General features: G+C 72.9%; 80 protein-coding genes (1 of these 80 only partly in view). 31 read left to right on the top strand and 49 right to left on the bottom strand.

Features of this window, described 5'->3' with window-relative positions; translation table 11 throughout:
- Window positions 1–441: 441 nt before the first annotated feature.
- The 4 genes from pepN to IF00_RS0105160 form a co-directional block, all read right to left on the bottom strand.
- Window positions 442–2,925: an aminopeptidase N gene (pepN, locus tag IF00_RS0105175; protein ID WP_030314691.1), complete on the bottom strand. Its 2,484-nt coding sequence runs from the start codon at window positions 2,923–2,925 to the stop codon at window positions 442–444.
- A gap of 94 nt (window positions 2,926–3,019) precedes the next feature.
- Window positions 3,020–4,006, bottom strand: coding sequence for an asparaginase (locus IF00_RS0105170; protein WP_030314690.1), 987 nt, complete (start codon window positions 4,004–4,006; stop codon window positions 3,020–3,022).
- The gene (locus IF00_RS0105165; RefSeq protein WP_078944547.1) at window positions 4,006–4,362 is read right to left on the bottom strand and encodes a chorismate mutase; all 357 of its coding nucleotides are present in this window, start codon (window positions 4,360–4,362) and stop codon (window positions 4,006–4,008) included. Before IF00_RS0105165 ends, IF00_RS0105170 begins: the two co-directional genes overlap by 1 nt.
- 11 nt (window positions 4,363–4,373) lie before the next feature.
- Window positions 4,374–5,261, bottom strand: a complete 888-nt coding sequence (locus tag IF00_RS0105160) for a helix-turn-helix transcriptional regulator (protein ID WP_030314687.1) — start codon at window positions 5,259–5,261, stop codon at window positions 4,374–4,376.
- 116 nt (window positions 5,262–5,377) lie between these two features.
- On the opposite strand from IF00_RS0105160, the gene IF00_RS0105155 reads away from it, so the two are divergent.
- Complete coding sequence (locus IF00_RS0105155; RefSeq protein WP_030314685.1) at window positions 5,378–7,135, top strand: glycoside hydrolase family 35 protein; 1,758 nt, start codon at window positions 5,378–5,380, stop codon at window positions 7,133–7,135.
- A 97-nt stretch (window positions 7,136–7,232) separates the two neighbouring features.
- On the opposite strand, the gene IF00_RS0105150 is transcribed toward IF00_RS0105155, so the two are convergent.
- Window positions 7,233–8,000, bottom strand: coding sequence for a S1 family peptidase (locus tag IF00_RS0105150; RefSeq protein WP_030314683.1), 768 nt, complete (start codon window positions 7,998–8,000; stop codon window positions 7,233–7,235).
- A gap of 170 nt (window positions 8,001–8,170) precedes the next feature.
- Here IF00_RS0105150 and IF00_RS0105145 point away from each other — a divergent pair, with 170 nt between their 5' ends.
- Window positions 8,171–9,055, top strand: coding sequence for a hypothetical protein (locus IF00_RS0105145; RefSeq protein ID WP_030314681.1), 885 nt, complete (start codon window positions 8,171–8,173; stop codon window positions 9,053–9,055).
- A gap of 103 nt (window positions 9,056–9,158) precedes the next feature.
- Here the strand turns inward: IF00_RS0105145 and IF00_RS0105140 are convergent, their stop codons facing one another.
- Complete coding sequence (locus IF00_RS0105140; RefSeq protein WP_030314680.1) at window positions 9,159–9,629, bottom strand: GNAT family N-acetyltransferase; 471 nt, start codon at window positions 9,627–9,629, stop codon at window positions 9,159–9,161.
- A gap of 149 nt (window positions 9,630–9,778) precedes the next feature.
- Here IF00_RS0105140 and IF00_RS0105135 point away from each other — a divergent pair, with 149 nt between their 5' ends.
- Entirely contained in the window at window positions 9,779–11,317 is a 1,539-nt protein-coding gene (locus IF00_RS0105135) for an ankyrin repeat domain-containing protein (protein ID WP_037637522.1), read from the top strand.
- 15 nt (window positions 11,318–11,332) lie between these two features.
- Here the strand turns inward: IF00_RS0105135 and IF00_RS0105130 are convergent, their stop codons facing one another.
- The 4 genes from IF00_RS0105130 to IF00_RS0105120 all read right to left on the bottom strand — a co-directional run bounded on the left by IF00_RS0105130 (window position 11,333) and on the right by IF00_RS0105120 (window position 13,932).
- Window positions 11,333–11,761: a guanyl-specific ribonuclease gene (locus IF00_RS0105130; protein ID WP_030314676.1), complete on the bottom strand. Its 429-nt coding sequence runs from the start codon at window positions 11,759–11,761 to the stop codon at window positions 11,333–11,335.
- 63 nt (window positions 11,762–11,824) lie between these two features.
- A complete protein-coding gene (locus IF00_RS43405) occupies window positions 11,825–12,226 on the bottom strand; it encodes a hypothetical protein (protein WP_078944546.1) in 402 nt (133 codons plus the stop codon).
- A 49-nt stretch (window positions 12,227–12,275) separates the two neighbouring features.
- Window positions 12,276–13,151, bottom strand: coding sequence for an SDR family oxidoreductase (locus IF00_RS0105125; protein WP_030314675.1), 876 nt, complete (start codon window positions 13,149–13,151; stop codon window positions 12,276–12,278).
- Window positions 13,138–13,932: an SDR family oxidoreductase gene (locus IF00_RS0105120; RefSeq protein WP_030314673.1), complete on the bottom strand. Its 795-nt coding sequence runs from the start codon at window positions 13,930–13,932 to the stop codon at window positions 13,138–13,140. The genes IF00_RS0105125 and IF00_RS0105120 overlap by 14 nt, the downstream gene beginning before the upstream one ends.
- Before the next feature lie 67 nt (window positions 13,933–13,999).
- Between IF00_RS0105120 and IF00_RS0105115 the strand changes: the two genes are divergently transcribed.
- The 5 genes from IF00_RS0105115 to IF00_RS0105095 all read left to right on the top strand — a co-directional run bounded on the left by IF00_RS0105115 (window position 14,000) and on the right by IF00_RS0105095 (window position 18,445).
- Complete coding sequence (locus IF00_RS0105115; protein ID WP_030314670.1) at window positions 14,000–14,749, top strand: enoyl-CoA hydratase family protein; 750 nt, start codon at window positions 14,000–14,002, stop codon at window positions 14,747–14,749.
- A 41-nt stretch (window positions 14,750–14,790) separates the two neighbouring features.
- Window positions 14,791–15,624: a CoA transferase subunit A gene (locus IF00_RS0105110; protein ID WP_030314669.1), complete on the top strand. Its 834-nt coding sequence runs from the start codon at window positions 14,791–14,793 to the stop codon at window positions 15,622–15,624.
- Window positions 15,621–16,355, top strand: a complete 735-nt coding sequence (locus IF00_RS0105105; RefSeq protein WP_030314667.1) for a CoA-transferase subunit beta — start codon at window positions 15,621–15,623, stop codon at window positions 16,353–16,355. The genes IF00_RS0105110 and IF00_RS0105105 overlap by 4 nt, the downstream gene beginning before the upstream one ends.
- Entirely contained in the window at window positions 16,355–17,407 is a 1,053-nt protein-coding gene (locus tag IF00_RS0105100; RefSeq protein WP_030314665.1) for an NAD(P)H-dependent flavin oxidoreductase, read from the top strand. The genes IF00_RS0105105 and IF00_RS0105100 overlap by 1 nt, the downstream gene beginning before the upstream one ends.
- A 135-nt stretch (window positions 17,408–17,542) precedes the next feature.
- Window positions 17,543–18,445 carry a tyrosine-protein phosphatase gene (locus IF00_RS0105095; RefSeq protein WP_030314663.1) on the top strand — a complete coding sequence of 301 codons (903 nt, stop codon included), beginning with the start codon at window positions 17,543–17,545 and terminating at the stop codon, window positions 18,443–18,445.
- Here the strand turns inward: IF00_RS0105095 and IF00_RS0105090 are convergent.
- From IF00_RS0105090 to IF00_RS0105070, 5 genes are all read right to left on the bottom strand, one after another.
- Complete coding sequence (locus IF00_RS0105090) at window positions 18,370–20,109, bottom strand: DEAD/DEAH box helicase (RefSeq protein WP_030314662.1); 1,740 nt, start codon at window positions 20,107–20,109, stop codon at window positions 18,370–18,372. The genes IF00_RS0105095 and IF00_RS0105090 overlap by 76 nt on opposite strands.
- A 340-nt stretch (window positions 20,110–20,449) precedes the next feature.
- On the bottom strand, window positions 20,450–21,607 hold the full coding sequence (locus tag IF00_RS0105085) for an acetyl-CoA C-acetyltransferase (protein ID WP_030314661.1): 1,158 nt from the start codon (window positions 21,605–21,607) through the stop codon (window positions 20,450–20,452).
- 58 nt (window positions 21,608–21,665) lie between these two features.
- Complete coding sequence (locus IF00_RS0105080) at window positions 21,666–22,295, bottom strand: TetR/AcrR family transcriptional regulator (RefSeq protein ID WP_078944545.1); 630 nt, start codon at window positions 22,293–22,295, stop codon at window positions 21,666–21,668.
- Between the two features lie 21 nt (window positions 22,296–22,316).
- Window positions 22,317–23,144, bottom strand: coding sequence for an SDR family oxidoreductase (locus IF00_RS0105075; RefSeq protein WP_030314657.1), 828 nt, complete (start codon window positions 23,142–23,144; stop codon window positions 22,317–22,319).
- A complete protein-coding gene (locus IF00_RS0105070) occupies window positions 23,141–24,277 on the bottom strand; it encodes an acyl-CoA dehydrogenase family protein (protein WP_030314655.1) in 1,137 nt (378 codons plus the stop codon). Before IF00_RS0105070 ends, IF00_RS0105075 begins: the two co-directional genes overlap by 4 nt.
- Window positions 24,278–24,334: 57 nt before the next feature.
- On the opposite strand from IF00_RS0105070, the gene IF00_RS0105065 reads away from it, so the two are divergent.
- A complete protein-coding gene (locus IF00_RS0105065; RefSeq protein ID WP_030314649.1) occupies window positions 24,335–25,480 on the top strand; it encodes an acyl-CoA dehydrogenase family protein in 1,146 nt (381 codons plus the stop codon).
- Window positions 25,480–26,484, top strand: a complete 1,005-nt coding sequence (locus IF00_RS0105060; RefSeq protein WP_030314647.1) for an acyl-CoA dehydrogenase family protein — start codon at window positions 25,480–25,482, stop codon at window positions 26,482–26,484. The genes IF00_RS0105065 and IF00_RS0105060 overlap by 1 nt, the downstream gene beginning before the upstream one ends.
- Before the next feature lie 28 nt (window positions 26,485–26,512).
- Here the strand turns inward: IF00_RS0105060 and IF00_RS0105055 are convergent, their stop codons facing one another.
- From IF00_RS0105055 to IF00_RS0105040, 4 genes are all read right to left on the bottom strand, one after another.
- On the bottom strand, window positions 26,513–27,028 hold the full coding sequence (locus IF00_RS0105055) for a pyridoxamine 5'-phosphate oxidase family protein (RefSeq protein WP_030314645.1): 516 nt from the start codon (window positions 27,026–27,028) through the stop codon (window positions 26,513–26,515).
- An 89-nt stretch (window positions 27,029–27,117) separates the two neighbouring features.
- A complete protein-coding gene (locus tag IF00_RS45535; RefSeq protein WP_030314643.1) occupies window positions 27,118–27,498 on the bottom strand; it encodes a VOC family protein in 381 nt (126 codons plus the stop codon).
- 142 nt (window positions 27,499–27,640) lie between these two features.
- On the bottom strand, window positions 27,641–28,360 hold the full coding sequence (locus IF00_RS0105045) for a vWA domain-containing protein (RefSeq protein ID WP_030314641.1): 720 nt from the start codon (window positions 28,358–28,360) through the stop codon (window positions 27,641–27,643).
- The gene (locus tag IF00_RS0105040; RefSeq protein ID WP_037637518.1) at window positions 28,351–28,953 is read right to left on the bottom strand and encodes a PadR family transcriptional regulator; all 603 of its coding nucleotides are present in this window, start codon (window positions 28,951–28,953) and stop codon (window positions 28,351–28,353) included. Before IF00_RS0105040 ends, IF00_RS0105045 begins: the two co-directional genes overlap by 10 nt.
- Window positions 28,954–29,050: 97 nt before the next feature.
- On the opposite strand from IF00_RS0105040, the gene IF00_RS0105035 reads away from it, so the two are divergent.
- The 5 genes from IF00_RS0105035 (at window position 29,051) to IF00_RS0105015 (ending at window position 32,785) form a co-directional block, all read left to right on the top strand.
- Window positions 29,051–30,178: an LLM class flavin-dependent oxidoreductase gene (locus IF00_RS0105035; RefSeq protein WP_030314637.1), complete on the top strand. Its 1,128-nt coding sequence runs from the start codon at window positions 29,051–29,053 to the stop codon at window positions 30,176–30,178.
- On the top strand, window positions 30,175–30,897 hold the full coding sequence (locus tag IF00_RS0105030) for an SDR family NAD(P)-dependent oxidoreductase (protein WP_030314635.1): 723 nt from the start codon (window positions 30,175–30,177) through the stop codon (window positions 30,895–30,897). The genes IF00_RS0105035 and IF00_RS0105030 overlap by 4 nt, the downstream gene beginning before the upstream one ends.
- Window positions 30,894–31,784 carry an alpha/beta hydrolase gene (locus IF00_RS0105025; protein WP_030314633.1) on the top strand — a complete coding sequence of 297 codons (891 nt, stop codon included), beginning with the start codon at window positions 30,894–30,896 and terminating at the stop codon, window positions 31,782–31,784. Before IF00_RS0105030 ends, IF00_RS0105025 begins: the two co-directional genes overlap by 4 nt.
- 219 nt (window positions 31,785–32,003) lie before the next feature.
- A complete protein-coding gene (locus IF00_RS45530; protein ID WP_037637514.1) occupies window positions 32,004–32,333 on the top strand; it encodes a hypothetical protein in 330 nt (109 codons plus the stop codon).
- The gene (locus IF00_RS0105015) at window positions 32,330–32,785 is read left to right on the top strand and encodes a hypothetical protein (RefSeq protein WP_037637512.1); all 456 of its coding nucleotides are present in this window, start codon (window positions 32,330–32,332) and stop codon (window positions 32,783–32,785) included. The genes IF00_RS45530 and IF00_RS0105015 overlap by 4 nt, the downstream gene beginning before the upstream one ends.
- Before the next feature lie 122 nt (window positions 32,786–32,907).
- On the opposite strand, the gene IF00_RS0105010 is transcribed toward IF00_RS0105015, so the two are convergent.
- The 3 genes from IF00_RS0105010 to IF00_RS0105000 all read right to left on the bottom strand — a co-directional run bounded on the left by IF00_RS0105010 (window position 32,908) and on the right by IF00_RS0105000 (window position 40,181).
- Window positions 32,908–34,368 carry a glutamate synthase subunit beta gene (locus IF00_RS0105010; protein WP_030314630.1) on the bottom strand — a complete coding sequence of 487 codons (1,461 nt, stop codon included), beginning with the start codon at window positions 34,366–34,368 and terminating at the stop codon, window positions 32,908–32,910.
- Window positions 34,361–38,926: a glutamate synthase large subunit gene (gene gltB, locus IF00_RS0105005; protein WP_030314629.1), complete on the bottom strand. Its 4,566-nt coding sequence runs from the start codon at window positions 38,924–38,926 to the stop codon at window positions 34,361–34,363. The genes IF00_RS0105010 and gltB overlap by 8 nt, the downstream gene beginning before the upstream one ends.
- 526 nt (window positions 38,927–39,452) lie before the next feature.
- Entirely contained in the window at window positions 39,453–40,181 is a 729-nt protein-coding gene (locus IF00_RS0105000; protein WP_030314627.1) for a VIT1/CCC1 transporter family protein, read from the bottom strand.
- Between the two features lie 253 nt (window positions 40,182–40,434).
- Here IF00_RS0105000 and IF00_RS0104995 point away from each other — a divergent pair, with 253 nt between their 5' ends.
- Genes IF00_RS0104995 through IF00_RS0104965 form a run of 7 tightly spaced genes read left to right on the top strand, consistent with a single transcriptional unit; the run spans window position 40,435 to window position 48,413 of the window.
- Window positions 40,435–41,430, top strand: a complete 996-nt coding sequence (locus tag IF00_RS0104995) for an ADP-ribosylglycohydrolase family protein (protein ID WP_030314625.1) — start codon at window positions 40,435–40,437, stop codon at window positions 41,428–41,430.
- A complete protein-coding gene (locus IF00_RS0104990; protein WP_037637509.1) occupies window positions 41,430–42,869 on the top strand; it encodes an ADP-ribosylglycohydrolase family protein in 1,440 nt (479 codons plus the stop codon). The genes IF00_RS0104995 and IF00_RS0104990 overlap by 1 nt, the downstream gene beginning before the upstream one ends.
- Entirely contained in the window at window positions 42,826–44,004 is a 1,179-nt protein-coding gene (locus IF00_RS0104985) for an ADP-ribosylglycohydrolase family protein (RefSeq protein WP_051819831.1), read from the top strand. Before IF00_RS0104990 ends, IF00_RS0104985 begins: the two co-directional genes overlap by 44 nt.
- On the top strand, window positions 44,001–45,380 hold the full coding sequence (locus IF00_RS0104980) for an ADP-ribosylglycohydrolase family protein (RefSeq protein ID WP_030314617.1): 1,380 nt from the start codon (window positions 44,001–44,003) through the stop codon (window positions 45,378–45,380). Before IF00_RS0104985 ends, IF00_RS0104980 begins: the two co-directional genes overlap by 4 nt.
- Complete coding sequence (rbsK, locus tag IF00_RS0104975; RefSeq protein WP_030314615.1) at window positions 45,377–46,315, top strand: ribokinase; 939 nt, start codon at window positions 45,377–45,379, stop codon at window positions 46,313–46,315. The genes IF00_RS0104980 and rbsK overlap by 4 nt, the downstream gene beginning before the upstream one ends.
- Window positions 46,312–47,562 (top strand): CaiB/BaiF CoA transferase family protein, encoded by a 1,251-nt coding sequence (locus IF00_RS0104970; protein ID WP_030314613.1) that lies wholly within the window; start codon window positions 46,312–46,314, stop codon window positions 47,560–47,562. Before rbsK ends, IF00_RS0104970 begins: the two co-directional genes overlap by 4 nt.
- Window positions 47,559–48,413 (top strand): HpcH/HpaI aldolase/citrate lyase family protein, encoded by an 855-nt coding sequence (locus tag IF00_RS0104965; RefSeq protein WP_030314611.1) that lies wholly within the window; start codon window positions 47,559–47,561, stop codon window positions 48,411–48,413. Before IF00_RS0104970 ends, IF00_RS0104965 begins: the two co-directional genes overlap by 4 nt.
- Window positions 48,414–48,513: 100 nt before the next feature.
- Here the strand turns inward: IF00_RS0104965 and lgt are convergent, their stop codons facing one another.
- The 11 genes from lgt to hisI all read right to left on the bottom strand — a co-directional run bounded on the left by lgt (window position 48,514) and on the right by hisI (window position 57,943).
- On the bottom strand, window positions 48,514–49,518 hold the full coding sequence (lgt, locus tag IF00_RS0104960; RefSeq protein WP_030314610.1) for a prolipoprotein diacylglyceryl transferase: 1,005 nt from the start codon (window positions 49,516–49,518) through the stop codon (window positions 48,514–48,516).
- A gap of 87 nt (window positions 49,519–49,605) precedes the next feature.
- Window positions 49,606–50,463, bottom strand: coding sequence for a DsbA family protein (locus tag IF00_RS0104955; protein ID WP_030314609.1), 858 nt, complete (start codon window positions 50,461–50,463; stop codon window positions 49,606–49,608).
- A 63-nt stretch (window positions 50,464–50,526) separates the two neighbouring features.
- Window positions 50,527–51,345 (bottom strand): tryptophan synthase subunit alpha, encoded by an 819-nt coding sequence (trpA, locus tag IF00_RS0104950; protein ID WP_030314608.1) that lies wholly within the window; start codon window positions 51,343–51,345, stop codon window positions 50,527–50,529.
- The gene (gene trpB / locus IF00_RS0104945) at window positions 51,342–52,631 is read right to left on the bottom strand and encodes a tryptophan synthase subunit beta (protein ID WP_030314607.1); all 1,290 of its coding nucleotides are present in this window, start codon (window positions 52,629–52,631) and stop codon (window positions 51,342–51,344) included. The genes trpA and trpB overlap by 4 nt, the downstream gene beginning before the upstream one ends.
- 297 nt (window positions 52,632–52,928) lie before the next feature.
- Window positions 52,929–53,204, bottom strand: coding sequence for a tryptophan biosynthesis modulator TrpM (trpM, locus tag IF00_RS0104940; RefSeq protein WP_106975766.1), 276 nt, complete (start codon window positions 53,202–53,204; stop codon window positions 52,929–52,931).
- 7 nt (window positions 53,205–53,211) lie between these two features.
- Window positions 53,212–54,021 (bottom strand): indole-3-glycerol phosphate synthase TrpC, encoded by an 810-nt coding sequence (gene trpC / locus IF00_RS0104935; protein ID WP_030314603.1) that lies wholly within the window; start codon window positions 54,019–54,021, stop codon window positions 53,212–53,214.
- 155 nt (window positions 54,022–54,176) lie between these two features.
- Window positions 54,177–54,596, bottom strand: coding sequence for a DUF2752 domain-containing protein (locus IF00_RS0104930; protein WP_030314601.1), 420 nt, complete (start codon window positions 54,594–54,596; stop codon window positions 54,177–54,179).
- A gap of 380 nt (window positions 54,597–54,976) precedes the next feature.
- A complete protein-coding gene (locus tag IF00_RS0104925) occupies window positions 54,977–55,225 on the bottom strand; it encodes an HGxxPAAW family protein (RefSeq protein WP_030314600.1) in 249 nt (82 codons plus the stop codon).
- A gap of 158 nt (window positions 55,226–55,383) precedes the next feature.
- Window positions 55,384–56,034 (bottom strand): TIGR02234 family membrane protein, encoded by a 651-nt coding sequence (locus tag IF00_RS0104920; RefSeq protein ID WP_030314598.1) that lies wholly within the window; start codon window positions 56,032–56,034, stop codon window positions 55,384–55,386.
- Between the two features lie 14 nt (window positions 56,035–56,048).
- The gene (locus IF00_RS0104915; RefSeq protein WP_030314596.1) at window positions 56,049–57,539 is read right to left on the bottom strand and encodes an anthranilate synthase component I; all 1,491 of its coding nucleotides are present in this window, start codon (window positions 57,537–57,539) and stop codon (window positions 56,049–56,051) included.
- 11 nt (window positions 57,540–57,550) lie between these two features.
- Window positions 57,551–57,943: a phosphoribosyl-AMP cyclohydrolase gene (hisI, locus tag IF00_RS0104910; protein ID WP_030314594.1), complete on the bottom strand. Its 393-nt coding sequence runs from the start codon at window positions 57,941–57,943 to the stop codon at window positions 57,551–57,553.
- Window positions 57,944–58,027: 84 nt separating this feature from the next.
- Here hisI and IF00_RS0104905 point away from each other — a divergent pair, with 84 nt between their 5' ends.
- A complete protein-coding gene (locus IF00_RS0104905) occupies window positions 58,028–58,663 on the top strand; it encodes a TIGR03085 family metal-binding protein (protein WP_030314592.1) in 636 nt (211 codons plus the stop codon).
- 3 nt (window positions 58,664–58,666) lie between these two features.
- Here the strand turns inward: IF00_RS0104905 and IF00_RS0104900 are convergent, their stop codons facing one another.
- The 10 genes from IF00_RS0104900 to hisD all read right to left on the bottom strand — a co-directional run bounded on the left by IF00_RS0104900 (window position 58,667) and on the right by hisD (window position 66,365).
- Entirely contained in the window at window positions 58,667–59,902 is a 1,236-nt protein-coding gene (locus tag IF00_RS0104900; protein ID WP_030314590.1) for an MFS transporter, read from the bottom strand.
- Window positions 59,899–60,486: an ArsR/SmtB family transcription factor gene (locus tag IF00_RS0104895; protein ID WP_030314589.1), complete on the bottom strand. Its 588-nt coding sequence runs from the start codon at window positions 60,484–60,486 to the stop codon at window positions 59,899–59,901. The genes IF00_RS0104900 and IF00_RS0104895 overlap by 4 nt, the downstream gene beginning before the upstream one ends.
- Window positions 60,487–60,603: 117 nt before the next feature.
- A complete protein-coding gene (hisF, locus tag IF00_RS0104890; RefSeq protein ID WP_030314588.1) occupies window positions 60,604–61,359 on the bottom strand; it encodes an imidazole glycerol phosphate synthase subunit HisF in 756 nt (251 codons plus the stop codon).
- A complete protein-coding gene (locus IF00_RS0104885; protein WP_030314587.1) occupies window positions 61,356–61,769 on the bottom strand; it encodes a RidA family protein in 414 nt (137 codons plus the stop codon). The genes hisF and IF00_RS0104885 overlap by 4 nt, the downstream gene beginning before the upstream one ends.
- Window positions 61,766–62,497, bottom strand: coding sequence for a bifunctional 1-(5-phosphoribosyl)-5-((5-phosphoribosylamino)methylideneamino)imidazole-4-carboxamide isomerase/phosphoribosylanthranilate isomerase PriA (gene priA / locus IF00_RS0104880; RefSeq protein ID WP_030314585.1), 732 nt, complete (start codon window positions 62,495–62,497; stop codon window positions 61,766–61,768). Before priA ends, IF00_RS0104885 begins: the two co-directional genes overlap by 4 nt.
- A gap of 2 nt (window positions 62,498–62,499) precedes the next feature.
- A complete protein-coding gene (gene hisH / locus IF00_RS0104875) occupies window positions 62,500–63,147 on the bottom strand; it encodes an imidazole glycerol phosphate synthase subunit HisH (protein WP_030314583.1) in 648 nt (215 codons plus the stop codon).
- Window positions 63,144–63,308, bottom strand: coding sequence for a hypothetical protein (locus tag IF00_RS46030; RefSeq protein WP_030314582.1), 165 nt, complete (start codon window positions 63,306–63,308; stop codon window positions 63,144–63,146). The genes hisH and IF00_RS46030 overlap by 4 nt, the downstream gene beginning before the upstream one ends.
- A gap of 2 nt (window positions 63,309–63,310) precedes the next feature.
- Window positions 63,311–63,904: an imidazoleglycerol-phosphate dehydratase HisB gene (gene hisB / locus IF00_RS0104865; protein ID WP_015032911.1), complete on the bottom strand. Its 594-nt coding sequence runs from the start codon at window positions 63,902–63,904 to the stop codon at window positions 63,311–63,313.
- The gene (locus tag IF00_RS0104860; protein ID WP_030314580.1) at window positions 63,901–65,025 is read right to left on the bottom strand and encodes a histidinol-phosphate transaminase; all 1,125 of its coding nucleotides are present in this window, start codon (window positions 65,023–65,025) and stop codon (window positions 63,901–63,903) included. Before IF00_RS0104860 ends, hisB begins: the two co-directional genes overlap by 4 nt.
- On the bottom strand, window positions 65,022–66,365 hold the full coding sequence (gene hisD / locus IF00_RS0104855; RefSeq protein WP_030314578.1) for a histidinol dehydrogenase: 1,344 nt from the start codon (window positions 66,363–66,365) through the stop codon (window positions 65,022–65,024). Before hisD ends, IF00_RS0104860 begins: the two co-directional genes overlap by 4 nt.
- A gap of 213 nt (window positions 66,366–66,578) precedes the next feature.
- Here hisD and IF00_RS0104850 point away from each other — a divergent pair, with 213 nt between their 5' ends.
- From IF00_RS0104850 to ybaK, 4 genes are all read left to right on the top strand, one after another.
- Entirely contained in the window at window positions 66,579–68,192 is a 1,614-nt protein-coding gene (locus IF00_RS0104850) for a hypothetical protein (RefSeq protein ID WP_030314576.1), read from the top strand.
- A 224-nt stretch (window positions 68,193–68,416) separates the two neighbouring features.
- A complete protein-coding gene (locus IF00_RS0104845; protein ID WP_030314574.1) occupies window positions 68,417–69,457 on the top strand; it encodes a hypothetical protein in 1,041 nt (346 codons plus the stop codon).
- Between the two features lie 10 nt (window positions 69,458–69,467).
- Window positions 69,468–70,205, top strand: a complete 738-nt coding sequence (locus tag IF00_RS0104840) for an LON peptidase substrate-binding domain-containing protein (RefSeq protein ID WP_030314572.1) — start codon at window positions 69,468–69,470, stop codon at window positions 70,203–70,205.
- Window positions 70,206–70,219: 14 nt separating this feature from the next.
- Window positions 70,220–70,717, top strand: a complete 498-nt coding sequence (gene ybaK / locus IF00_RS0104835) for a Cys-tRNA(Pro) deacylase (RefSeq protein ID WP_030314571.1) — start codon at window positions 70,220–70,222, stop codon at window positions 70,715–70,717.
- A gap of 87 nt (window positions 70,718–70,804) precedes the next feature.
- Here the strand turns inward: ybaK and IF00_RS0104830 are convergent, their stop codons facing one another.
- The 4 genes from IF00_RS0104830 to IF00_RS0104815 form a co-directional block, all read right to left on the bottom strand.
- Complete coding sequence (locus IF00_RS0104830; protein ID WP_037637505.1) at window positions 70,805–71,446, bottom strand: hypothetical protein; 642 nt, start codon at window positions 71,444–71,446, stop codon at window positions 70,805–70,807.
- A 34-nt stretch (window positions 71,447–71,480) separates the two neighbouring features.
- The gene (locus tag IF00_RS0104825; RefSeq protein WP_030314569.1) at window positions 71,481–72,314 is read right to left on the bottom strand and encodes an ABC transporter permease; all 834 of its coding nucleotides are present in this window, start codon (window positions 72,312–72,314) and stop codon (window positions 71,481–71,483) included.
- Window positions 72,315–72,408: 94 nt separating this feature from the next.
- On the bottom strand, window positions 72,409–73,380 hold the full coding sequence (locus IF00_RS0104820; protein ID WP_030314567.1) for an ABC transporter ATP-binding protein: 972 nt from the start codon (window positions 73,378–73,380) through the stop codon (window positions 72,409–72,411).
- A gap of 20 nt (window positions 73,381–73,400) precedes the next feature.
- Window positions 73,401–74,759 (bottom strand): NYN domain-containing protein, encoded by a 1,359-nt coding sequence (locus tag IF00_RS0104815; protein WP_030314565.1) that lies wholly within the window; start codon window positions 74,757–74,759, stop codon window positions 73,401–73,403.
- A 216-nt stretch (window positions 74,760–74,975) separates the two neighbouring features.
- On the opposite strand from IF00_RS0104815, the gene IF00_RS46025 reads away from it, so the two are divergent.
- A complete protein-coding gene (locus tag IF00_RS46025) occupies window positions 74,976–75,149 on the top strand; it encodes a hypothetical protein (RefSeq protein ID WP_167346844.1) in 174 nt (57 codons plus the stop codon).
- 96 nt (window positions 75,150–75,245) lie between these two features.
- On the opposite strand, the gene dnaE is transcribed toward IF00_RS46025, so the two are convergent.
- The gene (dnaE, locus tag IF00_RS0104805; RefSeq protein ID WP_030314563.1) at window positions 75,246–78,785 is read right to left on the bottom strand and encodes a DNA polymerase III subunit alpha; all 3,540 of its coding nucleotides are present in this window, start codon (window positions 78,783–78,785) and stop codon (window positions 75,246–75,248) included.
- A gap of 190 nt (window positions 78,786–78,975) precedes the next feature.
- Here dnaE and IF00_RS0104800 point away from each other — a divergent pair, with 190 nt between their 5' ends.
- The 3 genes from IF00_RS0104800 (at window position 78,976) to IF00_RS0104790 (ending at window position 82,005) form a co-directional block, all read left to right on the top strand.
- The gene (locus tag IF00_RS0104800; protein ID WP_030314561.1) at window positions 78,976–80,325 is read left to right on the top strand and encodes a DUF2252 domain-containing protein; all 1,350 of its coding nucleotides are present in this window, start codon (window positions 78,976–78,978) and stop codon (window positions 80,323–80,325) included.
- Window positions 80,326–80,442: 117 nt separating this feature from the next.
- A complete protein-coding gene (locus IF00_RS0104795; protein WP_030314560.1) occupies window positions 80,443–81,129 on the top strand; it encodes a hypothetical protein in 687 nt (228 codons plus the stop codon).
- A gap of 60 nt (window positions 81,130–81,189) precedes the next feature.
- Window positions 81,190–82,005: a thioredoxin domain-containing protein gene (locus tag IF00_RS0104790; protein ID WP_030314557.1), complete on the top strand. Its 816-nt coding sequence runs from the start codon at window positions 81,190–81,192 to the stop codon at window positions 82,003–82,005.
- Between the two features lie 55 nt (window positions 82,006–82,060).
- Here the strand turns inward: IF00_RS0104790 and IF00_RS0104785 are convergent, their stop codons facing one another.
- A protein-coding gene (locus IF00_RS0104785; protein WP_030314554.1) for an outer membrane protein assembly factor BamB family protein crosses the window boundary here: on the bottom strand, window positions 82,061–82,098 show its final stretch. It continues 1,501 nt past the right edge of the window; 38 of the gene's 1,539 nt are visible here — the last part of the coding sequence; the start codon falls outside the window, past its right edge — the gene reads right to left on this strand; the stop codon is at window positions 82,061–82,063.

The following is an 82,098-nucleotide window of genomic DNA, read 5'->3' as shown; positions in this document are numbered from 1 at the left end:
CGCCTCACCCACCCCCTCCGTGTGGGCTGCGCGCGCCCTCGCCACCCACCGTGTGGGCTGCGCCCGCCCCCCACCCACCGTGTGGCAGACGTCCCGCAGGGCGGGACGGGTGGGCACACGGGACGGCGCGCCTGCGGCGCCTCCGCCCCTTGTGCCTGGACCCGCACCCGGCTGTGCCGCACCCGGGGTACGGGTTCAGGCGGGGAAGCCCAGGCCCGGCAACGGGCGCCGTTCCGTTGTGCCCACCCTCCCCCGGACTCCGTCCGGGGGGACCCCCACGCCCCAGCGGAGCAGCTGCCCACAACGAGGGTGACGGGGTGGGCGTCGAGCCAGCGGAACGGACGCCCACAACGAGGTGGCGGGGAGGAGGCCCGGGCGGGTGGGAACCGCCCCGGCGGACCGTATGGCCACCGTGGCGCGGGGGGCGCAGTGGGACGGGGTTCAGGACTCGCGGGTGTTCAGGGCTCGGTGGAGGTCGTCGAGCTGGTCCACCAGCTTGCGGTGGAGCGCCGGGATCATCTCGTCCGTCAGGTGGTGCTCGCCGAGGGCCAGGGACTCCTGGTCGATCGCGTACGACGGGAAGGCGTAGCGGCCCGCCGCCTCGGCCATCGCCGCGCCCCGGCGGGCGCCCAGGGCGATGGCCGCCGGGTAGAAGCGGGGGACGTACTCGCGTACGAGCTCCGCCTGCTCCGGCTGCCAGAACCCCTGGGCCGTGGCCGTGAAGAGGTAGTTGGAGAGGTCGTCCGTGTCGAACAGGGCCGACCAGGCCGCCGCCTTCGCCTCCGCCGTCGGGAGTGCGGCCCGGCAGCGGGCCGCGCCCTCCTGGCCGGTGGCGCTCGGGTCCCGTTCCAGTTCGGCCGCGATGGTCGGCTCGTCGGTGGCGCCGAGGACGGCGAGGCGGGCCAGGATGCGCCAGCGCAGCTCGGGGTCGAGCTCGGGGCCGCCGTGGACGGTGCCCTCGTCGAGCCAGGAGGTGATCTGGTCGGGAGTGGTGGCGCTGTCGATGAGGGCGCGGACGGCGGTGAGGCGCAGTCCGGGCGCCTCGCCGTCCTCGGTGCGGCGCAGCAGGGCGCGGGCGATCTGCCGGATGGTGGAGAGGGCGGCGGGGCGCGCCTCCTCGGTGACGTACCGGTCGGCGATCTGGTGGCGGGCGAAGCCGAGGACGCCCTGGACGAGGGCGAGTTCGGTCTCCTCGGTGAGGTGCGCGAGGGCGACGTCCAGGTAGTCGGCGGGGAGGAGTTCGCCGTCGCGGACCATGTCGCGCATCGCGTTCCAGATCACGGCGCGGGTCAGTGCGTCGGGGATGCGGGAGATGCCGCGCAGGGCGGACTCCTGGGACACCTCGTCGAGGCGGAGCTTGGCGTAGGTGAGGTCCTGGTCGTTGACGACGGCGAGGGCGGGGCGGGGGCCGGTGAGCTCGGCGGGTTCGGTCTGGGGGACGTCGAGTTCGCGGCGTTCGCGGAGGACGAGCTCGCCGGAGGGGTCGCGGTCGTAGAGGCCGACGGCGACCCGGTGCGGGCGGCTGCCCTCGCGGTCGATCGTGAGGTTCCAGCGGAGGCCCTCTCCGGTGAGGGCCGGGGTGAGGGTGTCGACGCCGGTCGTGCGGAGCCACTGTTCGGCCCAGGCGTGGACGTCGCGGTCGGTGGCGGCCGCGAGGTTGTCGATGAAGTCGGCGAGGGTCGCGTTGCCGAACTTGTGGCGCTTGAAGTGGATGTTGATGCCGGCGAGGAAGTCCTTCTCGCCGAGCCAGGTGACGAGCTGGCGGAGGGCGGAGGCGCCCTTGGCGTACGAGATGCCGTCGAAGTTGAGGAGGGCGGAGGCGGTGTCGGGGACGGCCTCCGGGTCGGGGGCGACGGGGTGGGTGGAGGGCCGCTGGTCGGCCTCGTATCCCCAGGCCTTCCGGGTGACGCCGAAGTCGACCCAGGTGTCGGGGAAGAGGTCGGAGCAGGCTTCGTTGACGGTCTGGTAGCCCATGTACTCGGCGAAGGACTCGTTCAGCCAGATGTCGTCCCACCAGCGCAGGGTGACGAGGTCGCCGAACCACATGTGGGCCATCTCGTGGGCGATGACCATGGCGCGGGTCTGCCGCTCGGTGACGGTGACGGCGGAGCGGAAGACGAACTCGTCGCGGAAGGTGACGAGGCCGGGGTTCTCCATGGCGCCCGCGTTGAACTCGGGGACGAAGGCCTGGTCGTACGAGTCGAAGGGGTACGGCTCGTCGAACTTCTCGTGGAAGCGGTCGTAGCAGGCCTTGGTGACGGCGAGGATCTCGTCGGCGTCGGCGTCGAGGTGGGCGGCGAGGGAGCGGCGGCAGTGGATGCCGAAGGGCAGCCCGGCGTGCTCGGTGCGGACCGAGTGCCAGGGGCCGGCGGCGACGCACACGAAGTAGGTGGAGAGCGGCGGGGTGGCGGCGGAGCGCCACCGGCCGTCGGGCTGCTGCTCGGTGATGCCGTTGGCGAGGACGGTCCAGCCGTCGGGGGCCGTGACGGCCGTCTCGAAGACGGCCTTGAGGTCGGGCTGGTCGAAGGCCGCGAAGACGCGCTGGACGTCCTCCATGAAGAGCTGGGTGTAGACGTAGGACTCGCCGTCGCTGGGGTCGGCGAACCGGTGCATGCCTTCGCCGGTGCGGGAGTACCGCATGGTCGTACTGATCCGCAGGACGTGCTCGCCCTCGCTCAGGCGCAGCGGGAGGCGGTTGCCGTCCAGGGTGGTGACGTCGAGGGGCTCGTCGTCCAGGAGGGCGGAGTGCAGGGTTTCGGGCTTCAGCTCGACGAAGGTGTCCCCGGCGGTGCGGGCGGTGAACCTGATGAGGCTGGTCGACTCGAAGGTCTGGTCGCCGGTGGTGAGGTCGAGGTCCACGCTGTAGTGCTGGACGTCGAGGAGCTGGGCACGGGTCTGCGCTTCGTCGCGCGTCAGTACGGACATGGCCCTATGCTGCCCGATGCCTTCGGCGTCGGGCAGGGGTGGTGGGGTCCTGACCTCCTGCGGGTACGTCCTCCCGGGGCGTTTCCCGCCGTTCTCAGGCGAGTCCTGAGCCGTTCAGGTGGGCGAAGGCCGCGGTGATCCGGGGGCGGTCGTAGCCGGCCGGGCCGGCCGCTCCGCTGGACAGCAGGGTGTGGAGCAGGATCCGGGCCTTGGCGGGGTCGAGGGGGCCGGCCGGGATGAGTCCGTGGTGCAGCAGGTCGTACTCGGATCCGGGGCTGCGGTAGGTGTCGGAGAGGGTCGCGCCGCTTCCCGTACGGGAGGCGAGGACGACCGGGATGCGGCGGGCGATCTCGGCGAGCGGCTCGACGAGCGCGGCGGGGGCGTGACCGGCTCCGAAGGCGGCGACGACGAGGCCCTGGAAGCGGTGGTCGACGGCGTCGAGGAGTTCGCCGCGGTCGCCGAGGGAGAGGGTCACCAGGGCCACCCGTACCTCGGGGTCGAGCTTCAACGGGCAGAACGCGGCCTGCACGGCCGGGCGGAGCAGGATGCGGGGTTCGCCCTCGACGACCGTGCCGAGCGGCCCGGCGCCGGGTGAGGCGAAGGTGGCGACGGAGGTGGTGTGGGTCTTGCGGGCGAGGCGGGCCGCGTGGATCTCGTCGGCGAGGACGACGAGGACGCCGAGGTTCCGGCAGGCCGGGTGGGCGGCGACCGCGAGCGCGGCGGCCAGGTTGGCGGGGCCGTCGGCGCCCGGCAGGTCGGGGCGGCGCATGGCGCCGGTGACGACGATCGGCTGCTCGGTGGTGCAGAGCAGGTCGAGGAGGAAGGCGGTCTCCTCCAGGGTGTCGGTGCCCTGGACGACGACCACGCCGGAGCCGGCGGCGACGGTGGCGCGGACTTCGGCGGCGAGCGCGGCGAGGTCGGCGTGGGTGAGGGTGGAGCTGGGGACGCGGCGGAAGTCGTTCAGAACGATGTCGTGGTCGCCGCCGAGCTCGGCGAGGACCTCCTGGCCGGTCATCCGGGCCGCGTCACCGCCTCGGGCGGAGATGGTCCCTCCGAGGGTGAAGACCGTGACGCGGGCCATCAGCGTGCTCCGTCCGCAATCGTCTCGTGGTGGCGGATGACCTCCGCGATGATGAAGTTCAGCAGTTTCTCCGCGAAGGCCGGGTCCAGTTTCGCGCTCCCTGCGAGTTCCCGCAGCCGGGCGATCTGGCGGGCCTCGCGGGCCGGGTCGGCGGGCGGCAGCTGGTGCTCGGCCTTGAGGACGCCGACCTGCTGGGTGCACTTGAAGCGCTCGGCGAGCATGTGCACGACCGCCGCGTCGATGTTGTCGATGCTTTCGCGCAGCCGGGTCAGCTCTGCCCGTACGGCCTCGTCGGGCTGGGACGGGGCCGTGGCCGGGGTCGGGGTGGGCCGATGGGGGCGCGGGGACTCACTCATGATCTGCGAGCTTAGACGGATCTCGGGAGGATCGTGGGCGGGTGTTCGGGATCCGGAACGGTGGTGCTCCAGCCGCCGTGCACCGATCGTCCCTGCTGCTCGCGGAAGCGGATCGGGGCGGTGCCGACCCGGCGGGTGAAGAGCCGGGAGAAGTAGGCGGGGTCGTCGTAGCCGACGCGGCGGGCGACGGCGGCGACGGGCAGTTCGGTGGCGGCGAGGAGTTCCTTGGCGCGGCCGAGTCGCACGGTGAGCAGGTAGTCCTTGGGGCTGCACCCGGCGGCCCGGCGGACGGCCGTCCGCAGCTCGGCGGCGGTCATGCCGTGCCGGGCGGCGTGTTCGGCGACGGAGAGCGGCTGGAAGGCGTCGCGGGAGAGGGCGGCGAGGACGGGGTCGCCGTCGGCGTTGGTGTCGGCGCGGGCCCGGCGGAGTGCGACGAGGAGTTCGTGGACGGCGGCGCCGGTCTCGACCTCCAGGAGGGGGTTGCCGGCGCGGGCCGCGCGGGCGATGCGGCCGATGGCGTCGCGGGCGGGCGCGGCGTCGGCGAGGGGGACGACGGGCCGGTCGGGTTCGATGTAGCCGAGTTCGGTGTAGGTGGCGGTGGCGGGCCCGGAGAAGTCGACGAAGGCCTCGTCCCAGCCGGTGCTCGGGTCGGCGCCGTAGTGGTGGGGGGTGCCGGGCGTGAGCCAGAGGAGGGCGGGTGCGGTGACGGTGGTGCGGCGCCCGTCGGGGCCCCGGTACCAGCCGCTGCCGGCGGAGACGACGACGGCCACGTGGTGGTCGAGGGTGCGGGGCCCGACGGTGGGAAGGGTGCCGTGCTGGAGTCCGACGCCGAGGCAGACGAGGCCGAGGCGGTGGTGGACGGGGCTGGGCGTGAAGTAGCGCATCCAGGTGTGGTACATGCGGTGGTGCCCCTCCCCAGGCCCGTCCGGCGGATCGGGACCGGGCGGGCTAACGTCCAAACTGCGACGATCTTTGTCCATGGACCGGCTCACCGCCAGAGGGCGAGGGTGAGGCCATGAGCACGTTCGCTGTGGGTGACGAGGACTTTCTGCTCGACGGTCGGCCGGTGCGCCTCCTGTCGGGGGCGCTGCACTACTTCCGGGTGCACGAGGAGCAGTGGGAGCACCGGCTCGGGATGCTGCGTGCGATGGGCCTCAACTGCGTCGAGACGTACGTCCCCTGGAATCTGCACGAGCCGGAACCGGGGCGGTACGCGGACGCGGACGCCCTCGGCCGGTTCCTGGACGCGGTGGCGCGGGCCGGGATGTGGGCGATCGTGCGCCCGGGGCCGTACATCTGCGCCGAGTGGGAGAACGGCGGTCTGCCGCACTGGCTGACCGGCCCGCTGGGGCGGCGGGTGCGGACCCTGGACCCGGGATTCCTGGCGCCGGTGGAGGACTGGTTCCGGCGGCTGCTTCCGCAGGTGGTGGAGCGGCAGATCGACCGGGGCGGGCCGGTGGTCCTGGTGCAGGTGGAGAACGAGTACGGCAGTTACGGCAGTGACCGGGGCTATCTGGAATGGGTGGCGGAGCTGTTGCGCGGCTGCGGGGTGAGCGTTCCGCTGTTCACCTCGGACGGTCCCGAGGACCACATGCTGACGGGCGGTTCGGTGCCGGGGGTCCTCGCGACGGCGAACTTCGGCTCGGGCGCGCGGGAGGGCTTCGCGACGCTGCGGCGCCACCAGCCGTCGGGGCCGCTGATGTGCATGGAGTTCTGGTGCGGCTGGTTCGACCACTGGGGCACGGAGCACGCGGTGCGGGACGCGGGGGACGCGGCGGAGGCGCTGCGGGAGATCCTGGAGTGCGGGGCCTCGGTCAACGTCTACATGGCGCACGGGGGCACGAACTTCGGCGGCCGGGCCGGCGCGAACCGGGCCGGTGACCTGCACGACGGGCCGCTGCGGGCGACGGTGACCTCGTACGACTACGACGCGCCGGTGGACGAGGCGGGGCGGCCGACGGAGAAGTTCTGGCGTTTCCGCGAGGTGCTCGCGGCGTACGCGGAGGGGCCGCTGCCGGAGGTCCCGGCGCCGCCTGCGCGGCTCGCGGTTCCGGTGTCCGGCGCCTTCGACGGGTGGGCTCCGCTGGAGACGGTCCTGGAGGTGCTCGGCGACGGGGAGGCGGTGACTCCGGTGCCGCCGACCTTCGAGCAGCTCGGTGTCGAGCGTGGCCTGGTCCGGTACCGGGTGGCGGTGCCGGGTCCGCGGCAGCCGTATCCGCTGGGCGTGACGGGGCTGCGGGACCGGGCGGTGGTGTATGTCGACGGGGCCTCGGCGGGGGTGCTCGACACGACGGACGGGGAGGACGTGTCCCTGGCGGAGCCGGTGGCGGGTCCGGCGGTCGTCGACCTGTGGGTGGAATCGCTGGGACGGGTCAACTACGGGCCGCGGCTCGCTGAGCCGAAGGGGATCACCGGGGGCGTACGGCACGAGCGGCAGTATCTGCACGGGTTCCGGTCCCGGGCGCTGCGCCTCGACGCCTTCGAGGCGGCGGCCGTGGACAAGGTTCGCTTCGAGGCGGCGGACCGGAGCGGTCCGGGTCTCTACCGGGGGGCGCTGGGGGTGACCGGGGCGGGGGACGCGTGGCTGCGGCTGCCGGGCGGGACCCGGGGCTTCGTGTGGGTGAACGGCTTCTGTCTCGGCCGCTACTGGTCGGCCGGGCCTCAGGACGCCCTGTTCGTGCCGGGCCCGGTGCTGCGGGAGGGCGTGAACGAGGTGTGGGCGCTGGAGCTGGAGGGGGCCGGGGTGCCGGGGGTCGAGCTCGGGGTCCTCTGAGCTCTCCCCCGGGCATGCTTCACCGGGACGAGGGGGTCGAGCACGCGACGGTGCCCCGGAGCCGAGGCCGCTCCGGGGCACCTGTTCGTGCGTTCCGCTACAGCGTGGCCGCGGCGGACTTGATCGCGGAGGCGAAGGTCGAGACCTCCGTGTAGACGCCCGGGTAGCCGGCGCGGGCGCAGCCCTCGCCCCAGCTCACGATGCCGACCTGGACCCACGCTCCGGCGTTGTCCTTGCGGAACATGGGGCCACCGGAGTCGCCCTGGCAGGTGTCGACGCCGCCCTGGGTGTAGCCGGCGCAGATCTCCTCGGCGGGGACGAGGTCGCTGCCGTACGAGTTCTGGCAGGAGGCGTCCGAGACGAACGGCACGTTCGCCTTGAGCATGTAGCGCTGCTGCCCGCCGCCCTCACGGGCGGCGCCCCAGCCGGCCACGGTGAAGGTGCCGCTGTTGTACGCCGTGGTCTCGGCGATCTTCAGGTTGGGCAGCGAGGTGATCGGGCTGGCGAGCTTGATCAGCGCCCAGTCCTTGCCCTTGCCGTTGTAGCCGGGGGCCTGGAGGACCTTGGTGGACCTGACCTTGATCGCGCTGCTGCTCTGCAGGTCCACGACTCCGGCGGTGGCGGTGATGCTGGTGTTGTTGCCGGAGCCGCTCACGCAGTGGGCCGCGGTGAGGACGACCTGCGGGGTGATCAGCGAACCGCCGCAGCCCATGGAGAGCCGGACCATCCAGGGGAACTCGCCCTGGGCGGCGCGGGTGCCGCCGACGACGGGGGCGGGGGCGGCGGAGGCGGTGGTGGGCTGGAGGCTGACGGCCGCCAGGACGACGGCGCCGGCCGCGGCCAGCTTCTGGAGCGCACGGACCATTCGGTTCTGATTCACGTGTCTGCCTTCTCTCATGGGGGGTTGCCTCGACAGGCGATGACATGCGCCCGTCAAGTCATGTCCGGATTATGGACAACTCTCAACTGCCCCCACAAGGAAGCCTTTTCAGCCACACCGCACGGGACCGTAAAATGTGCTGGAGGGGGTCCCGTATGCCGAACCGTCAGGAGGGCGACCGCGTCGCCCACGGCTTTCCGCACCGCGCCACCGTCGGGGCCTCGCTCACCGCGCTCTACCGGCGCCTCTCCCCGGACGGCGTACACCGCTACCCGACGAGCGTGCCGCCCGCCGACGTGGCCCTCGGCGACGACGAGGACCTCCATCTCGGCACCCAGCGGGTGGCCCGCGCCCTGGTCCGGCACCTGCGACTGCCCGAGGCGCGCCTGGTGGTGAGCTTCCGCCCGATGGAGCACGCGGCCGCCGTCGAGCTCGCCGCGGGACCCGAGTACTTCGTGGAGCTCAACGACCGCTTCCGGACCCGCCGCCGGGACATCGGCGCGGCCCTCGCCCACGAGATCACCCATGTCCTGCTGCACCGGCTCGGCCTCGGCTTCCCCGGTACCGCGGAGAACGAGATCCTCACCGACGTGGTCACCGCCTACCTGGGCGCGGGGTGGCTGCTGCTCGACGCGTACCGACAGGACGGTGTGGAGAGCCAGAAGCTCGGCTATCTGACCCCGGAGGAGTTCGGCTACGTCCTCGCCAAGCGGGCCGAGCTGTTCGGCGAGGACCCGTCACCGTGGTTCACCAGCGCGGTGGCGTACGAGGCCTGGGTACGGGGCCGGGCCGAGGCCGACCGGGAACGGGCGGCGCCGCCGCTCGCCGGGGCGGGCTGGGCCGAGCGCCGCCGGTACGGCTGGGAGCGGCGCCGGGGGCGGGCCGGCGAGGGCGCCCCGTACGCCTTCCAGGGCGGAGCGCCCGCGACCGGTGTCTCGTTCCTCTGCCCGGTCTGCCGCCAGCGCCTGCGGATCCCGGCGGGCCGGGCGCTGAAGGCCCGGTGCGGGGTGTGCCGGACGGTGCTGGAGTGCGCGGGTTAGGGGGTGTCGTGCGGGGCGGGCGGGAAGGGGACGACAGGCCCTGGGGGTGTCTGGCCGATCGGGCCGGATCAGCCGCGAGCCCGGCCTGAGCGACAAGGCGCCCCTAGCTCTCCGGAGGGGCCTGGACCAGGCTCTTGTGGAAGTGGACGTCCTCGGCGCCGCCGGGGATGCCGAGCACCCGGCCGGTCTCGACGTAGCCGTGCCGCCGGTAGAAGTCCGGGGCCTGGAAGGTGAACGACGAGACGGTGGCGCGGTCGCAGCCGCGCCGCCGCGCCTCGTCCTCGGCGGCGCGCAGGAGCCGGCTCCCCCAGCCGTCCTGCCGGCGGTCCTCGCGGACCCACAGCATGTCGATGCCGAAGAGGCCGCTCCAGGTCCAGCCGGTGAGACCGCCGATCAGCTCGCCGTTCTCGTCGACCGCCTTCACGGACAGCTCGCCCTGGTCGTCGGGGGTGGTGTTCGTGGCCGCGAAGTTGAAGGCGTCGAGCCCCTGCTCCAAAGCCTTGGCGAGTGCGGTGTCCCCGTGGCCGACGCTGAGCGTCGAGCCGTCCCGGCCGTGATCGTGATCGCGCGTCATGCGGCCCGATTCTGGCACAGGCGTACGAACGGGCCACGGCACCGGAAACGGGGCGGAGCGCCGGACGGGGAGGGGGACGGGAAGCGGGGCGGCGCGCGGGGGTGGGAATCGATTTGCGCCAGGGCCGGACGGCGGGTCAGGGTCGGCGCATGAGCACGCTGTTCGACGCCATCCGTGACGGGGACGAGGACGGGGCCGTACAGGCCCTGCGGGACGGGGCCGACCCCGAGGGCCGGGAGGACGAGGAGACCGCGCTGTACCGGGCGGCCGTCGGCAACGAGGCCGGAATCGTACGGGTGTTGCTGGCCGCCGGGGCGGATCCCGGCCGGGGCAGCGGCGCGGAGGGCGACGATCTGCCGCTGTGCGGGGCGGCCGTCGGCGGGCACACGGAGGTGGTACGGGCCCTGCTCGCGGCGGGCGCCGCACCCGACCAGGAGGAGGCGTACGGCTTCACGGCCCTCGCCTGGGCCCTGCGGCTCGGGCACACCGACACGGCGCGGCTGCTGCTCGAGTACGGGGCCGACCCCGACCGGCGCGGACCCGACGGGATCCTGCCGCTGGTGGCCGCCGCCCGGCGCGGCTCCACCGGCTGCGTACGGGCACTGCTGGACCACGGGGCGAACTCCCGGGAGGCCGCGCTGCGGGAGGCCCGGCGCTGGATCGGCGTCGACATGGCGGCCGAGCTGCGGCGCGGACTCGTCGCGGGCAACGAGGGCGGCCAGACCTACGAGGCGGTGGTCCGCCGGGTCCGCGAGGACGGCGGGGTGACCGTGGTCGTCGAGCTGCTGCGGGAGGACGGCGCGCCCGGCCGCGGCGACGACCGCCAGACCGGGCACGCGGCGATCGCCACGCTCGTCGAGGCGGCGCTCGGGCTGCACACCTCGCACGAGGAGCTGGCGGCGAGGGCGTTGCGCTGCGGCGATCCGGAACTCGACGACTGGACGACGGCGGTGGCCGAACTCGCCGGCCGGGCCGACGAGGAGACGTTCGTGGCGGCGGCCGCGTGGTGCGCGTACCGCGACCCGCTGCGCCGGGCGCTGGGCGCGCGGGTGCTCGGCGCGCTGCCGGGCTTCGCGCCGAGCGCGGTCCCGGTGCTGCGCCGGCTCGCGGCGGAGGTGACGGTGGCGGCGCCGCCGCCACGGGAGCCGGGACCGGCGGCGCTCCGACGGGTCCCGTCCGCGCGGGAGCCGGGGCCGGCCCGGGAGCCGGTCCTGTCGGTGGTGTCGGCGCTCGGGGAGTGCGGGGATCCGGCCGCCGTACCCGAACTCCTCGCCGCGGCCGGGCATCCCGACGCGGCCGTCCGGCGGGCGGTCGCGGGGGCGCTCGCCGGGATCGTGCCGGCCGGGCACCCGGAGGCGCTCGGGGTGCTGCTGGCGCTGAGCCGGGACGGGGACGCGCGGGTACGGGACTGGGCGACGCTCGCGCTCGCCGAGCTGCCCGACGACACCCCTCTGGTGCGGGAGGGGCTCGCCGAGCGGCTCGGCGACACCGATCCGGAGACGGCGGCGGAGGCCGCGCGCGGGCTCGCGATCCGTCAGGACCCGCGCGCCGTCGACGCGCTGGCCTCCGCCCTGGCGGACGGCGACCCGGAGGGCGCGGCGCGGGAGACGGCGCTCGCCGCCCTGGAGTACGTGCACGATCCCCGGGTCAGGACCCGTCTGGAGTGGACGTCCCCGCGCCGCGCCTGACCCGTTCGGGCGGGCTCAGCAGCCGTGGTCGATCAGGTCGAAGGATGCGTAGTGGTCGGACGTGTAGTAGTCCTCCTGCGCCGAGTCGCCGGTCACGATCCGGCGGGCGCCGCGGGTGGAGGACCCGGGGGTCTTGACCGTGTACTCGTGGTAGTAGCCGAGCGTGTGGTCCGGCAGGAGCCGCTCCCGGTTCTGGAAGACGGAGCCGTCCTGGCTGTACGGGAAGGGGCCGCCCGCGTCGATCAGACGCAGGGTCGTGTACGCCTCACCGGGGAGGTCGGAGTAGCAGATGTCCCCGACGGCCGCGGTGGCCGCGAGCGAGGTCACGACGGTGGCGGGCGCGGGGGCCGGGGCGGCGGCGGTGGCCGGGGCGCCGAGGAGGAGGGAGGAGACGAGGGCGGCGGCCACGCCGCCGGCGAGGGTGAATCGAGGGGGGATTCGCATGGCTGAGATTTTGACGCGCGTAGATCCGGCCGGGAAGGCCGACTCCCTTCAATTCGCCGGACGTTAACTCCTTGCCCGCGAACGTGCGGATCCCGTGTACGAGGGAGTGACCGGGAGCCCGCGGGGAACGGCGGCCGCCTGCCGGGGCCCGTGTCGCCGGTGGCGCGGGGACGCCCGGCGGCCGCCGAAGCCCCTCGGACTCCGACGGCCGCCCCGTGGGCACGGGCGGGCCTCAGCCGCGGCCGCCCACCGGGAGCCGCAGGCTGAGCAGGCCGCCGCGCCGTACGCGGCGAGGACCCACCGCATCGCCGCGCCGGGCGAGAGGTCGGCGAACCAGGCCGTGCCGATGGCCGCCGCGCCGAGCGCGCCGCCGAACTGCCGGGCCGTGGAGAAGACTCCGGACGCGCCGCCCGCGAGTTCGTCCGGGGCGGCCGCACGCCAGCGCGCGGCGACCGAGCGCCTCACGGAGCGGGGGTAGGGCGACTCAGGCGCCGTACGCCGGACACGCCGCGACTCAGACCCCGTACACCGGGTGCGGCGGCTCCGCCTCCGCCAGGAGGCGCCGGGCCGCCTCCCCCGCCTCCGCCGGGGTCCGGCGCGCGCCCTTGTCGGCCGTCGGGCCCGGCCGCCAGCCCTCCATGACGGTCAGACGGCCGCCCTCGGCCTCGAAGACCCTGCCGGTCACGCCGTCCGACGCGGCCGAGCCCAGCCACACCACGAGCGGCGACACGTCCTCGGGCAGCGCGTCGAGACCGTCGAAGACCTGCTCGGTCATCCGGGTCCTGGCCGCCGGGGCGACGGCGTTGACCTGGACCCCGTAGCGGGCGAGCTCGGCCGCCGCGACGAGCGTGAGGCCGACGATCGCGGCCTTGGCCGCCGCGTAGTTGCCCTGCCCGACGCTGCCGAGGAGCCCGGCGCCCGAGGTGGTGTGGACGACCCGCGCCACCGGCCTGCGCCCCGCCTTCGCCTCGGCCCGCCAGTACGCCCCCGCGTGCCGCAGCGGCAGGAAGTGGCCCTTGCCGTGGACCCGCATGACCGCGTCCCAGTCCTCCTCGTCGAGGTTCACCAGCATCCGGTCGCGCAGGAAGCCCGCGTTGCTGACGAGGGTGTCGAGCCGGCCGTACGTGTCGAGGGCGGTCGCGACCAGTGAGGCGGCGCCCTCGGTGGTCGCGATGTCGCCGCCGTGGGCGACGGCCTCACCGCCGGCCGCCCGGATCTCCTCGACGACCGAGGCCGCCGGGCTGTCCGGACCGGGGCGGCCGTCCAGACCGACCCCCAGGTCGTTGACGACGACCCTGGCCCCCTCGGCGGCGAAGGCGAGCGCGTGCGCCCGGCCGAGCCCACGGCCTGCTCCCGTCACGATCACCACTCGCTCGTCACACAGACCCATCTCGACTCTCCTTTGTGGCGGTTGCGGCGTCGACGGTCGCGGCGTCCAGGAAGGCGGGGCGCTCGCCGCCGCCGTGCACGAGCAGCGAGGCCCCCGACACATAGGCCGCCCGGTCGGAGGCGAGGAAGACGGCGGCCTGCCCGATCTCGTCCGGCGCGGCGAGCCGGCCCAGGGGTACGGTCCGGCCGACGGCGGCGATCCCGGCCTCGTCGCCGTAGTGGAGGTGGGACAGTTCGGTCTCCACCATGCCGAGGACCAGGGTGTTGACCCGTACCTCGGGGGCCCATTCGACGGCCATCGAGCGGGCGAGGTTCTCCAGGCCCGCCTTGGCCGCGCCGTAGGCGGCCGTGCCCGGGGAGGGCCGGGTGCCGCTGACGCTGCCGATCATGACGACGGCGCCGCGCGAGGCCCGGAGGAGCGGGTGGGCGGCGAGGCTGACGGTGAGCGGGGCGGTGAGGTTCAGCTCGACCACGCGTGCGTGGCGCTCCGCACCGGTCTCCCCCAGGAGGCGGTACGGGGTGCCGCCCGCGTTGTTGACGAGGGCGTCGAGCCGTCCGTACCGCTCGGCGAAGTCGGCGAGGAACTCGCGTACGGCGTCGGGTTCCCGCAGGTCGACGGGGTGGAACTCGGCGGTGCGGCCCGCCGCTTCGACCGGCGTGTCCGGGGGTCTGCGGGCGCAGACGGCGACCCGGGCGCCGGCCCGCAGAAAGGCCCGGGCGATGCCCGCGCCGACGCCACGGGTTCCGCCGGTGACGAGCACGACCCTCCCGTCCAGCTCCATCGGCTGCTACCTTCCTCCTCGAGAGGGTACCTAACAAACGTTTGGTGGAAAGGTAGCTGATCCACTCATGGGTGTCTGCACCTCGCGCCCCACTCCGGGCGTGGCCCTGGTCACCGTCGACTTCCCACCCGTCAACGCCCTGCCCGTGAAGGGCTGGTACGCGCTCGCCGACGCCGTCCGCACGGCGGGCCGCGACCCCGAGGTCCGCTGCGTCGTGCTCACCGCCGAGGGCCGCGGCTTCAACGCGGGCGTCGACATCAAGGAGTTGCAGCGCGACCCCGGCCACACCTCCCTGATCGGCGCCAACAGCGGCTGCGCCGAGGCCTTCGCCGCCGTCTACGAGTGCGAGGTGCCGGTCGTCGCCGCGGTCGCCGGACACTGCCTGGGCGGCGGCGTCGGCCTCGTCGGCAACGCCGACGCGATCGTCGCCGCCGATGACGCCGTCTTCGGACTGCCCGAGCTGGACCGGGGCGCGCTCGGCGCCGCCACCCATCTGGCGCGGCTCGTGCCCCAGCACCTGATGCGGGCGCTCTACTACACCTCGCGGACCGCGACCGCCGCCGAACTGCACGCCCACGGCTCGGTGTGGAGGGTGGTGCCGCGCGCCGGACTGCTCGACGCGGCGCTCGGGCTGGCCGGGGAGATCGCCGCGAAGGACGGCAGCCTCCTGCGGCTCGCCAAGGCCGCGCTCAACGGCATCGACCCCGTGGACGTCCGGCGCAGCTACCGATTCGAGCAGGGCTTCACCTTCGAGGCCAACCTCAGCGGGGTCGCCGACCGGGTCCGCGACACCTTCGGGAAGGAGAGCTCCCCGTGAACCGGAGGGCAGAGCAGAGGACAGAGCCGACGGACAAGGTCATGACCCCCGAGGACGTCGTCGGCCGGCTCCGCTCCGGCATGACGATCGGGATCGGCGGCTGGGGCGCGCGGCGCAAGCCGATGGCCCTGGTCAGAGCGCTGCTCCGGTCCGAGATCAGCGATCTCACCGTGATCTCGTACGGGGGCCCGGACGTCGGGCTGCTCGCGGCCGCCGGCAGGATCCGGCGGCTCGTCGCCCCCTTCGTGACCCTGGACTCCATCCCCCTCGAACCGCACTACCGCGCCGCCCGCGAGCGCGGTGCCTTCGAGCTCACCGAACTCGACGAGGCGATGTTCATGTGGGGGCTGCACGCCGCCGCCAACCGGCTGCCCTTCCTGCCGGTGCGGGCCGGCCTCGGCTCCGACGTGATGCGGGTCAACCCGGGCCTGCGGACCGTCACCTCCCCGTACGAGGACGGCGAGGAGTTCGTCGCCGTGCCCGCGCTGCGCATGGATGCCGCCCTGGTCCACCTCAACCGCGCCGACCGGCTCGGGAACGGCCGGTACCTCGGCCCCGATCCGTACTTCGACGACCTGTTCTGCGAGGCCGCCGACACGGCGTACGTCTCCTGCGAGCAGGTGGTGGAGTCCTTCGGGCCGGACACCGTGCCCCAGACGCTCCTCGTCAGCCGCCACAGCGTCACCGGCGTCGTCGAGACCCCGAACGGGGCCCACTTCACCTCCTGCGTCCCCGACCACGACCGCGACGAGCCGTTCCAGAAGCTCTACGCGACCACCCCCTGGCCCGAGTTCGCCGAACGCTTCCTCTCGGGCAAGAGCGAGGACGACTACCAGGCGGCCGTCCAGGCCTGGCACAAGGAGCAGCGGAAGTGACGACGGACGCGACGACAGCGGTGACCAGCCGGGCCGAGTACTGCGTGATCGCCTGCGCCGAGGCCTGGCGCGACAACGGCGAGGTGCTCGCCAGCCCCATGGGCCTGATCCCCTCCTTCGGCGCCCGCCTCGCCAAACGCACCTTCTCCCCCGACCTCCTCCTCACCGACGGCGAGGCCCTGCTCGTCGGACTCGACGGGCGGCCCGAGGGCTGGCTGCCGTACCGCAGGCACCTCACCATGGTCACCGGCGGCAGACGGCACGTGATGATGGGCGCCAGCCAGATCGACCGGTACGGCAACCAGAACATCTCCTGCATCGGCGACTGGGAGCGGCCCACCCGGCAGCTCCTCGGCGTCCGCGGCGCGCCCGTCAACACCCTGAACAATCCGGTGAGTTACTGGATCCCCAAGCACTCGACCCGGGTCTTCGTCGAGCGGGTCGACATGATCTGCGGTGTCGGTTACGACCACGCCGTCGGTCCGTACCACCGTCTCCCCCGGGTGGTGACGGACCTCGCCGTCCTCGACTTCGCGACCCCCGACCACACAATGCGGCTCGTGTCCGTGCACCCGGGCGTCACCGTCGACGAGGTCCGGGCTGCGACCGGCTTCGACCTGGTGACCGGCGAGGACGTGCCGTGCACCCGCGAGCCCACCGCCGAGGAACTCCGGCTGATCCGCGAGGTCATCGACCCGCGCGGGCTGCGGAACCGCGAGGTCGGGTCCTGATGGAGACGGCTCTGACCAAGCTGGTCGGCGTCCGCCACCCCGTCGTGCAGACGGGGATGGGCTGGGTCGCCGGGCCCCGGCTCGTCTCCGCCACCGCGAAGGCGGGTGCGCTCGGTGTCCTCGCCTCCGCCACGATGACCGCGGAGGAGCTGCGTGCCGCCGTCCGCGAGGTGAAGTCCCGCACCGACCGGCCCTTCGGGGTGAACCTGCGCGCCGACGCCGGGGACGCCCGCGAACGGGTCCGGATCATCGTCGACGAGGGCGTACGGGTCGCCTCCTTCGCCCTCGCGCCGTCCCGGGACCTGATCGCCGAGCTCAAGGACGCCGGAGTCGTCGTCATCCCCTCCGTCGGCGCCCGGCGGCACGCCGAGAAGGTCGCCGGCTGGGGCGCGGACGCGGTACTGGTCCAGGGCGGCGAGGGCGGCGGCCACACCGGCGACGTCGCGACGACCGTCCTGCTTCCACAGGTGGTGGACGCCGTCGACATCCCGGTGATCGCCGCGGGCGGCTTCCGTGACGGGCGCGGCCTGGTCGCCGCCCTCGCCCACGGGGCGGCGGGCATCGCCATGGGCACCCGCTTCCTGCTGACCTCCGACTCGACCGTGCCGGAGGCGGTGAAGGCCCGCTATCTGGAAGCCACGGTCAAGGACGTCACCGTGACCACGGCCGTCGACGGGCTGCCGCACCGGATGCTCCGCACCGACCTCGTCGCGTCCCTTGAGCACGCCGGGCGGGTACGGTCCCTGACCCGCGCGCTGCGCCGGGCGGCCGGCTTCCGCCGGATCTCCGGGCTCTCCTGGCCCGCGATGATCCGCGACGGCCTGGCCCTGCGCCACGGCAAGGACCTGTCGTGGAGCCAGGTCCTGCTCGCCGCGAACACCCCGATGCTGCTGCGGGCGTCCATGGTCGAGGGCCGCACCGACCTCGGCATCATGGCCGCCGGTCAGGTCGCGGGAGTCATCGACGACCTGCCCAGCTGCGAGGAACTGGTCACCCGGATCATGACGGAGGCCGCGCAGGTCCTGCGGACGCTGCCGCACCCCGACGAGTGACCCCGCCGGCTGACCCGGAGGAGCTCCGGAGGAGCGACCCACACGCCGCGCCTCCGGGTGACCCGCAGGTGTGACCCACACCCACACGCCGCACCGTCCACCCTCAACCCTCTTGAGCCGCAAAGGAGTCCGGCCGTGCACCTGTCTCGACGCGCGCTGCTCACCGCCACCGGCGCCACCGCCCTGCTCGGCGCCCTGCCCACGGAGGCGATCGCCCGCCCCCGGTCCCCGCAGGCGCCCCCGATCCGGCAGATCCCGCTCCAGGGCGCCGTCAACGTCCGCGACCTCGGCGGCTACCCCACGTACGACGGGAGCCGGGTCCGGTACGGCCTCGCCTACCGGGGCGACCACCTCGCCAAGCTGACCGACGCGGACGTCACCACACTCGCCGGGCTCGGCCTCGGCACCGTGGTCGACCTGCGGATCCCCCAGGAGGTCGGCTACGACGGCGCCGACCGGCTCCCGGCCGGCGCCGTCCCGGTCCCCCGGCCCGTCACCGACAACGGCCTGTTCGGGCAGCTGCTCACCGCGATCGGCTCGCGCGACCCGGTGCGGCAGGAGGAGATGCTCGGCGGCGGGCGGGCCGCCGCGTTCATGCGCGAGGTGTACCGGACGTTCGTCACCGATCCCGCGAACCGGGCCGCCTTCGCGGCGACCCTGCGGGACCTGGCCGACCCCCGCCGGGGGCCGCTGCTCCTGCACTGCACCTCGGGCAAGGACCGCACCGGCTGGACCGGCTGGCTGCTGCTCACGCTCCTCGGCGTGCCCGACTCCCTCGCCCGCGCGGACTACCTGGCCTCCAACACCTTCCGTGCCGCGTACGACGCGCGGCTGCGCGAGGGATTGAAACAGGCCGGGCTCATGCAGAACCCGGCCCTGATCATTCCGCTCCAGGAGGTGCGGGCGGAGTACCTCGACACCGCCCTGGAGCAGCTGCGCTCCTCGTACGGGAGCGTGTTCCGTTACGTGTCGGACGGCCTCGGCCTGGAGTTCCGCGAGCTGCTGGCGCTGCGCGCACGGCTGGTGCCCGGGGCCTGACGCCCGGCGCGAACCGCACCGGCACCGGCCCCCGCGGCGGCACCCCGTCCGCCGCCCGTGCCGGAGCCGGCGCCCCGGCCGCCGGCGGACGCGCGGCCCGAGCCACCGGCGGAGCCGGCGGTGCGGCCCGCGGAGCCCGACGTACGGCCCGAGGAGCCCGTGGCGCGGCCCGAGGCCGTGCCCGTGGCTCCGGAACGGCCCGCGCCCGTGCCCGTACCGCCCGTGCCGCCGGCCGCGGCGGGACGGCGGCGTCGGCCGGAGGAGGAACGGCCACCGGCGGCACCGGAGCCGGCCGGCTTGCGCGGCTGGGTCGGCTGTGGGGTCTCGACGACGACCGGGACGCCCGAGGGCTCCCGCGCGCCGGTCAGCTCGGCGAGCTGCTCGTCGCTGGACTTGATCTGCGCCGTGCGGGGGTTGATGCCCGCGTGCGACATCAGACGGCCCATGTCGCGCTTCTGCTCGGGCAGCACCAGGGTGAAGACGCTGCCGGACTCACCGGCGCGGGCGGTGCGGCCGCCGCGGTGCAGGTAGTCCTTGTGGTCCATCGGCGGGTCGACGTTGACGACCATGTCGAGGTCGTCGACGTGGATGCCTCGGGCGGCCACGTTCGTGGCGACGAGCGTGGTGACCTGGCCGCTCTTGAACTGGTCCAGGGTCCGGTTGCGCTGCGGCTGCGAGCGGCCGCCGTGCAGGCCGGAGGCCCGTACACCGTTGGCGAGAAGCCGCTTGACCAGCCGGTCCACGGACCGCTTGGTGTCCAGGAAGAGGATCGTGCGGCCGTCGCGGGCCGCGATCTTCAGCGTGACGGCCTTCTTGTCGGTCTCGTCCATCACGTACAGGACGTGGTGCTCCATCGTCGTGACCGCGCCGGCCGACGGGTCGACGGAGTGGACGACCGGGTCGTCGAGGAACATCTTGACCAGCCGGTCGACGTTCCGGTCGAGGGTGGCCGAGAACAGCAGGCGCTGCCCGCCCGGCTCGACCTGCTTCAGGAGCTTGGTGACCTGCGGCAGGAAGCCCATGTCGGCCATCTGGTCGGCCTCGTCGAGGACGGTGACGGCGACCTGGTCGAGACGGCAGTCGCCGCGGTCGATGAGGTCGTGGAGCCGGCCGGGCGTGGCGATGAGGATCTCGGCGCCGCGCCGCAGCGCGGACGACTGCCGGCTGATCGACATGCCGCCGACGACCGTGGTGATGCGCAGCCGCAGCGCGGAGGCGTACGGGGTGAGCGCGTCGGTCACCTGCTGGGCGAGCTCGCGGGTGGGCACCAGGACGAGCGCGAGCGGCGCGCCCGGCTCGGCGCGGCGGCCGGCCGAGCGGGCCAGGATCGCGAGTCCGAACGCCAGGGTCTTGCCCGAGCCGGTACGTCCCCGGCCGAGCACGTCACGGCCCGCCAGCGAGTTCGGGAGGGTCGCGGCCTGGATCGGGAACGGCTCCGTGACGCCCTGCTCGCCCAGGGTCCGCAGCAGGCCCTCGGGCATGTCGAGGTCGGCGAAGGCGGCCACCGCGGGGAGGGCGGGCGTCACCGTCTCCGGCGGGGTGAACTCGCTCGGCGGCGGGGGCGCGGAGGGGCGGCGCCCTCCGCGGGAGGCCTTCGGCTGTGACGTGGACTTCGCCTGGGCGGTGCGGGGGCTGCGCTTGTGGGAGCGTTCGGAGCGGGTCATGCGTGCCTTTCTGGCCGGTGCTCGCGGCACAGCCAGGGCCCGCACCTGCACGGTGCGGGCCCCGGCTGCTCTACCCGGAACACGCGATACGGGCCCCGGCTGTTTTCCCGGAACGCGCGGTACGAGCCCCGGATGTCTCTACCGGAACAATAGTGCGCCCCGGAACCTTCCCGCCCCTCCCGACCGATGCACGGACGGATCAGACCTGACCAGGAGGGTGTGACGTGGGCGACCTCACAGCCGCCCGGTGATCGTCACGGCCTTTCGATGATCGTGACGTGCGCCGACCGCCGCCCTCGCACACGGCCCCTGTCCTGAGCCGGCCACCCTCGTGGCCGGCTCACAGCCTTTCGATGATCGTGACGTTCGCCTGGCCGCCGCCCTCGCACATGGTCTGGAGGCCGTAGCGGCCTCCGGTGCGTTCCAGTTCGTGGAGGAGTGTCGTCATCAGTTTCGCGCCGGTCGCGCCGAGCGGGTGGCCCAGGGCGATCGCGCCGCCGTTGACGTTGACCCGGGCCGGGTCGGCGCCGGTCTCCTTCAGCCAGGCGAGGACGACCGGCGCGAAGGCCTCGTTGATCTCGACGAGGTCGATGTCGTCGATGGTCAGGCCGGTCTTCTTGAGCGCGTGGGCGGTCGCGGGTATCGGCGCGGACAGCATCCGGATGGGGTCCTCGCCGCGCGCCGAGAGGTGGTGGATCCGGGCCCGGGGGGTGAGCCCGTGCTCCCGCACGGCCCGCTCGCTCGCCAGGAGCAGGGCCGCCGCCCCGTCGGAGACCTGGGAGGAGCACGCGGCGGTGATGGTGCCGCCCTCGACGACCGGCCGGAGCCCGGCCATCTTCTCCGCGCTGGTGTCGCGGCGCGGCCCCTCGTCGACGGTGACGTCGCCGTACGCCACGGTCTCCCGCGCGAAGCGGCCGTCGTCGATCGCGCGGAGCGCCCGCTCGTGCGAGCGGAGGGCGAATTCCTCCTGGTCGTGGCGGGTGATCCGCCATTTCTCGGCGATCAGCTCGGCGCCGTGGAACTGGTTGACGGGCGCGTCGCCGTACCGGGCGCGCCAGCCCTCGCTGCTGTGGAAGGGGCCGCCGGTGAGGCCGAGGGGTTCGGCGGCCTGCCGGGAGGCGAAGGCGATGGGGATCATCGACATGTTCTGTACGCCGCCGGCGACGACGAGGTCCTGGGTGCCGGACATCACCGCCTGGGCGGCGAAGTGCACGGCCTGCTGGGACGAGCCGCACTGGCGGTCGACGGTCACCCCGGGGACCTCCTCGGGGAGGCCCGCGGCCAGCCAGGCCGTACGGGCGATGTCGCCGGCCTGCGGCCCGACGGTGTCGAGGCAGCCGAGGACGACGTCGTCGACGGCGGCCGGGTCGATCCCCGCTCGGATGACGAGGGCCTTCAGGGCGTGGGCGCCGAGGTCCGCGGGGTGGACGGCGGAGAGTCCGCCCCCTCGGCGCCCCACGGGCGTGCGGACCGCTTCGACGATGTAGGCCTCGGGCATGGCGACTCCTCCGGTGGGTCGGGTGGGACGCACGGGCCGGTGCCGGGACCGTGCGTCGTTACGTGCGTACGGCGATTCCGTCCAGGACCATGGAAAGGTACTGGCGGGCGATCTCCTCGGGGCTGTGCAGGCCGCCCGGCCGGTACCAGGACGCGGCGACCCAGACGGTGTCGCGGACGAACCGGTAGGTCAGGCGGACGTCCAGGTCGGCGCGGAAGACTCCGGCGGCGACCCCGCGTTCCAGGGTGCCGAGCCAGGCCTTCTCGAACCGGCGCTGCGAGTCGGTGAGGTAGTGGAAGCGGGGCTGGTCGGTGAGGTGCCGGGACTCCTTCTGGTAGATGGCGACGGCGGCGCGGTGCCGGTCGATCTCGCGGAAGGACTCGGTGACGAGGGCCTCGATGGTCTCGCGGGGCCCGAGTCCGGCGTCGAGGACGGCGTCGTACCCCTCCCACAGCTCGTCGAGGAAGGTGGAGAGGATCTCGTCGAGCATCGACTCCTTGGAGTCGAAGTGGTAGTAGAGGCTGCCGGCGAGCATGCCGGCGGCGTCCGCGATCTTGCGGACGGTGGTGGCGTTGTACCCCTGGGCGGCGAACACCTCGGCCGCCGTGTCGAGGAGTTCGCGGCGCCGCTCGGGCCCGCCGCTCACCGGGGTCTTCTTCTTGCTTGAGCTCTGGGGAGTGTTCGGCACACGTCCATTCTGGGGCACCCCCTACGGGTGCTGGCTGCTGACGGAGACCGTCTCGCCGGTCATGTAGGAGGAGTAGTCGCCGGCGAGGAAGACGATGACGTTGGCGATCTCCCAGGGCTCGGCGTAGCGGCCGAAGGCCTCGCGTGCGGTCAGCTCGTCGAGGAGTTCGGTGGTGGTGACCTTGGCCAGGTGGGGGTGCATGGCGAGGGACGGCGAGACGGCGTTGACGCGCACGCCGTACGCGGCGGCCTCGACGGCCGCGCAGCGGGTGAGGGCCATGACGCCGGCCTTGGCGGCGGCGTAGTGGGCCTGGCCGGCCTGGGCGCGCCAGCCGATGACGGAGGCGTTGTTGACGACGACGCCGCCGGTGCGCGTGCCGCCGCCGTCGCCCGTGCCGTCGCCGGTGGCCGCTTCGCGGAAGTGGCGGAGGGCGGCGCGGGTGCAGCGGAAGGTGCCGCCGAGGGTGACGTCGAGGACCCGGTTCCACTGCTCGTCGGTCATGTCGGCGAGCTCCGCGGTGCCGCCGAGGCCGGCGTTGTTGACGGTGATGTCCAGGCGCCCGTGGAGCCGTACGGCGGTGTCGTACAGCGCCTGGACCTGGGTCTCGTCGGTGACGTCGCAGGGCTGGGAGGCGACCGCGTCCGCGCCGAACTCGGCGGCGAGCGCGGTCTCGGTCTCCTTGAGGCGGCGGGTGTGGGCGTCGCTGACGAGGACGCGGGCGCCCTCCTCGAGGAAGCGTCGGGCGGTGGCGCCGCCGATGCCGGCTCCGGCGGCGGCGGTGATCACGGCGGTGCGCCCGGCGAGGAGTCCGTGGCCCTTCACGTAGGGCGGCGCGGGGGTACGGCTCACGGGCGCGGCTCCTTCGGGAGGCCGAGCACCCGCTCGGCGATGATGTTCCGCTGGATCTCGCTGGATCCGGCGTAGACGGTGTCGGCGCGGGAGAAGAGGAACAGCCGCTGCCAGTCGTCGAGTTCGTACGGGGCTCCGGCGGCCAGCGTGGCGGCGGGGCCGCAGACCTCCAGGGCGAGTTCGCCGAGGTCGCGGTGCCAGTGGGACCAGTACAGCTTGGCGGCGGAGGGGTCGGTGCCGTGCAGGGCGGCCGCGCGCATGGCTTCGAGGCCGGTCCAGGCGCGGGTGAGGCGGTCGCGGACGGCGGGGTCGGCGGCGGCGCCGTTGCGGCGGGCGAGGGTGACGAGGGCGTCGAGTTCGCGGCGGAAGCCGACCTGCTGGCCGAGGGTGGAGACGCCTCGTTCGTAGCCGAGGGTGGCCATGGCGATCCGCCAGCCGTCGCCGGGTGCGCCGACGACGTTCGCGGCGTCGGTGACGGCCCCGTCGAAGAACACCTCGTTGAACTCGCTGGTGCCGGTGAGCTGGACGATGGGCCGGATCTCGACGCCGGGCCGGTCGAGGGGGACGAGGAGGTACGAGAGCCCGGCGTGGCGCCGTGAGCCCGGCTCCGTGCGGGCCAGGACGAAGCACCACTGGGATTCGTGGGCGAGGGAGGTCCAGATCTTCTGCCCGTTCACCACCCACCGGCCGTCCTCCAGGGCGGCGCGGGTGCGGACGGCGGCGAGGTCGGAGCCGGCGCCGGGTTCGCTGTAGCCCTGGCACCAGAGTTCCTCGACGGCGCGGATCGGGGGCAGGAAGCGGGCCTTCTGCTCCTCGGTGCCGTGGTCGATGAGGGTGGGGCCGAGGAGCTGTTCGCCGATGTGGTTGACGCGGGCGGGAGCGTCGGCGAGGGCGTACTCCTCGTGGAAGGCGATCTGCTCCTCGATGCTCGCGCCGCGCCCGCCGTACTCCTCGGGCCAGCCGACGCAGGTCCAGCCGTGGGCGGCCAGGTGCCGTTCCCAGGCGAGGCGTTCGGCGAAGGCCTCGTGCTCGCGGCCGGGCCCGCCACGTCCCTTGAGGGCGGCGAAGGAGCCGCTGAGGTGGGTCTTCAGCCAGCCCCGTATCTCCGCCCGGAACTCCTCGACGCTGCTCATGGCCGTACGTTAACCTACCAAACACTTGTTAGGGAACGGGTGAGGGCGGGGTGACCGATGGATCTCTCGTACACGCGGGCCGAGGAGGCCTTCCGGGCGGAGGCCCGGGAGTGGCTGCGGGACCATGTCCCCGCCGAGCCGCTGCCCTCCCTGGAGACGGCCGAGGGCTTCGCCGCCCACCGCGCCTGGGAGGCCGAACTGGCCGCCGCCCGCTGGTCGGTGGTCTCGTGGCCCGAGGAGTACGGAGGCCGGGGCGTCGACCTCGCCCGGTGGCTGGTCTTCGAGGAGGAGTACTGGGCGGCCGGGGCACCCGGCCGGGTCTCGCAGAACGGCGTCCAGCTCCTCGCGCCCACCCTCCTCGACCACGGCACGGCGGAACAACGCGCGCGCGTACTGCCGTCGATGGCGACCGGCGCGACGATCTGGGCGCAGGCCTGGTCGGAGCCCGAGGCCGGCTCCGACCTGGCGTCCCTCACCTCCCGCGCGGTCCGCACGGACGGCGGCTGGCTGCTCTCCGGGCAGAAGACCTGGTCCTCCCGGGCCGCCTTCGCCGACCGGGCCTTCGGCATCTTCCGCAGCGACCCCGACGCGGACCGGCCGCACCGCGGCCTGACCTACCTCATGTTCGACCTGCGGGCACCGGGGGTGACGGTCCGGCCCATCGGCCGGCTCGACGGCAAGCCCGCCTTCGCCGAGCTGTTCCTCGACGACGTGTTCGTGCCGGACAAGGACGTGATCGGGGAGCCGGGCCAGGGCTGGCGCATCGCGATGTCCACGACGGGCAACGAGCGCGGACTGATGCTCCGCTCCCCCGGCCGCTTCCTCGCCGCCGCCGACCGGCTCGTACGGCTCTGGCGGACGGAGGGCGACCCGGCGGACTCGGCACTGCGGGACCGGGTGGCGGACGCGGTGATCGGGGCCCGGGCGTACCAGCTGTTCACGGCGGGCGCCGCGGCCCGGCTGACGACGGGGGCGCCGTCGGGGGCCGAGTCCAGCCTCAACAAGGTCTTCTGGTCGGAGTACGACCTGGCCCTCCACGAGACGGCGCTGGACCTCCTGGGCCCGGACGGCGAACTCGCGGACGGCGCGTGGGCGGAGGGGTACGTCTTCTCCCTCGCGGGCCCCCTCTACGCGGGCACCAACGAGATCCAGCGCGACATCATCGCCGAGCGGCTGCTCGGCCTGCCGAAGGGGCGCCGCTGATGACTTTTCTGCCGACCGGCGAACAGCGCGCGTTCGCCCGCTCCCTGGACGCGATGCTCACCGCCGCGGACACCCCGGCGGCCGTACGGGCCTGGGCGGGCGACGACCCCGGCCCGGGGCGGGCCCTGTGGGGGCGTCTCGCGGAAGCGGGGGTGTGCGCGCTCGCGGTCCCGGAGGAGTACGAGGGAACGGGCCTGCTCCCGGTCGAACTCGCGCACGCCTTCGTCGAACTGGGCCGTCACGCGGTGCCGGGCCCCGTGGTGGAGACCGTGGCGACGACGGTACTCCTCGGGGAACTGGCGCGCCTGGGCGACCCGGACCCGGCGAAACGCCTTCTGCCCGCCCTGGCGACGGGCGAACGGACGGCGACCCTGGCGATCGCCGGGGCGGAGGGCGTACGGCACTCCGTCCCGTACGCCCTGGACGCCGACCGGGCGGACACGGTGCTCGTCGTGCGCGGGGAGGAACTGTGGCGGGCGCCCGGTCATGGACAGGTCCGGGGCTCCGCCGACCCCGCACGGCGGCTCGCCCGCCCGGCACCCGGCGGGGAGCTGCTCGCCAAGGGCCCCGCGGTGGCCGTCGCGGCCGGGCAGGCCCGGCGCTGGGCGATGCTGGCGACGGCCGCGCAGTCACTGGGCGTGGGCCTGGCGCTGCTCGACCGGACGGTCGCGTACGCCCGGCAGCGCTCGCAGTTCGGCACCCCGATCGGCGCGTTCCAGGCGGTCAAGCACCGCCTGGCGGACACCCTGCTGGCCCTGGAGTTCGCGCGGCCCCTGCTGTTCGGGGCGGCGGTGACGATGACGCCCGGGGACCTGGCCGCGGCCAAGGTGACCACGGGCGAGGCCGGTTACACGGCGGCGCGCACCGCCCTCCAGATCCACGGCGCGATCGGCTACACGGAGGAACCGGCCCTGTCTCTGTGGCTCCGCAAGGCCCGCCCCCTGAGAGACGCCTGGGGCGACCCTGCCGCCTGCCGGGCGGCGGTCCTCGGCGCGTACTCCTGACCGGATCGTGACGCCCGGCCGAACGGGCTCACGACACCCGGCGGGGCGGGCTGTCGTCGTTGCCGCGCCGGAAGGTGCGGGCCGGGCGCCCGGCGGACCAGGTGCGGACGACCAGCTCGTCGCCGTCCACCCAGGTCCGTACGACCTCGGTCGGGTCCACCCGGAAGAGGTGGAACGGCTGGGGCTCGCCCGCGTCGGCGACGTACCGGGCGACCGTCTCCGGGTCGGTGATCTCGACCGCCCGCCCGGAGACACGGACGTCCCCGCCGCCCATGCCGGTGCCGGCGCCCAGGTTGGCGAGGAGGGTGAGCCGGGGGTCGCGGCGCAGGTCGCGGGCCTTGCGGGAGCCGGGCATCATGCCGAGCCAGAGCTCTCCGAAGCGGAAGCCCACCTCGATGCCGCTGAGCCGCGGAGAGCCGTCCTCGCGCACGGTCGCGAGGGCGTGGTGGGTGTACTGCCCGAAGCGCTCGCGCACGGTCTCGGCGAATGCGGGTTCGGCGGCCTCGAAGGCCGACCAGGTGGTTCCGGTTCCGGTGTCTCCCATGGATCCAGGAAACACCGGATACCCGACACCTACCGTCCGGATTGCTCCGTACGTCTCTCCGGATCACTCCGTACGTCTCAGGATCAGGATCAGGAGGTGGCGGCGCGCTCCGCGGCGCTGCGCTCGACGCAGAACTCGTTGCCCTCCGGGTCGCCCAGGGTCGCCCAGCCCGTGCCGTCCGGGTTCCGGCGGTCGTCGAGGAGGGTCGCGCCGAGGCCGAGCAGCCGCTCGATCTCCTCGTCGCGGGTGCGGTCCTGCGGCTGGAGGTCGAGGTGGATGCGGTTCTTGACCGCCTTCGCCTCGGGGACCTGGATGAAGAGGAGGCCGGCCCCGGGGGTCTCGACGAGCGCCTCCTCGTCCCCCGGCTGGTCGTCGTCGGAGACCTTGGAGTCCAGGACCTTCGCCCAGAAGGCGGCGAGGGCGTAGGCGTCGGAGCAGTCGATGGTGACGTGTCGTACCAGAGAAGTCATGGGCGCCATGATCGCCCACGGCCAGGACCGGGGGCCATCGGATTCCCCCTCGCCCGGTCGGCGGTGGCCGGTTCCCTGCCCCCGGTCGCCGCCATGAGCGCGGCGGGGGAGGAACGGGCGCCCCGGAGGTCGGGGAGCCGGTTCATGACCGGACGATGCCCTGCCTTCGCGCCGCCGCGAGCCAGACCGGGAACTCCGAGACGAGCCTGTCGTACAGCTCCGCGTCCGGAACCCTGCTCGGGTCCTGACCCGCGTGGAAGAACCCGGAGTTGTCGACGGGCCTCTTCGCCGGCACGTCCAGCTCGTCGAGCCGGCGCAGGAACTCGAACTGCCGGCTGCTCGGGTCGCCGAAGCCGATGAACTGCCAGAAGATCGGCAGCCGGGCCGCCTTGCACACGTACCGCTCGGCCGCGAGCTTGTTGATCGGCCCGCCGTCGGTCTGGAAGACGACGAGCGCGGGCGCGGTGGAGCCGCTGTCGAGGTAGTGGTCGATGACGGCGTCCATGGCCAGGTGATAGCTGGTCTTGCCCATGTGCCCGAGCCCGGCGACGATCCGGTCGATCCGGCCGGCGTGGTCGTCGAGCCGGATCTCGGTCTCGGCGTCGATGTCGGTGGAGAAGAAGACGACGGGTACCCGCCCGTCGTCGTCGAGCTGCGCGGAGAGCCCCAGCACCCGGTCGGCCAGGGCCTGGACGGCGCCGCGGGAGTAGTACGGCTTCATCGACCCCGAGTAGTCGACGACGAGGTAGACGGCGACGCGCTGCCCGTCGATCCCGTGCCGTCGCAGCGACTCGCCCGCCTGCTTGTAGAGACTGACCAGCGCGGGCGCGGTCTCCTCGACCTTGCGCAGACTCAGTGCCATGGGTTCTCTCCCTCGGGAAGCTCCGGCCGCTCCAGCCGCTCGATGTCCGCGAGCATGGCGTCGGCCAGATCGCGCTCGGCGGTGTAGTACCGCTCGGCCCAGGTCAGGGTGAGCAGGGGGTATGCCCAGGCCTCGTCCGCCGACGCGTCCGCCGCGTCGGCCTCGGCGCGCAGCCGCATGGTCTCGGCGTACTCCCGGTGCGCGGCGAGGATCTCCCGCGTCCGCTCGGGTTCGAGGAGATGGCCGAGCCAGAGCCGGAGCATCGGCCCGTGTTTGAGGACCGGCGGGTCGAGCGGCGCGCTGCGGGCCCAGAGCCGGACGGCGGCGAGGCCCTCGTCGGTGATCCGGTAGACGCGCTTGTCGCGCGCGCCGGCCTCCGGCGCGACCAGACGCGAGCCGGTGTATCCGGCCTTCTCCAGGCGTTTGAGCTCGCTGTAGATCTGGCTGAACGACGGGCTCCAGTAGAAGAGCCCCAGCGACCGGTCCGACCACTTCTTGAGGTCGTAGCCGGACAACTCCCGCCCGAAGGAGAGCAGTCCGAGCACGGCCCAGCTCGTCGCCGGAAGCGCCGGCACGGTCTCTTCGTCCGCCACGGTCGGCAGTCTACGACCCTTCCCTCCCTCACCTATGCCTGCTAGAAGTATTTCGATTAGGCATATCTGACACACCGTCAACGGGAGGAGCTCCCCCGTGAAGTTCTCCATGATCTTCGAAGCACAGCTCGTAGACCCGACGCCCGCCCGCGAACACCGCGTCATCCACGACTGCGTCGAACAGGCCGTCCTCGCCGAGGAGATGGGCTTCGACCGGATCTGGGCGGTCGAACACCACTCCCTCACGCAGTACGCCCACATGAGCGCGTCCGAGATCTTCCTGACCTGGGTCGCCGCCCGCACCCGCACCCTCCGCGTCGGCCACGGCGTGGTCACCATGCCCTTCGGCTACCAGCACCCCGTCCGGGTCGCCGAACGCGCCGCCATGCTCGACGTGCTCTCCGGCGGCCGGGTCGACATCGGCGCCGGACGCGGTGCGACCCGCCAGGAGATGCGGATGTTCGGGGTGCGCCCCGAGGACACCGGACCGCAGACCGAGGAGGCCCTGCGGATCCTCGCCGCCGCGTGGCGCGCGCCGGAGTTCGCGTGGCACGGCTCGCTCGACATCGGCCCCGGCGCGATCCTGCCCCGCCCGGTCCAGCACCCGCACCCGCCGCTCTTCATGGCCTGCTCGCAGCACGCCTCCCTCCGGCGGGCGGCCGAACTCGGCATCGGGGCCCTGGTGATGGGGTTCGCGGGCGCCGACGACGTCCGCGCGATGCGCGCGGTGTACGACGACGCCCTCGCCGCGCGGGACGGGTCGCGGTTCGTCTCCACCGAGGTCAACGACCACTTCTCCGCCCTCTGCCCGACCATCGTCCTGGACGACGCCGACCGCGCACTCAGGCTCGGCACCCGGGGCCAGCGCTTCTTCGCCGAATCGATCGCCCACTGGTACGGCGGCGCGCCCGCGCCCACCGGTTACGCGGAGGACGAGGACCACGCCGGCGCCCTCGCCCGAGAGCGGGACGAGCTGATCGCCCGGCTGCACGAGGCGAACGTCCCCGCCCGGCCGGTCGACACCGGCACCTACAACACCGACCACGCGTACGGGGACGCCGCCACGGCGATCGCGTACGTCGAACGGCTCCGGGAGATCGGCGTCGACGAGGTGATGTGCCTGATCCAGATGGGCACCGTGCCGCAGGAGGCCTGCCTGGAGACCATCCGCCAGTGGGGCACGAAGGTCATCCCGCACTTCCGGGCCCTGGACGCCGCCGCGTGAGCGCCCTGGACGGCAAGGTCGTGATCGTGACGGGCGCGGCGCGCGGCCAGGGCGCCGCGGAGGCCCGGCTCCTGGTGGCGGCCGGGGCGCGTGCGGTCCTCACCGACGTACGGGAGGAGGAGGGCCGGTCGGTGGCGGCGGAGCTCGGCGGGGCGGCGGTCTTCGTCCGCCACGACGTGACGTCGGCGGCCGACTGGCGGACGGTGACGGACACGGCGGTCGCCACGTACGGCGGGATCGACGGGCTCGTCAACAACGCAGCCCTCTGGCGGACGGCCCCGGTGGAATCGGAGACGTACGAGAGCTTCGAACTCCTCCTCAGGGTCAACCTGTTGGGGCCGTTTCTCGGCATCCAGGCGGTGCTGCCCGCGCTCCGCGAGGCGGGCGGCGGCTCGGTCGTGAACGTGTCGTCCACGGCGGGCCGCGTCGGCGTCCCCGGCCACGCGGCGTACGGGGCCGGCAAGTTCGGCCTGCGCGGCCTCAGCCGCGCGGCGGCACGCGACCTCGCCCCGTACGGCGTCCGGGTCAACTCGGTCCACCCGGGCGCCGTCGACACCCCCATGACGACGGCGGTCGCGCACAGGGACTGGTCGCACGTCCCACTCGGCCGGATGGGCCGCCCGGAAGAGGTCGGGGAGCTGGTCGCGTTCCTGCTCTCGGAGGCGTCGTCGTACGTGACGGGCGCCGAGTTCACGGTCGACGGAGGCCTCACCTCATGACGACGACCGGCGCCCGGCCCGCCGACCCCCTCACGCCGGCCGCCCGCGCGCTCTGCGACGCGATGTCCGCGGGCTTCCCGCGCCCGGAGGCGGGCCCGGAAGCGCTGAGGGCGGCGGCACGCGCACACCTCGGCGGGACACCACCGGCGGCGTCCGCCTCGGCGAACGGCGTTCCCGTACGGCTCTACGAGGGGCAGGAGGACCTCGTCGTCGTCTTCGCGCACGGCGGCGGCTGGGTCCTGTGCGACCTGGACACCCACGACCGCACGTGCCGCGCGCTCGCCGGCCGTACCGGCGCCACCGTCGTCTCGGTCGACTACCGGCGGGCCCCGGAGCACCGCTTCCCGGCGGCCGAGGACGACGTGTGCACGGCCCTGGAGTGGGCGGCCGGCCGATACCCGGGGCGGCCGCTGGTCCTGGCCGGCGACAGCAGCGGCGGGAACCTGGCAGCGGCGGCCGCCCTCCGAGCCCGCGACGGAGGCGGCCCGCCCCTGGCGGGCCAACTCCTCGTCCACCCGGCCCTGGACCACCGGCTCGAGGGACGGTCGGCCCGTGACTTCGCTCAGGGCTACTTCCACACGACGGCGCACATGCGCTGGTACTGGCAGCAGTACGTGGCGCCCGGGGGCGACCCGTCGGCGGCCTCCCCCGGCCTGACCCCCGACGTCGCGGGCCTCCCACCCACCCTCCTCGTCCTCGCCGACTGCGACCCCCTGCGCGACGAGGGCCTCGCCTACGCCCGCCGCCTCTCCGCCGCGGGCGTCCGGGCCGAGGTCCACCTGCACACGGGCGTGTTCCACGGCTTCCTCGGCGGAGCGGGCGTGCTGCCGGAGGCGGACGCGGCGCTGGACGGGGCGGCGGCGTGGCTGAGGGCCGTCCCCGGATGACGGCCCTCTCCCCGGTGACGTTCTGGAATCATGTCCGTCCAGGGGTGCTGCGCCAGGGAGTTGAGGGTACGGGTGAGCTCGACGACGTACGCGCCCGAAGAGACGTACGCCGGGAGGCGGCGGGCACTGCGCGCGCACCTCCTCACCGCCGACGCCCGGCCCCCGCGCCGACGTACCGACGAATCTCGCTCGTCGTTCCCACCCCGGAGGACCCCAGGCATGAGCTCCACCGTCCCCTACCAGCGCAGGACCTTCCCCCTCACCCAGCCCCTCTCCACCTTCCTCTGGCAGGTGCGGGGCGACGGCGACGGCGTGGAGGCCACCGGGGAGTGCCCCCGGTGCCGGTGCGTGACCACGAAGGTCATCACGGCGGTGCAGTACGTGACCAAGGGCCCCTCGAAGCCCCTGAGGGAACTCGTGGCCTCCGGTGAGCCGAGGCCCGCCAGGTGTCAGTGCGCGACCTTGCACACGAACCGGCCCGACGAGGTCCCGGACGGCTGCGGGGCCTCGTTCTGGATCGCGCTTCCGCCCCAGGGGCTGTCCCTGTGAGCGAATTCGGCGACGACGAACTGTGGAAGGCCGACCTGCGAGGCCAGGCGATGGCGAGCCCGCCCGAGCGGCTGCGGGCGGCGCTCCAGCAGGCCGAGGGGTACCGGAACTTCCTCACCACGCTCACCGGGCTGCTCACCGTGGTCTTCGTGCTCAAGGGGCAGGAGAACCTGAGCAGGATGACCACCGGCCCGAGGTGGTGGGTGATCGGGCTGCTCGCCGGTGCGTTCCTGCTCCTCCTCGCGGCCTCCTGGATGATGGTCTCGGCCGTGCACGAGCGGCCGGGCGAGAAGGTCCTCACCGACGCGGAGTACCTGCTGACGTACGAGAGGGAACGGGCCAGGTCCGTCGTACGCACGACCGGCGTCGCCCGCTGGATGGGCCTGGTCGGCGTCCTCGCGGTCTCCGCCGCCTCCCTGGTCACCTGGATCTTCCCGGGCCCGATCACCTGACCGGCAGTGCGTCCGCACGCGCGACAGCGCCCACCCAGTCGTCCGGTCGGGGACATTCGGGGGGCGCCGCGCTCAGTTCCGTACGTCGTTGTACGGGACGTTCTCGGGGTGATCCGGTCGGATCAGACCATCAGCGAACGGTCCGTCGGGCGGATCGGGGCCGGCAGGGAGCTGGCGCCGGTCAGGTAGCGGTCCACGCCACGGGCGGCCGAGCGGCCCTCGGCGATGGCCCAGACGATGAGCGACTGACCGCGGCCGGCGTCTCCGGCGACGTACACGCCATCGACATTGGTGGCGAAGTCCGCGTCTCGGGCGATGTTACCCCGCTCGTCGAGGTCCAGACCAAACTGGGCGACCAGGCCGTTCTCCACGTCCGTGCCGGTGAAGCCCATCGCGAGCGTGACCAGCTGAGCGGGGATCCTGCGCTCCGTGCCCGGCTTCTGGGTCAGCTTGCCCTCGACGAACTCGACCTCGACGAGGTGGAGGAACTGGACGTTGCCGTCCTCGTCCCCCTCGAAGTGGGTGGTGGAGACGGAGTAGACCCGCTCGCCGCCCTCCTCGTGCGCGGAGGTGACCTTGTAGAGCATGGGGAAGGTCGGCCAGGGCTGACCCGGGTTCCGCTCCTCGCCCGGTCGGGGCATGATCTCCAGCTGAGTGACCGAGGCCGCGCCCTGGCGGTGGGCCGTACCGACGCAGTCGGCGCCGGTGTCGCCGCCGCCGATGACGACGACGTGCTTGCCCTCGGCGGTGATCGGCGGGGCGACGAAGTCACCCTCCACGACCTTGTTCGCCAGCGGCAGGTACTCCATCGCCTGGTGGATGCCGGACAGCTCGCGGCCCGGAACGGGCAGGTCACGGGCGGTGGTGGCGCCCGCGGCGATGACCACGGCGTCGAACCGCTTGCGCAGGTCCGTCGCCGTCATGTCGCGGCCGATCTCGATGCCGGTGCGGAACTTGGTGCCCTCCGCGCGCATCTGCTCGATGCGGCGGTTGATGTGCCGCTTCTCCATCTTGAACTCGGGGATGCCGTAGCGCAGCAGGCCGCCGATGCGGTCGGCGCGCTCGTACACGACCACGGTGTGGCCGGCCCGGGTCAGCTGCTGGGCGGCGGCGAGACCCGCCGGGCCCGAGCCGATGACGGCGGCGGTCTTGCCGGACAGGCGCTCGGGCACCTGCGGCTTGACGTCGTTCGCGTCCCAGGCCTTGTCGATGATGGAGACTTCGACGTTCTTGATGGTGACGGCCGGCTGGTTGATGCCGAGCACACACGCGGACTCGCACGGCGCCGGGCACAGGCGGCCGGTGAACTCCGGGAAGTTGTTGGTGGCGTGCAGGCGCTCCTGCGCCGCCGACCAGTCCTCACGGTAGGCGTAGTCGTTCCACTCGGGGATCAGGTTCCCGAGGGGGCAGCCGTTGTGGCAGAACGGGATGCCGCAGTCCATGCAGCGGCCGGCCTGCTTGCTGATGATCGGCAGCAGGGAGCCGGGGACGTAGACCTCGTTCCAGTCCCTGACGCGCTCGCCCACGGGGCGGGTCTCGGCGACCTCGCGACCGGTGGTCAGGAAGCCCTTGGGGTCAGCCATGGGTCGCCGCCTCCATCATCTTCTCGGTGGTCTCGGCCTCGGAGAGACCGGCGAGCTCAGCGGCGTCCTTGGCGGCGAGCACTGCCTTGTACGTGGTGGGGATGATCTTGCTGAACCGGTCCGCGTTCACGGCCCAGTCGGCAAGGAGCTTCTCGGCGACCGTGGAGCCGGTCTCCTCGTGGTGGCGGCGCACGACATCGTGCAGCCACGCCTTGTCGGTGTCCGACAGGTTCTCGATCGCACCCAGGTTGCCGGAGTTGACGTTGTCCCGGTCGAGGTCGACGACGTAGGCGACACCGCCCGACATGCCGGCCGCGAAGTTGCGTCCGGTCTCGCCGAGGACGACCGCCGTACCACCGGTCATGTACTCGCAGCCGTGGTCGCCCACGCCTTCCGAGACGACCAGGGCGCCGGAGTTGCGGACGCAGAAGCGCTCGCCGGTGCGGCCCCGGAGGAACAGCTCGCCGCCGGTCGCCCCGTACCCGATGGTGTTGCCCGCGATCGTCGAGTACTCGGCGAGGTGGTCGGCGCCCCGGTCGGGGCGGACGATCACACGGCCGCCGGAGAGGCCCTTGCCGACGTAGTCGTTGGCGTCGCCCTCCAGCCGGAGGGTGACACCGCTCGGCAGGAAGGCGCCGAACGACTGGCCCGCGGAACCGGTGAAGGTGATGTCGATGGTGTCGGCCGGGAGGCCGGCGCCGCCGAACTTCTTCGTCACCTGGTGGCCGAGCATGGTGCCGACCGTGCGGTTGATGTTGCGGATGGCGACCTGGGCGCGGACCGGCTGGGCCTCCTCGGCGGAGGCGGCGTTCAGGGCCTCGGCGGCGAGCTGGATCAGCTCGTTGTCGAGGGCCTTCTCCAGACCGTGGTCCTGCTCGATCAGGGCGTGGCGGACCGCGCCCTCGGGCAGCTCCGGCACGTAGAAGAGCGGCTCCAGGTCGAGACCCTGCGCCTTCCAGTGGGTGACGGCGCGGCTGGTGTCGAGCATCTCGGCGTGGCCGACGGCCTCTTCGAGGGTGCGGAAGCCCAGCTCGGCGAGGATCTCGCGGACCTCTTCGGCGATGAACTCGAAGAAGTTGACGACGAACTCGGCCTTGCCGGAGAAGCGGTCGCGCAGGACCGGGTTCTGGGTGGCGATGCCGACCGGGCAGGTGTCCAGGTGGCAGACGCGCATCATGACGCAGCCGGAGACGACGAGCGGCGCCGTCGCGAAACCGAACTCCTCGGCGCCGAGCAGCGCGGCGATGACGACGTCGCGGCCGGTCTTGAGCTGGCCGTCGGTCTGGACGACGATCCGGTCGCGCAGGCCGTTGAGCAGCAGAGTCTGCTGGGTCTCGGCGAGGCCGAGCTCCCAGGGGCCGCCCGCGTGCTTGAGCGAGGTGAGCGGCGAGGCGCCGGTTCCGCCGTCGTGGCCGGAGATGAGGACGACGTCCGCGTGGGCCTTGGAGACACCGGCGGCGACCGTGCCGACGCCGACCTCGGAGACCAGCTTCACGTGGATGCGGGCGACCGGGTTGGCGTTCTTGAGGTCGTGGATCAGCTGAGCCAGGTCCTCGATGGAGTAGATGTCGTGGTGCGGCGGCGGCGAGATGAGGCCGACGCCGGGCGTCGAGTGACGCGTCTTGGCGACCCACGGGTAGACCTTGTGGCCGGGCAGCTGGCCGCCCTCGCCGGGCTTGGCGCCCTGGGCCATCTTGATCTGGATGTCGTCGGCGTTGACCAGGTACTCGCTGGTGACGCCGAAGCGGCCGGAGGCGACCTGCTTGATCGCGGAGCGGCGGGCCGGGTCGTAGAGGCGGTCCGGGTCCTCGCCGCCCTCACCGGTGTTGGACTTGGCGCCCAGCTGGTTCATGGCGATGGCGAGGGTCTCGTGGGCCTCGCGGGAGATGGAGCCGTACGACATGGCGCCGGTGGAGAAGCGCTTGACGATCTCGGCGACCGGCTCGACCTCGTCGAGCGAGATCGCGGGGCGGTCGGAGGTGAGGCCGAAGAGGCCGCGGAGCGTCATCAGGCGCTCGGACTGCTCGTTCACCCGGTCCGTGTACTGCTTGAAGATGTCGTACCGCTTGTTGCGCGTGGCGTGCTGCAGGCGGAAGACGGTCTCCGGGTCGAACAGGTGCGGCTCGCCCTCGCGGCGCCACTGGTACTCGCCGCCGATGTCCAGGAGGCGGTGCGCCGAGGGGACGCCGGAGACGGGGTACGCCTTGGCGTGGCGGGCGGCGACCTCCTTGGCGACGACGTCGAGACCGGCGCCGCCGATCTTGGTGGCCGTGCCGTTGAAGTACGTGGCGACGAAGGTCTCGTCGAGGCCGACGGCCTCGAAGACCTGGGCGCCGCGGTAGGAGGCGACGGTGGAGATGCCCATCTTGGACATGACCTTGAGGACGCCCTTGCCGAGGGCGTAGATCAGGTTCCGGATGGCCTGCTCGGGCTCCAGGCCTTCGATGAAGGTGCCGGCGCGGACCAGGTCCTCGACGGACTCCATGGCGAGGTACGGGTTGACCGCCGCGGCGCCGTAGCCGATGAGCAGGGCGACGTGGTGGACCTCGCGGACGTCACCGGCCTCGACGAGCAGACCCACCTTGGTGCGCTGCTTGGTGCGGATGAGGTGGTGGTGGACGGCCGCGGTGAGCAGCAGCGAGGGGATCGGCGCGTGCTCGGCGTCGGAGTGCCGGTCGGAGAGCACGATGAGGCGGGCGCCGCCCTCGATGGCGGTGTCGGCCTCGGCGCAGATGGCGTCGAGTCGGGCGGCGAGGGCGTCGCCGCCGCCGGAGACCCGGTACAGGCCGGAGAGCGTCGCGGCCTTCATGCCGGGCATGTCGCCGTCGGCGTTGATGTGGATGAGCTTGGCGAGCTCGTCGTTGTCGATCACCGGGAAGGGCAGCGTGACGCTGCGACACGTCGAGGAGGTGGGCTCGAGGAGGTTGCTGCCGGGGCCGAGCGAGGAGCGCAGCGAGGTCACGAGCTCTTCGCGGATGGCGTCGAGCGGCGGGTTGGTGACCTGCGCGAACAGCTGGGTGAAGTAGTCGAAGAGCAGCCGCGGGCGGGCGGACAGGGCCGCGATCGGCGAGTCCGTGCCCATGGAGCCGAGGGGCTCGCCGGCGGTGCGGGCCATCGGCGCGAGGATGACGCGGAGCTCTTCCTCGGTGTAGCCGAAGGTCTGCTGGCGGCGGGTGACCGAGGCGTGGGTGTGCACGATGTGCTCGCGCTCGGGGAGGTCGGAGAGCTCGATCTCGCCGGTCTCCAGCCACTCCGCGTAGGGGTGCTCGGCGGCGAGGGCGGCCTTGATCTCGTCGTCCTCGACGATGCGGTGCTCGGCGGTGTCGACGAGGAACATCCTGCCGGGCTGGAGGCGGCCCTTGCGGACGACCTTGGCGGGGTCGATGTCGAGGACGCCGACCTCGGAGGAGAGGACGACGAGGCCCTCGTCGGTGACCCAGTAGCGGCCGGGGCGCAGTCCGTTGCGGTCGAGGACCGCGCCGACCTGGACGCCGTCGGTGAAGGTGACGCAGGCCGGGCCGTCCCAGGGCTCCATCATCGTGGAGTGGTACTGGTAGAAGGCGCGGCGGGCCGGGTCCATCGTCTCGTGGTTCTCCCACGCCTCCGGGACCATCATCAGGACCGCGTGGGGCAGGGAGCGGCCGCCGAGGTGGAGCAGCTCCAGGACCTCGTCGAAGGAGGCCGAGTCGGAGGCGTCCGGGGTGCAGATCGGGAAGATCCGGTCCAGCGAGCCCTCGCCGAAGACGTCGGATTCGAGCTGGGCCTCGCGGGCGGTCATCCAGTTCCGGTTGCCCTTGACGGTGTTGATCTCACCGTTGTGGGCGACGAAGCGGTACGGGTGGGCCAGCGGCCAGCTCGGGAAGGTGTTGGTGGAGAACCGGGAGTGGACCAGGGCCACGGCGGTGGCGCAGCGGCGGTCCGACAGGTCCGGGAAGAAGGGCTCCAGCTGGCCGGTGGTCAGCATGCCCTTGTAGACGATGGTGCGGGCGGAGAGCGACGGGAAGTACGTCGCGGCCTCGCGCTCGGCGCGCTTGCGCAGGACGAAGGCCTTGCGGTCGAGCGCGATGCCGGTGGCGTCGCCGGCCGAGTCCGCGACGAAGAGCTGGCGGAAGACCGGCATGGTGGAGCGGGCGGAGGCGCCGAGCAGCTCGGGGGCGACGGGGACCTCACGCCAGCCGAGGACGTCGAGGCCCTCTTCGGCGGCGATCGCCTCGATCTTCGCGGCGGTCTCGTCGGTGCCGTCCTCGGGGAGGAAGGCGATGCCGACGGCGTACGCGCCGGTCTCGGGGAGCTCGAATCCGGCGACCTCACGGAGGAAGGCGTCCGGGACCTGGAGCAGGATGCCGGCGCCGTCACCGGAGTCGGGCTCGGAGCCGGTGGCGCCGCGGTGCTCGAGGTTGCGCAGTACGGTCAGCGCCTGCTCGACCAGCGCGTGGCTGGCTACACCGGTGAGGGTGGCCACGAACCCGACACCGCAGGCGTCGTGTTCGTTACGGGGGTCGTACATCCCCTGCGGAGCAGGGCGACCGTCCATGGGCGACCAGGCGTCGGAACGCATCGGCTCTCCCGTCGTCGTCGTGGCTGGGGGCACCTCCCAGACCACGTCTGGGGGAGCTCTGCTGCCGAGGGACGACGTTGGCCCTCCGCGAAATTTCGTGCAGGTTACATGATGGCTGGCTTCTCGCTAAGTGGATAGCGCATTCCAACATGCGGACACCACCGATACGGAGCGGTGGTGTGGGTTCACCTGGGGTTTGCGAGGTCAGAGGTCTGCCTCGCGGGGACGGATCGAGATGATCCGGAGGATCTCCGGGTCGTCGGCGACCCGTCACTGTGTGGGCTTCGTTGCCCAGCGACGCTCATGCCTCATTCCCGTTGGTCACGGGTTCGAAACCGCCGAGTAACCGGCTACATATGTGGCGTCGTGCATAGTGTCTCATCGCTGCGGCGGATCGGACCAGGGATATACGTCACAGCCGTTCCGCGCCTTATGCCCCGAAAAGGGGGAACGAAAAGACCGAGAAGCCCTTTTGGTGAGCCTCTCGGTCTTCTGTGCGCGTACGGAATCCGCACCGCCCCCCGGGCTACAGCGCGGCCCCGAGGAGCATGCCGAGCCCATAGGTGACCGCGGCGGCCGCGCCACCGAGGACGAGCTGACGCAGTCCGCTGAAGAGCCAGCCGCGCGCGGTCACCCGGGCCACGAGCGCGCCGCAGGCGAAGAGCCCGACGAGCGCGAGCAGCACGGCCGGCCAGAGCGCGGTCGCCCCGAGCAGGAACGGCAGCACGGGGAGGAGCGCGCCGAGCGCGAACGAGCCGAAGGACGAGACCGCGGCGACCATCGGCGACGGCAGGTCGTCCGGGTCGATGCCGAGCTCCTCGCGGGCATGGATCTCCAGGGCCTGCTCGGGGTCCTTCGACAGCTGCATCGCGACCTCGCGGGCGAGCGCGGGTTCGACGCCCCGGGAGACGTAGAGCGCGGCGAGCTCCTCCATCTCGTCGATGGGGTGCTTGCGCAACTGGCGGCGCTCGACGTCCAGTTCCGCCTGGACGAGTTCGCGCTGCGAGGCGACGGAGGTGTACTCGCCGGCCGCCATGGAGAAGGCACCGGCCGCGAGTCCGGCGAGACCGGTGATGACGACGGTCTGCGTGGAGACCGCACCTCCGGCGACACCGGTCATCAGAGCGAGGTTGGAGACGAGCCCGTCCATCGCGCCGAACACCGCCGGCCGCAGCCAACCGCCGTTCACGTCACGGTGCGTGTGGTTGTCGCGGTGGGCCTCGTGCAGTGGTGCCTGAGCTTCGATGATGGACATGGCTCTCCCCTCGTTCCGGCGGGCCGGGTTGCTCCCGCCGCCCCAACACCCTCGAAAATACAAGCGATGTAAGGGGCGCGCCAGCAAGGCAGGCCGTACTTACTAAGGCGTGCCTTGCTGGGTGAACCGGGTTCTGGCGAGGTGTCAGGCGGGTGACAGAGACGTTTCTTCGGCGAGTTCGCGGCCCGTCGTGGCACAGATCCAGGCATCGGGGCGCCGTCGATGCGCCCCCACCGAGGAAGGGGCCACCGACATGGCGACCACCACGGCATGCGATACGCGCGAACGGGCGAGAGGGGCGCTCCTCGGCCTCGCCGTCGGCGACGCGCTCGGCGCGCCCGCCGAGAACATGCGCCCCTCCGAGATCCGCCGCCGCTGGGGCCGGATCGAGGGCTTCGTGACGGACAGCCCGGCGGGCACGGACGACACCGAGTACGCCATCTTCTCGGCGCTGCTCCTCGCCCGGCACGGCTCGGCCCTCACCGTCCACCACGTCGAACGGGCCTGGCACCACTGGATCGCCGACCTCGACGAAGGCCCGTTCCGCGGCGCCGGGTTCTCGGAGCGCGGCACCCTGGAGAACCTCCGCCGGGGCCTCGCCGCGCCGATCTCCGCACAGCACCGGCACGCCTGGAGCGACGGTCTCGCCATGCGGGCGGCGCCGTTCGGGGTGTTCGCGGCGGGCCGCCCGGCGGAGGCGGCCCGACTGGTCGCGATCGACGGCAGCGTCAGCCACGACGGCGAGGGCATCTACGGCGGCCAGGCGGTCGCGGCGGGCGTCGCGGCCGCGATGACGGGCGCGGGGGTGACGTCGGTGATCGCGGCGGCCCTCTCGGCCGTCCCGATGGACTCCTGGACGGCCCGGTCCCTGCGCCGCGCGGTGGTCGCGGCCCAGCGCGTCCAGCCGGACCCTCTGACCCGAGAGCGCCAGGTCCGCTCGGCGGTCGTCATCGGCGGCTACCCGTGGACGGACCTGGCCCCGGAGGCGGTGGGCCTGGCCTTCGGCGCCTTCGCGGCGGCGCGCGGCGACTTCCGCACGGCGGTCCTCACGGCCGTCAACATGGGCCGCGACGCCGACACCACCGCGGCGGTGGCGGGCGCCCTGGCCGGCGCGGCCGGCGGAGTGCGGTCGATCCCCGAGGAGTGGGCCTCGGCCATCACCCCGGTCACGGGCAGCTGCCTCCCCTCGATGCGCGGCTACCACATCCTGGACGTGGCGGACCTCCTGACCCCGGAGGGGGAATCCTGATGAGCGGAGACACGACGACGACCACCACTCCTGCCGCCGCTGCGGGCAGCACCCCCACCACTGTGGGCGGTCTTCCCGCAGAGCGGGACGGGTGGACACAGCGCCCGTCGACGGATTCCGGTCCCCTGCCCGGTGCCCACGAGGACCTGGCGGTGCCACCGGTGCCGCACACCGGCGCGCTGGACCTCACCCCGCGGTCCCCCGTCCCTCCCCACGGCACGGGTTCCTGGGGCGGCACCCACGAGGTCCCGCCCCCCGGCGCCCCCCGCAGGGCCGGCCGCGACGCGGTCGAAGGTCTCCTCCTCGGCCTCGCCGCAGGCGACGCCGCGGGATGGCCCGCCGCCCGGCACCGCGCCGCCCGCATGCCCGAGTGGACCCGCCGTCTCACCCGTGAGCTCGACACCTTCGCCGAGCAGAACGCCACGACCACCCTCCCCGTCCCCATCGCCCTCAACCAGCCCCCCGAGCCCCTCCGCCTCGGCCCCTCCGACGACGCCGAATGGGCGGTCTTCACCGCCGAGGCGATCCTCGCCGCCTCGGGCCCGGTCTTCACCGGTCTCCCCGAGGAGCGCCGTCTCCGCGCCGCCGTCGACCTCGCCTGGAACGCCCTCGCCGGACAGGTCGCCGCCGCGGCGGAACGCGCCCCCGAGGTCGAGTCCGCCGTGCTCCCGCTCCGTGCCCGGATCTCCGTCCGCGCGGGCCTCGGCAATCTCGCCACCGGCCTGCGGCCGCCCGCGACCGGCCACGACAACCCGCACTTCTTCGACGACGCGGCCTGCGTCCGAGCCGTCGTGCTGGCCGCCGTCCACCCCGGCGACCCCCGTGCCGCGGCCGAACTCGCCGAGTTCGACGCCCGGTACACCCAGGACGGCGACGGAGTCCACGGCGCCCGCTCGATGGCGGCGGCCGTCGCCGCGGCCCTCGGCGGGGCGACGGTCGACGAGGCCGTCGAGGCGGCGCTCGCCGAACTCCCGCCCGTCACCGAGATCGGCCGCAACGCCCGGTACGCGGTGAAGCTGGCCCAGACCGCCGCTTCGGCCTTCGAGCTGGTCCCGCTCCTGGAGCACCAGATCGTGGACCACGTCTACAGCTACGGCATCGCCGCCGCCGAGACCGTCCCGGTGGCCCTCGCCCTCGCCACCGCCGCCCGGGGCGAGATGACGGCCGCGGTCCCGGCCGCGGTCTGCCTCTCCCGGGTCGCCGACTCCGCGCCCGCGCTGGCCGGAGCGCTCACCGGTGCACTGGGCGGGGGGCGTTCGGTGCCGGCGACCTGGCGCGAGGCGTGCCGGACCCTCGCGGGCTGCGCGCTGCCCCGCCTCGCGGGAACGGATCTGGTGGAACTCGCCGGGCTGCTCGCAGCCACGGAACCACCCGCCCTGGGTGGACAATCCCGACATGACACCCACAACACCCCCGGCAGTGACGCCCGCACTGGATGACCGGATCACCGGCAGTCTCCTCGGGGCCGCCGTCGGCGACGCGCTCGGCGGCCCCGTCGAGGGCTACACCCCCCAGCAGATCCTGGAGCGCCACGGCGGACGCGTCACCGGGATCGTCGGCCCGTGGAACGGCGCCGAGTGGCGCACCGCCCGCCCCATCGCCCCGTACCACAAGGGCGACGGGCACGTCACCGACGACACCTTGATGACCCATGCGCTGATCCGGGTGTACGAGAAGGTCCGCGGCCACCTCGACGCGTACGCGGTCGCGGACCACCTCGTCCCGGACCTCATGGGCAACCCCGTCTGGATCCCGGAGCTGGAGGCGGAGGCTCTCCCGCTCCAGCGGATCTTCCTGGCGGAGAAGTGGCTGGTGACCCGCATCCACTACGGCCACGTGGACCCGCGCGAGGCCGGCAGCGGCAACATCGTCAACTGCGGCGCCGCGATGTACATGGCGCCGGTCGGGCTCGTCAACGCGGCCCACCCGGAGGCCGCGTACGCCGAGGCCCTCGACCTCGCGGGTGCCCACCAGTCCTCGTACGGCCGCGAGGCGGCGGGGGTGTTCGCGGCTGCGGTGGCCGCGGCCTGCGCACCCGGCGCCACACCGGCGTCCGTGGTCGACGCGGCCCTGTCGCTGGCGAAGGACGGAACGCTGGCGGCGATCGAGGCGGTGGCGGAAGAGGCGTCCCGGCACCGGGACTTCGAGTCGGCGCTGACGCCGCTCCGCAAGGCGGTGGCCCCGTTCGACTCGGTGGGCCCCGCATATCGCTCCCCCTCCCTCGGCGCCCGTCGTCCGTCCCGCCTCCACGCGATCGAGGAACTCCCGATCGCCCTCGGCATGCTGCTCGTCGGAGAGGGCGACTACCGGCGTACGGTTCTGGGCTCCGTGAACTACGGCCGCGACTGCGACTCGATCGCCACGATGGCGGGCGCGATCGTGGGCGCGCTGCACGGGGAGCAGGCGGTGCCGGCGGAGTGGGCGAAGCAGGTGGCGGAGGCGAGCCGGCTGGACCTGCACGCCCCGGCGAGGGCCCTGACGGAGGTGACCCACGAGATCTTCGCCCAGGACGGGAAGCGCCGCAGGGCCCACGAGCAGGCGTTCGCGACCCTGACGGGCGCGGCCATCCGATGAACCTCCGCCTGACCTGGGTCCAGCCGGAGGACCTTCTGGGCCACGAACTCCGCCAGGCGGCCGAGGACGGCCGCGACGCCCGCGCCGTCGCGGCCCGCTGGGCGGCGGCCGGTGGCCCACCCGCCCCGGAGACGGCCGGCGCCTCCGCGGTACCCCACCTGGACCTCCGCCCCCTGGCGGAGGAACTCCTGGACACCCTGGCGTCCCTCCCGACGCCCCTGTCGGACGACGAACCGACCCCCTTCCCCCGGATCAGAAGCCTGACGGCCCCCCGCACCACCGCTGCGGGCGCCCGTCCCGCAGGGCGGTGGGAGCACGACGTCCTGCGCGACCGCCTCCACGCCGCCTGGCTCGGCCGCGCCGCCGGCTGTCTCCTGGGCAAGCCCGTCGAGAAGCTCCCCCTGACCGCCGTCCGCGCCCTCGCCCGCGCCACCGGCAACTGGCCGCTCTCCACCTGGTTCACAGCCCGCGGCGTCCCGCCCGACCTGCTCGCCGCCCACCCGTGGAACCGCCGCTCCGCCCCCACCTCCCTCGCCGAGAACATCGACGGCATGCCCGAGGACGACGACCTCAACTACCCCCTGCTCAACCTGCTGCTCCTCCGGCGCCACGGCCGCCGCTTCACCACCGACGACGTCGCCCGCCTCTGGCTCGACGAGCTTCCCGCAGGCCGCACGTTCACGGCCGAGCGCGTGGCCTACCGCAATCTCCTCGACGGAATCGAACCCCCGCTGACCGCCGTCCACCGCAATCCGTTCCGCGAGTGGATCGGCGCCCAGATCCGCGCCGACGTCCACGGCTGGACCCACCCGGGCGACCCGGCCGCCGCCGCCGAGCAGGCGTACCGGGACGCGACCCTCACCCACACGGCGAACGGCGTCTACGGCGCCATGTTCGTCGCCGCCACCCTCGCCACCGCCGCGACCGGCACCGCCGACGTCCACCGGTCGCTCGCCGAAGGCCTGGCCGTGATCCCACCGCGGTCCCGCCTCGCCCGGGCGGTCCGCCGAGGGATCGGACTCGCCCGCGACATCCCCGACTTCGACACCGTCGTCGACCGCCTGCATTCCGAACTCGGCGGGTACCACTGGGTGCATGCCGTCCCCAACGCCGCCCTGCTCGCCGCCGCCCTCACCCATGCCGACGGCGACTTCTCCCGCTCCATCTGCGCGGCGGTCTCGGGCGGCTGGGACACCGACTCCAACGGCGCCACAGCCGGTTCGGTCGCCGGGCTGCTCACCGGGCACCCCGACCGGCTTCCGGAGCGCTGGACCGCCCCCCTCAAGAACCGTCTCGCGACCTCCGTCCCGTCCTTCGACGGCATCGGCTTCGACACCCTGGCCGAACTGACCCACCTGGAGGCAGTACGCCCATGACCAGCATCGTCGTACTCGGCAGCACCAACATGGACCTCGTCGCCTACGTCCCGAGGGCCCCGGCCCTCGGCGAAACCGTCACCGGCCGGGCCTTCCGTACGATCCCCGGCGGCAAGGGCGCCAACCAGGCCGTCGCCGCCGCGCGCGCCGGCGGCGAGGTGGCGATGATCGGCGCGGTCGGCGCCGACGACTTCGGCGCCCGGCTCCGGGCCGGCCTCGAACACTGCTCGGTGGACACCGATCTCCTGCGCACCGCCGAGGGCCCCTCCGGCACCGCGCACATCGTCGTCGACGACGAGGGCGGCAACGCGATCGTCGTCGTCCCCGGCGCGAACGGCACCGTCACCTCCCTCGACCACGGCGACGAGGCCCTCATCGGCACCGCCGACACCCTGCTCCTCCAGCTCGAACTCCCCCTCTCCGTCGTCGTGGAGGGCGCCGCGACCGCCCGTCGCCTCGGCGTCCGCACCGTCCTCACGCCCGCCCCCGCCCAGCGGCTCCCTCCCGAACTGCTCGCCACCATCGACCTGTTGGTGCCCAACGAGCACGAGGCCGCCGCGCTCACCGGCCTGACGGACCCCCGCGAGGCCGCCCTCGCCCTGCTCCGGGACGTCCCCGAGGTCGTCGTCACCCTGGGGGCGGCCGGCAGCCTGTACGCGGTCCGGGGCGCCGATCCGGTGGCGGTGCCCGCGCCCCGCGTCCGGGCCGTCGACACCACCGCCGCCGGTGACACCTTCGTGGGCGCGCTGGCGGTCGCCCTCGGCGAGGGCCGCCCCGCCCCCGAGGCACTCGCCTGGGCGGGGGCCGCCGCCGCGCTCTCCGTCCAGCGCGAGGGCGCGTCGACGTCGATGCCCTACCGCACCGAGATCGAGGCCGTCTTCGGCTCCCTCGGCGAGACCGAGGACCGGGACGAGAAGGAGACCGATTCCGCATGACCCCCACGCCTCACGCCCGCACGCCGCACACTCCCACCACGTCCGCCGCCGCCCCCACTCCCCGAGCGCCCCTCCACGGCCTGCGCGTCCTGGATCTCGCGACCCTCTTCGCCGGCCCGCTCGCCGCGACGATGCTCGGCGACTTCGGCGCCGACGTCGTCAAGGTCGAGCACCCCCGCAAGCCCGACCCGTCCCGCGGCCACGGCCCCGCCAAGAACGGCATCGGTCTCTGGTGGAAGGTCCTCGGCCGCAACAAGCGGGCGATCACCCTCGATCTGTCGTCCCCCGGCGGCCGTGACACCCTTCTCGCGCTCGCCGCCGACGCCGACGTGATCGTGGAGAACTTCCGCCCCGGCACCCTGGAACGCTGGGGTCTCGGCTGGGAGGAGCTCTCCACCGTCAACCCGCGTCTGGTCCTCGCCCGGGTCACCGGCTTCGGCCAGTTCGGCCCGTACGCCCACCGCCCCGGTTTCGGCACTCTCGCCGAGGCGATGAGCGGCTTCGCCGCCATCACCGGCGAGCCCGAGGGCCCGCCCACCCTGCCCCCGTTCGGCCTGGCCGACTCGATCGCCGCCCTGGCCACGGCGTACGCGGTGATGACCGCGCTCACCGCGAGGACCACGACCGGGCGCGGCCAGGTCGTCGACATGGCGATCATCGAACCGATGCTCTCGGTCATCGGACCCCACCCCCTCTGGTACGACCAGCTCGGCTATGTCCAGCCCCGCACGGGCAACCGCTCGCGCAACAACGCCCCCCGCAACACGTACCGCACCTCGGACGGCTCCTGGGTCGCCGTCTCCACCTCCGCCCAGTCCATCGCCGAACGCGTCATGGTTTTGGTCGGGCGCCCCGATCTGATCGACGAGCCGTGGTTCGCCGACGGCACGGGCCGGGCCGCGCACGCGGACGTCCTCGACGAGGCGGTCGGCTCGTGGATCGCCCGCCACACCCGGGACGAGGCGATGGCGGCGTTCGAGAAGGCCGAGGCGGCGATCGCCCCGGTCTACGACATCCGGGACGTCGTCGCCGACCCTCAGTACCAGGCGCTCGGCACCGTCACCGAGGTGCAGGACCCCGAACTCGGACCGATCAAGATGCAGAACGTCCTCTTCCGCCTCTCCGAGACGCCCGGAGCCATCCGCTGGCCCGGCCGCCCCCACGGCGCCGACACCACCGCCGTCCTCTCCGAACTCGGCCTCACCCCCGCCGAGATCGGCAGCCTCCGCGAGCAGGGAGCGGTATGAGCGACACGAGCGAGACCCCGACCCGCGCGAACGGCACGACGCGCCGCTCGCCCTCCGCGCCCGCTCTCACCTGGCTGTACGCCCCGGGCGACCGCCCCGAGGTGGTCCGCAAGGCCCTGGTCTCCGGCGCCGACGTCGTCATCGTCGATCTGGAGGACGCGGTCGCCCCGCACCGCAAGGCGTACGCCCTCGACGCCACGGCCGATCTGCTCGCGGACCCGCAGCCCGTCCCGGTCCACGTCCGCGTCCACACCCCGCGCGACATTCCCACCCTGGCCCTCCTCCCCGGCCTCCACGGTCTTCGTGTTCCCAAGGTGACACACGCCACTGACATCCACCGGCTCGTCGAACTCGCCCCGGGCCTCCCGCTCTACCCGCTCCTGGAGAACGCCCTCGCCGTGGAGCACGCGTACGCCATCGCCACCGCTCACCCCGCCGTCCGCGGGATCGCGCTCGGCGAGGCCGATCTCCGCGCGGACCTGGGGGTACGGGAGGACTGCGGCCTGGACTGGTCGCGCGGCCGGGTGGTGATCGCGGCCCGCGCGGCCACCCTCCCGCCGCCGGCCCAGTCCGTCCATCCCGACATCGGCGACCTGGACGCGCTGGCCGCGGGCTGTGCCCGGGGCCGGGCCATGGGCTTCTTCGGCCGGGCGGCCATCCACCCCCGCCAGCTCCCGGTCATCGAGCGCGCCTATCTCCCCACCCCGGAGGAGGTCGACGCGGCGCGGGAGATCGTCGCGGCCGCCGTCCCCGAGCGGGGCGCCCTCGCCCTCCCGGACGGGCGCTTCGTGGACGCGGCGGTGGTGGCGGTGGCCCACCGCACCCTCGCCCTCGCGGCCCGGACGGTCTGACTCAGGCACCCGGGCGACGAGCCCGGCTCCCGTACCCGGGCATGCGAAAGGGCCGCCGGGACCTCGTGGTCCCGACGGCCCTTCGACCGGCTGGAGGGGGTCAGCTCTTGGCGGCGGACCCGGCGCCGTTGTCGGCCCCGTGGTCCACGTCCCCGTCGGAGCCGTCGGAGCTCTCGGCGTCCCTCCCGGTGCCCGGGAGGGTGTCCGTGACGGCGTCCTCGGCAGCCTCCTCGGGCTCCGCGCCCTCACTGTCGGACGTCTTCCCGGCCGCCTTGTCGGCGGCGTCCTTCGCGGCCTTCGGCTCGACGATCGCCTCGCGGCCCGGGCGGATCCGCGCCGAGATCACCATGTAGACCACGGCGAGCACGAAGACACCGATCGCGGTCCACACGTTCAGGCGCAGGCCGAGGATGTGGTGGGCCTCGTCGACACGCATGTACTCGATCCAGGCCCGGCCCACGCAGTACGCGGCGACGTACAGCGCGAAGGCGCGCCCGTGGCCGAGCCTGAAGCGGCGGTCGGCCCAGATGACGAGGACGGCGACGCCGATGCACCAGAGCGACTCGTACAGGAAGGTCGGGTGGTAGAGCCCGGCCTCGCGGTTCGCGCTCTCGGTGATCTTCAGGGCCCAGGGCAGATCGGTCGGCTTGCCGTACAGCTCCTGGTTGAACCAGTTGCCCCAGCGGCCGATGGCCTGGGCGAACGCGATTCCGGGAGCGATGGCGTCGGCGTACGCCGGGAGCGGGATGCCCCGTCGGCGGCAGCCGATCCAGGCACCCACCGCGCCGAGCGCGATGGCGCCCCAGATACCGAGGCCGCCCTCCCAGATCTTGAAGGCGTCGACCCAGTTCTCACCCTCGCTGAAGTACAGCTGGTAGTCGGTGATCACGTGGTAGAGGCGTCCGCCGACGAGACCGAAGGGCACCGCCCAGACGGCGATGTCGGCCACGGTGCCGGCGGTGCCGCCCCGGGCGATCCACCGCTTGTTGCCGTACCAGACGGCGACGAAGACACCGATGATGATGCAGAAGGCATAGCCGCGCAGCGGGATCGGTCCGAGGTTGATCACGCCGGTCGACGGGCTGGGAATGTAGGCAAGGTCCATGGCAGGACCGACGCTACCCTGCCGGGCGGGCGGGACGGCAGCCCACCCGGCAACGTATGGGTAACTAACCGGGGCCGGAAGCGGGGCTCAGCCCGCCGAGGGAGAGCCCGGGGAGGCCGCCGGAGCGGTCGTCGGAGCAGTCGTGCCGGGCTTCTTGCCCTTGTTGGCCTCGGCGACCCACTTCTTCAGGTTCTCCGGGGAGATCTGCTCGTTCCCCTTCTGCGGGAAGATCGATTCTCCGTTGAGCAGGACGGACGGCGTGCCGCGGAAGCCGCCGTTCTGGAAGGCCTCGTTCGACTTGGCCACCCAGGTGTCGTGCGTCCCGTCGTTCACACAGCTGCGGAAGGCGGGCGTGTCGAGCCCCGGCACCTTCGCCGCCAGCTCGATCAGCTTGTCGTTGTTCCCGAAGGCGTCGTCCGTCTCCGGCGGCTGGTTGATGTAGAGCGTGTCGTGGTACGCGGTGAACTTCCCCGCGTCCTGGGCGCACGCGGCGGCGTTCGCCGCGCGCAGGGAGCCGCTGCCGCCCATGTTCCCGTCGATGAGGGTGGCGAGGTGGTACTCGGTCCTGAGCGCGCCCGCGGCCTCCAGCTCGTGGATGGTGTCCCGGAACGCGTTCTCGAACTGGGCGCACGCCGGGCAGCGGAAGTCCTCCCAGATCGCCAGCGTCGACGGGGCGTCCGACTTCCCGGTGGGAATGGCGGGCTTGCCGTCCTCCTCGGTCGCTCCCGTCGGCGCGACGACCGGGCCCGCCTTGTCGGATCCACTGTCCTTGTCGCCGCCCGCGGCGATCACACCGACGACCGCGGCCAGTCCGAGGACGCCGACCACCGCCGCCGACACGATCAGGATCCGCCGCTGCTTCTCGCGGGCCTTCTCGCGCTCGCGCTGCTGCTGGAGACGCTCCCGCGCACTCCGATTACCGTCACCACTGTTCTTCTGGCTCACGCCTCGGAAACGAACCGGGGAGGCACGTGCGTGCCTCCCCGGTCGCAGATCCACCCGGATGGGTTACGAAACGCGCCGGACACCCTCGGCGAGTTCGGCCGCCAGTTCCCTTACGGCGGCGAGTCCCGCGGTCTCGTCGCCGTCGGCGTCGAGGATCCGCTTCACGAACGCGGAGCCGACGATGACGCCGTCGGCGAAGACGGCGACCTCCTTGGCCTGGGTGGCGTTGGAGACGCCGAGGCCGACGCAGACGGGCAGCTCCGAGGTGGCGCGGGTACGGCGGACCAGGTCGGCCGCCTGCTCGCCGACCGACTCGCGGGTGCCGGTGACACCCATGAGGGAGGCCGCGTAGACGAAACCGGAGCCGGCCGCCGTGATGGTGGCGAGGCGCTCGTCCTTGCTGCTGGGCGCGACGACGAACACGGTCGCGAGACCGTGCTTGTCGGCGTTCGCGCGCCAGACGGCGGACTCCTGGACCGGCAGGTCGGGCAGGATGCAGCCAGCGCCGCCGGCCGCGGCGAGCTCCTCGGTGAAGCGCTCGACGCCGTACCGGTCGATCGGGTTCCAGTACGTCATGACGAGGACCGGCTTGCCGGTGGCCGCGTGGGCCTCCTTGACCGTCCGCATGACGTCGGCGATCTTGACGCCGCCGCGCAGGGCGATGTCGTCGGCCGTCTGGATGACCGGCCCGTCGAGGACCGGGTCACTGTGCGGAAGGCCGACCTCGACCACGTCCGCGCCGCCGTCGAAGACCGCCTTGATCGCCGCGATGCCGCCGTCGACGGTCGGGAAGCCGGCCGGGAGGTACGCGATGAGCGCGGCCCGGTTCTCCGCCTTCGCCTTGGCAAGGGTGTCGCTGAGCAGCTGGATGTTGCCGGTCACTTGGCGTCTCCCTCGATCTCCGCGGTGTCGTCGGCCCCGGCGTCGGCGGCGACCTCGGTGTCGGCCTCGTAGAGGCCGAAGTAGCGTGCGGCCGTGTCCATGTCCTTGTCGCCGCGCCCGGAGAGGTTCACCAGGAGCAGGGCGTCCTTGCCGAGCTCCTTGCCGACCTCCAGGGCCCCGGCAAGGGCGTGCGCCGACTCGATCGCCGGGATGATTCCCTCGGTACGGGAGAGCAGCCGAAGCGCCTGCATGGCGGCGTCGTCGGTGACGGCGCGGTACTCGCCGCGCCCGCTGTCCTTCAGGTACGCGTGCTCCGGGCCGATGCCCGGGTAGTCGAGGCCCGCCGAGATCGAGTACGGCTCGGTGATCTGGCCTTCCTCGTCCTGGAGGACGTACGACCGCGAACCGTGCAGGATGCCGGGCTCGCCGGCGGTGAGGGTGGCCGCGTGCTCGCCGGTCTCGACACCGTGGCCGGCGGGCTCGCAGCCGATCAGCCGGACGTCCGCGTCGGGGACGAAGGCGTGGAAGAGGCCGATGGCGTTGGAGCCGCCGCCGACGCAGGCGATCGCCGCGTCGGGGAGGCGGCCGGCGCGCTCCAGGATCTGGCGTCGGGCCTCGACGCCGATGACGCGGTGGAAGTCGCGGACCATGGCGGGGAAGGGGTGCGGGCCCGCGACGGTGCCGAACAGGTAGTGCGTCCGGTCCACGTTGGCGACCCAGTCGCGGAACGCCTCGTTGATGGCGTCCTTGAGGGTACGGCTGCCGGACTTCACGGCCACGACCTCGGCGCCGAGCATCCGCATCCGGGCCACGTTGAGGGCCTGGCGCTGGGTGTCGACCTCGCCCATGTAGATGGTGCAGTCGAGGCCGAACAGGGCGCAGGCGGTGGCGGTGGCCACGCCGTGCTGACCGGCGCCGGTCTCGGCGATGACCCGGGTCTTGCCCATGCGCTTGGTGAGCAGGGCCTGACCGAGCACGTTGTTGATCTTGTGCGAGCCGGTGTGGTTCAAATCCTCGCGCTTGAGGAAGATCCGGGCGCCGCCGGCGTGCTCGGCGAACCGGGGCACCTCGGTGAGGGCGCTCGGGCGGCCCGTGTAGTCGACCATCAGGTCGTTGAGCTCGCGGGAGAACTCCGGGTCGGCCTTGGCCTTGTCGTACTCGACGGCGACCTCGTCGACGGCGGCGACGAGGGCCTCGGGGATGAACTTGCCGCCGTAGGCACCGAAGTAGCCCTCGGGGGTGGGGACCTGACCCTCCAGGTCGGGAATGAAGAACTCGCTGGACATGCGGATGCTCCTCGCGGGGCGGGGTGCCCCGTGTCTTTACGTGCGGTCGATGGTCACGGTATGCGCACGACGACTCACATCCCTGACGCCTTTGCGGGGGCATGCCGGACCATCCCGTTGCGGGCACTCGTTCCGCTGGGCGGAACGGGTGGGCACAGCGGAACGGCGCCCGTTGCCGGGCCCAGGCTCCTCGCGCCCCGCCCCGCACCCTTGTGCACCGGGCTTGGGGTGCGGGTCAGGCACAAGAGGCGGAGGCGGGCGAGGGTGGCAGCGGTGCGGCGAGGGCGGGCGGCTGCGTCAGTTCGTGGAGGTGCGCGCGAGGCGCGGGCGCCATCGCATGCCGTTGACCTGGCCCGGCTCGGAGCCGATGACGTACCGCACCCGGCGACCGTGGACACGGCGGGCGGGCGCGCGGCAGCCACGCGGACGGCAGCCCCGGGCCAGGGGGGCGTGCTTGGAGACGGGGGCGGCGGCCGTACGGAGCCGGCCGCGTCGGCCAGAGGCGTCCGCGGACACGACCGGGCCGCCCGGGGCGGAGCCCAGGGCGGTCGGCGTGGCGCGGACGGGGGTCATGACGCGGTCAGCTCCGGCCGTGCCGGAGTGCCGGGTGGGCGCCTGCGGCGACCAGGTCGGCGACGGCGGCCTTCGGGTCGCGCCCGGTGACGAGCGACTCGCCGACCAGGACCGCGTCGGCGCCGGCGTTGGCGTAGGCGATGAGGTCGTGCGGGCCGCGGACGCCGGACTCGGCGATCTTGACGATGTGCGCGGGGATCTCGGGGGCGACGCGCTCGAAGGTGGAGCGGTCGACCTTGAGGGTCTTCAGGTTGCGCGCGTTGACGCCGATGATCCGGGCGCCCGCGTCGACGGCGCGCTCGACCTCGTCCTCGTCGTGGACCTCGACGAGCGGGGTGAGCCCGATGGACTCGGCGCGCTCGATGAGGGAGACGAGGGCCTCCTGCTCCAGGGCGGCGACGATGAGGAGCGCGAGATCCGCTCCGTACGCGCGCGCTTCCCAGAGCTGGTACGCGGTGACGATGAAGTCCTTGCGCAGGACCGGGATGTCGACCTTGGCCCGGACGGCCTCCAGGTCCGCGAGCGAGCCGCCGAAGCGGCGCTGCTCGGTGAGGACGGAGATGACGGCCGCGCCGCCGGCCTCGTAGTCCGCGGCGAGTCCGGCCGGGTCGGCGATCGCGGCGAGCGCGCCCTTGGACGGGCTGGAGCGCTTGACCTCGCAGATCACCTTGACGCCGTCGCCACGCAGTGCGGCGACGCCGTCCTTGGCCTGCGGCGCCTTGGCGGCGCGCTCCTTGAGCTCGTCGAGGGTGACCCGCGCCTGCCGCTCTGCGAGGTCGGCGCGTACGCCTTCGATGATCTCGTCGAGCACACTCACGCGAGGGGCCCCCTTCCGGGACGGTGATGGTGATGATGAACCAGGTTCAGCCACATCGATCCTATCCGCAGGACGGCCCCGGACTCGCATCGGCCGGAGTCGCGTCCCATCTGCTGGGACTCCCGTGAGGGTTCCCGCGGCGCCGTGCGGGGCCCTCAGGGGGCCAGAGCGGAGCCGAAGGGAAGGTTCCGGACCAGCGTGAAGAGGGCGAGAACGGCCCCGATCCCCCACCACAGGACCGGCGAGACCGCGAGGCGCATGGGCACCCCGCGGAAGGCACGAATCAGCCAGAGAACCATGAGGACGCCGAAGAGTCCGTAGCCGATGACGGCGAGGGCGTTGGCACCGAGGGCGGCCGGGAGGTCGCCGTGGACGAAGGCGTGGGCGCTGCGGAGCCCGCCGCAGCCGGGGCAGTAGATGCCGGTGAAGCGGAGCAGGGGGCAGACGGGGTAGTGCCCGGGTTCGTTGGGGTCGACGGTCCCGACGTACGCGAAGGCGGCCGCCACCCCGGCGAGCGTGGCGACGGGCGCGAGGAGTCGCCGCGCGAGCGACCGGGCCGGTGGAGGTGCCGTCATGGGCCCGCCGGGCCCCCAGGCGCCCTGCGGCGTCACGGGCCCCCCACCCGGCCACGCGGGCGCGTGCGGGGACGCGACGGCCTCGCCTGTCGGCCACGCGTGCGCGTGCGGAGGCCCGACGGCGGCCTCCCCCGCCGCCGCGGGGTCCTCCCCCGGTGCCGTGGGAGCCTCCCCGGGTGCCGCGGGGGCCTCCCCCGCCGCAGCGGGAGCCTCCTCGCGGGCCGGTTCGGCCGGTGGCACAGGTTCACCCGGTCGGGTGCTGGATGCGTCGGTCACGGCTCCGGCCGTCGGCTGCGGGTCCACCCGGTGATTCTCGCCCCCGACGCGCGAGAGCGCAGCCCGGCACGGCCGGGCTGCGCTCTCGGATGGGGCGTGGCGCGTCAGGAACGGGCCTGGAGCGTCGCGGCCTCGCGGGCGGCGACGACGGCCGCCGAGTCCTTCGGCATGCCGAGACCCGCGGCCTTCATCGCGCCGCCGACGATGCCGCCGAGGACGATGACACCGATGCCGGCCCAGAAACCGGGGATGTTGGCGGCCACCATGAAGACTCCGGCGATGCAGAAGCCGATGAAGGAGATGATGACACCGGTCCAGGCGGCCGGGGTGTGTCCGTGGGCGCTGCCCGCCATGAGTTGCTCCTCGTTGCAGTTGCTCGATGGTGAGGTCTCGCGTGCGCGGACTCTCGGCGCTCATTGTCCCGCACGCGGGCGCGCGAGGGTGAATCGGGGGTACCGGGACGATCACGCGTCGCGGTCGGCGGCGCCGTCGGGCACCGCCGGTCGGCCCGTCACGCCCCGTGCGTGGGGTCCTCGCCGCGGTCCAGGGCCTTCCACAGGTCCTCGGGCCGGTCCGGGTCGGTCGTGGGGGCCTTGCGGGCGGCCCGGGGGGTGCCGGAGCGCTCGTAGCGGCCGCCCATCGCGGGCCAGCTCTTGCCGAACCGCAGCGCGAAGAGGCCGGCGAGCAGGATGAGGACGGCACCCGCGGCGGTCACGTACGGCCAGACGGTGTGGCTCAGGCCGGCCACGGCGGCGGCGGTGTCGCCGCTGATGCGGGCGGCCTCGGCGTTCAGTGCGGCACTGTCGGAGGCGCCGAGGACAGCGGCGAGCGCGGCGCCCGCGCCGCTGAGCGCGAGGAGCGCGGAGACGAGGGTTCGGCCGGTGCGGCGGACGGCGAAGACGGCGAAGAGCGCGGCGAGGCCGACGATCGCGAGGGCGGTCGGCACACCGGTGACGGTGCCGCCGTCGGCCTCGACGGGGACGCTGCCACCGCCGACGGACGCGGTGCCCTCCGCCCAGATCTGGCCCGCGGAGAGCAGGACGACGGTGGCGCCGAGGGCACCGAGGAGGAGGGCCGCGGCCAGGCTGCGGCGGCCGCCGCCGGAGACGGCCGCGCGGGCGGCTCGGGGCTGGGGTACGGGTACGGCACTCACGTACCCCACTATCCCCTACGTGGTCAGGCGCCGTTCATTCGGTTGGCGGTGTGGACGGCCCGGAGGACGGCCGCGGCCTTGTTCCGGCACTCGTCGTCCTCGGCGACGGGATCGGAGTCGGCGACGACACCCGCTCCGGCCTGCACATACGCGGTTCCGTCGCGGAGCAGTGCGGTACGGATGGCGATGGCCGTGTCCGCGTCGCCGGCGAAATCGAGATAACCGACACATCCGCCGTACAGGCCGCGCCGGGAGGGTTCGAGCTCCTCGATGATCTGCATCGCGCGCGGCTTGGGCGCTCCGGAGAGCGTGCCGGCCGGGAAGCAGGCGGTGAGGACGTCGAAGGCGGTCCTGCCCTCGGCGACCTCGCCGGTCACGGTGGAGACGATGTGCATGACGTGCGAGTAGCGCTCGACGGACATGAAGTCGACGACCTCGACGGACCCGGGCGCGCAGACGCGGCCGAGGTCGTTGCGGCCGAGGTCGACGAGCATGAGGTGCTCGGCGCGCTCCTTGGGGTCGGCGAGCAGTTCCTCGGCGAGGTCGTGGTCCTCCTGCGGGGTGGCGCCGCGGTGCCGGGTGCCGGCGATGGGGTGGAGCAGCGCGTGGCCGTCCTCGACCTTGACGAGGGCCTCGGGGCTGGATCCGACGACGTCGAAGCCGTTCTCGAAGCGGAAGAGGTACATGTACGGGGACGGGTTGGTGGCCCGCAGGACCCGGTAGACGTCGAGCGCGGAGGCGGTGCAGGGGGTCTCGAAGCGCTGCGAGGGCACGACCTGGAAGGCCTCTCCGGCCCGGATGCGCTCCTTGATGTCCTCGACGGCGTCCTGGTAGGCCTCTCCGCCCCAGAGCGCGGAGAACGCGGGGAGCTCGGAGGCCGGCAGGGCGGTGGGGGCGGTGGCGACCGGGCGGGCCAGGTCGGCCTCCATGGCGTCGAGGCGGGCGACGGCGTGCGCGTACGCCTCCTCGACGCCGGTCTCCAGGTCGTTGTGGTTGATCGCGTTGGCGATCAGCAGGACCGAGCCGTCCCAGTGGTCGAGGACCGCGAGGTCGCTGGTGAGGAGCATGGTCAGCTCGGGGAGCCGGAGGTCGTCCCGGGTGGAGTCGCCGATCTTCTCCAGGCGGCGGACGATGTCGTAGCCGAGGTAACCGACCATGCCACCGGTGAACGGCGGCATCCCGGAGGCGAGGTCGCGGGGGGTGTGGAGGGTCTCGACGGTGGCGCGCAGGGCCTGGAGCGGGTCGCCGTCGGTGGGGACGCCGACGGGCGGGGTGCCCAGCCAGTGGGCCTCGCCGTCCTTCACCGTCAGGGTGGCGTCGCTGCGGACGCCGATGAAGGAGTACCGGGACCAGCTCCGGCCGTTCTCCGCGGATTCGAGGAGGAAGGTGCCGGGCCGTTCGGCGGCGAGCTTGCGGTAGAGCCCGACCGGGGTGTCGCCGTCCGCGAGCAGCCGGCGGCTGACGGGGATGACACGGCGGTCGGCCGCCAGCTTGCGGAAGGTGTCGAGATCCATGGCGCCAGACCCTACTCGGATACGGGGTCCGCGTCGGACCCGGATACGGGGAGCACATCGGCGTCGAAGCAGGTCCGGGCGCCGGTGTGGCAGGCTGCGTCGACCTGGTCGACCTTGACGAGGACGGTGTCGGCGTCGCAGTCGAGGGCGACGGACCTGACGTGCTGGACGTGACCGGAGGTGTCGCCCTTGACCCAGTACTCCTGGCGGCTGCGGGACCAGTAGGTGCAGCGGCCGGTGGTGAGGGTGCGGTGGAGGGCCTCGTCGTCCATCCAGCCGAGCATCAGCACCTCGCCGGTGTCGTACTGCTGGGCGATGGCGGGGACGAGCCCGTCGGGGCCGCGCTTGAGGCGCGCGGCGATGGCGGGGTCGAGGTCGCTGGGGGTCCGGGGCGTGCTGCTCATGGCGCCATTGTGCCGCGACTCGGGGTGGTGTCCGGCGGGGCGTCCACTGGGCGGACCGGTGGCGCCGGCCGTACGCTGGAGGTCATGTCGACCCATGCCAAACGTGAACGGCTTCTGCTCGCCGACCTGTTGGAGGCGGCGGGCCCCGAAGCGCCGACGCTCTGCGAGGGCTGGCGGACCCGGGACCTCGCCGCCCATGTGGTGGTGCGGGAGCGGCGTCCGGACGCGGCGGCCGGTTCGCTCGTACCGGTACTGAAGGACCGGCAGGAGCGGGTGCAGGCGGAGTTCGCCGACAAGCCGTACGAGGAGCTGATCCAGCTCATCCGATCGGGGCCGCCGCGGTTCTCGCCGTTCACCATCAAGCAGGTGGACGAGGGGGCGAACGTCGTCGAGTTCTACGTCCACGCCGAGGACGTGCGCCGTGCCCAGCCCGACTGGTCGGCGCGGGAGCTCGACCCGGTCTTCGCCGACGCCCTCTGGTCCCGCCTGGAGCGCACCGCCCGCCTGCTGGGCCGGAAGGTCCCGGTGGGCCTGGTGCTGCGCCGCCCGAACGGGCAGACGGCGGTGGCACACCGGGGCACCCCGGTGGTGACGGTCTCGGGGGAGCCGGGCGAGCTGACGATGTACCTGTTCGGCCGCCAGGCCTCGGCCAAGGTGGAGGTGGACGGGGAGCCTGAGGCGATCGAGCGGCTGCGGGAGGCGAAGCAGCTGGGGATCTGAGGGTCAGCGGGGCAGCTCGGCCCGCCGGACGCCGGTGACCACCAGGCTGCAGAGACCGGCCAGGGCGCAGATCGCCGCACTCGCGATGTACACCGGTTCGACGCCCCACAGCTCGATCGCCGCGCCCGTGAGCGGGAAGCTGAGCGGCGCGAGGCCGAGGCTCATGAGGCTGGAGACCGCGGTGACGCGGCCGAGGTAGGCGGGGTCGCACTCGGTCTGGAGGAGGGCGTTGCACAGCGCCCCGGAGAGTCCGGCGAGCACGCCGACGACCAGGGCGACGGCGACCGCGACGGCCAGGTGGGACGCGAAGGCGAGGGCGCCGATGGCGACGGCGCCCAGCGTCATGGTCCAGCCGCTGACGGCTCCCGCGCGCGGGACGCGCCCCCATACGGTCAGGAGCAGCGAGGCGGCGCCCGCGCCCGTACCGAAGCCGGCGAGGATCCAGCCGATGCCCGACGCACCCCAGCCGCGCTGGTCGGCCAGGACGGCGAGGCCGACGTTGAAGGGGCCGACGAAGCCGAGGTCGCTGAGGAGCACGACGATCATCAGCGGGCCCAGGACCCGGTGCCCTCGCAGGTAGCGCAGTCCGTCGGCGAGGTCGCGCAGCGCGGTGCCGTCGTGGGCCTTGTCCGCGGCGGGCAGCGGCCGGAGGCGGAGCGCGCACAGCATGGGTATCGAGAGGGCGAAGAGCAGTCCGGCGACCCCGAAGGCCGTGGCCGGGCCGCCGAGGGCGACGGCGAGGCCGCCGAGCGGACCGCCGAGGACGGCACCGAGGCGGTAGGAGAGGCCGCGCATGCCCTGGACGCGGGCGAGCTGATCGCGTTCGGTGATGCGGGGCGGCAGGGCTCCGACGGCGGGCAGGAAGAGGGCGTCGACGACGCCGAAGACGAGAGCGACGCCGGCGAGAGCCCACAGGCCGGGCGCGGTGAGGAACAGGACCGCGGCGAGGCTCAGGACGACCAGGCAGCGGACGGCGTCGGAGGCGATGACGACCCGGCGCGGGCCGAGGCGGTCGGCGATCACTCCCCCGACGAGCATGAGCAGGGCGCGGGGCACGGCCGAGACGGCCATGACGAGACCGGCCTGGGCGGGGGTGCCGCTGCTGACGGCGGTCCAGGAGAGGGCGAGGTAGTAGACGCTGTTGCCGAGCGTGGAGGCGGTGTAGGCGCCGAGCCAGCGCAGGACCTGGGGGTTCCGGTGGGCGGGCCGCGTCGTGGCGGCGGTCATGGTGGCGGTCATGACCGGTAGGGGAAGCCGTTGAGGTGGATGGCGACGTTCTCGCGGCCCTCGTTGTCGCCGGCGGCCTCGGCGGCGCGTGCCTGCTGGTCGTACTTGCGCAGGACGGCGTCGAGTTCGGCGCCGAGGGCGGACAGCTCGTCGGCGGTGAGGCGGGGCAGCCACTCGGAACTGAGGGAGGCGGAGCGCCACTCCCCGGACCAGGTGTGCCGCTCGTCGAGGAAGCGGGCGTACATCTGTGTGCGCTGCTCGTCGACCGTTCGGCCGAAGGCGGCGCTCGCGGCGGCGAGCTCGGGGGCGTCGCGGAGGTCCTCGTCGTGGATGCTGAAGCCGTACGAGCTCGGCTGCCACCACCTCTCCCGGCCGTCCGTCGACTGGGTCTCGGCCTCCTCGATGAGGCCGTGCTCGGCGAGTTTGCGCAGGTGGTAGCTGACCAGCGAGACCGCCTCGTCGACCTGGTCGGCGAGCTGGGACGCGGTGGCGGTGCGGGCCACGAAGAGGGCGCGGTAGAGGCGCATCCGCAGTGGGTGCGAGATGGCCTTCAAGGTGCCGAGATCGGTGATCCGGCGGTTCTCCGGGGAGGTCATGTCCACGACCCTAGATGCGAAAGAAAACTTGCACAACAGAAATTGCGCAACTTATCCTGCGTGTCTGGCGAAGAAGAAGGGCCCCCGAAGGGGCCCTTCACCAAGCGGAACGAACACTCAGCGGACCGGGTGGCCGGCCGCCCGCAGCTCGTCCTTGACCTGCGAGATCCGCAGATCACCGAAGTGGAATACGGAGGCCGCGAGCACCGCGTCCGCGCCCGCCGCCACCGCCGGCGGGAAGTCGGCGAGCTTGCCCGCTCCCCCGCTCGCGATCACCGGCACGGTCACCTGCTTGCGTACGGCCGCGATCATCTCCGTGTCGTAGCCGTCCTTGGTGCCGTCCGCGTCCATCGAGTTGAGCAGGATCTCGCCCGCGCCCAGCTCGGCGGCCCGGTGCGCCCACTCGACGGCGTCGATGCCGGTGCCCTTGCGGCCGCCGTGCGTCGTCACCTCGAAGGAGCCCGAGGCCGTCCGACGGGCGTCGACCGACAGGACGAGCACCTGGCGGCCGAAACGCTCCGCGATCTCCTGGATCAGCTCGGGGCGCGCGATGGCGGCGGTGTTGACGCCCACCTTGTCGGCGCCGGCCCGCAGCAGCTTGTCGACGTCCTCGGCGGCGCGGACGCCGCCGCCGACCGTGAGCGGGATGAAGACCTGCTCGGCGGTGCGGCGCACCACGTCGTAGGTGGTCTCCCGGTTGCCCGAGGAGGCGGTGATGTCGAGGAAGGTCAGCTCGTCGGCGCCCTCGGCGTCGTACAGCTTGGCCATCTCGACGGGGTCGCCCGCGTCCCGCAGGTTCTGGAAGTTGACGCCCTTGACGACCCGGCCGTTGTCCACGTCCAGGCAGGGGATCACGCGTACGGCGAGGCTCATGCCGCACCACCCCGCTGGGCCTCCGGACGGAACGCCTCGACCTCGACCTCGACGACCAGACTGGGGTCGACGAAGCCGGAGACGATGATCATCGAAGCCGCCGGCCGGACGGCGTCGAACAGCTCCTTGTGGGCGCGGCCGACCTCGTCCACGTCCCGGGCGTGGGTGATGTACATCCGGGTGCGGACGACGTCCTCCGGGCCCAGACCGAGCTGCTTCAGGGCCTCGAAGGCCACGTTGAAGGAGTTCACGGTCTGGTCGTACGGGCCTCCGCCGGCGATCTGGCCGCCGATCACCGACGTACACCCGGCGACGAGGACCAGACCGTTCGGCAGCTCCACCGCGCGGGAGTAGCCGAACTGCTCCTCCCAGGGGGCGCCGGTGACGACCTTCTTCACGCCGTCGGTCATACGGAAGCCACCGCCTCCAGCGCCTCTTCGAGGGTGAACGCCTTGGCGTACAGCGCCTTGCCGACGATCGCACCCTCGACGCCGAGCGGCACCAGGCCGGACAGCGCCCGCAGGTCGTCCAGGGACGACACGCCGCCGGAGGCGACGACGGGCCTGTCGGTGGCCGCGCAGACGTTCTTCAGGAGCTCCAGGTTGGGGCCCTGGAGGGTGCCGTCCTTGGCGATGTCGGTGACGACGTAGCGGGAGCAGCCCTCGGAGTCGAGGCGGGCGAGCGTCTCGTAGAGGTCGCCGCCGTCGCGGGTCCAGCCGCGGCCGCGCAGCGTCGTGCCGCGGACGTCGAGGCCGACGGCGATCTTGTCGCCGTGCTCGGCGATGACCTTGGCGACCCACTCGGGGGTCTCCAGGGCGGCGGTGCCGAGGTTGACGCGGGTGCAGCCGGTGGCGAGGGCGGCGGCGAGCGAGGCGTCGTCGCGGATGCCGCCGGAGAGCTCGACCTTGATGTCCATGGCCTGGGCGACCTCGGCGATCAGCTGCCGGTTGTCACCGGTGCCGAAGGCGGCGTCGAGGTCGACGAGGTGCAGCCACTCGGCACCGGAGTTCTGCCAGGCGAGGGCCGCTTCGAGCGGGGAGCCGTAGGAGGTCTCGGTGCCGGACTCGCCGTGCACGAGGCGGACGGCCTGGCCGTCGCGGACGTCGACGGCGGGGAGGAGTTCAAGCTTCTGAGCCATGATCAGAGGGTCTCGATCCAATTGGTGAGGAGCTGGGCTCCGGCGTCGCCGGACTTCTCGGGGTGGAACTGGGTGGCCCACAGGGCGCCGTTCTCGACGGCCGCGACGAAGGGCTCGCCGTGGGTGGCCCAGGTGACCTTGGGGGCGCGGATGTTCTTGTTGCCGACCTCGAGGGTCCACTCGCGCACCGCGTAGGAGTGCACGAAGTAGAACCGGGCGTCGGCGTCGAGGTCCGCGAACATCTCGGTGTCCTGCGGCGCGTCGACCGTGTTCCAGCCCATGTGGGGGACGACGGGGGCGTTCAACGGCTCGACCGTACCGGGCCACTCGTCGAGGCCCTCGCTCTCCACGCCGTGCTCGAAGCCGTGCGCGAAGAGGATCTGCATGCCGACGCAGATGCCCATGACCGGGCGGCCGCCGGAGAGCCGGCGGCCGATGATCCAGTCGCCGCGCGCGTCCTTCAGCCCCTGCATGCAGGCGGAGAAGGCGCCGACGCCGGGGACGAGGAGTCCGTCGGCGTTCATGGCGGTGTCGTAGTCGCGGGTGATCTCGACGTCGGCGCCGACCCGGGCGAGGGCGCGCTCGGCCGAGCGCACGTTGCCGAATCCGTAGTCGAAGACGACGACCTTCCTGGGGGTGCTCGCGGTCATGCCCACACGTCCAGCCGCAGCACGCCTGCGCCGAGACACATCGCGGCGCCGAAGGCGACGAGCGCGATGAGGCCCTTGGGCATCTGCTGCTTGACGAAGGAGTAGATGCCGCCGAGCAGGAACAGCCCGACGACGATGAGGATGGTGGAGAGGCCGTTCACGGTCAGAGCGCGCCCTTCGTGGAGGGGAGGATTCCGGCGGCGCGCGGGTCGCGCTCGGAGGCGTAGCGGAGGGCGCGGGCGAATGCCTTGAACTGGCACTCCACGATGTGGTGGGCGTTGCGCCCGTACGGCACGTGGATGTGCAGCGCGATCTGGGCCTGGGCGACGAAGGACTCGAAGATGTGCCGGGTCATCGTCGTGTCGTAGGAGCCGATCATCGGCGCCATGTTCTCGGGCTCGGTGTGCACGAGGTACGGGCGGCCGGAGAGGTCGACGGTCACCTGGGCGAGCGACTCGTCCAGCGGGACGGTGCAGTTGCCGAAACGGTAGATGCCGACCTTGTCGCCGAGGGCCTGCTTGAAGGCGGCGCCGAGGGCGAGGGCGGTGTCCTCGATGGTGTGGTGCGAGTCGATGTGCAGGTCGCCGTCGGTCTTGACGGTGAGGTCGAACAGACCGTGCCGGCCGAGCTGGTCGAGCATGTGGTCGTAGAACCCGACCCCGGTCGACACGTCGACCTTTCCGGTGCCGTCGAGGTCGATCTCGACGACGACGGAGGTCTCCTTGGTGGTGCGCTCTACGCGGCCTACGCGGCTCATCGCTCCTGCTCCTTCATCAATTCACGAACCGCGTCGAGGAACGCGTCGTTCTCTTCGGGGGTGCCGGCGGTGACCCGCAGCCATCCCGGTACGCCGTTGTCCCGGACCAGGACGCCCCGGTCGAGGATCCGCTGCCAGGCCGCGTGCGTGTCGGGGAACTTCCCGAACTGCACGAAGTTGGCGTCCGAATCGGTGACCTCGCAGCCGATCCCGCGCAGCTCGGTGACGAGCCGGTCGCGCTCGGCCTTGAGCTGCTCGACGTACCCGAGGAGGGTGTCGGTGTGCTCCAGGGCGGCGAGCGCGGTCGCCTGGGTGACGGCGGAGAGGTGGTACGGCAGCCGGACCAGCTGAACGGCGTCGACCACGGCCGGGTGGGCGGCGAGGTAGCCGAGCCGCAGTCCGGCGGCGCCGAAGGCCTTGGACATGGTCCGGGAGACCACCAGGTTCGGGCGGCCCTCGATGAGGGGCAGCAGCGAGTCCCGGTGGCTGAACTCCACGTACGCCTCGTCCACGACGACCAGGGAGGGCTTGGCCGCCTGGGCCGCCTCGTACAGGGCGAGCACGGTGTCGGCTGCGACGGCGGTGCCGGTGGGGTTGTTGGGCGAGGTGATGAACACGACGTCGGGCCGGTTCTCGGCGATCGCCGCGACGGCCGCCGCCACGTCGATGGTGAAGTCCTCGCTGCGCGGGCCGGAGATCCAGCCGGTGCCGGTGCCGCGGGCGATCAGGGCGTGCATCGAGTACGAGGGCTCGAAGCCGATCGCGGTACGGCCCGGGCCGCCGAAGGTCTGCAGCAGCTGCTGGAGGACCTCATTGGACCCGTTGGCCGCCCAGACGTTCTCGACGGCGACCGGGTGCCCGCCGGTCCGGGTGAGGTAGCGGGCGAGCTCGGTGCGGAGCTCGATCGCGTCCCGGTCGGGGTAGCGGTTGAGGGTACGGGCGGCCTCGGCGACGCGCTCGGCGATGCGCGCGACGAGCGGCTCGGGCAGAGGGTACGGGTTCTCGTTGGTGTTCAGCTGGACGGGGACGTCGAGCTGGGGCGCGCCGTAGGGGGACTTGCCCTTCAGCTCGTCCCGGACGGGGAGCTCGTCCCAGGGGGATCGATCGCTGATTCCGCTCACTTGGTCTCCGGCACCTTCCATCCGAACCTTGCCTTGATCGCCGCGCCGTGGGCGGGGAGGTCCTCCGCCTCGGCCAGGGTCACCACGTGGTGGGCGACGTCGGCGAGCGCGTCGCGCGTGTAGTCCACGATGTGCACCCCGCGCAGGAAGGACTGCACGGAGAGGCCCGAGGAGTGGCAGGCGCAGCCGCCTGTGGGCAGGACGTGGTTGGAGCCCGCGCAGTAGTCGCCGAGGGAGACGGGCGCCCAGGGGCCGACGAAGATCGCGCCGGCGTTGCGGACGCGGTCGGCGACGGCCGCGGCGTCGCGGGTCTGGATCTCCAGGTGCTCGGCGCCGTACGCGTCGACGACCTTGAGGCCGTCGGCCAGGTCGCGGACGAGGACGATCGCGGACTGGCGTCCCGACAGGGCCGGGACGATCCGGTCGTCGATGTGCTTGGAGGCGGCGACCTGGGTCTTCAGCTCGGCCTCGGTGGCGGCGGCCAGCTCGTCCGAGTCGGTGACGAGGACGGAGGCGGCCATCGGGTCGTGCTCGGCCTGGCTGATGAGGTCGGCGGCGACGTGCACGGGGTCGGCGGTGGAGTCCGCGAGGATCGCGATCTCCGTCGGGCCGGCCTCGGCGTCGATGCCGATCCGGCCCTTGAGGAGGCGCTTGGCGGCGGCCACGTAGATGTTGCCGGGGCCGGTGACGAGGTTGACCGGGGCGCAGCCGGGCTCGTCGGCCGTCCCCTGCGTGCCGTACGCGAACATGGCGATGGCCTGGGCGCCGCCGGCGGCGTACACCTCGTCGACGCCGAGCAGGGCGCAGGCGGCGAGGATCGTCGGGTGCGGAAGCCCGCCGAACTCCTTCTGCGGGGGCGAGGCGACGGCCAGGCCCTCGACGCCGGCCTCCTGGGCCGGGACGACGTTCATCACGACGGAGGACGGGTAGACGGCGCGGCCGCCCGGCACGTACAGGCCGACGCGCTCGACCGGGATCCACTTCTCGGTGACCGTGCCGCCGGGGACGACCTGGGTGGTGTGGGTGGCGCGGCGCTGCTCGCGGTGGACGAGGCGGGCACGCCGGACGGACTCCTCGAGGGCGGCACGGACGGCCGGGTCGAGCTCGTCGAGGGCGCGGTCGATCTCCTCGGCGGGGACGCGCAGGCTCGGGACGCGGACGCCGTCGAATTTCTCCCCGTAGTCGATCACCGCGGCCGCGCCATGATGCCTGACGTCCTCGCAGATCGGCCGCACCGTCTCCAGGGCGGCTTCCACGTCGAACTCGGCACGGGGCAGCAGGTCGCGCAGGGCGGAACCCTCGGGGAGGGCCTCGCCGCGCAGATCGATTCGAGAGATCACGGGTCAATTCTCGCAGACGGCCCACAGCGCCGGACGCCCGTATCAATGGCTGATACGGGCCACACTGGCGTCTTGTCGCCACTCCTGACCGTTAGCGTTCAGCCCGTCACTCAGCGGGAAGAACGGCTGTACGAATCCACGGAACACCGGAAAACGATCGAAACCGGAATCGCGGAATCGTGCGAGCGGATCGTGGAAAGCGAGGGGGCGGCATTGACCGAGCCGCACGAGGACGGGATGCCGGACGGTCTCACAGGCCCGGAGCGGGCCGTGTGGCGGGCGTTCGTCGTCGGCAGGACATGCGATCTGACGGAGGGGATCGCGGAGCGGGACGACCCCTTCGGGGGACGGGACTGGGGGGAGGAGCGGAGCGTCCGCGCCGATGTGGTGGCGCTGCTGCTGCTCGCCGGGCCGCCGGCCCGGTCCGGGCGGGTGGCCGCGCTGAAGCTGCGCGGTGTGCGGATCACCGGCGTGCTGAACCTGGCGGGCGGGACGATTGGACCGTACGTCGAGCTGCACGGCTGCCGGTTCGACGGCGAGGTGGTGCTGCCGGAGGCCCGGTTCGGCACGCTCCGGATGGTCGAGTGCGCGCTGCCGCGCCTGGAGGCGGCCCGGCTGCACACCGAGGGCGACCTGCATCTGCCGCGCTGCCGGGTGCGGTGGGGCATCCGGCTCACCGACGCGCAGATCGGCACGGACCTGCTCGTCAACCAGATCCAGGTGTGGCCGGACCGGCGCGGCCGGGCCATCACCGCGGACGGGATGGTGGTCGCCCAGGACCTCCAGGCCGAGCTGATCGAGACGCACGGGGAGCTGAGTCTGCGCGGGGCGAAGATCGGCGTGTCGCTCAGCCTGCGGGGCAGCGTGCTGCGCGGCGCGCAGGGCCGCCGCGCGCTGAACGCACCGCAGCTCACCGTGGAGCGCTCGCTCTATCTGAACGCGGCCTGGGTGTACGAGGAGTCGGACACCCAGGGGAGCACGGGCAACTCGACGGCCACCCCGCCGTACGGGGTGACGCCCGCCCAGGGCGCCCACCGCAAGCCGGTCGAGTTCCACGGCGGGGTGCGGCTCGACGACGGCCGCTTCGGTGACGCGGTGGACCTGCACCACGCCCGGTTCCTGCTGAGCGGGGCGCGCCGCGAGGAGGTCTCGCTGCGCCGGATCGTCACCCCGGAGCTCCGGTTCAACGGCGAGCGGCCGGAGGAGGGCCGCGTCGTGCTCAACGGCGCGAAGGTCGTCACCCTGATCGACCTGTCGACCAGCTGGCCGGGTCCCGGCGGGCTCGCGATGGGCGGCTTCGCCTACGAGAACCTCGTGCCGTACGGGCACTTCCCGCTGGCCCGGCGCCTGGAGTGGGTGGCGGCGGCGACCCCGGAGTACGCCCCCGAGCCGTACGAACGCCTGGCGACCGTCCTGCGCAGCAGCGGGGAGGACGCCGACGCCCGCGAGGTTCTGCTGGCCAAGCAGCGGCGCAGACGCGAGACCCTGCCGGTGGCGGGGAAGCTCTGGGGCTACCTCCAGGACTGGACCGTGGCCTACGGCTACCGGCCGGGCCGGGCGGCCCTGTGGATGGCGGTCCTGTGGGGGGCGGGCACGGTGGCCTTCTCCCACTACCGCCCGATACCGCTGAAGGCGGAGGAGGCCCCCGCGTGGAACGGTCCGCTGTACGCGCTCGACCTGCTGCTCCCGGTGATCAATCTCGGCCAGGACGGCTACTGGCGTCTGGAGGGGATATGGCAGTGGGCGGCGGCGGTACTGATCCTGCTGGGCTGGATCCTGGCGACGACGGTGGCGGCGGGAGCGACCCGGCTGCTGAGCAGGGGATGAGGCGCCGGCCGGGCTGGGGGTGAGGCGGCTGCCGGGCAGGGGGTGAGCCCGCACGGCGGCCTGTCCGCCGCGCGGGACATGCGGAGACGGCGTGACCTCCGTGCGCCCGGGAGGGGGAGCGGCGGAGGATTGGTGTAACGCGGCGGGCGACGGCGAAGGTTTGGTGAGCGGGCCGTGAGACCGGCTGCCGCGGAGGCGGGGGCCGGGAGAGAATACGTCGCACCATGTCCTTGCTTCGTGCCCTGATCGGCACCGTTCGTTCGGTCCGGCACACCCCGCGGCTCACCGCCGGGTTCGTGCCGGACGACGACGTGCTGCTCGACGCCCCGGACGAGCGGCTCGCCCCCGCCCTGGTCGCCGCCGCCCTGGCCGACCCGGAGCCCGCGGCGAAGCTGCTCGCCACCACCCGGGACGCCGGGGAGTGGGAGGACCGGGACCGTTACGTCACCCGGCTCGCCACCTTCGCGTACAGCAGGGACGACTGGCTCACCCACTGGCTCTCCGCCGCGCCCCGCGATCCCGACGCCCTGCTCGTCACCGCGCAGCTCGCCGTCCGCCGGGCCTGGGAGTCACCCGCGCGGGCCGAGCGGCTGCGCGAACTCACGCCGCTGATCCGCACGATGGCCGAGGAGACGCCGCACGACCCGGTGCCGTGGCGACTCGCCCTGGACCACGCGCGCGGGGCGCACGCCGGGCCAGCCGTCTTCGAATCGCTCTGGGAGCAGGCGGTGCGCCGCTCCCCGCACCACTACGGCTGCCACGTCGCGGCGCTCAAGTACCTGTCGGCGCAGTGGTACGGCTCGCACCGGGCCGCCTTCGACTTCGCCGAACAGGCGGCCGACGACGCCGCACCGGACTCGCTCGTGCGGGCGCTGCCGGTCCGCGCCGCCCACGACCGGCTCCAGGTGGTGCCGGACCGGGACCCGTCCGTGCCGGAGGCGCGGATCGACCGGGCCGCGGACCGGGCCCTGGCCCTGTCCGAGGTCTTCCCGACGGGCGACCCGTGGCCCGCCGAGGTCCGCAACCTGCTGGCGTACGTGCTGGTGGAGCGGGCGCGGTGGGAGGAGGCGCGGGCGGAGTTCGGCCGGATCGGGGTCCACGCGACCTCGTTCCCGTGGGGAGCCGCGCGGGGCGCCGTACGGGAGGACCCCCTGCGCCGGTTCCTCGCCGCGCGGGACAGGGTCAGGACCGAGCTGGCCCGCCGTACCCCTCTCTGGGACACCGGAGGGGGACGGGCCGGACGGGGCGGGCCCGGCGGCCATTAGGCTGACCGCTGTGACCACCGCTCGCCTGCCTCTCTTCCCGCTCAACGCGGTGCTGTTCCCGGGCCTCGTGCTGCCGCTGAACGTCTTCGAGGAGCGTTATCGCGCCATGATGCGCGAGCTGCTCACGATCGACGACGCGGAGCCGCGCCGCTTCGCCGTCGTCGCCATCCGTGACGGCCGCGAGGTCGCCCCGACGGCCCCCGGCATGCCGGACCAGACGGCCCTGCCGGAGAAGGGCCCGGCCGCGGGCTTCGGCTCCGACCCCATCCAGTCCTTCCACCGGGTCGGCTGTGTCGCCGACGCGGTGCAGATCCGGGAGCGCGCCGACGGCAGCTTCGAGGTGACGGCCACCGGCACGACCCGGGTGAAGCTGCTGTCCGTCGACGCGAGCGGGCCGTTTCTGGTCGCCGAGGTCGAGGAGATCCCGGAGGAGCAGGGCGAGGAGGCCGGCAGCCTCTCCGAGGGGGTGCTGCGGGCCTTCCGCAGCTACCAGAAGCGGCTGGCCGGGGCGCGCGAGCGTTCGCTGACCACGAGCGAGCTGCCGGACGACCCGTCGGTGGTGTCGTACCTGGTCGCGGCGGCGGCGGTGCTGGACACGCCGTCGAAGCAGCGGCTGCTCCAGGCTCCGGACACGGCGACCCGGCTGCGCGAGGAGCTGTCGCTGCTGCGCGCGGAGACGGCGGTCCTCCGGCATCTGCCGTCGCTGCCGGTGGTCGACCTGACGCAGGCCCCGACGTACCCCAACTGAGGAAGAGCGCGCGCGTGGCGAAGAAGCAGAAGAAGAACAGTGGCGGCACCCCGGCGACGGTGGCGCTGACGGCGGCCGGCACCCCGTTCACCCTGCACGCGTACGAGCACGACCCGGCGTCCCCCTCGTACGGCGAGGAGGCGGCCGAGGCCCTCGGTGTCTCCCCCGACCGGGTCTTCAAGACCCTGGTGGCGGACGTCGACGGCGAGCTGACGGTCGCGGTGGTCCCGGTCGCCGGCCAGCTCGATCTGAAGGCCCTGGCCTCGGCTGTCGGCGGCAAGCGCGCGGCGATGGCGGACCCGGCGGCGGCCGAGCGCACCACGGGCTATGTGCGGGGCGGCATCTCCCCGCTGGGCCAGCGCAAGCGGCTCCGCACGGTCCTCGACGCCTCGGCCTCGGACCACGCGTCCATCTGCATCTCGGCGGGCCGGCGCGGCCTGGAGGTGGAGCTCTCCCCCGCGGATCTGGCCGCCCTCACGTCGGCGGTCGTGGCCCCGATCGGCCGCGCCTGACGGTCGGCCGCGCCGTGGCGATCGGCCGCGCCTGACGGTCGGCCGCGTCCGTCGGGCGGCGCGGCCGACCGTGGGAAGCGGGGCCGGTCAGCTCCGGCCCGGCCCCTGGTTGTACGCCTTGGGCTGGTCCCACGGTTCGGGCTCCGGGTCGCGCGGGCCGAAGAGGGCGGTGAGCGCGAGGTGCACGATCATCGCGGCGAGCGGCCACGCCAGCATCGCGGCGGCCCCCAGGCTCAGTTCCAGCGGCGCCTCGAAGGCGACGTTGGGGCCGACCGCCTTCGCGTGGGCGACGACGTCGCTCGTCGGGCCGAAGTACGTTCCGAGGCCCCAGGCGAGCAGCGAGCCCAGGCCTCCGCCGAGCGCGAGGCCGAGCACCAGCGGGACGCCGCCCTTGCGGCGCGCGAGGAAGACGACGAGCGCGGCGACCGCGCCGAAGGCCAGCGCGAGCAGGACGAACGTTCCGTCCGAGCCGATCGCCGCCTCTCCCTCCGAGTTGCGGAGGTAGACGCCCTTGCCGTCCGAGATCAGCAGGACCCGCGGGGCCAGGTTCAGCCACAGCACTCCGAGCACCGCACCGGCGATCGCCGAGACGAGGGTCACCAGGACACCCTGAAGAACCTCGGCCGCCGTGATCGGGTCCCCGTCCGGGCCGAGCATCGGCGGGGGCGGCGGGGGCCAGTCGGGGTCGTGCGGCGGAGGCTGGTGAGGCGGAGTCAGGGGTGCGGTCACCCCGCCATCGTGCCAGGTGTGCCCGTGGCCCGCCTCAGCGGACGGCGGCCCGCCGGTACGCCCAGGTGGCGACGGCCAGGGAGACCACGCCGACCACCGCGCACACGGCGAGGTCGAGGGCGACGGCCGCCCAGTCGGGACTGCGGTCGAAGGTGCGGGCCAGTGCCTCCACTCCGTACGTCGACGGCAGCAGGTCCCGGGCCCAGCCGATGGGCTCCGGCAGCCGCTCCGCCGGGAGCACGCCGAGGAGCAGCGCCGCGGACATGCCGAGCTGGCCGAGGAGGGTGGCCAGCTCCTGCCGGGGCGCGAGGAGCCCGAGGGCCGCGCCGAGACCGGCGAGCGCGGCGCCGGCGAGCGGGACGACGGCGGCGAGGATCCAGAGGTGGCCGAGCGGCAGTCCGAAGAGCAGGGAGCCGGCGACGGCGGTGACGGCGGTCCCGGGCACAGTGAAGGAGGCGTAGGCACCCGCGGCCCCGAGGACGACGGCGGCGGGCGGCACGGGCAGGGTGGCGTAGTGGTCGAGACCGCCGGTGGCCCGCAGCTGGCCGAAGTACTGGGCGAGCAGGTTGAGCGCGACGAAGGCGACGACGAGGACGGTGGATCCGGCCACGACGGCGCGGGCCTCGGAGCCCCCGTCGACGACCCCGCGCATCAGGACCATGATCCCGATGGACTGGAAGGTCGCCACGAAGAGCAGCGGGATGCGGGCGACCCGGGCGCGGGAGAGCTGCGCGCGGTAGACGGCGGCCAGGGCCGGCAGCAGCCGGGCGCGCGGGGCGAGGGGTGCGGCGGCCTCGTCGTCGGCGGTGGCGCCGGTGCGGACGGAAGGCGCGCCGGTCGGCAGGGCCTCTGCGGGCACGGTGCTCACTGCGTACAGCTCCTGGGGGTGACGTGCGGTACGGGCAGTACGTGCGGGACACGGCTTCGGTGGTGTGCACGGCGTGCGTGCGGTGCGGGGAGGGTCATGCCTTCACCAGTCCCTCGGTCGCGCCGCCCAGCGCCAGGTACACGTCCTCCAGGCTGGGCGTGGCCAGGGTGAAGTCGTCGAGCGCGGCGAACGCGGCCCCGCCGGTGACGGTGGCGACGGCGGTGCGGGCCTCGTCGGGGGCGAGCCGGAGGATCCAGCGGCGGCCCGTCTCCTGGGCGAGTGCGCCCAGTGCGGCGACCTCCGGCAGGTGGAGCGGGGCGGACTCGCGCCAGACCAGCTCGACCCGGACCTCGCCCGCGACCCGTTCCTTGAGTCCGGCGGGCGTGTCGCAGGCGATGACCCGGCCGTGTTCGAGGACGGCGACCCGGTCGAGGACGGTCTCGGCCTCGATGACGTTGTGGGTGACGAGCAGCACGGTGGCTCCGTGTTCGGCGCGCCGCCGGTCGACGGCCGCCCAGACGGCGCGGCGGGCGACGGGGTCCATGCCCGTGGTGGGCTCGTCGAGGACGAGGACGGGGCGTTCGCCGACGAGCGCGGCGGCGAAGCAGGCGAGCCTGCGCTGGCCGCCGGAGAGCTTCTTGAGGGGGCGGGAGGCGAGCGCGCCGAGGCCGAGCTCGTCCAGGACGGTGTCGCGCTCGGCACGCGCGTCGCGGGCGGTGAGGCCGCGCAGCCGCCCGGTGGTCTCGGCGGCGAGGGCGACGGTCAGCTCGTCGAGGGCGGTGGACTCCTGGCCGAGGTACGCGAGGAGGCGGGACGCCCGCTCGGGGTGGCGCACCAGGTCGTGGCCGAGGAGCCGGACGCTGCCGGAGTCGGGGCGCATGAGCCCGGTGAGCTGGCGGACGAGGGTCGACTTGCCCGCGCCGTTGGGGCCGAGCAGCCCGAAGATCTCGCCGCCGCGCACGTCGAGGCTGATCCCGTCGGTGGCCCGCACCTCGGGTGTCGCCGGCGCTCCGCGCCCGCCGCGCGTGGCGGGGTACGTCTTGACCAGATCCCGCACCACGCACACCGTACTCACGGGGGAAGAGCCTACGGGGTCGCCGGGCCCGTTCCGGGCGCGGGGGCGTGTTCGGCGGCGGCCCGGACGTCGATCTCGCGCCAGAATCCCGCCCGGATCGCATACCGGTCGTGCTCGTCGATCTGGTCGTCCTTGTGGGCGAGCAGGCCGAATCGGGCGGCGTACCGGAGGAGTTCGCCGTCGATGCGGTGCGGGATGCGGGGGTACAGGGTGGACAGCTTCTGGACGTGGCTCTGCTCGGGGAGACGTTCCATCCACCGCCGGGCGAACACCTGTCCGACCTCGAACGGATCTCCGCCGACCGTGGTGATGTCCTCCTCGCGGTCCGCCCAGCGCTGCTCGGCGCTGGTGAGGGCGGCGAGGGTGGGCAGGGAGGCGGTCTCGGCCGGTTCGCCGAGGGGGGCGGCCGGGCGCTCGACCCAGCCCCGGTCGGAGGACCAGCGCAGTGCGCTGGCGCCCTGGGGCACGGGTGCGCCCCCCGGGGAGGCTGCGGTGCCGGGGGCGCGCAGTCCCGCCAGGTCCTTGGGGGTGGGGACGCCCTTGCCGGAGGCCGGGGCGGGGACGCCGGCCCCGTGGCCTCGGTCGTGGTCGTCCTCGCGGAGGTGGCCGTTGGCGCCCGCGTGCCCGTTGCCGTGGTGGACGTGGCCGTTGCCGCCGTCGCCGTTGGCGACGTCCCCGGGGGCCCGGGCGGCGGCGTCCGCCTCGGCGGCCCGTTCGGCGGAGGCGGCGAGGGCCCCCTCGGGCAGCGGTGCGGAGAGGATGGCGGCGATCTCGGGGCGCGGGGCGGGCGGGGGCGAGCAGATCCCGGTGAGGTCCTTGGCGCGGACGGCCCGGGTGATCCAGGCCCGGTCGAGGACCCGCCGTTCGTCGGCCTCGGCGACCAGGTCCTCGGACTGGTTGTAGTCGCCGTCGGCGGCCTGGACGGCCCAGAGGTGGACGGCGACGCCGTGCTCCTTGGCGGACATCAGTCCGGGCAGCAGGTCGCCGTCGCCGGTGACGAGCACGATGTCGGAGCAGGCCCGGTTCCTGGCGAGCTCGGTCAGCTCGGTGTGCATCGCCGCGTCGACGCCCTTCTGGGCCCAGCGTCCGTCGCTCCGTGTCAGCGCGCCCAGCCGGACGGTGACCCGGGGCATCACGCGCAGTCTCCGGTGCTCGGGCTGGGGCACCCGGTCGGGTGCTCCGTCGAACCAGTAGATCCGCAGGAGGGGCAGCGCGGTCTCGGCCTCGGCGCGCTGGCGCAGCTGCTGGATGAGCCCGGCGTGATCGACGGTGATCCTGGAGCGGGCCGGTTCCCCGGCCAGAAGACTGGCGGCAGCTCCCAGCAGGTAGCCGGCATCCACCAGGACGACGCAGCGGTCCACGTGTTCCACCCTCTTTCGGGAACCTCGGGATCGGAAGTTGCTTCGGATTTCCTTCGAGTCTGCCCGAAGGGCGGGGGCTCGACCGTCGGAACTGGATCATCGGCGTGGCGGATGTCACGTTCCCGGAGGCCTCACGCTCCGTAATGATCCAACATGCGGCGGTTCGTACCGTATGTGAGTCTGACAGCGGCCCTGGCCCCTAGGTCCCTTTGAGGAGGCATCCCCATGGCCAAGAACCGCAATCAGAACCGCAGTCAGAAGCAGCAGTCCCCCGCCGAGCGCGGTGCCCAGCAGGCGCAGCAGTCGGCGATGGAGTCCGAGGCGTCGCAGCGCGCGTCTCAGGTGCTGCCGAGTGATGTCGCCCGCAAGGGCCGCCAGAAGCGCTTCGGCCACAACTGACGGCCTTCGCGTACGGCAAAGGGGCGCGCCCGTGACGACGGGCGCGCCCCTTGCGCGTGTTCGGGAGGTCCGCCCGGCCGGCCGGGCGGGACTTGATCAGCCGGCCAGGCAGGACGGGCCGAGCAGCACCTTCAGGTCGCCGAAGAGCGCCGGATCGGCCTGCACCCGGTGCCGGTCGAGGCGCAGCACGGTCGTGGTCCGGGGGCCCTGGAGCTTGATCCGTACCTCGGTGTTGCCCTTGTGGTGGCCCAGGATCTCGCCGAGGCGGGTGACCATCGGCGGGGTCACCTTGACGGTGGGGATCGTGAGGATCACCGGCGCGTTGGTCCCGGCGTTCGACAGGTCGGGGACCATCAGTTCCATGGCGACGAGCCGGGGCACGTCCTCGCGCTTGTCGAGCCGGCCCTTGACGAAGACGACCGTGTCCTCGACGAGCTGGGTGGAGACCAGCTGGTAGGTGGCCGGGAAGAACATGCACTCGATGGAGCCGGCCAGGTCCTCGACGGTGGCGATGGCCCAGGCGTTGCCCTGCTTGGTCATCTTCCGCTGGAGGCCGGAGATGATGCCGCCGATGGTGACGACCGCGCCGTCGGAGTGCTCGCCGCCGGTGAGCTGGGAGATCGCCGCGTCCGTCTTGTCGGACAGGACGTGCTCGATGCCGAAGAGCGGGTGGTCGGAGACGTACAGGCCGAGCATCTCGCGCTCCTGGGCGAGCAGGTAGGACTTCTCCCACTCGACGTCGGAGAACTCGACGTCGAGGCCGAAGCCGGGCTCGTCGGTGGCCTCGTCGCCCATGCCGCCGAACAGGTCGAACTGTCCCTCGGCCTCCTTGCGCTTGACCGCCACCACGTTGTCGATCATCGGTTCGTGGTGGGCGACCAGGCCCTTGCGGGTGTGGCCCATCTCGTCGAACGCGCCGGCCTTGATCAGCGACTCGACGGTCCGCTTGTTGCAGACGACGGCCTCGACCTTGTCGAGGAAGTCCGGGAAGGAGGAGTACTTCCCCTTGGCCTTGCGCGACTTGATGATCGACTCGACGACGTTGGTGCCGACGTTCCGGACGGCGGAGAGGCCGAAGAGGATCACGTCGTCGCCCTGGGCGGCGAAGTTCGACTCGGACTCGTTCACGTTCGGCGGGAGCACCTTGATGCCCATGCGGCGGCACTCGTTGAGGTAGATCGCGGACTTGTCCTTGTCGTCCTTGACCGAGGTGAGCAGTCCCGCCATGTACTCGGCCGGGAAGTTGGCCTTGAGGTAGGCGGTCCAGTAGGAGACCAGGCCGTACGCGGCCGAGTGGGCCTTGTTGAAGGCGTAGCCGGCGAAGGGGACCAGGACGTCCCAGAGGGCCTTGATGGCCTCGTCGCTGAAGCCCTTGCTCTTGGCTCCGGCCTCGAAGATGACGAAGTTCTTCGCCAGCTCGTCCGGCTTCTTCTTGCCCATCACGCGGCGGAGGATGTCGGCCTCGCCGAGCGAGTACCCGGCGATGATCTGGGCGGCCTTCTGCACCTGCTCCTGGTACACGATGAGGCCGTAGGTGACCGCGAGCACCTCTTCGAGCGGCTTCTCCAGCTCGGGGTGGATCGGGGTGATCTCCTGCTGCGCGTTCTTGCGCAGGGCGTAGTTCGTGTGCGAGTTCATGCCCATCGGGCCCGGCCGGTACAGGGCGGACACGGCGGAGATGTCTTCGAAGTTGTCGGGCTTCATCAGCCGCAGCAGCGAACGCATGGGGCCGCCGTCGAACTGGAAGACACCGAGGGTGTCACCGCGCTGGAGCAGCTCGAAGGTCTTCGGGTCGTCGAGCGGCAGGGCCAGGAGGTCGAGGTCGATCCCCTTGTTGGCCTTCACCATCTTGACGGCGTCGTCCATGATCGTGAGGTTGCGCAGGCCCAGGAAGTCCATCTTGAGCAGGCCGAGCGACTCGCACTGCGGGTAGTCCCACTGCGTGATGGTGACGCCGTCGGTGTGCCGCACCCAGATCGGCGCGTGGTCGACGATCGGCTCGCTGGACATGATCACGCCGGCCGCGTGCACGCCCATCTGGCGGACCAGGCCCTCGACGCCCCGGGCGGTGTCGATGACCTTCTTGACGTCCGGCTCGTTCTCGTACATCGCGCGGATCTCGCCGGCCTCGCTGTAGCGCGGGTGCGAGGGGTCGGTGATGCCGTTGAGGTCGATGCCCTTGCCGAGGACGTCGGCGGGCATGGCCTTGGTGAGCCGGTCGCCCATGGCGTACGGGTAGCCGAGGACGCGCGCGGAGTCCTTGATGGCGTTCTTCGCCTTGATCTTGCCGTACGTGCCGATCATGGCGACCTTGTCGGAGCCGTACTTCTCCGTCACGTACCGGATCACCTCGACGCGCCGACGCTCGTCGAAGTCGATGTCGACATCGGGCATCGAGATGCGCTCGGGGTTGAGGAAGCGCTCGAAGATGAGGCCGTGCGGAATCGGGTCGAGGTCGGTGATGCCCATGGCGTACGCGACGATCGAGCCGGCCGCGGAGCCTCGGCCGGGGCCCACGGCGATGCCCTGCTTCTTCGCCCACATGATGAAGTCGGCGACGACGAGGAAGTAGCCGGGGAAGCCCATCGAGATGATCGTGTCCATCTCGTACTCGACCTGCTTCATGCGGTCGTCGGGGATCCCCCCGGGGAAGCGCCGGTGCATGCCCCGCATGGTCTCCTCGCGGAACCAGGTGACCTCGGTGAACCCCTCCGGGATGTCGAACTTCGGCATGAGGTTCTTCTCGACGAACATGCCGTCGGTGGTGACCTGCTCGGCGACCAGGAGGGTGTTGCGGCAGCCCTCCTGCCAGGCGTCGGAGGAGTCGACGGCGTACATCTCGTCCGTGGACTTCAGGTAGTAGCCGGTGCCGTCGAACCGGAAGCGGTCCGGGTCGGAGAGGTTCTTGCCGGTCTGGATGCACAGCAGGGCGTCGTGGGCGCCGGCCTCGTGCGCGTACGTGTAGTGCGAGTCGTTGGTGACCAGCGGCGGGATGCCGAGCTTCTTGCCGATCTCCAGGAGCCCGTCGCGGACCCGGCGCTCGATCTCGATGCCGTGGTCCATGAGCTCCAGGAAGTACCGCTCCTTGCCGAAGATGTCCTGGTACTCGGAGGCCGACTTCAGGGCCTCGTCGAACTGGCCGAGCCGGAGCCGGGTCTGCAGCTCGCCGGAGGGGCAACCGGTGGAGGCGATGAGCCCCTCCGACCACTGGGAGATGGTCTCCTTGTCCATCCGGGGCCACTTCTGGAGCCAGCCCTCGGCGTACGCGTCGGAGGAGAGCCGGAAGAGGTTGTGCAGTCCCGTGGCGTTGGCCGCCCAGATCGTCTTGTGGGTGTAACCACCGGAACCGGAGACGTCGTCCCGCTTCTGGTGCGGCTGTCCCCACTGGATCTTCCGCTTGTTCCGCCGGGACTCGGGGGCGACGTACGCCTCGATGCCGATGATCGGCGTCACCCCGGCCTTCTTCGCCGTGTGGAAGAAGTCGTACGCCCCGTGCAGATTGCCGTGGTCGGACATCGCGATATGGGTCATGCCCATCTCGTTGCACGCGTTGAACATGTCCTTCAGCCGCGCGGCACCGTCCAGCAGCGAGTACTGGGTGTGGACGTGGAGGTGCGTGAAGGGCGGCTTGGTCACGGGGGAGGCCTCCGGGAAACGCTGAGCGACAGGCTGCGGACAGTCTGGGGGGACAGCCTGGAAGTCTACGTCGGCCGACTGACAGGCGACGGGCACTCGGCGCTAGGGTCGCGCGTTGGGAAGCGTGGAACACCTGTCCCAATTGTCATGAACAGTCTTGCCACACATGCCGGTACCAGGAGGCACCTCGATGTCGGTCCCCCAGCCCACCGCCGCGGAGCGCGGTGAGCACATTCTCGCCGTCTTCGACACCGCCTTCGGCGAGCTCCTCGCCGCCGACCCCGCGGCCTTCCGCGTCAAGTTCCGGAAGATGGCAGGCTCGGCGTTCGCGTTCTACCGCGGCACGGCCTGCCTGTTCTACGCCGACCTGGAGCAGGAGGGCGCCGGACGGGCGGGCGGGAGCGCCCACAGCGGCCCGTACCTGGACGAGCGCACCGGCCGGGTCTGGATCCACGGCGATCTCCACGCCGAGAACTTCGGCACGTACATGGACGCCAACGGGCGGCTGATCTTCAACGTCAACGACTTCGACGAGGCGTACGTCGGCCCCTTCACCTGGGACCTCAAGCGGCTCGCGGCCTCGCTCGCCCTCCTCGGCTACGCGAAGGCGCTGAGCGACGAGCAGATCAGCCATCTGGTCCGGATCTACGCCGCGTCCTACCGGGAGCGGATCCACGCCCTCGCGACCGGCGCGAAGGACGACGACCTGCCCCCGTTCACGCTGGACACGGCCGAGGGCGCCCTGCTCGACGCGCTGCGCGACGCCCGCTCCATGACCCGCTTCGGGCTCCTCGACTCGATGACGGAGATCCGGGACTACGAGCGCCGCTTCTCCGCGGGCGGCGGCGCGACCGAGCTGGACGCGGCCGCGCGGTACAAGGTCCTGGCGGCCTTCGACGGCTACCTGGAGACCCTGCCGGAGTCCAGCCTGTCCCGCCCCGACTCGTACCGGGTCAAGGACGTGGTCGGGCGGCGCGGGATCGGCATCGGCTCGGCCGGCCTCCCCTCGTACAACATCCTCCTGGAGGGCAACAGCGACGCCCTGGAGAACGACGTCGTGATCTACCTCAAGCAGGCGCAGACCCCGGCCGTCTCCCGCCATGTGACGGACGCGGCGGTACGGGAGTACTTCCAGCACGAGGGCCACCGCACCGTGATCTCGCAGCGGGCGCTCCAGGCGCACGCCGACCCGTGGCTCGGCTGGACGGAGCTGGACGGCGCCGGGCAGCTGGTCGCGGAGGTCTCGCCGTACGCGGTGGACCTCGACTGGTCGGACATCGACGACCCCCAGGACATCGCGGCCACGGTCGCCGACCTGGGCCGGGCGACGGCGACCATGCACGCGGCGGCGGACGACTCCAGCGGGCACTCGCTGGTGCCTTTCTCGACGGAGCGGGCCATCGACGCGGCGATCGCCGCCGACGAGGAGGGCTTCGCGGAGCTGCTGGTGGACTTCGCCCACCGGTACGGGGCACGCGCGCGCGGCGACCACCAGATCTTCGTGGACCTCTTCCGCAACGGCCGGATCCCGGGGCTGTAGCGGACTCCGGGGGGCGCCGGGCATTCCCGGGGATGACGGGGCCGCCGGGGCCGCCGGGGCCGTCCACAGACTGCCTTTAAGGGCGTTTTACGGACCGGCATGGCACACTCCACGACGATGGACATGGCAGGGACGCAGCTGAGGACGCTGCGGGCGGCGTTCTTCACGGCTCTGGTCGTGGCGCTGTCCGTGGCGTCCCACGTGCTGCTCTCACGCGTGCCGCTGCCGCTCGGGACGGTCGTCCCGGTCGCGGTCGGCGTCTTCGCCGTGGCGTACGCCCTGGCGGGCCGCGAGCGGGGCCTCGGCCCGATCGCCGGGCTCCTCGTCCCGCTGGAACTGGCGGCCGACACGCTCTTCACCAGCGGCCAGGCGGTCTGTTACGGCGCCGCCGGCGGCCCGGTCGCCGGATCGCTGCGCGCGGTCGGCGTGGAGGTGTTCTGCGGTGGCGCCGTCGGCGCCCCGCTGCCCGGCGTGGCAGCCCCCGAGAGCGGCACGGCCGCCGCGCTCCTCGACTCCCCCGACCCGGCGCTGCCCTGGCTGCTGCTGCTGGCCCATGTGGGCGTCGGGCTCTTCGCCGCGGTCTGGCTGCGCGGCGGGGAGCGGGCGCTCGCCCGGCTGCTCGGTGCGGTGGCGGCCGTCGCGTTCCGGCCGCTGCTCCTGGTGGCGGCCCTCTTCCGTACCGGTGGTCCGGCGCCGCGGCGCGCCGGGCGGTCCGCGGGACGGCCCCGGCCCTCCCGTACGCGGCTCCTCACCCACTCCGTGGGACGGCGGGGACCGCCGTGCCCGCGCCTCGCTCTCGTCTGAGCGACGCGCCCCAGGCACGCGGTACCCCCTGCTTTCCTCACCGTCACGGAGATCACGATCATGAGTGCACGCAACAACCAGGCCAACAAGGCTGCCGCCCGCGAGCGTCTGCGCGTCGAGCGCGAGCGCCAGGCGAAGAAGGACCGGGCCCGCCGGCAGCTCGTCGTCGGCGTCTCGGCCGTGGCCGTCCTCGCCGCCGCCGGCGGCATCGGCTACGCGGTGGTCCAGTCGAACCAGCCCTCCGCGTGGGAGTCGGCGGCGAAGGCGACCACCGTGACCGCCCCGAAGAACACCTCGGGCACGAACGGCACGACCGTCGTCGTCGGCAAGGCGTCCGCGAAGAAGACCCTGGAGCTGTACGAGGACTCGCGCTGCCCGGTCTGCGCGACCTTCGAGCAGTCCGTGGGCTCCACGGTCGAGAAGGACGTCGAGGCCGGCAAGTACAAGATCAAGTACGTCGGTGCCACCTTCATCGACGACGCCGCCACGGGCGAGGGCTCGAAGAACGCCCTCTCGGCCCTCGGCGCGGCCCTCGACGTGAGCCCCGAGGCCTTCCTGACGTACAAGTCGGCGCTCTACTCGGCGAAGTTCCACCCGGAGGAGAACGACGACAAGTTCGCCAAGGACTCCTACCTCCTGGAGGTGGCGGACTCGGTGCCGGCCCTCAAGGGCAACGCCGCGTTCAAGAAGAACGTCGAGGACGGCACGTTCGACGCCTGGGCGATGAAGATGTCGAAGGCCTTCGACGACAGCGGGGTGACGGGCACCCCGACGCTGAAGATGGACGGCAAGCCCGTGACCGTGGCGGGCTCCGACAACCCGCCGATGACCGAGCCGGAGTTCAACACGGCGATCGACGCGGCCCTCAAGGGCTGACCCGCATCGGACGGAACGGCGTCCTTCGCTCCCTGATCCGCGCCCGCCCGGCGGGTCAGGGGGCGAAGGAGAGCATGCGGGGCTGGTGCTGGG

Source organism: Streptomyces flavochromogenes (genome assembly GCF_000717595.1).
GTDB classification, from domain to species: Bacteria; Actinomycetota; Actinomycetes; order Streptomycetales; family Streptomycetaceae; genus Streptomyces; species Streptomyces flavochromogenes.
The sequence above is the reverse complement of the archived record's forward strand: the minus strand, read 5'-3'. Positions and strand labels throughout refer to the sequence as shown.

Bases quoted from the DNA above. Each gene is read 5' to 3' on its own strand.
- pepN (WP_030314691.1), bottom strand. From the start codon at position 2,925: ATGTCCGTACTGACGCGCGACGAAGCGCAGACCCGTGCCCAGCTCCTC.
- IF00_RS0105170 (WP_030314690.1), bottom strand. From the start codon at position 4,006: ATGGCCCGCGTCACGGTCTTCACCCTCGGAGGGACCATCTCCGCCCGA.
- IF00_RS0105165 (WP_078944547.1), bottom strand. From the start codon at position 4,362: ATGAGTGAGTCCCCGCGCCCCCATCGGCCCACCCCGACCCCGGCCACG.
- IF00_RS0105160 (WP_030314687.1), bottom strand. From the start codon at position 5,261: ATGTACCACACCTGGATGCGCTACTTCACGCCCAGCCCCGTCCACCAC.
- IF00_RS0105155 (WP_030314685.1), top strand. From the start codon at position 5,378: ATGAGCACGTTCGCTGTGGGTGACGAGGACTTTCTGCTCGACGGTCGG.
- IF00_RS0105150 (WP_030314683.1), bottom strand. From the start codon at position 8,000: ATGGTCCGTGCGCTCCAGAAGCTGGCCGCGGCCGGCGCCGTCGTCCTG.
- IF00_RS0105145 (WP_030314681.1), top strand. From the start codon at position 8,171: ATGCCGAACCGTCAGGAGGGCGACCGCGTCGCCCACGGCTTTCCGCAC.
- IF00_RS0105140 (WP_030314680.1), bottom strand. From the start codon at position 9,629: ATGACGCGCGATCACGATCACGGCCGGGACGGCTCGACGCTCAGCGTC.
- IF00_RS0105135 (WP_037637522.1), top strand. From the start codon at position 9,779: ATGAGCACGCTGTTCGACGCCATCCGTGACGGGGACGAGGACGGGGCC.
- IF00_RS0105130 (WP_030314676.1), bottom strand. From the start codon at position 11,761: ATGCGAATCCCCCCTCGATTCACCCTCGCCGGCGGCGTGGCCGCCGCC.
- IF00_RS0105125 (WP_030314675.1), bottom strand. From the start codon at position 13,151: ATGGGTCTGTGTGACGAGCGAGTGGTGATCGTGACGGGAGCAGGCCGT.
- IF00_RS0105120 (WP_030314673.1), bottom strand. From the start codon at position 13,932: ATGGAGCTGGACGGGAGGGTCGTGCTCGTCACCGGCGGAACCCGTGGC.
- IF00_RS0105115 (WP_030314670.1), top strand. From the start codon at position 14,000: ATGGGTGTCTGCACCTCGCGCCCCACTCCGGGCGTGGCCCTGGTCACC.
- IF00_RS0105110 (WP_030314669.1), top strand. From the start codon at position 14,791: ATGACCCCCGAGGACGTCGTCGGCCGGCTCCGCTCCGGCATGACGATC.
- IF00_RS0105100 (WP_030314665.1), top strand. From the start codon at position 16,355: ATGGAGACGGCTCTGACCAAGCTGGTCGGCGTCCGCCACCCCGTCGTG.
- IF00_RS0105090 (WP_030314662.1), bottom strand. From the start codon at position 20,109: ATGACCCGCTCCGAACGCTCCCACAAGCGCAGCCCCCGCACCGCCCAG.
- IF00_RS0105085 (WP_030314661.1), bottom strand. From the start codon at position 21,607: ATGCCCGAGGCCTACATCGTCGAAGCGGTCCGCACGCCCGTGGGGCGC.
- IF00_RS0105070 (WP_030314655.1), bottom strand. From the start codon at position 24,277: ATGAGCAGCGTCGAGGAGTTCCGGGCGGAGATACGGGGCTGGCTGAAG.
- IF00_RS0105065 (WP_030314649.1), top strand. From the start codon at position 24,335: ATGGATCTCTCGTACACGCGGGCCGAGGAGGCCTTCCGGGCGGAGGCC.
- IF00_RS0105060 (WP_030314647.1), top strand. From the start codon at position 25,480: ATGACTTTTCTGCCGACCGGCGAACAGCGCGCGTTCGCCCGCTCCCTG.
- IF00_RS0105055 (WP_030314645.1), bottom strand. From the start codon at position 27,028: ATGGGAGACACCGGAACCGGAACCACCTGGTCGGCCTTCGAGGCCGCC.
- IF00_RS45535 (WP_030314643.1), bottom strand. From the start codon at position 27,498: ATGACTTCTCTGGTACGACACGTCACCATCGACTGCTCCGACGCCTAC.
- IF00_RS0105045 (WP_030314641.1), bottom strand. From the start codon at position 28,360: ATGGCACTGAGTCTGCGCAAGGTCGAGGAGACCGCGCCCGCGCTGGTC.
- IF00_RS0105025 (WP_030314633.1), top strand. From the start codon at position 30,894: ATGACGACGACCGGCGCCCGGCCCGCCGACCCCCTCACGCCGGCCGCC.
- IF00_RS45530 (WP_037637514.1), top strand. From the start codon at position 32,004: ATGAGCTCCACCGTCCCCTACCAGCGCAGGACCTTCCCCCTCACCCAG.
- IF00_RS0105010 (WP_030314630.1), bottom strand. From the start codon at position 34,368: ATGGCTGACCCCAAGGGCTTCCTGACCACCGGTCGCGAGGTCGCCGAG.
- gltB (WP_030314629.1), bottom strand. From the start codon at position 38,926: ATGCGTTCCGACGCCTGGTCGCCCATGGACGGTCGCCCTGCTCCGCAG.
- IF00_RS0105000 (WP_030314627.1), bottom strand. From the start codon at position 40,181: ATGTCCATCATCGAAGCTCAGGCACCACTGCACGAGGCCCACCGCGAC.
- IF00_RS0104995 (WP_030314625.1), top strand. From the start codon at position 40,435: ATGGCGACCACCACGGCATGCGATACGCGCGAACGGGCGAGAGGGGCG.
- IF00_RS0104990 (WP_037637509.1), top strand. From the start codon at position 41,430: ATGAGCGGAGACACGACGACGACCACCACTCCTGCCGCCGCTGCGGGC.
- IF00_RS0104985 (WP_051819831.1), top strand. From the start codon at position 42,826: ATGACACCCACAACACCCCCGGCAGTGACGCCCGCACTGGATGACCGG.
- IF00_RS0104980 (WP_030314617.1), top strand. From the start codon at position 44,001: ATGAACCTCCGCCTGACCTGGGTCCAGCCGGAGGACCTTCTGGGCCAC.
- rbsK (WP_030314615.1), top strand. From the start codon at position 45,377: ATGACCAGCATCGTCGTACTCGGCAGCACCAACATGGACCTCGTCGCC.
- IF00_RS0104970 (WP_030314613.1), top strand. From the start codon at position 46,312: ATGACCCCCACGCCTCACGCCCGCACGCCGCACACTCCCACCACGTCC.
- IF00_RS0104965 (WP_030314611.1), top strand. From the start codon at position 47,559: ATGAGCGACACGAGCGAGACCCCGACCCGCGCGAACGGCACGACGCGC.
- lgt (WP_030314610.1), bottom strand. From the start codon at position 49,518: ATGGACCTTGCCTACATTCCCAGCCCGTCGACCGGCGTGATCAACCTC.
- trpB (WP_030314607.1), bottom strand. From the start codon at position 52,631: ATGTCCAGCGAGTTCTTCATTCCCGACCTGGAGGGTCAGGTCCCCACC.
- trpM (WP_106975766.1), bottom strand. From the start codon at position 53,204: ATGACCCCCGTCCGCGCCACGCCGACCGCCCTGGGCTCCGCCCCGGGC.
- IF00_RS0104930 (WP_030314601.1), bottom strand. From the start codon at position 54,596: ATGACGGCACCTCCACCGGCCCGGTCGCTCGCGCGGCGACTCCTCGCG.
- IF00_RS0104925 (WP_030314600.1), bottom strand. From the start codon at position 55,225: ATGGCGGGCAGCGCCCACGGACACACCCCGGCCGCCTGGACCGGTGTC.
- IF00_RS0104915 (WP_030314596.1), bottom strand. From the start codon at position 57,539: ATGGATCTCGACACCTTCCGCAAGCTGGCGGCCGACCGCCGTGTCATC.
- hisI (WP_030314594.1), bottom strand. From the start codon at position 57,943: ATGAGCAGCACGCCCCGGACCCCCAGCGACCTCGACCCCGCCATCGCC.
- IF00_RS0104905 (WP_030314592.1), top strand. From the start codon at position 58,028: ATGTCGACCCATGCCAAACGTGAACGGCTTCTGCTCGCCGACCTGTTG.
- IF00_RS0104900 (WP_030314590.1), bottom strand. From the start codon at position 59,902: ATGACCGCCACCATGACCGCCGCCACGACGCGGCCCGCCCACCGGAAC.
- IF00_RS0104895 (WP_030314589.1), bottom strand. From the start codon at position 60,486: ATGACCTCCCCGGAGAACCGCCGGATCACCGATCTCGGCACCTTGAAG.
- hisF (WP_030314588.1), bottom strand. From the start codon at position 61,359: ATGAGCCTCGCCGTACGCGTGATCCCCTGCCTGGACGTGGACAACGGC.
- IF00_RS0104885 (WP_030314587.1), bottom strand. From the start codon at position 61,769: ATGACCGACGGCGTGAAGAAGGTCGTCACCGGCGCCCCCTGGGAGGAG.
- priA (WP_030314585.1), bottom strand. From the start codon at position 62,497: ATGGCTCAGAAGCTTGAACTCCTCCCCGCCGTCGACGTCCGCGACGGC.
- hisH (WP_030314583.1), bottom strand. From the start codon at position 63,147: ATGACCGCGAGCACCCCCAGGAAGGTCGTCGTCTTCGACTACGGATTC.
- hisB (WP_015032911.1), bottom strand. From the start codon at position 63,904: ATGAGCCGCGTAGGCCGCGTAGAGCGCACCACCAAGGAGACCTCCGTC.
- IF00_RS0104845 (WP_030314574.1), top strand. From the start codon at position 68,417: ATGTCCTTGCTTCGTGCCCTGATCGGCACCGTTCGTTCGGTCCGGCAC.
- IF00_RS46025 (WP_167346844.1), top strand. From the start codon at position 74,976: ATGGCCAAGAACCGCAATCAGAACCGCAGTCAGAAGCAGCAGTCCCCC.
- IF00_RS0104800 (WP_030314561.1), top strand. From the start codon at position 78,976: ATGTCGGTCCCCCAGCCCACCGCCGCGGAGCGCGGTGAGCACATTCTC.
- IF00_RS0104795 (WP_030314560.1), top strand. From the start codon at position 80,443: ATGGACATGGCAGGGACGCAGCTGAGGACGCTGCGGGCGGCGTTCTTC.
- IF00_RS0104790 (WP_030314557.1), top strand. From the start codon at position 81,190: ATGAGTGCACGCAACAACCAGGCCAACAAGGCTGCCGCCCGCGAGCGT.